Source organism: Bacillus cereus group sp. Bc010, from assembly GCF_027716745.1.
Taxonomy (GTDB): domain Bacteria; phylum Bacillota; class Bacilli; order Bacillales; family Bacillaceae_G; genus Bacillus_A; species Bacillus_A pacificus.
Map to the genome: position 1 here is coordinate 57,249 of NZ_JAQFUY010000012.1, position 83,442 is coordinate 140,690.

An 83,442-nucleotide genomic window follows, 5' to 3' on the forward strand; every position below is an offset into this window, starting at 1 on the left:
TTTTCCTAATCGCCCAATTTCATCTTCAGAAGAAATTGTAATTCGTTCTGAGAAATCCCCCGTAGCCAAATGATTGGCAACTCGTTCCATTTGCGAAAGTGGTTTCGTAATAGCAATAATAATTTTTCTACCAATCCATATTGTCAGTAAAGTTATAGCAAGTGCTAACGGTGCTAAAATAAGACCCATATCATATATTAAGTCTTTTATACTTTTTAAAGGAATATAAGAATATACAATACCAACTAATTTTTTATTTTCTAAAACAGGGATGACAACCCCCATAATATTACGGTCAAAATGTTCCTCGTATCCTATCTTTGTCACAGTTTTTCCATCTAATAATGCTTGCCTGTCCCCTTCACTTATAAGAGAATGATGGTGCACATCAAATGGTAAACATGCGCTTAAATCACGTGGGTTCGATACGAAAAGAACGTCTGAACTAGATATTTGATCAAATGCTCTTACTTTCTCTTCAAAAATTGATATTCCTTCGCGCTTATCATATTGCGCAGAAAGACGCTTCCCTTCCATTACTAATGAATCTTTTAAATTATCAACGTATAGTTTTTCATACGAGTATAAAGATACGAAATAAAGAAAAGAAACTGTTACAAATACTGCACATACTACTGTCAGCCAAAGCTTCTGTACCATCGTAAACATACGTTACACCTCAAATTTATAGCCTACACCCCAAACAGTTTGAATGTAGTTTCCACTTTCTCCAAGCTTCAAACGCATCGTTTTCACGTGCGTATCTACTGTTCTTGTACTTCCGGCATAATCATATCCCCATACCTTTTCTAGCAATTGTTCTCGGCTAAATACTTGTCCCGTATGTTGGCAAAGAAAATAGAGTAAATCAAACTCTTTTACTGTAAGAGAAATTGGCTCACCATCCACCTCAATTTTCCTACTTTTTTCATTAATAAGGATCGGTCCAAACTGAAATTCCTCTTGTTGCTCTTGCTTTGTATAACGCCTTAATACAGCTTCCATACGAGCAATTAATTCACCAGGACTAAATGGCTTTACAATATAATCATCTGCTCCCATACGTAAGCCGTTCACCCTATTCCACTCTTCACCTTTTGCTGTTAAAAATATTATTGGTACATCTGACGTTTTTCTAATTTCTTTACAAACTGAAAGTCCATCCATCTCTGGCATCATAATATCTAGTACAACGAAATCATAATGATTTGTCTCTAATTTTTTTAGAGCTTCTTTTCCATTTTCAGCTTCTCCCCACTCGTATCCGAAATTATCTAAGTACATTCCAACAAGTTGCCTCATATCACTTTCATCATCTACAACTAGCACCCTATATTTACTCATTGTCCTTCCCTTCTCTCTCTATGAGTTGAAACGGTCCTTTTCCGACTTTAATTGTTTGTTTTATTTTCAAATTCTTCATATCCATGACGCACACTTCATCACTATCATAGCTTGCTACGTATCCTTCTGCTCCGCTCTTCAAAAATGCAAATGGGTTCGATCCTACTTCTACAGAAGCCACCTCTTTATACGTGCTAACATCAAACTTTCTAAGCGTATTCGAACCGTGACTTAATGCATATACATACTTATTATCCTTCGTAATATTCACAGGCATAAACGGAGCGTGTAGAGAACGTACCATTTCTCCGCTCTGCAAAGAATACACTAATACTTTCTCATTTACCTGATTTCCATCACCATGTCCGCCAATCCATATTTCTTTCCCATCTGGACTAATTGTTGCTCCCGTTGACGCTGGTGGAATCATAAAGGATTGTATTACTTCTTTTTTCTTTGTATCAATTGTCGTTAGCTTCGTATCATAAAAGTTTAATACAGATAACTGGTTATGGTACTCTACCATCGTTATTGGTCCTTTTCCTGTCGAAACATTCCCTGTTTCTTTTCCATTAATCGTAAAGAACCTTATCTTTTGGGCATTTTGATCAGCAGCAAATAATTGCTTTTTATCTTCTGATACGACTACATTTACAATGCCTTTTCCTGTTTTATATTTTTCCACTTGCCTTCCTTCTGCTAGTGAATATACATACATGTACTCTAACTGCTTACCATATACAAGTATGTCCTCACCATTTGGAAGTAGTGCAATCCCTGCCATTGGTTCGTTAAGTTCCCATGTCGTAATTAACTTTTTAGTATGTTTATCAATAAAACTAAGGCTACCTTCTTTTATATTCGTTGTTATAATAACACTTTTATCTTTAGCAATCGATGTATAGGAACTTCCTTGACACCCTACTAATAGAAATAAAAAACAGAGAAGAAAAACATACTTTCTCAAAAGATCCCCTCCATCTTCGGATGATTTCGTTATAATTGTAAAATAACAAATAAATGTGTGGAAAGTGTGAAATTTCCCTTTCCTACTTCATTTACATATATAATGTACAACAAATAGAATTTGAGGTGTGCCAATTATGCTTTTTCCTGATTTAGCGAATAAAATTGTACGAGAAGTACGCAGGCTAATTAAAGAAAATATTATTATCATTAATATACAAGGCGTTATTATCGCAAGTACAGATATAGAAAGAATCGGCCAATTTCATGAAGGCGCACTCCGCTGCGCAAAACAAAAGAAAACTGTCATTATTACAAAAGAGGATGAACGACGTTTGCAAGGCGTAAAGGCAGGTATGAATCTCCCTTTACTATTCCATGACGAAGTAATTGGTGTCATTGGAATTACAGGCGAACCTGAAAATATTTCACAATACGGAGAAATATTACGTAAAATGACCGAACTACTCATCCATGAAAACTACTTTTTAGAACAACTAGAACTTGAACACCGTTCTTATGAGGCATTTGTCTTTGATTGGCTTCAAAATACAGACTGGTCTCCAAGCTTTCTCGATCGTGCCAAAACACTTGGTATTGATTTATATAAGAAAAAACAACTTATTTTGTTCTCTATCGATCGAAATGACACGATGCTTCAGCGTAAGGTTTGGCAACATATACGCAATCTATTAACAAAGGAGCATTTATTTATTCGCTGGGGAAATGATCGATTCATTTTATTTACAGCCACAAACTCCAAAGAGCAAACATATCAATTTTTAAAACGATTAAAACAAGACTGTGAAACTTTGTTTTCTGTTCCTTTATATATCGGGATTGGACAATCCGTTACGCCAAGCAATATGAACTTATCATACGAACAAGCATTACAAGCTCTTTCCGTATCACTTGAAACGAAAAACATTGTATTTAATGAAGATTTACGTTTAGAAATGTGCTTACAAGATATTTCTGCTGAAACGCGGGAACAGTTTCTAAAGCGCACCATTGAAAACTTACTATCATCGCCTGAACTTATGCACACTTTACGTTTATTTATTGATTATAACCAATCCTATAAACAAACAGCGGAGCAATTACATATCCACATTAACACATTGCATTATAGACTTAAAAAAATTGAGGAGTATACAGGACTTGATCCGAAACAATTCAAAGACTTAAACATTTTATACTTCTCGCTCCTCTTATTAGATAATCATACAAAAAAGAATGATAAAACAGATTAATCTTTAGATGATTATACATAGAAAGAATCCCCCAACTTTTTTATCATTATAACGAAAGCACTGTGACAACGTTTTTTATGATGACTAATTACGTTAACAGTTTGAGGGGGATTTCCAATGTTAGAAAAACAAATTATTGATTCATTCATATCCATTGTTGGCGAAGATAATGTGGATACATCCAATATGGGGCGTTTAACGTATAGTTATGATGCCACTCCAAACTTCCAAGCAATGCCTGATGCAGTCATTGCTCCTCGTAATACAAATGAAGTAGCTGAAGTGTTAAAAGTATGTAACACTCATCATATTCCTGTATATGTTCGTGGTTCTGGAACAAACCTTTGTGCAGGGACATGTCCACTTGAAGGCGGTATCGTCCTTATCTTCCGCCATATGAATAACATTTTAGAAATTGATGAAGAAAATTTAACAATTACTGTACAAGCTGGTGTCATTACCCTTGATATTATTAAAGCGGTGGAAGAAAAAGGTTTATTTTATCCACCAGATCCAAGCTCAATGAAAATTTCTACAATTGGCGGTAACATTAATGAAAACTCGGGTGGATTACGTGGATTAAAATATGGCGTAACACGTGATTATGTGATGGGTCTTGAACTTGTCTTACCAAATGGTGATGTGATTCGTACTGGTGGTAAATTGGCAAAAGATGTAGCTGGTTACGATTTAACTCGTTTATTTATCGGTTCTGAAGGAACACTTGGCGTCGTGACTGAAGCGATATTAAAACTTGTTCCTATGCCTGAAACGAAGAAAACGATGCTAGCACTATATGAAGATATTAACGAAGCTGCACGTGCTGTTTCTTCTATTATTGCAAATAAAATCATTCCAGCGACACTTGAATTTTTAGATCAGCCGACCATTGAAGTAGTAGAAGAGTTCGCACAAATCGGTTTACCAACTGATGTAAAAGCAATTTTATTAATTGAACAAGACGGCCCGCCTGAAGTTGTGAATCGAGATATTGAAAAAATGGCTAACGTTTGTCGTTCTATGAATGCAGTTGATGTTCGCGTTGCAAAAGATGAAGCGGAAGCCGATGCGCTTCGTACAGCTCGCCGTAGTGCACTGTCAGCACTGGCAAGATTAAAGCCTACTACAATATTAGAAGATGCAACGGTACCACGATCACAGATTGCTCCAATGGTTGAGGCCATTAATGCCATTGCTAAAAAATATAATATTCCTATTTGTACGTTTGGACATGCTGGCGATGGTAACCTACACCCAACTTGTATGACAGATGCTCGTAACGAAGAAGAAATGCACCGAGCTGAACAAGCTTTTGCTGAAATATTTGCGAAAGCAATCGAACTTGGTGGCACGATTACTGGTGAACATGGTGTTGGTGCAATGAAAGCTCCGTATTTAGAAATGAAATTAGGTAAAGAAGGTATTGCTGCTATGCAAGGAATTAAACACGCCTTCGATCCAAATAACATTATGAATCCAGGAAAGATGTTCGCGAAGGACACTCGCAAAAGAGTGGTGGTTGAGCGATGACAACATTAAATAAAGAAAACATTCAAAAAGAATTTAAAGAACGATTAAGTGAAGATGAACTACTAAACTGTATGCGATGTGGTTTCTGCTTACCAACTTGCCCTACTTACATTCAATCTGGATATAAAGAATCACATTCACCAAGAGGACGTATCGCATTAATGAAAGCGGTCGTTGATGGTTTAATTGAGCCAGATGAAGATGTTGAAAACACATTAAATGTTTGCCTCGGCTGCCGTGCTTGTGAACCTGTTTGTCCATCTGGTGTGAATTATGGCCATTTATTAGAAGAAGCCCGTGATATTATAAATCAAAATAAAAAATTCTCAGTGCCAGTGAAAGCCATTCGTAAAGTCGTTTTTGAAGGACTATTCCCGCATCAAAATCGAATGAGAACATTAACCGGACTAATTGGTTTTTATCAGCGTTCTGGTTTACAAACGCTAACACATAAAACAGGGATTATGAAGTTATTCCCTGAAACACTTGCAACAATGGATCTCGTTTTGCCTAAGGTCCCTAAAATGAAAGCAATGAAAGATCGTCCTGAATTTTTACATGCTGAAAGTACGAAGAAGAAACAAGTTGCATTCTTCACAGGTTGTTTAATGGATACAATGTTTTTAGAAACAAATAACGCAACGATGAAACTGCTTCAGTTAGCTGGTTGTGATATCGTTATTCCGAAAACACAAAGTTGCTGTGGGGCATTACATGGGCATGCTGGTGAGAAAAATGGAGCAAAAGAATTAGCAAAACGCAATATAAAAGCATTCGAAGATTTAAACATCGACTATATTATTACGAATGCTGGTGGTTGCGGAGCTTACCTCGTAGACTACGATTACCTGTTAAAAGATGATCCACAGTGGGCTGAACGTGCAAAGCAGTTCGTTTCTAAAATTAAAGATATTACTGCTATTCTAGTAGAACTAGATTTCCATAAACGTAATGACTTACGAGTCACGCCGCAAGTTATTACGTATCAAGACTCTTGTCACTTACGCAATGTTATGCGAACATCTTCAGAACCTCGTATGTTACTAGAAGCAATTCAAGGCGCAATATACCGTGAAATGAAAGATGCGGATCGCTGCTGTGGTTCTGCTGGTATTTATAACATTGTTCATTCAGAACTATCTATGGAATTTCTAGATTACAAAATGGACCGTGTGCATGAAACAGAAGCAGCGACCATTGTTACTGCAAATCCAGGTTGTTTATTACAAATGAAATTAGGCATTGAACGAGAAGGTCTTTCTCATAAAATGAGAGGAATTCACATTGTTGATTTATTATTAGAAGCAATTGAAACCAACTCGTAATAACTCGTAACATACGTAATAATAGGAAAACGGCTATCTCCTTCGTCTATGTAAAGAGATAGCCGCTTTTTTGTCCGCTACAACATTAAAAATATGTTACTTTATTATAAAAAAGAACAACAGAAACATTACAGTTTTGTAAAAATCAATCCAGTATATTCCTCAAAAAAACGCTCAAACCATTGATACAATAGGATTCTTCATTTTCAATATAGGTACATTTATCCAAAAACCGCGTCTTATAACCACGTATAAAAATGTTGAAAATTCCTTTTATACTCTATGTTTCTCTTATTTTTCCCCCTTTCCCCTCTTAGGATAAATTAGGTAAATTTTAAGTCTATGAATTTTTTTCCATCTTTTTTCTCGTAAATTGTGTGCTACGATGAATTTGTCAGTTAGATGGCTGGCAAAAAAATAAATAAAAAATACACAATATGGGGGCAAACATCATGAAAAAACGTGTTCTATTATCTGTAGCTGCTGCAACAGCACTTACTTTAGGAGTATCTTCTTTAGATGCACAAGCTGCAACAGTACAACAATCTAATATAAAGGTTCAAAATATTCAGCATTCTAAAGTAATGATGAAGCAAATGAGCCAACAAGAATTACAAGCATTCTTACAATCTATGGGCGTTGAGTCATTAGCACAATGGCAACAAGGAAATTTCCAACCAAATTGCATTATTCCTGGTCAACAACCTACTGAAAATGTTGTAACTGAGCAACCAACAGCTAAGCCAGAAACTCAAAAGCCTGCTGAGCAAAAACCTGCCGAGCAAAAGCCTGCTGAAGAAGTTCAAAAACCAGAAGCTCAAAAGCCTGCTGAAAACAATAATACGCAGAAACCGGCTGAACAAAAACCAGCTGAGCAAAAGCCTGCTGAAGAAGCAAAATCTTTAAGCGAGTTCGAACAACGTGTTGTTGAATTAACAAACGCTGAGCGTGCAAAACAAGGTTTACCAGCTTTAAAAATCGACACTGAATTAAGCAAAGTAGCACGCATTAAATCTGAAGATATGCAAAAAAATAACTACTTTGACCATAACAGCCCTACATACGGGTCTCCGTTTGACATGATGAAGAAATTTGGTATTTCTTATACATCTGCAGGTGAAAACATCGCCCAAGGCCAACGTACACCTGAAGAAGTAGTACAAGCTTGGATGAACAGTGCTGGACACCGTGCAAACATCTTAAATAATGGCTTCACTCACATCGGTGTTGGCTATGTAGAAAGCGGCAACTACTGGACACAACAATTTATTACGAAGTAAATAGATTAAAAGAGTCTTCTCATAATGAGAAGACTCTTTTTTACGTTTCATAACTTTCTATTATGTATGAGTATAAAGCATAGAACATAAACAAAATAGAACCACCACTTATTACACTAAGTAACACATAAAATCCCCATTTCAAGTTCAAAAACAATGAAAACAATATACTACATGCCATCACTTGAAAAATCCGTCTACTCACTAAACGGATCTTTTTTAATTTGATTGAGTCTTTTTCCGTACTCTGAACTTTTTTAAACGCCTTACTAAGCATAAAAAGAAACATACTAATCCCTATTGTTAGTCCTGTTTGAAAGGATATCACGCTTCCAAAATTAATAAAGAGAATGAGCATATGGATAAACAACATAAATAAAGTAATCGTCTTTAGAAATCCACTTATAATGACATGCTCGTCTTCATTAAACTTATATATATTATGTGAAATAATATACATCAATCCATGTAAGAAAATAATAAGACAAGGAATAAGTGCTATAACAACTTGTTTACTCATAAACTCGTTTGGCCGACCATTTACATCCCAATGTACCGCCAAATGCTCTGGTAAATATGGATAGAGACATAGAGTCACTAAAAGACAAGCAAAAAATATTCCTAGTATATATTTATATTTGATCAAGTGATTCTCACCTCTCTTTTCTCTTAACGGCTTCGCTTCTTTTAGAGAAATTCCTGCAAAAATCTACTTTTCTCAAATTTAAACTTACACTTTACGCATTCACTCTTTGAAATTCTTTCATTGTGTCATTTAATTTTGTAGGAAATGGTACATCAACTTCAATCTCTTCTTTCGTAATTGGGTGTAAAAAGTTTATCTTCATCGCATGTAACGCTTGCCTAGACATATATTTCGTTCCTCCACCATATAAAATATCCCCAACTAACGGATTACCATTATAGCTCATATGAACACGAATTTGATGGGTTCTACCAGTTTCTAATTGTAACGTTACGAGCGTAACATTTTGTTTTTTAAAATACTTCTCTACTTTATAATATGTGATTGCTTGATCCCCCTTTGGAGAAACACGTCGTCTCGTCGCATGATGGCGATCTCTTCCGATAGCCGCGTCAATTGTTCCTTGCTTCTTTTTCACTTTCCCTTCTACAAGAGCCGCATATGTTCTTTTAATTTTTCGTTCCATTAATAAACGATCCATAATTGCACCAGCAATTCTATGTTTAGCAAACACGACACCACCTGTCGTATCTTTATCTAACCGATGAATATGACGAACCTTCGTCTCTAAACCTTGCATTTGAAAATGAAAGGCAACAAGATTTGCAAGTGTTCCCATCCCGCCTTTTTCAGCAGGGTGCGTATCCATCTTCTCAGGCTTATTGACAATGAGTACATGATTGTCTTCATATACTACATCTAATTCACCATATTCAGGCTCTACACCGTATTCTTCCTCCATAAACATATGAACTTGTAACTTTTCGTCCTCTTTTAAAAGCTCATTCCATCTTCTCTGTTCTCCGTTAACAGTAACACCTTTTTCCATACGAAGCTGATGTAACAACTTTTTCGGTATTTCCCATTCTATTTTTAATAACGACTCAATGCTTATACCATTCCATTTCGCTGGCACAGTAATTTCGCACCATTCGCCCTTCTTCTTCGTTTCCATACTGTATCACCTTATTTCTATTGATTCTCTCATTGTAACGGAAAATACACTTTGATGCACCGTCAAAAATAGAGGACAGTCTTATAATAGACTGCCCCTCACGCTCTACGCCTTCTCATTTCCTGCAACACTTCTTCCGCTTTTTGTTCATACGATAAATCTTTAAAGAAATCCGCCAATCTCTTATAATCGTTATACGTATCTAATAAGTCATCCATCTTTTCTGTTTTCATCACTTGTTGTTTTTGCTTCATTTTTACCGGATAACGATATCCCGATACTTCTTGTATTTTGTAATACTCATCCTCTACTTGAATGACCTTTACAAGTTCCTCTTCTTCCGCATCCATCGTATACCCATCAAAATCTCTAAGCAATTCATAAATGATATGAGTCCATTCATCTTTTGGATAAAACCCTTTTTCTAACCGATAACCGACAATGCGATACAAATGCCCATCATTTTCTGCAAACTGTACTGTATCATTTAGCTTAAACTTAAAATAACGAAACATTGCCTTCACCTACTTATATGTAATGTTCTTATCACATACTATTTGCAAAATGTAGGTCTTGCTATTCATAAAAAAATACTCATCTTATAGATGAGTATTTTTTATAATGATTTTTCTCTTTTCTTTCGAAATGGTAACCACCAGTTCCAGTCTCCAAACAATTTCATTAAACTTGGTACGAGCATAAGACGAATAATTGTTGCATCAAGAAATATCGCTAATGCAACGCCAAGACCCATTTGCCGTACTGGTAAAATATCAGTAAAGGCGAAAGCACCAGTTACAACAATCATAATTAATGCAGCTGATGTAATAATTCTACTTGTTGAAATAAGTCCTTCTAACGTCGCTTGATCGTTATCCCCTGTTTCTTCATACAGTTCATGGATACGCGAAATAAGAAATACTTCATAATCCATGCTAAGCCCAAAGACGAGGCCGAAAATGAAGATTGGTAAAACAAATAGAACTGGACTTGCTTCTAAACCAAAATGACCACCTTCGAATAACCAAACAACAATTCCAATTGTTGCGCTTAAACTAAGTATATTCATAATAATCGCCTTAATTGGAATGAGTATAGATCGAAATGCAAATAATAATATAACAAAAGTCGATCCAAATATAACAGACATACCAATTGCAACTTTATCTTTAATTTCATCTTCTAACTCTTGTTGGAACGTCGTCATTCCGCCTAGATAATATGTAACGTTCGTTTCTTTATAATTTTGTTTAAAATCACGAACCCACTGTTTAGCAGTTTCAGTACGTGGTTTTGTATCTAAAAAGACTTCGATTGTTGTCTTATTTCCTTTCGTATACACTTCAAATACCGGAGCTATTTTAGCAGCTTCTGGCGACTGTAACATCCCAGCAACTTGATCTGATTTCATTCCATTTAAACTGTCGTATAAACTTCTTACTTCATTTACTTTCTTATCATCTTTTAACTTCCGAACGACTTCTTCTAGCTTTTGTAAACTTTCTTTTTCTTTTATATCTTTTTTCGTCTCTACGACTAACGTAACATCAGCATGTGTTTTTGCAGTTTCATTAAATGCCTCTTCGTACTTCTCATATGCAATTCTTGTATCACTTTGTTTAGGTAAAGCCTCCACATCAGGGAACTGCAAATTAGCTGTACGTAATGGTAATAAGCAAATCACAATAAATGTTGTAACAACAATAATCATCACAATTGGATGTTTCATTACAAATTGTGCAAATGTACGCCACGCCTTTGCCGGTGTATGTGCTACTTGATTCTTTTTTAATATTCGTTTACCGATTAAAGATAATAACGCTGGAAGAAGTGTGAGCGAGAATAAAATACTCATAATCACAACAATCATTCCACTAATTGCGACAGACTGAATATAATCGATTTTAAAGAAAAACAAGCCGGATAGGCCAACGAATACACATAATCCTGAAAATACGATTGCCCGCCCTGCTGTCTGATATGTAATTGCTATTGCTTCTTTTACCGTTCGCTTTGCAACTTCCTCTCGAAAGCGATTTACAAATAATAGTGCAAAATCAATAGATAATGCAAGTCCAATCATCGGTGCAACATTTAACACAAAGATAGATAGTTCCTTATCGCTACCTATAAAATATAGTATGCCCATCGTACTAATAACACTAAGTGCCCCATTTACGATTGGTAAAATAGATGCCAAAAGGCTACCGAATGAAAATAGTAATACGAGAAATGCAATTGGTAACCCAATCATCTCTGCTACTTTTAAATCATTTTGCGTTCTTTCATTAATCTCTTTGTTAATTTTCGGAAACCCTGTAGGTGTTACTTTTAATGCTGCATTACTTTTCTTTTCGATTTTATCAGCAAATTGTAATGTCTTTTCCATTCGTTCTTTATTTGTTTTCCCGGAAAATAAAATTGTCGCATAGCCGATATCATCTTGTAACATTTCTTTATTTTGCACTGGATGATGAAAAGATTCATATATCTCTTTTTCTTGTACATTTTTTACAATCCCCTCTACTTGCTTTTGAAATTCCTCATGTGAAACGCCCTTATTTTTTTCAAAAACGAGTAGAAGTGTATCTTGAGACCTCTTAAAATCTTTATCTAAAATTTCTTTCGTTTTCTGGTAGTCCCCTTCCGTTTGGAAGCCATCACCACCTAATATGCCTGGTAGCTTTGGTGCGAATATACCGAGTGCTATCGCAACCAATAGTAATGCTACTATTACTGTATAACGGAACTGATACAAAAAAGCTCCTAATTTTCCCCACTTATCTACTTTATGTACATTTGTTTTCACACATTTCCACCTACTTTACATCATTCAATTGTCACTTATACTGTATCACATCTTCATACAAACAAAAAACGTCTAGAAAAACTATAATAATAGTTTTTCTAGACGTTTTTCTATCTCTCTTTATTAAGACCAAACCTCTCAGTAAGTAAACGATGGTAATAAATCGCCATAATTAATAAAATACCACCTACGCAGTAGCCTGCTAAAATATCAGTTGGATAATGTACATTTAAAATGACTCTACTTAATCCAATCGATACAATGATTATTCCCATCAAAATGGTTATCATATATTTCCCTGTTACACTCTTCAAATTTGCCGCAATGATATAAGCAAGAAATCCGAATGTCATAATAGATAACATCGCATGTCCACTAGGGAAGCTATATCCAAGTGCATCCAACGCTTCATTTAGCGACGGACGATCCCTTTTCATAATTTCTTTTATCCCTTTATTCACAAGATGGGTTATTAAGATGCCCACTGGATATACGATCATCGCAGCATAGTAACGTTTTCTCCAAAAAACAAGTAAACTTATAACGAGCGTAGTTACGATCCCAATGGCAGACCCTAATTTTGTATAGTGTGAGAAAAATGTAAGCGAACTTTCAGTTTGTAATCCTTTTACTAACCCTCTGACATATGTATCCATCACTGTAACACCACCAGCATGTACTCTCCAAGCAACAATGCCAAATACAGCAAATAATAAACCGATACACATTACCTCATATTGATGCAACTTCTTTTTCAAACGATTTCCTCCTACTATGAAAAAATGCGATTTCTACTTTAGAAACCGCATTTTCTCACTTATTTACCTTTTGTTTTTAACTCTGTCCAGTAACGATCGTAGTCTTTTAGCTTATCGTCTACATCAACAAGCCATTCAGTGCGATCTAATTCTTCTTTCGTTAAGAAGATCATGTGGTTTTCACGATATTCTTTACTATGAAGAGGGTGAGCTTTTTCATTTGGATTACTGTATCCAATTGACTCGTAGTTTTTCACACTTACTTTTTCATCTAATAAGTAGTTCATAAACTTCTCTGCAAGCTCTTTGTTTTTCGCACCTTTTGGAATTGCTAACGTATCAGCCCAAATTGTGCCGCCTTCTTTTGGCACAACGTACTCTACATCTTTATTATCTTTTGCGATAAATGCTGCATCCCCAGACCAAACTGTTCCGATCCAAGCATCTTCTGTAATGAATTTTTGTTTAATATTATCTGTATCAAATGCTAATAAGTTTGGAAGTAGCTTCTGTAAATCAGTTGCTGCTGTCTTTAACTGTGCATCGTCTTTCGTGCTGTTTGAAAATCCATGCTTCTTAAGACCCATTCCTAACACTTCACGAGAATCATTTAATAAAGTTACATGCCCTTTATATTTCTCATTCCATAAGTCAGCCCAGCTTGTAGGTGCTTCCTTCACATACTTTTTATTGTATGCAATACCTGTTACGCCCCAAGTATATACTAAAGAATATTTATTCTCTGGATCAAATGCAGGTGTTTTGAAATTAGAAATCATGTTTTCGATATTTGGGATATTCTTTTTATCTAACGGCGCTAATAAATCCATTTTCGCCATTGTTTTAACCATGTAATCAGACGGCTGAATTAAATCATACTTCGCGCCACCTGCTTGTAATTTCGCAAGCATTTCTTCATTACTTGCATACTTATCATAGTTAATTTTCACGTTATATTTCTTTTCAAAATCTCTTAACACTTGCTCATCAAAATTGTCAGCCCAGCTATAAATGTTTAACTCTTCTTTTTTTTCACCACAACCAGCAAGTACACCAGCAACAAGGCTAAAGCTAATTGCTGCGCCTGCTAATCTTTTCATTAATTTCATCGATTTTATTACCTCCTCGTACTTTCTATATCGTTCGTATTATAAAGGAAGGTGTCCTCCAGAGTTTTCTTCACCATCTGCACCTTTGTTACGGAAGATTTCAGATAGAACCATTAATCCTACGATAGCCACAATTAAAATTGTAGAAAGTGCATTAATTTCTGGTGATACTCCGCGCTTAACCATACTGTAAATGTATAATGGCAATGTTGTTGATCCTGGTCCTGATACGAAGAAACTAATTACAAAATCATCAATTGATAATGTGAATGTTAATAATGCAGCAGAAATAACTCCTGGTGCAATTGCTGGAAACGTTACATAACGAAACGTTTGCCACGGCGTTGCTCCTAAATCATTCGCAGCCTCTTCTAAATCACGTCCCATACCAGAAAGGCGTGCTGCTAAAATAACGACAACAAATGAAATACTAAATGTAATGTGTGCAATAATAATTGTTGTTTTACCAAGCTCCATACCTAATTGACTAAATAAAATAAGTAAAGATAATCCCATTAAAATATCAGGGATTAAAATTGGTAAATATACAAGACCGTTAATCGCACCTTCATAACGATATTTATAACGATGTAATGCAATTGCGAAAATCACACCAAGAACTGTCGTTACAATTGTCGTTACGACCGCAATCGTCATACTATTTACAAACGCATCAATAACATCTTGTTTTTGAAATAAATCTGTATACCAATGGAATGTGAATCCTTCCCATTCCGCATTAATGCGAGAATCATTGAAGGAATACACCATTAAAACCATCATTGGAAAATACAAGAACAATAAAATTAACCAAGAATAAGAAACTAAAAACTTCTTCATCTTTGCCTATTCCCCTCCGTTCCCATCATATTTATATACTTTCGTTGCACGATAATATAAGTAAATTAACAGAACAGAGAATAGAACAACAATCATAGATAACGCAGATCCAAACGGCCAATCACGCGCTCCTAAGAATTGATTTTGAATTACGTTTCCGATTAATGCTACTTTCGATCCACCCATAACGTCTGATACAACAAACATTCCGATAGAAGAAACAAACACTAAAATAGAACCGGTAGCAATCCCTGACATCGTCATTGGTACTGTAACATTCCAAAATGCCTTTACTGGTGTTGCCCCTAAATCATAAGCTGCTTCTAGCTTACGCTTATCAAGCTGCTCAATCGCTGCATACACTGGTAAAATCATAAATGGTAATAAAGAATATACCATTCCGAGTATGACAGAAGGTGTATTATATAGTAAATTTAAAGGTTCACTAATAATACCTAGCTTCAATAGCAATGTGTTTACAAGACCTTGTGAACGTAAAATAACAATCCATGCGTAAGAACGAACAAGGAAGTTAATCCAAAACGGGATCGTTGCCAATAATAAAAGAATCGAACGATATTTGCGATCAACAATTGTAATTGTATATGCAAATGGATAACCGATCAGTAAACATATTACTGTGGTAATAACCGCAATTTTCACTGTTTCCCATAACGTCCCCATATATAATGGGTCAAATACACGTGCTATGTTCTCTAATGTAAATTGCATTTCCACTGTCCCATATGCTCCGCGCTGCATGAAGGCAAATGCCAATACAAACAGAAGGGGAATTAGGAAGAAGATTAACAGCCATGCGACTGTAGGTAGTGCGAGTAATTTCCCTTTTTTCAATTTAAGGTCACCTCGTCCTCTTGCTCCCAGCCTACGTATACATTATCTCCAATGCTCCACTGTGCTGCTTCTTCAGCAGTTTGATATGCCATTAGTAATTCTGATGTTTTCTCATCACGTACATAAAGCTTTTCCATATTTCCAACAAACTCAATGTCTTCAATATGGCCAAGGTGGTATTCTTTTAAAATTGGCTCTTCAACCGAACGCACTTTTACATTTTCAGGGCGAATTGCTACATAGCCTTCCCCGTTTTTCACAATATTATTTTCACCGATAAATGTCGCAACGAACAACGTTTTCGGCTTATTATAAATTTCTTTCGGCGTTCCGATTTGTTCAATATGGCCTTTATTCATAACAACGATACGATCACTCATGCTCATCGCTTCTTCTTGATCGTGCGTTACGTATATGAACGTAATTCCTAAATTACGTTGTAAGTTTTTTAATTCACGTTGCAAGTCTTTTCTTAACTTAAAGTCTAACGCCCCAAGTGGCTCGTCTAGTAATAATACACGCGGGTTATTTACAATCGCTCTCGCAATTGCTACACGCTGCTGCTGTCCACCAGAAAGCTTTGCAGGTTTACGATTACGGAACTCAAGTAACTGCGTTAAACGCATTGCCTCTTCAGCACGCTCTTTCTGCTCTGCTGCCGGTACTTTCTGCATTTTCATACCGAAACAAATATTTTTCTCCACATTCATATGTGGGAATAGCGCATAATGTTGGAACACTAGGTTCATATGACGCTTATATGGTGGCAAATCGTTAATCTTTTCATCATCTAATAAAAGATTCCCTTTAGTTGGCGTTTCAAATCCTGCGATCATACGAAGTAACGTCGTTTTCCCGCAACCACTCGGCCCTAAAATAGTTAAAAATTCCCCTTCTTTAATATCTAAAGAAAGCGGTGGGATAATCACTTGATTTCCAAAATGTTTTTCTACTGCTTCAACTTTAATAATCTTTTTCATTTTCCCGTCCTATCTATCTCAAATTTAAATTTTTATATTCATGAATAAATATTTATGTTCTATAGACTATTTTTTGTTTCGATCCAAACAAAAATGGTTATTTAGCAAGCGTTCACTTCTATTCTTTATGTAGTATGTTTGATTCATTTTCGCATGATACATAATGTCGAACAGAAAAACCCCTTCCATTCCGAAGGGGCTATTATCATACGGCTACGCCTACTGATAAACACCATCATCATTTTAACAACTTTCGTATGAATTTTAAAGCACTTTTTGTAGAAGAGTAACGAATTTTCATATCGAATGCCGTAGATTGGGCTAAAATGCTTTTATAATGTGAAAAAGTCCGAAAACTTTCTTCCCCATGATAACTCCCTAATCCACTACTTCCGACGCCCCCAAAAGGTAAATATGGCGTTGCAAGATGATAGACGACATCATTAATACAGCCTCCGCCATACGAAATATTACTCGTTACTTTCTTTTGCACTCCTTTATCTTCAGAGAATACATATAACGCTAACGGCTTCGGGTGTTGCTGAATCGTGTCAATTACATCTTCTATGTTGTCGTATTCTATAATTGGTAAAATCGGACCAAAAATTTCGTCTTCCATAACAGCACTTTCCCATGTAACATTAGTTAACACTGTTGGTTCTATATGTAAAGTTTCTTTTTTATAGTTCCCGCCAATTACAGTTTTACCATCTTTCAAAAACGTACATAAACGTTCAAAATGACGTTCACTCACAATTCGTACATAATTATCATTGTGCAGCGGCTCTTTTCCGTACTGCTCCTCAATTTCATGTCGCAACGCTTCAATTAACTGTTCTTTCACTGAAGCATGCACATACATATAATCAGGCGCTACACACGTTTGCCCTGCATTTAAAAACTTTCCCCACACAATCCTTCTTGCTGTTACATCTATTTTTGCATCTTTATGTACAATACATGGACTTTTCCCGCCAAGTTCTAACGTAAGCGGCGTCAACTGTTTTGCTGCTGCTTCCATGACAACTTTCCCAACGCCCACACTACCTGTGAAGAAAATATAATCAAATGGTTCCTTCAGCAAAGCTGTACTCTCTTCAACGCCGCCTTCTACTACCGCTACAAGCTCTTCTTGGAATAATTCTTCTAACATCCTCGTAATCACTTTGGAAACGTTTGGCGTTAACTCCGACGGTTTTAAAACGATTGTATTTCCGGCTGCTAGCGCTCCTACAAGCGGTGCAATTGCTAATTGAAACGGATAGTTCCACGGTGCAATAATAAGTGTCACACCATACGGTTCAGGCACTACTTTCCCCTTTGATCCAAAATGAGTGAGCGCTGTTCGAACACGCTTCGGTTTACTCCACGATGAAATATGCTTCAATTGAAAAGAGATTTCTTTTAATACATATCCCACTTCCGTTGTAAATGACTCATGAACTGACTTATTTAAATCTAATTTTAACGCCTGAAATATTTCTTGTTCAAAACGCTGAACGCCTTCATAAAGCTTCTTCAAATTATTCTTTCTCACTTCTACACTTCTCGTATAGCCATTATAAAAATATGCCTTTTGTTTATTTACAATAGAAGAAATACTCATTCATTCACCTTCTCCCACTATTTTTATCCAATTCTTTCATTATTTATATAGACTTCATATACAATAAATTTCTATTCGTAAAGTTACATTATATATAATTTCTTTTTGTATATAAAATTCATTGCTCACAAAAAAACTACCGAAAGAAAAATCTTTCGGTAGTTTTACTGTATTAACGATATAAACGAACAGCACCTGCAGAATTATCATCAGCTTGTCCTACTACTTCAAATTTCAAACCAAGCTTCGGTAAAATACGTCCTGCATCTGGAATCTGTTGATTAATATACGTTTTAGAATCATCAAACTTCGGTACGCCTGCTAAGCCATCATACGTAAATGTTCCACGCGTTGGAGATACAACTTTCCAAGCTGGCGTTTTATCAAATGAGAACGCTGCATCAGCGATTTGGAATCGTGTACTACTCTTAACTGTCGGTTTACCATTTAAAGTTCCTACAATTGCTTCTGGGTGAGAGTCAACTACGCCAAGGAAACCGTGTCCTGGATGTACACCAACCCAGTTATCTGTGTAAGCAGAGTCCGCATACCATACGACCATACCAGTGTTAAATACTGGACCGCGTGCAAATTTCAATGCATTATCTGCACCAGCATAATTTCTCCACTCTACATAATAGTTATGTTTTTTCTTCTCAGTTCCATTAGATACAACAAAGCCATCTAATTTAAATTGTGGTGTACCTTCTGCATCATCAGAGAATACTACTTTACCATCTACTGTTAATGAAGCATTATCAAGAGCAAATCCATTTAATGCTAAACCACCATCAGTAATGTAATCAAATGTTAATTTTACTTTCTTACCTTTGAATTGGCTTAAGTCATATGATTTGTCAATCCATTTTCCATTTGTCGAATCTGCATTTCCACTATTAGCTTTCTCCCCAAGTCTTTCAATTAACGTTTGTTTACCATCTTCTGTTACAGCATGTACTTCAAGGAAGTCATACTCTGCTTCAATTTCATATAACGATTTGAAATCAAATTTCGCAGTCGTTGCATTCGTTAAATCAAACAGCGGTGTTTCCATCTTTGTATGAAGATCGTCACCTTTTGTGCTGTAATAATACTTCTTACCAAATGCTGGTTCAATTGTTTTAACATCTTTATCCGGTAGGTTAACACGAATCATACCTGGACGATCTGACTTCGTTACACTTTGATCTAAATACGTCGCTAGACCGATACCTTTATTTAATTTCTCGTAATCTACTTCTACGATATTTGCCCAGTTACCACCGATTGTTTTTTGGAAAAATTCTTTATTTTGTGGCGAGAAACTCGTTGGCGTTGTTCCAGCAATCTTACCAGCCCAGCTTCCACCACTCATAATAGACCAAGCTTCAATTGGCTCACCTTGACCACTATACTGTGTATCATATTCATCTGGAAGACCTAAATCATGACCGTATTCATGTGCGAATACACCAACTGCGCCATCTTCTGGTTCAATTGTATAGTCGAATGCTGCCATTTTTCCGCCCCAATATGGAACTTTCGCTTGTGTGCCTTCAATTGGGAATGGTTTTGGTCCAACTGTCCAGCGATGTGACCAAATTGCATCGTCACCTAATTTACCGCCGCCAGCTTCTTGTCCAACACCTGCATGGATAATCATTAAGTGATCGATTAAACCATCCGGTTGATTTTGATTACCATCACCATTTACATCGTATTGATCGAATTGGTCGAACTCAGATAAATCAATACCGCTATCTACAGCTGCTTTTAATGCATCTTTTACTAAATCACGTGGTCCTTTCGGTCCTTTATTATCATGACCGCCGCTTGCAGCATCTGCACCGTAATCAGCAGCTTTACCAGGAACTGTTAACCATTTTGTAACCGTTCCATCCACTGTGTAACTACCGCCAGATTGCTCTTCATAATATTGTTTAAACGTTTCGATTTTACTTCCATCATCTAATGTGAATGGCTCATCACCGAATAACATTTTTTCATAATGTTCTTTGTTAAAATCGTTAGAATACATATAACCAGGTTCTTTATCGATATTGTTATGTTTAAAGTCAGCGTACTCTACAAGTAAAACGAGTACTTTATCTTTACGCACATCACCGTTATACGCTTTTTGCTTTGCCGGAGATGTTGGTACTTTACCATTTAAGCCGCCTTTAACTGGGCCTGTCGCAGTAGGTGTTCCTGTTGCAGGTTTATCTAACTTTTCTTTCGTATCTGCTTTCGCATCTTTCACTTTCTTTAAAAAGTCAGATGCTTCTTTCGTAAGTGGGTCCCCATTTGTTACTTCTTTCCCAGGATTTTCACCTTTTTTGTTCTCTACGTATTTTTCGACAGCTTTCTTTGTTTCAGTCTCTGAAGCCTTCGAATCAATTACCCCACGTTTTTTTAGTGCATTTGCTAAACGTTCTTCCGGAATTAAATGATCATCAACTGGGCTCGTTGCTGTCTTATTCACAGGCGTTTCAGCGTATACAGATTGAGTACCAGCTCCGAACGAAAGGCCTAATACAGCTGTCAAAGCGATTGATGATAAAACTTTGAACGGTTTCTTGCTCATCCCTTATTTCCTCCCCTAATAAATAATATGTATTACAAATTGAATTTTATTAAAAATTCAATATTTTTTCAATATTTAGTCATATTATGTAATGTTTTTAATATATTTGTAAAAATTTCATAGTTAGCATACGAGTATATCACAATTCAACAATGTTTTCTGAAAATATTGAAAATATTTGTCAGAAACTTTATAATCGCCATAGAGGGAATTTAATGGGGATTTTATCTTTGTTTTATCTACAAAATATTTGATAATTCACTACATAAATACAAAATCCGATTGCATTATCACGTATTCTGTAGCAGCAGTTATGACCGATAATTAGGGAGGAATTACATTTGTACAAAGATAAGACTGACGCATTGGATCAAGAATGGATTGATTTAATACTTGAAGCTCTAGACGCTGGCATTGCACTACAAGATATCGAACATTTTTTCCAACGTATGAAACCATCTAGTCAGGCTCAATAGGTTTGTTCTTTTTAGCGAAGTTTATGTTATAATAATGACATCATAAGACGACGACATATTGAGAGAAAGGTGCGCAAATATGATTGGAGAACGTATAAAACGCCTTCGCTTACAAAAAGGTATTTCATTAACTGAACTTGCCGAAAAAGCTGGTGTTGCTAAATCTTACATTAGTTCTATAGAACGAAATTTACAAAAAAACCCTTCCATTCAGTTTCTTGAAAAGATCGCAGCAGTTCTACAAATTCCAGTTGATACTTTACTTCATGATGAAACAACAAGGGAAAATCACTTAGACTCCGAATGGACACAACTCGTTAAAGATGCGATGAGCTCCGGTGTCTCCAAAGAACAATTTCGTGAATTTCTTGAATTTACAAAATGGAAGCACGATCAAAAATAATAAATAGAAAGAAGTGCTTACAACCGGCACTTCTTTTTTCTTTATGACGAATTGTATAATAAAAAAAGCGGGGGGGGCCCCGCTTTTTTTATTATTTTTCAGTGCCTTCTTCTTGGCTAGCATTGAATGTCCATTCTAAATTCAATGAATCACCTTGGAAAATATTTTGATCTTTCCCGTTATCTTCAAATTCAAATTGTACCCATAAATAGTCTTCTGTTTGTGGTAATAAACCACCATTCTCAGCCCATTCAGGAGCAAAGACGTCTTTAGCTATAACATCTGGATCCGTATTTTGTAAATCTGCTAGAGTTGTTTCATATACAGACTCACTTTGTTTATCCCAGTTCCAAAGGAATTTCACTTTAATATGCTTACCAAGATCTTCACCAGCATTATCTTTTTTTACATCATTCACAGTATACTTTGTCGCTAATTTAACGTCTTTAATTGTTAAAGAACCATCGTTCTTTAATAAGAACTCCTTCTTAACAGAATCCCCTGGTTTTAAATCTTTAATATCCACAAGCGTTTTAGGGTTTAATGTAAGATCTAACGTCCCAGCTGCAAATGTATTATTTGATACTTCTTTATCGCTAAAGAATGCAAACGTTCCTCCACCAATTAAAGATAACCCCAGTGCTGCTGATGCAACTCCCATACCTAATTTCTTTTTCAGACTCACAATCAATTCCCCCTAGCTGTTTTTTTATATTTTTGTCTCTTATTTTTCAATAAGAGATATAAAGAAAACTATATTAGCTTAGCTAATGTTCGTTCTCTTTTAGAAATCCTAAGTTCATTATAACGAACAGAACTCTATAAATACAACAAATATTTATTAGTATTTTCAATTATTTTTATTTCTCAATATTTATTTGTTTTTTCTGAATTATTACGTTTATATTTTAAGAAACACAATAAGTGCGAGGGCAAGTACTCCCTCACACCCATATACATCATTCTTTTTCATAACATTCGTCAGTTTATTCTGATTTTTTCTCGTTATGATCAATGGCCGTATCCTTCTCATGAGCTCCTTGTTCAGGTTTTTTAGCTGTTTCTACTTGTTTCTGTTCTTCTACTTTTTTCTGTTCTTCTACTTTTTTCTGTTCTTCTGCTTTTTTCTGTTCTTCTACTTTTTTCTGTTCTTCTTCTTCTTTCTGTTCTTCTTCCTTTTTCTGATCCTCTATTTTCTTCTGTTCTTCTACTTTTTTCTGCTCTTCCGCTTTTTTCTCTGTATCTATTGCATCTTTTAATTGTTTATCAAGAGCCTGAATTTGTTCATCAATAGCTTGCAAACTAACTTCTTTCACAATATAATCTCTTTTCTCTTTTATACTGCGAAAACCTTCATTCACATATAGGGCTACTTGTTGAATCGATTCACTTTTATTCACTTTTAATTCTTCTTGTATTTGATTATAAGGAGCTTCTATCGCAGTATATACATTCTGTAAAGCTTCCTCCTCAGAAGCAATTTTCTCACGTCCTTGTTGCCATACAACAATTGCTTGTTCTATTTCTTCGATAGAAGTTACTACCAACTTCTCCTTCATTTCTCCATACTCATGCTCAATAGACTGTTTATGTTGCTCAGCTTCCTCTTTTAACGTATCAACTGTTTTTGGAAATATAATCGCTGTAGAAAGAGCGGCTTCCACTTTCGTTTCATGAATGAATGCCGCTTCTGTATGCGTCATAATTTGAGATCCTAAATAAAACGTAATAGAGCACATACACGGCAATATAAGCATCTTTTTTAAATTACGCGGTCTTTTCAGCATCTTAATCTCTCCCATCGAACATTACGTTCTTTATACAGAACAATATCTTTATTATAATAAAGAACGATACAAAATGATAGCTATATACTAGAAAAATAGAAAAAGGGCTATCAATTTGATAGCCCTTTTTTATTATTATTTTGTTTCACCTTCTGTTTGCTGTGCCTCAAACGTCCAAGTTAGATTTAATTTATCGCCTTGGAATTGGTTTTGGTCTTTTTTATTATCAACAAACTCAAATTTCACTGTAAATTTATCAGACTTACCTGCAGAAATACCTTTTTCATCCCAGAACCAAGCAGATAGATCATTATCTACCGCTGTAAGTGTGTCACCTTTCAATTTATCTAGCGTTGTTTCTTTTACGATTGTTTCATGCTTGTCTACATTTTTTAAGAATGTTACTTTAATATGTTTACCAAAATCATCTTTATTATCTTTCTTCACATCTTCTACATTGTAATCTGTTTTCAATAGAACTTTTTTAATATCTAAAGATCCTTTATTTTCTAGTTTAAAATCTCTTGTAATTGTATCGCCAGGTTTTAAATTTGATACATTAACAACTGTTGTTGGATTGATTGCTAAATCAAGTGTACCTGACGCAAATGTATTGTTTGACACTTCTTTATCACTGAAAAATGCAAATGTTCCTCCACCAACTAATGCTGCTCCTAGTACTGCTGATGCGATACCCATCCCTAATTTTTTCTTTAAAGTCATGTCCATATCCCCTTATTCTATATATTTGTCAACTTCCTAACCGGAAAGTATAACCAAACGAACTAGACGGATTGTTCTACCTTTTTCTCTTTCTTTTCTCCGTCAATACTGCGAATCACACTAAAAATAGAAATCGCGGAATAGCCTAATAAAAAGACTCCTGGAATAATAAGAAGCAAAGCAGCTCCAGCCTTTGAACTAGCATAATTTAATGCATATCCTGCATAAGGAACTGTAATATCTGCATATTTCCCAATTACATTCTCCGCAAGTACTGGTTCTAAATCTGGGCCATTATTGTTATCCCCTTTTGTTTCATACATGACTTTTCCATTTGTATCTTTCACACCGATAATACGGTGAGTGATAATTTTTTGATCTTTCTCTTTAAAGGTAATCACATCACCTTTTTGATATTTAGAACCATCTTTCTTTGGCTCTATCGCAATGATTGATCCTGTTAAAAAAGTCGGTTCCATCGATCCTGATAACACTGATTTAAATTGATATCCCATCACCGTTGGATCCCCACCGCTAGCTTTTGAAGAAATAACTACAAAAGCTAAGCAAACCATTAATACAAATAAAACAAATGAGATAATGTTGCTAATCACCTTCCAAATTAATTTCATCGTTTCTCTCCCTCTCCGTTGTTTTATATTATTTGAAGTATGCAATATTCACCTTCGTTCTTTAACAAGAACACAAGTAAATAATATAACGAACGAAATGGAAATGCAATAAGAAAATTTACAATTATTAGTTATTTCCAATATAAAAAGGACTGTGACAAATTCTCTTCACAGCCCTTTAAACTAGTAATTTATTTTTCTTCTGACTTCATTCCTTTTGTATTTCGGCGTAGCACTACAAATAAAATGGCTCCAAATAGTACAGCAGCGCCTATTCCAATACTTATTATTTTCACATTTGATTTATTTACTTCAGGCTCAGCTGTATCTTTTTTAGGCATCGCAAAAGTAACATCTTCTTTAGAAAGAACATTTACCGTCGCAATTGTTTGATTATTTTTCGTAATATCAACTGCACCAACTACCTCACCACGATGAATTCCTTTATGATACAAAGAATCTTTATCTAATGAAGCCGCACGGAAAATCGTCCTCACATTTTTTCCTTCATCTTTCTTAAGCATCACTTCTGCACTTTTTTCAAGCTCGCTATCAATATCTTTATTTAAATACGTTGTCTTTTGATGCCAACTATGTTTATCTAGTACAGTTTGCTTCACAAATTGACCAAAAGAATAGTCCGCCATCTGCTTTAAATCTTCATAAATTTCAGGTCTTTGAGAAGCCATTACTACATTTATAATACGATTTCCATCCTTCTCATTTAATAGAACGAGCGTATTGCGCGCTTCATTTGTAAAACCTGTCTTACCGCCAATACTAAATGGATTTTCAAAATAAGTAGATTTATTAAAAATAGACACCGTCTGCCTAGATGTCGTAACTGTCGTCCTTTTCGTATTCATCGCTTGCAAAATCTCAGGGTACTTTTGCACACCTCTCGTAATCATAGCCATATCATATGGTGTAGTATAATGGTTCGGATCATGCAATCCATTTGGTGTTACAAAATGACTATCGGTAGCCCCTAATTGCTTCGCTCTCTCATTCATCATATTAGCGAAATTCTCAACACTTCCGCCAATACGCTCTGCGATTGCATATGACACATCATTCGCACTTAGCACCATTAAAATCATAAGTGCAGTATTTCTATTAATCGTCTCACCAGGTTGAAACTCAATTTGATAATTACTCTTCTCTTGATCTAATGCTAATTGTGAAAACGTAAATTGATCCTCTGGCTTCGTATGCTCCATAAGTAAAATCGCCGTTAACACTTTCGTCATACTAGCCGGAAATGCACGATGATGTGCGTTTTTATCATACAAAATATCTCCAGTTTTCGCATCAATCGTAGTTGCAAACTGACTAAAAACATTTGGCCCTTCCTTAGGTGGTGGTGCCACTTGTTCTGGATTCACTCCAACATTCGTCTCAGCACGTAACGTCATAGGTGTCAAAAAAAATAAACAAATAACGGTAATAAAAGCCAAAATTTTCTTAAGATTTACCATATGACTCTCCCTTTTCACTATACTCTCACAGCTTAAAAACTGAATATACCAATCTATATGTAATTTGTATTAAATTGGAAGAATATTCACTGTTTTTTACTATATCATACTTTTACGATAAATAACATAAATATACAATAAAAAATAAGAAAGAATTATTCTTTCTTATCCTTCTCATCAATTAATGAATCTATTAAATTTTGACTAGCTTCCTCAGGTGTAATCTCATCTGTCATCCCCATAAACGACCAACCTTTAGAATCGACCCACTCAACAAACTCTTGCAAAAACTCATCATGTGTAACATCCACATCAAGAATTGAGCCATTAATTGAAATCGTTCTATTTTTAGATACGCGCATCTTGAACGTTTTCCTTACCATTACAATAATTCTCCCTCTACTTCTGAATAATTATAAAGTGAAACTTTAATCAGTGGGGGGGCTTCATCCCCCACTTAACCTCTTTGCTTTCGCTGAGTTTTGAGGTGGATCTTACTGCCCGCAAATAGCGGGGTAAAATAATCTTGTATCTCTGTTATACATGATTTTAAGTAAATTGTAAAAAGGATATATTGGCCAGTTTGCATATTGAAACTGAAAATCTATCATCCTGCAAAAATAGCAAACGATATGTAAAGGATCATAAATAACTAAATAAACTCACATAAAAATAAAACAACTTACATTTTATCACACCAAATACAAATGACTTTCGTACAATAGAATGGAATATACTAGAAGAAAACTTATAATGAGGAGGAACTCCATGGCGCGTTGTACGTATTGTAAAACGAAGTGGAAAGTAAAAGATGTATGGTCGATACTCTTGACATTTGAAAAAGATTGTCCCTATTGTTTTGGAAGGCAATATTTATCAAAGAAAACCATAAACGCTATGCCAGAACTTTTAAGCTTACCTTTACACTTCTTATTCCCTTTTCTTGTTGATTTGAGTGATGAAGGTCCTTTAGATTGGTATCGAAAAAAATAATATAACCGCTCTATTTGAACCCACTTTTCATTACATTCTCTACCTACATATTCCTTAATACACTACTAAATTAACTCCAAATTCTTCCTGTTAAAAAGATTACTATAAAAATATTGTAAAATTTCAGTTAATTATATATAATTGCTTTAACATAATGAGTAAAGATTCTATTACATACGCATTTTTGAAGATCCCGTAGCTCAGCAGGGAGAGCGCCACCTTGACAGGGTGGAGGTCGCTGGTTCGAGGCCAGTCGGGATCATATGCCCCCTTGATAGTCAAGGGGGGTTCTGTTGCGCTTACTTTTCGGCATTTCTTCATTATAAATAAAAATTGAATAGATAAAACAGAGCAATATCGATATACAAATACTGTAATTATAATAAATCCATCTTCACCTGTATACAAAAGCACACTTTTCTTTGCAGCTATTACAGTCTATTTATTATTTATAAAGCCAATATAATAGAAGTTGTTTTTATTTCTAGATTAAAAAAGCACGATTTAGCGAAAATTTAACAATAAATATGAATTATTATATACATTACTTTGTTTCAAGATAAATAATTCTTAATAAAGCTCAATTAAATCTGTTCCACCTTCAAATAAGTATGAAAAGTGCGATTAATCTAATACCTTTTTAATTTATCTGTTCTGATTGATAATTTATCAGCTAGCTTATCAATATAATTTGATTGAAGCATTTCCAACTGTAATACTCGAACCATCCCTCTATAAATTACCTCTTTTTTTAAAACTTATATTTGGCTGTTTTAATTCATTAAACTGTATACTCATATTCCATGGTTTATATGTTTTAAACCCCTTTTTAAATCGTTTCCTTTCAGTTTTTATGTAAGGGTTTTCTTCCATGAGTAAATTAAAATTCTTATCTGTTAGTCCATTCTCCTCGTATACCACAAACTCTTTTATAGTCGAATATGATCTCAACTGATTTCCAGAAGTTTCGAACACTTTAGGGTAAACTTGTTTAAAAAAGTTCCTCATTAGAATACCTTCAGTAACGTTAATTTCGTTTCTATTGATTGTTTCACCTAAAAAAGGCGAAATTACAATGATTCTCTTAATTTGGTCTATGTCACTTACATTCAAGTTTAAATATTTACACAAATCCAAGAGATTGTCTGCTTGTGTATAAAAATCAGAAATACGTTCCATTTGATTGAGTGCTTCATCAATTTTAAATCTCAGTTTATAGTATTCATACGAATTAATTATATGGGAGAAATTTTTTATTTCACACAGATACAAGGTTTTTCCCATATGAAATACTCCATCAAGTTCGTATTTATCATCAGTATCCTTAATGTTAGTAAGAAATCTTAAATTAGTATTTTTCTCTACTAGATTCCTCAATTTTTTTTCATAACCATAACCCTTTTCACTTAAGATAGATTTTTTAGACATTAGTCTCATTATTGAGCTAGTTATATTTAATGTAAACGTTATTTGAGGAATTATAGCATATCTATTTTCATCTATTTGAATAAGAGGAGTTTCAAAAATGCTCTCAGATTCCTTAGAGAACGTAATTAATCTAATTAATTCACTAATTTTCCCCCTAGATATTCCTTTTGAATCTAAAAGATTATAGATTTCATTATAATGACACACTTTTATATTACGTTCAAATGAGTCATTTCTTAATTCCATGTTTCTCTCAAAAGACACTTTATGCTGGAATGCTAGTTCTTTTAAACTAAAATAAGTCTGACATAAATCTTCTAAACTTATCCCGATAGTATTATCCACAATTTGTGTAGGATTTTCTATGTTTAAAAAATGTTTAATAAATTCAAGATCATTATCATAGTTCAAGTATAGATCTTTTAAAAGCGCTCTTGTTGTAGAAAACCCTTTTGAGTAACTTTCTATGGCTTGCCTGGACATCTTAGCTTCTAATGTGGTTAAGTATCTGTTTTTTGCAATATCAACTTTCATTTTATCATCTGATATTCTAATTTTTATTTTTTTCTTATCTCTAAAAATCTTCGTGCCAGCAAATTGCCAATCGTCTATCAAATTACCAAGTTGAAAATCGATAGCAGCATTAGCAAGTATTGTCTCCATATGATTATCTATACTTTCATAGTAATCAAAATTACTGGTTATCCTCGATTTCTTTTTAAAAAGAACATACCATAATACCTTCGAATAAGCCTCTATCCCTATTTCATATACGCCTGAAGTAAAGACCGAACTCTGGGATATTACGCTATTGGCCATTCTTTGCCCCATAACAAGTAGATTGGCAAGTAAATGTTTACTCTGAAAAAAAGAATAGTTCATCACATCATTCATTGACTGAATATTTTTGTCAATCAACTCTTGAAATAACTTGATTTCATTTTCTAAGTTTAATATCTTTTCAATCTCAGAATCACTTAATAGTCCTTTCAATTCATCCAATATCTCTTCTAGATATTTCCTATACTTATTTTTTCCGTACTTATTCAAACAAATTCCCGATACTTTTATGTAATCAATTGTATTGTCTAACCCTTCATTTTGAAACATGAATAGCACATCACATTTGAATTTTTTGTTATTTATAGACTTATGTATTTCATCTAAATTATAATATTTTCTCATACACTCCACCTTATTTAAATGCTAATTTTTTGCTACTACATATTTGAATTATAAAACACCTCATCAGCTTCTGAATGTTTCTCCAATTTTCATTTTATTCACTTCAATTAATTAGCCCTTATTCTCACCGATACACTCACTTTATGAATTATGGTATAGAATTTAGCAACCCTATTTCAAAAAGATTCAATATAAATACCAAAATAAAAACCAACACCTTCAAGATTGCTGGCCTATCTCTTATTCATATTCGAAACACTAATAACAATTGCTCCAAGCACATAATGCCCCGCTACCATCCACATACTCCGATCAAAAATCATAAGCGATAACCAAAGCGATATATTAATAGCAGCAAATAATACATATAAAATGAAGTCTCTCTTTTGTAGTGCTTCTCTATTCCTCAAAATATAAATAGCGCCGATTGGTGGAAGGATGAAGCAAAGGAAAAAAACAAACATTTTTCTTAATGACCATGGATATGAAGTTACTGTTTGCATATAGATCTCCTTTTTATTTTATAGTACCTTTAACATCGGTCTTACTACTCTATACTCGTCACTATAAAGCTCCTTTATGATTAAGGGTGAGTGAGGATTCCCCTCTTCTTCTATCATTGTGAATACTTCTGTTTTTTCGCTTAATACGTTGGATTCACTATTTTTAATAGGTTTTTCACTTGTTTCAATTTTCTTTGTTATTTCTCCTAGCCTTTGTCCCACTTCTTCTGCTTTAGCCGGTTCATTTGTTATGTAGTATTCTTGCCCCTCCCATACTAACATAGGTGGCACTTGTTCTCGTTTGTTACATATTATATAAGTAATACTAGCTATAAGTAGTAGGCATGTTAATAAAAAGAAGATAGTTTTTTTATTCATATACTCTTCTCCCTATCTATCATTTTATTAAATTATATAATATCCATTATATACAGTAAATGGATTTAGTAGGAATTTTCGGATTTTACAAAAAAAGAGAAAAACCTTACTGCTGTAAGGTTCCATTTTTATATTCTATAGTGACCGATTTATTAAAACGATCATGACGATAATCGCTATAAACATAACAACTAAACAGCCGATCATTTTATAAAAGCCTCGTTTCGTTAACGTCCCACCTTGCACGTCTTTCCGAATAAATAAGAATACGGCTAAAAATAATACAAGCCCAATGCCAAAAGCATACATCATTTGCATATGTTAATCTTCCTTTCTCTCTTCCATCTTAATATCTTTTTGCCAAAACAACAAACGAGATAAAGACGGTACTCATCGTGAGTGCCATAAGTATGTTCAGTAGTTCAACTGCAGATAGTGTAATAACATTTAAGTTTAAGCCAATAGAGAAAAGAAGATAATACGCTGTTAATGCAAAAAAGCTGAAGAACATGCCTTTATAACGAATTAATTTCATCCGCTCGTCTTTTTCTTTAAATTGCGGATGTAAGTAGCTTAAGCAAAAGCACATGATCATCATCGCAAGCACTGTATAAGTTGGAGTTGGTGGTGCAGAATGCGTCATTATTCCTGTTAGAATCATAAATCCACTCATAAATAGAAAGATAATTCCCATGATAACGAAGTACTTTTGTGAATAGTTCATCTTTATTCCTCCCCTTCTTTTCCTTCATAAATAAATACATGTTCTATCGTCGTCTGAAATGTTTTCGCGATTTCAAATGCTAACGGAAGTGACGGATCGTATTTTCCTTTTTCAATTGAAATGATGGTTTGTCTGGAAACGCCAAGTTTCTCAGCCAATTTTTCTTGAGATAGTCCAAATTTTTTTCGGTATTCGACCATTTTATTTTCCAAGGAATTTTCTCCCTCCTCCCTTATACCAAGTATATACGTAAAGGAAACTTTACGTCAAGTTTCCTTTACATTCATTTTAATCATTATTCACGCTATTTATATAGAAGAAACTTTTTCAATTTCAGCACGTCTATTTTGTAATGAAACATGGAACAATGTAAATAACTGTTACTATATCTCCACCTCTCTTTTTTAAAAATTTAATATCTCCATATTTGTTTTATCCTTTTAAAATATTTCATTTATCCCTTTATTCCACGAAATACGTTATTGGTTTTACGCTGTTTTTCGTCATATTTATAGAAACTAACTGTTTATGAAGCATTTTTTATGTTTAGCAACTTTTTTTGTAGAAATCCTTCACTTTCCTTTCAATATTTAACACTATCTAAATAAAGTTTACGATAAATTCATAATTTTTTATTTTTTATACTATATTCCGTTATATTGTTGTATAATATCAATGAAAGCGCTTATTATTTCAATATACATAATTCGAACTTATTTTTATCGAAACATTCTAACTATTATACTTATATTTACATGCAACAATTTTAGTTATTTGTATAGGTATACCAAATATATCCACCCTATTTTTCTGTAAAATTACTTTATAACATGAAAGATTAACTTGGGTGATAAGTTATTGTGAATGTTTTTTTACAAAACAGATAAGTAATAGTGTTTGGTATTATGTAAATTATTGTAATAACATAAGAGTAAAGAAAAACATTTACATTGATTATTGGTTCATCAATTATTGAAAAGAGCAAAATGCACCTTTTTGTATGGAAAAAGGATTATATGCATTGGGAGGTTTAAACAAATGACGAGGAAGAATACAACGACAAACCCTTGGGCCAAGTTCCACGGTCCGAACCTTGGTTATGTTATTGAACAGTATGATCTTTACGTAACTGGAGCAGGTTCTGTTGATCCGGAATTACAAGAGCTTTTTGAAATTTTTGGAGCTCCTTCGTTTCAAGATGATGTCGTAACAGGGGACAACACAGCAACACATTTTTCTCCTCAAAACACAGGTAACATTGAAAAAATTCTTAAAGTCGTTCAACTTGTTGAACAGATTCGTTCTTTCGGGCATACGTTGGCTCACATCAATCCGATGGAAGATGCTGCAAATGGACAATCTCTTCTTGAGAAAGCAATGAACGAACTGAGCGATGCTGATTTGAAAGCGATTCCAGCGAAAACAGTATGGCAAGATGCACCAGAAGGTATTCACACTGCACTTGATGTAATTCATAGATTAAAAGAAGTGTATACACAAACTTTAGCTTATGAATTTTCTCATATACAAGATAGTGAAGAACGCGCGTGGTTGCATCAAATGGTGGAATCAAATTTATTGCGTCAACCACTATCAAATCAAAAACGAACTGCTCTTTTAAAACGTTTAACAGCTGTTGAAGGTTTCGAGCAATTCTTGCATAAAACATTCGTTGGGCAAAAGCGTTTCTCTATCGAGGGCGTTGATATGCTTGTACCCGTTCTAGATGAAATTGTGCTAGAAGGTGCTAAAAACGGCGTAGAAGATGTCATGATTGGTATGGCTCACCGCGGTCGTCTAAGCGTACTTGCACACGTATTAGAAAAACCATATAGTCACATGTTTGCTGAGTTCAAACATGCAAAAATAGAAGGCGCAGTAGCAAATTCTGGCTGGACTGGCGACGTAAAATACCATTTAGGTAGAGAACAAGTCGTTAGTAACGAGGAAGTTAGCACTCGCGTTACATTAGCAAATAACCCAAGTCACCTTGAGTTCGTTAATCCCGTTGTAGAAGGTTTCGCACGTGCGGCTCAAGAAAATCGTAAAAAATCTGGTCTTCCAGAACAAGATACTTCAAAATCATTCGTAATTTTAGTTCACGGTGATGCTGCATTCCCTGGTCAAGGAATTGTATCTGAGACACTAAACTTAAGCAGATTGAACGCGTATCAAACAGGCGGAACAATTCATGTTATTGCAAACAATGCAGTTGGTTTTACGACTGATAGCTATGATTCTCGTTCTACGAAATATTCAAGTGACCTTGCAAAAGGTTTCGATATCCCGATTGTTCACGTCAATGCTGATGATCCAGAAGCTTGTCTTGCTGCTGCTAATCTTGCAATTCAATATCGCATGTTGTTCAAAAAAGATTTCTTAATCGATTTAATTGGTTACCGCCGCTACGGTCATAACGAAATGGATGACCCAGCAGTTACACAACCACAAGTGTACAAAAAGATTAAAAATCACCCAACTGTAAGAGCAATTTATGCAGATCAATTACAAGCTGCTGGTGTTCTAAATGCAGATGAAATTGAAACAATTACACAGTTTACGCAAGAGCAATTAAAATCTGACTATGCACAAGTACCGCCAGCTGATACGAGCGATGCAACAATTCACGTTAAAGTGCCTGATGTTGTTGCAAAGGGCATTCAGTCAATTGATACTGGTGTTGAGCTTGATTCACTTCGTGCAATTAATGAAGGTCTACTATCTTGGCCAGAAGGCTTTAACGTATATCCGAAAGTGAAGAAAATTCTTGAGCGCCGTAAAGACGCTCTTGAAGAGAACGGTAAAATTGAATGGGCACTTGCTGAGTCATTAGCATTCGCTTCTATTTTACAAGAAGGTACGCCAATTCGTTTAACTGGTCAAGATTCACAACGTGGTACATTCGCGCATCGTCACATCGTATTACACGATACGGATACAAATGAAACATATTCACCATTACATCGCTTACCAAACATCAACGCTTCATTCTCTGTTCATAACAGTCCGTTATCAGAAGCTGCTGTTGTTGGTTACGAGTATGGTTATAACGTATTCGCTCCAGAAACGCTTGTTATGTGGGAAGCGCAATATGGTGACTTCTCAAATACTGCGCAAGCATTATTTGATCAATATGTTTCAGCTGGAAGAGCAAAATGGGGTCAAAAATCTGGTTTAGTTCTTCTATTACCACACGGTTATGAAGGTCAAGGGCCAGAGCACTCTAGTGCACGTCCAGAGCGATTTTTACAGTTAGCTGCTGAGAACAACTGGACAGTTGCAAACTTAACGAGTGCGGCACAATACTTCCATATTTTACGTCGTCAAGCATCTATCTTAGGAACAGAAGCTGTTCGACCATTAGTATTGATGACGCCGAAGAGTTTATTACGTCACCCACTTACGCTTTCAACTGCTAATCAGTTAAGCGAAGGACGTTTCCAACCTGCTTTAGAACAAGAAAACCTTGGTACAAAACCAAACAAAGTAAAACGTCTTGTTTTAAGTACAGGTAAAATGGCGATTGACTTAGCTGCAGAAATTGAGTCTGGTAAACACGAGTACAACTTAGATGAAGTTCATATCGTTCGTATTGAGCAACTGTACCCATTCCCTGCTGAGAAAGTTCAATCTATTATTAAACGCTTTAAAAACTTAGAAGAAATTATTTGGGTTCAAGAAGAACCTCGTAATATGGGCGCATGGCATTACATGGCTCCAATTCTGTTCGAACTAGCTGGAGATAAAGTGAAAACAGGTTACATCGGACGCCCAGATCGCTCTAGCCCATCTGGCGGCGATCCATTCGCTCACAAAGCTGAGCAAGAACTAATTGTTGCACACGCTTTAGATGTGAAGTATAACTTCCGTCAAGATAAACAAGAAATTGAAGTTTACAGCAACTAAAAAGTAACAATGAAGGTTTCTAGCCCGCCCTGGGCAGAATATCTGCCCAAGGCGAGCTAACAAATGGAGATTACCGAAGACAAAAGAAGAAAAAACACACCGTTAGGCAAATAAGGGGAGGACATTTAAAATGATCGAAATTAAAGTACCTGAGCTTGCAGAATCTATTACTGAAGGAACTATCTCACAATGGCTTATCAACGTAGGCGACAAAGTTGAGAAAGGTGGCAGCGTTGTTGAGCTTGAAACTGATAAAGTCAATGTAGAAATCATTGCAGAAGATTCAGGTATTGTATCGAAGTTACTAGGCGAACCTGGGGATACAGTTGAAGTTGGCGCAACTATCGCAATTTTAGATGCAAACGGAGCACCAGTTGCAGTAAGTACGCCTGCACCGGCTGCTGAGCAACCGAAACAAGAAACAACTGAAGCACCAAAAGCTGCGGCACCAAGTGCTGAACAAACTGCAGCTTTACAAGGTTTACCAAATACAAACCGTCCTATCGCATCACCAGCTGCTAGAAAAATGGCTCGTGAATTAGGAATCGACTTAAACGACGTACGTAGCACAGATCCACTTGGACGTGTGAGACCACACGATGTACAAGCTCATGCTGCAGCACCAAAAGAAGCACCAGCTGCTCCAAAAAGTCCAGCTCCTGCTCCAGTTGCAAAAACTGAATTTGAAAAACCAGTTGAGCGCGTGAAAATGTCCCGCCGCCGTCAAACAATTGCAAAACGCCTTGTAGAAGTTCAACAAACATCTGCAATGTTAACAACATTTAACGAAGTTGATATGACTGCAATCATGGAATTACGTAAAGAGCGTAAAGACGCTTTTGAGAAAAAACATGATGTACGTCTTGGTTTCATGTCATTCTTCACAAAAGCAGTTGTTGCAGCATTAAAACAATTCCCATTATTAAATGCTGAAATTCAAGGTGACGAGCTTATCATTAAAAAATTCTATGATATCGGTATTGCAGTAGCAGCTCCAGATGGATTAGTTGTTCCAGTTGTACGCGATGCGAACCAATTAAACTTCGCTGAAATCGAAAGCGAAATTCGTGAATTAGGTAAAAAAGCACGTGACAACAAACTTTCATTAAAAGAACTACAAGGTGGTACATTCACAATTACAAACGGTGGTGTGTTCGGTTCTCTAATGTCAACACCGATCCTAAACAGTCCACAAGTTGGTATTTTAGGAATGCACAAAATCCAAGTACGTCCTGTTGCTATTGATGCAGAACGTATGGAAAACCGTCCAATGATGTACATCGCTTTATCTTACGATCACCGTATCGTTGATGGTAAAGAAGCAGTTAGCTTCCTTGTTGCTGTTAAAGATATGCTTGAAGATCCAAAATCATTATTATTAGAAGGTTGATAGATTAATAATCTATTATATAAAGGCTGTAGAATACATCATTCTACAGCCTTTTTTTCGTTCATACGGGACAAATCGCATGACATAAGCTAATAATGTATGCCTATAACGTAAGGAGGATTAAAATGAGTAACCTTCCAATTCATGCAAAATTGAAAGCAAATAAAGATACCTTCTTCCTTCCCGACTCAAACGGGGGTGTCTATTTTCGAAATAACGCCAGTTCATTTCGTATGGACGGTGATGGAATTTATAATTGGATTGAAAAATTAATGCCGATGTTTAACGGTAATTATTCTTTAGCAGAAATAACGGATGGTCTCCCTCTTCCCTATCAAAATCGTGTACTTGAAATTGGAGAGATTTTATATACAAATGGCTTTGTCCGTGATGTAAGTCAAGACGCACCTCACGAATTAAACAGCGCATTACTTGATAGATACGCTTCGCAAATTGAATTTCTAGAAGCAGATTCTCATTCAGGCGCATTAAAATTCGAAATGTACCGCAAAGCGAATGTCCTTATAATTGGTTCTGGAGATATGCTTACTTCCTTAGTTTCTTCTTTATTAGAATCCGGATTACCTACCTTTCATTACCTTGTGACAGATTATGAAGAAACGAATTACGACCGCATTCATGAGCTAATAGAAATTGCACATGAAGTGGATGATACTGTACTTGTTCAAGAAATAGATACGACAATTGATCGTCCTCTGCATGAAGTGTTCGAGCCTTTCGACTGGATTTTGTACGTTTCTCAAAATGGAGATATTGATGGCCTAAGAGCAGCTCACACGATTTGCAAGGAAGTAGGAAAGAACTTTATACCAGCCGTCTGTTTATCAACACTTGGTATAGCTGGTCCTGTCGTAATGGCTAATCGTGAAGAATGCTGGGAATCCGCATGGCATCGGCTACATGAAACGACTTTACAAAATGAAAATTCATCAGCCGCCTTCTCTCCTATTACATCTGCAATGCTAGCAAATATAATCGTTTTTGAATTATTTAAGCACGTTGCTGATGATTCACATCGAGAAAAGGATCCACAATTCTTTTTATTAAATTATGAAACACTCGAAGGAGCATGGCATCCTTTTATAAAACACCCTCTCGCAACTGATGAAAGTTTTACAATTGATACGATAGAAGACCTTTCTGAACAACTTGAGCATCGGTCTAGCCAACATACTTCAACTGAATTATTCCGTTTTTTCGATTCATTAACTTCTAAAGAAGCTGGTATATTCCATGTATGGGATGAACAAGATTTATATCAATTGCCATTATCACAATGCAATATTCAAGTAGCTACACCGCTATCAGATGGTCCAACTTCCCTCCTGCCTCTTATGACTTGCGCTGGTTTGACTCATAACGAAGCGCGCCGAGAAGCTGGTTTAGTAGGAATTGAAACATACGTAGCAGAAATTATGCACCGCCTTATCCCTGAACATACCGATATCGGTATTGGCGCTGGAGAAACGATGACAGAGGGGGTATACCGAGCACTACAACAACATTTAAATCACAAATTGTATGAACGACAATCACATATGCTAGAAGAAATTACGACGGTCGACTTAACCGAAATTCATGATAAACATTGTAGATTTTATTACGATGCCCTCGCTACAATTCACGAAACACCTAAAATCGCAATGGGTGAAGATATTCTCAGCTTTCCAGTCGTTTGGGTTGGTATACATGATCGATGGTATGGTGCATCTAATATTAATATGACGTTAGCGTTACGAAACGCACTACAACTATCGCTTCTTCATATTCAAAATGAAGAGGCTCCTTACAGAACTAATATTTTGCCTGAATCATCTATTATTTTATATGACACGGATTCTTTTAGAGTGGAAATACAAGCGGAAAAAGAAATTCCAGGTGTGCAATCATTACAGCTTGCCTTGCAACATTTAGAAGAACATCATTTTTATCCATTCGTGTTTGATTTAGCGATTGAATCATTTTTGAAAGAAAACTTAGATGGTGTGTACGGGGTATTAATTGCAAAGGAGGATAGTCTATGACTCAAAATATATTACTTATAGGAGATGGCCTTCTTGCAGACTATGTACATGATCAATTATGCAAACAATATTCCATCATTCGCCAACACACAATTGCAGACGAAATCCCTGAAAATATCGACCTCGCTCTCGTATTACACGACGGCTCTCCTTCTACGATTCATCATGACGCTGAGCTAACTTTCCGGTCAAATCATATTCCGTGGCTACGTGGTTTTACTTCATTTGGTGAAGGGGTTATCGGTCCTTATATTCATCCTCTTGCAGCGGGATGTACTCATTGTGCCGATGGACGACGCTTTATCGCTGGATTTGATCAAAAAGAAATGTGGGAGCTACAACGAAAATATGCGGTAAAAGAAGAAAACGTAACGAGGCGTGATGTACGTGCCACCCAAAATGGCATTCTGCAAATGTGCCATCTTATTTGCGCAGAAACAGAGAAAATATTAACTCATACTCATTCTTCTTTAGAAAATGAACTCATTTTACTAAACTTACAAACACTGCAATGTACGCGGCATTCTTTTCTTCCAGATCCGCTCTGCCCTGTATGTAGCAATTTACCTGATGACACGGCAGATGCAGCAGCGATTTCATTACAACCGAGCTTAAAAACAAATGATGCAACATATCGCTGTCGTTCCATTCATGAACTAAACACATTTTTAACGAGAGATTATTTAGATTACCGCGTCGGTATGTTGAACGGAAAAATGCAACATTCTTTACTACCATTTGCTGACGTTATTATAAACATGCCATTAATGTTTGGAAATGAAGGGGTTGCAGGCCGAACTCTTTCATTTGCAATAAGTGAAGCAACTGCCATTTTAGAAGGTTTAGAACGATATTGTGGTATGTCACCTCGAGGAAAAAAGACAAATGTGCATGGTAGTTTTCATGATTTAGAGGATTATGCACTAAATCCCCTTACGCTCGGTGTACATACAAATGAACATTATAATCGTGATGGTTTTCCATTTAAACCGTTTGATCCTGACTATGAACAAAACTGGGTATGGGGATATTCATTGTCACAAAACCGGACGATTTTAGTTCCTGAATCAATCGCTTATTATAGCCTCGGTCATCGAGATGCTTACGTATATGAAACATCAAATGGCTGTGCCATTGGTGGTAGCTTAGAAGAAGCGATTTTTCACGGCATTTTAGAAGTTGTAGAGCGTGACGCCTTTTTGCTCACTTGGTATGCTGAATTACCTCTTCCCCGCCTTGATCTTAGTTCAGCAAATGATACGGAATTACAATTAATGATCCAGCGGCTGTACACGATTACCGGTTATGAATTGTATGCTTTTAACGCAACGATGGAACACGGTATCCCGAGCTTATGGGTAATTGCGAAAAATACGCGTGAACATGGAATGAACGTTGTTTGTGCTGGAGGCTCTCATTTGGATCCCGTCCGTGCTTTAAAGAGTGCCATTCACGAAATAGCAGGCATGTTACTCATAACAGACGATGAGCTCGAACAAAAAAGAGAGCACTACGAAAACTGCTTACAAGACCCTTATCTCGTTAGCCAAATGGGAGACCATAGTATGTTGTACGGATTGAAAAAAGCAGAAGAACGTCTTCACTTCCTTTTACGTGACGATGCTCCGGTGCAATCGTTCCAAGAAATGAATGTATTACAATCAGTTGATCTAGATTTAACATCCGATCTTCATCAACTTTTAAACCGTCTAGAGCAAACTGGACTTGAAGTAATCGTTGTAAATCAAACAGTACCTCTTATAGAAAAAAACGGATTACATTGTGTAAAAGTCATTATTCCAGGTATGCTACCGATGACGTTCGGTCACCATCTCACTCGGGTTACAGGACTGGATAGAGTGTATACTGTACCGATGACACTTGGGTATACAAATGAACCTTTAACGAATGAACAATTAAATCCACATCCGCATCCGTTTCCATAGTAAAGGAGGGGATTTTATGCAGCTAGATACTTTTTTACATCATCTCCATTTTTCTATCGATAAAATTATGCCGAATCAGGAAGTGGACTGGGAAGATGCACCGCTTCCTTATAAACTATATCGAAATGTACCTATCATTCCTCTCTCTTTAGAAATCCCATTATCTTTACCTAACTCTTCTACTACACCTACTTTGAATGAGATTGGTCATTACCTTTGGTGCTCATTTGGTTTAACACAGTTATGTCAGCTAAATAGCGAAAAAATTTTATTCCGAAGATCTATCCCTTCAGGCGGCGCTTTATATCCAAATGAATTATATATATATTTAAAAATTGACGATTATCCAGACGGCATTTACCATTACGACGCCGCGCATCACCGACTTATCTTAATTCGCGAAGGAAATTTCGATTCTTACCTTACAGAAGCACTCGGCAATCGTTGTAACTTACAATCTTGTTTTGGTGCTGCATTCGTATCCACCATGTTTTGGAAAAACTTCTTTAAATACAATAACTTTTCATATCGACTTCAAGGATTAGACAGTGGCGTTCTCATCGGACAATTACTTGAATGTGCCAAACAATTCGGTTACACAAATGGCGTATACTTTCAGTTTCTAGACCGGGCAATCAACCATTTACTCGGACTGTCAGAAAGCGAAGAAAGCGTGTATGCTGTCCTTCCTTTCAGTACAGAACCGCAAACAAATTGGTTTCACAATGATTACCGTGAAATTAAAACAGTTACTTCTCATGAGCTATTACAACAAATTCCGCCTTTAGCACATGAACATTTCGTTCGCTCAAAGCATGTAAATGAGTATCCGATGATAACAAAAATAAATGAAGCTTCTATGATCGAATCGACAGCACAGTTCCAAACACTAGCTCATGAAGAGCACTTTCAACATCATGCGCACGCTGTACAACTGCCGAAAGTAGAGCGTTTATCTTATGATTTCTTACAACTTTGCAGAAAACGGTATTCCCCTGATGCTGACTTTATTTTAACGAAATGGGATGCAGCCGAGCTCGCTACTTTACTACAAGAAGCGAGCCTCTCCTTCCCTTACTACAACGACCTTGATGGGCAGTATGTAAATGAAAATGCGCGCGTTTCCTTATATGGATGTTTTTATAACGTAAAAGATATAGAAAACGGCGCTTATTCTTATAATAGTAAAACGCATTCCATACAGCCACTTCGATATGGAGACCTTCGTTATCCCCTACAATCTAGTATGACGATGGATAATGTAAACCTTTTTCAAGTACCGCTTTGCCTACATGTAGTCGGAAAGAAAGATTACTATACAAATGCATTAGGCTACAGAGGATACCGTATTCACCAAATGGAAGCGGGTATACTCGTTCATAAACTCGTTTTCGCCGCGACCGCAATGGGGATGGCTGGGCATCCTTTACTTAGTTTTGATACAAATTCATGTGATCAGTTGTACGGGATAGAGGCTGGGAATGAAACGTCACTTATTCAAATTCCTGTTGGAGCTTATCGGGCGCGGAATTGGTTAAAAGGGGATTTGCGTAATTAGAAGCACGCCGGCTATCGGCGTGCTTTTTACTAGATTAATTTAAAAATACTCTTTATTTGTCTCGCAAATAACCAGTTTTTCGTACCGTAGTTATCATTTAAACTATCTAAATTGATAGTTTGTCCGTTAGCAAACTTTAATTCTAGCGTTGTATTTTTATCGTTTGTTTTTAAGTTACTATGTGTAATAGCATCATACTTTAATTTTTCAATCTCAATATACTCTTCTTTTTCTTGTCCAATCACGACATGGTCTTGGAAGAAGAACAATACTTCTACTTTCTTACCGAAACAAAATACATTTTTCGTATAAATTAATGTCGCATTATCAAGTCCGACGCATACTTCTTTCATCTCTTCAATAACGTGTCCAAAGTCTTCTTCATGTCTTGTGTTTGATTCAGCAATCCATTCTTCGATTGTTTTCATATTAATTGCCATACTGTGCCCCCTGGTTCGTTCATTGCTTTGTTTTAAAGTAAATACTATATGACAATATAAGCGATACATACTATGTTTTCAAGGGTGAAAGATATATTCAAAATAAAGTTAAATTTCAAAGTAATATACTAAAAGAATCCATTTCATTATATTTTAAACGTTTGAACGAGACATTCTTCATCATCGATTAACTGTATTTTCTCATCAAATTCAATGTTTAGCTCCCTATATACTTTCTTCCAAAAAGAAACAGCTGGTACATTTTTCACAAGTTCGATAACGAAATATTGTCCTCGTTTCTCTTTTAGCAAACTCTCAATAACTTGTTTACCGATTCCTTTTCCTTTGTACTGATTCAATATGAAAATGTCATTTATACCAAAATCGTTTTCCTTCTTCAAAAATGGACGTTCCAGTAGTAATAAAAATCCTACAATCTCATTATCACTTTTAATAAAATACGGAGTAATTCCATCATTTACCCAAAACATACGTAAATCTTCGTATTCAAAAAATCCATTTGCTTCAATTGTTATATTGGGTGTGAACTTAGAGAGGTCATGCAGATATAGTGCATATAAATTACGCAATATTTCTTTTTCTGATTCTTGAACGGTTTGAAGTGTTACAAACATTTTTAATAATCCCCTTCCCCATATGTAACTATTTCCCAACCATCTTCATTCGCCAAAAATGGTGATTACCCTTTAACGAAAAAAATAGCACTTAAAAGTGCTATTTTGCTCGCCTTGCCGCTTGTTGAATTGGATCCCAAACGCTGTTATATGGTGGTGCATAACTTAAGTCGACATCTTCTAAATCGTGAATACTCATTTTATTGAACAGTGCCATTGCGATCACATCAATCCGTTTATCTACACCTTCTTCTCCAATTACTTGTCCGCCTAATAATTGTTTCGTGTCAGAACGATATAGTAATTTTAAGTAAAGTGGTTTCGCATTTGGATAATAGCCCGCCATATTGGTCGAATCTACTTTGACTGTTTTATACGGGATATGTAGTCCTTTTGCTTCTTTTTCATTTAAGCCTGTTCTTGCAAGCGTCAAATCCATAAATTTAATAATACCTGTACCTAACGTTCCTTTAAAGGCTCTTCGTTTATCCAGCATATTTAGTCCAGCAAGTCGCCCTTGTTTATTTGCAGTTGTTCCGATTGGAATATGGTCATGAATTTCTTTTATAACGTGATAATGCGTGGCGCAATCACCAGCTGCATATACGTCTTGCACATTCGTTTGCATATATGCATTTACCTCGATTGCCCCTTTATGATTTGTACGTATATTTGTTCCTTCAAGAAAATCAGTATTTGGTTTCACTCCGACAGATACTAAAACAAGATCTGCTTTATACGTTCCTTTATCCGTTTCAATCGCTTCTACTCGTTCATTCCCTTTAAACGCTTTTACATTTTCATTCGTTAAAATTTCAATATGATGTTTATCTGCTTCTTTATGTATATATTCTGCCATATCTGCATCGTAAATTGTACCGATATGATCATTTCTCTCAATCATTCTTACTTTCTTACCTAGTTCGACGAATGTTTCTGCCATTTCCAGCCCAATTGCACCGCCACCAATAATGGTTACATCTTCAACTTTATTCGTTTCTAGCGTTTTTAATATGCACTCAGCATCCGGAATTGTTTTTAAAAGGTGAACACCTTGTAAATCTCGGCCTTCCCATTCTGGCATAACAGGACGTACTCCGGTCGCAATTAATAAACGGTCATACGAAAATTCAAAAACATCTTTCGTCTTCGTATGCTCTGCGTACACAATTTTCTTCTCCGTATCCACTTTCGTTACCTCATGTCGTACTTTCGCATCAATTCCGTATTTATCACGAAACGTCTTTACATTACGCGCGATTAACTTTTCCGTTGAAGCGATAGCACCACTAATGACATACGGTAACCCACACTGCGCGTACGAATAAATTTCACCTTTTTCTAACGTCACAACATTTGCATTTTCATCGTTTCTAACAATTTGCATAGCTGCACTCATACCAGCTGCATCTCCGCCAATAATGACATAGTTCACTTTACCACTCCTTCTTTTTTACATACTCTTTACGTTTTCCATATTTTATAGAAATAACACCTACTTCCATTGTAAAGAAAGAGAATTTCATCTTCAAATTTTGTGCACAAACCTATGCCTGAATAGGTAGCCGTCGTGTCTTATAAACACTATGTTTAATATGCTATTACAGTAACAATTGAAAGTAGGTGAAACATACATGTGCGCCGGCCTTCTCGCTCAAACTCCAGAGGAACCGAAAGAACCAAAACCCGCCGTGTCGCTTGATCAAGAATTTTCTATTAACGCAACCATTTATAGTGCTCGTGCTTGGTTATCTAATGATGAGCCTTTCCCACAAACGATTTGGAAAGGCTCTCACTTCGCTTCAGCATCACACGCTGGCAAGTCCATCTTACCGATCGGTACAGTGAAAATTTTAAACTTATCTGATGATACAATAACAGTTACTGCATCATCAGAATCAGACAATACTCTCAAAATAGTCGTACCCCCTCATTCTGAAGGTGTTTTAACATCTAATGGTTTATCTGATGTGCAAGCAAGTACATCAGGAGGAGCAAGCAAAGTCACATTCCTCTTTCACATCTTTTTCTCAAGGGATCCTGGTCCAGCTAAATAACTATAGAAAAGGTACAGCTGTGCACTGTACCTTTTTCATATGTTCTATTCTCTTGATTTATTCAGTTCAACATTATAAGATTCAATCTTCAAACTGAGTCCCACACTTTGTACATACATTCATCCATTCAACCACCTTTTCGTTAGAAGCCAGTTATTCCCTGTGTAAAGGTTTGAATTATCGTGCTAATGTAAGACCACAGCACAATGAATGTTGCAATTCCGATTAAAACATTTGCGATAAGAAGTGTATAAATAAGGTCTAATCCGCCGTTATCTAACTTTACTATAGCGACAATTATACTAATTGACATATACGTTGTAGCCAGCCCTAATAAGATTGGTAAGAAAAAGATTAATAAAAAGCTAAACAGAAAAGAAAGAACTAATATAGCAATAGCTGGCGTCGCTATCGTTCCCCATATACCGAATACTTCAAGAAACGAAAAAGATGATTTCATCATCTTCCCACTTACAAAAATAATAAATCCGACAAATAAAGTTAAAATGAGTAAAAATAAAAAGACTGTTATAGAGTCTCCAAAGAAAGAAGGAGTAGATAAATCTGGCGCTAACGTTCTCGTAAGTGCTGCCCCAGCACTCATCATTCTATAAAAAATACATGCCCCTAAAAAACAAATAAGAACAAGACTTACAATTCCATTTCGTACTTCAACCTTGCCACTTTTCATAATAGCTGTCGGTGCTTGTAATGCGTGTTTAAAAAACTGAAAATAGCCACTTGCAAACTGCTTCGCTTGCTCTACCGTTTCATTTGGTCGAGTTTCCTTTGCTTTTGCTACACGTGCCTGTTGCTCACCTTCTTCCTGTGCACTACTCGCTACTGCTCCCTCCGTTAACGAATGTCCACAATTCCCGCAAAATTTTGCCTCTGTTGCATTTTCTGTGTGACACGCCGGACATTTCATTCTCTCATCCCTCCTTAACCATATACCGTATAGGGTGTTACAAATTCAATATATGACTTTGGACATAAAACATGACTACAAGAAAAAGATTATGAAATCCTTCTTTCAAAAGAAATATATGTGCTAGCAATCTTGAAAAATAATGCTATTATGAAACAGAACAAATAACATTTTTAACAGATTGGATGAAAGACGATGGAATTGGTAAACTCAATTTTTCAAATACTCCTTACAAGCGTAATCCAATTATTTTCTTTAATTGGCGTTATCATTGTAATTGGATTTCTATTAGGCTATTTAGAATCTCTCACACGCATGTATTGGTCGAGAGCTTTCGGAAGAAAAGGATTCCTTTTAACGGCGTGGATTGGTGTTCCGATTCACGAACTTGGACATGCCATTATGTGTGTACTATTTCGTCATAAAATTGTAGCAACGCAGTTTTTCCCAACAGATACAAGTCAAGGTGCTTTAGGCTACGTACAACATCAATACAATCATAAAAGTGTATATCAACGAATTGGGAACTTCTTTATCGGCATCGGGCCTATTATTTCTGGTATTACCGCACTAATCCTTTTAATGCGCTATTTCGTACCAGATTCATATTTCTTATTTAATACAACTCTCGAAAAAACAATCTCTTCTACTTCTATTAATGTAGAAATGGTTCAAAACATGCTCTTGTCGACATTCGTATTATTGAAAAGTTTATTTACAATAAATAATGTATTGAATCCTTCCTTTTGGCTATTTTTATTTATCGCCATTTGTATTTCTGCACATATCGCTTTAAGCAAACCAGATATTAAAGGATCAATAGACGGCATTATCGTCATGTTTATCGTGTTATTTTTATTCAATATAATAGCAGGGCTGTTTCAGTACAATAGTAACCAACTAATTGGCAAAGTGATGAAGTATAATATGTACCTCATTGCGTTTTCTAGCGTGGCACTATTGTTCTCTTGTCTTTCTACACTTGTTAGTTTTGGTTTTTATAAAATAAGAGGAGGGCGTTCTATTTGAACGCCCTCCTCTTATTAGTTATTTCTCTTATAATCACAATGCTCAACCGGCACACGAGCATGTCCCTCTTCATCCGTACACCATGACTGCGATTGGAAGGCAAGAAAAATACCGACCCATTCTTCTTCCTTTTCAAATTGAATAAGTATTCCTCCGTCTTGCCATATACCATTATCACCTTTCCATTTCTCTACATTCCCTTGATTCATGTGAATATCATGTATCCCGTTTCCTGGTTCGAAATGAAAGTAAGAATCAGGTGTATTTTCTTCTGGTCCCCATCTTTCACCAAACGCGTAAATAATTGCTTTTTCTTCTATTGCTCGTTTTATATAACGTTCTATTTTTTCATTTAAATCATTATCCACTCCTGCTTTTTCAGCAGGTAAAGGAATCATTTGTTTCGAATCAAATACATTACCTCTTACGTAGTCTAAAGCTACTTTCGGTTCATTGTTTTTTATTTCTGTAAAACCGAATGGTAATGTCGGTAAAATATGAATCGCCTCTGACTTAATATTGTTACTCGCAAAATATAAAACTTCTGACGGATAACTTTGCGATTTTACGTTAATTGCAATACGATAATCTACTCCTGTCTCGCCCTGTAAATGAACTTGATAATGAGGTGTTTTCCCTTTTCCAATCTTTGATTGTATAACTGTACCTTTTAACACACCGTAGTTTTTTAGGGGCATACATTTCATCTCCTATTCATCTAAAATCGGCAAGGATACCCCCTACTTCAATCGTGTGAAGGGCGATAGCCCAACGATAAGTGGGGGAGGATTTGCCGGCAGATACGGTATGGTACGTTAAAAATCGTAAGATTCTGTACCACATCAAGTATCTGAAACTTCCACCTTGCCTCCTACTTTCTCTACTTAAGTTGTTTGCTTTCACTAAAAACCTGTTACAATTTAATTAGTGAAAGGCGGTGAAAATAATGCCTACAATTACTGCAAAAATACAAATCCATGTTTCCGATAATCAAGCTGAAAGTCTAAAGATAACAACGAACGCTTACCGCAAGGCTTGTAATTGGTTATCAAAACACATATTTGAAACAAAGAACCTTAATCAAGTAAATCTCAATAACTTATATTATTCTGATTTGCGAAATCAATTTAGGTTAAAAAGTCAAATGGCTCAATCTGTGATGAAAACTGTAATTGCTCGTTACAAGTCGGCTAAATCAAATGGCCATGAATGGTCTTTGATTGACTTCAAACTTGCAGAATATGATTTAGTCTGGAATCGAGATTATTCACTAACCAAAAACCAATTTAGTGTAAACACGCTTGAAGGTCGCCTAAAACTAAATTATGAGCGTAAGGCTATGAAGAAATACTTCAACAGCACTTGGAAATTTGGTACTGCTAAATTAGTGCATAAGTACAACAAGTGGTTCTTACATATCCCGATGACAAAAGAGTACCAAACATTAGATTTCGCAGATGTAAACAACATCGTTGGTGTTGATTTAGGAATCAACTTCCTTGCAACCACTTATGATAGTCAGGGCAAAACAACCTTCTACAACGGAAATATTGTTAAACATAAGCGTGGTAAATTTAAAGCTACTCGTAAGCAATTACAAACACGACAAACACCATCTTCTCGTAAGAAAATAAAACAAATTGGCTCAAGAGAAAACCGTTATGTAACTGATGTAAACCATCAAATTACAAAGGCACTCGTTGAGGCATACCCTAGAGGTACTATGTTTGTTTTAGAAGACTTAACAGGGGTTCGTTCTGCGACAGAGAAAGTACGAGTGAAAAACCGCTATGTTTCTGTATCTTGGGCTTTCTATCAGTTCCGTCAAATGCTTGAGTATAAAGCTGAATTGAATGGACAAAAGGTAATTGTGGTAGACCCCAAATATACTTCCCAAACTTGCCCTAAGTGCGGAAACATTGAAAAAGCGAATCGTAATAAAAAGCTACACACTTTTAAGTGTAAAAATTGCCAATACCAATCAAATGATGACCGTATTGGTGCGATGAATCTACACCGTAAGGGAATTAAGCATATCAGTGTAGTTACCACAGGAGTATAGCTCTTGTGGTAGGGGCGAAGTCAACCGTCCTTATGCTCCACCATACTAAGGTAGGAGAGCATTGCTCGTTCGTACTACTGGGTAGGAATAAGCGTAGTTGCTCTCTATGAGGGTAGAAGCACTGTCGAACTCCGACAGACGCAAGCCCCCACTTCAAACGACCCGTAAGGGTGTTAAGTGGCGGGTTGTTGACTTAGTAGAAGCTTTTCATGTTTAAAACATTATCCAATTATAAAAAAAATCCTCCTATGTTAGGAGGATTTTTAATTTCTCAACATATACCAGAAAATAACTTCCACTACTATAAGTAATACCGCACCAAAAATCATTAACGTCGTCTTCTTTAATAGTTCATTTTCACGATACGGAATGTTACATAAATACGCACCTAATGTAATCCGTGATGGGCAAGCAATTGTCGCTACTGATGATGCGGTATTTTGCAATGTTGTGACGTATTGCCACGGGAGTGCTACGTTTTGTGCCGTTTGCATTTGTAGTTTTATAAACATCGCATTTGATCCTGCATTACTACCTGTTAAAAAGCCACCGATTCCGCCGATGAACGGAGCAACGAAAACGAAAAAGGTTCCAAATGTTTCACCAGCCGTTTTTGCAAGTAATGAATGCATGCCAGATGCACCCATTAGTTCTGAAATGGCGATAAACATTGTCGTCGTAATCGCAAAGGGAATCCATTGTTTTATCGTTTGCGAGAGTGATTGTTTAATAATATTTGATGGAATTCGGAAGAAAATGATTGTAAATAAACAAGTCATACCGAGCCAAAATCCTGGTGAATACAGCATTTCTAATTTGTAAGAGAATGATTTTAGATCAAGGACGGCATATGATCTGAATACATCATGCAATGCTGGTACGAGACGAGAAAGTAAAATACAAACGGTTAAGAATATATAAGGGCTAATAATTTTTATAATAGATACTTCTCTTTCTGTTGCCGCAGCATGTTCTGACATTAGATTTTGCTCACTTTTTCCTTTTAATTTAATGATAAGAAAGCCAAATGTAATGGTAACGATAGAACTTAATATACCTGCGAGTTCAACACTTACGTATGCGTTAGAAAGATAGATTCCGAGAGAAAATAATAGAAAGAAGCCGATTCCTTCCTTCCACTTTTCAATAACCGCCTGCCAGCCACCAACAACATGTAAAGAAAGAATGACAAAATAAGCAAACATCGGGATACTTAATAGCGCTGTATTTGTACCGAGTGTTGTAAGGGGCATATTGATAAGTTGCGAACCGATAATCGTACCAGTTGCCATTGCCCCCCATGAACTAGCTAGTAAGCCGATAAACGAGAGCAGTACAGCTTGAAACGGTTTATAGCCTAAGGAAAGAAAAATAGGTGCTGCAACCATAAAGCCAATTCCAAATCCACTTACTGATTCAATTAGTGGGCAAATACCAAAACACATAAGAAGCATTTGTAATAAACGATCGTGCGTCACTTCTTCTAGAAAACGTGCTACTTGATCGATGTACCCCATTTTGTTCATGAGGTGAAATAAAAAAATACCGAAAAACAAAACGTACCCAACAATAAAACAAATTAACCATCCTTTAATCGTTGCGTGCACAGTTTCACTTATCCCTAGTTGAAACGTTGGAGAGAGTAAAACGATTCCAACAGACACCACGTAAGCAATTAAAGAAGACCTTAATGACGTTTGTTTAAATAAAAATAAACAAATGAAAATCATCATAATTGGGATAAGTGCCAACAATATGGCCATGTTATCATCTCATTTCGTTTAAAATACAATTTTCAACTATTATATAACAGATGCTATAATTTTCAATTGTTTTTAAAACAGATTCAAAAAAGGAACCAAACGGCTCCTTTTTTAATCACTCCCATTTTCTATTATCCTGAAAAACTGTCTGCTGTCCGACCATTTTATCTAACAGAACAAACACAGTATAAGCACATATGACTTGCAATACAACATTTCCAAATTTCATGAATTCAAATGAATGGATCCATCGGAATACTTCATTTAATAATACAATCGAAACGATACTAAATAGTTCTATACTAATCGAAAATATACATATTTCTAAAATAGATTGCTCTTGAATGCGATTTAAGTTGGAAAAGATGAATACATATCCTAAAAATAGAGCCATCAACTCTATTTTCGTCATGCTAATGAGCCAAGCGTATAGTGGTACAGTTAAGAGAAGATATAGTAGTTTCCGTCTTAGCATGCTTTCTCCCCCTCTAAATTATATGTATTTTCTGTATATTTTAACATTTATTACACAAAACAAAAAGAAGAGACTTATGCCTCTTCTTTTTGTTTTGTTGCCTGTATGAATTCACATATTTCTTCTCGTTTTTCATTTTCTAACAGCTCAATCACTTTACTTCCAACGACAACTCCGTCACATATTGTAATCATGTCTTCTACATGTTCCTTCGTTGAAATACCGAACCCTGCCACTACCGGTAAATGCGTATGTGATTTTACTTTTTCTAAATAACTATGAATCTCCTCTTTAAAATTTTGACGTACGCCTGTTACGCCCGCTACTGTAACGGCGTAGACGAACCCTTCTGATTCACTCGTAATTTTCTCGATTCGCTCAATTGGGCTTGTAACGGTAACGAGTGGGATTAAAGCGATATTTGCCGTTCGGAGAAGCGGTGCAATAATGTCTTGTTCTTCATACGGTAAATCTGGAACGATAATACCGTCCACCCCTGCTTCTATACAATTTTCGATGAATTGTTCTTTTCCGAATGCGAGTACTGGATTTAAATATGTCATAAGTACAAACGGAATTTGTACTTCTTTCCTTACCTCTATTAATGCTTGAAAAATGCCTTTTACTGTTACACCGCTATCTAGTGCTCGTTTCCCTGCCCTTTGAATTGTTGGGCCATCTGCAACTGGATCTGAAAATGGGATACCAATTTCAACGATGCTTGCTCCTGCTTCATCTAGAAAACGAATTCTTTCTTTTAACTTTTCAAGGCCACCATCTCCGCCCATTACGTACGGAATAAATGCTTTCTTACCATTTTCAAATGCTGCTTTAATTTTTTCTACTTCCATCTTTTACACCTCTTCCATATAACGTTTTATACTCTCTACATCTTTATCACCACGGCCAGATAAACAAATGACAAGCCCTTCGTCTTTCTTCATTTGCGCCGCTAATTTTAATGCATATGCGACAGCATGCGAGCTTTCTAACGCCGGGATAATTCCTTCTTTTTTCGTTAATAATTGAAACGCTTCTAACGCTTCATCATCAGTAATGGAATGATAAGAAACGCGGCCAATATCTTTTAGTAAACTATGTTCTGGACCAACCCCCGGGTAATCAAGTCCAGCTGAAATAGAGTGAGCTTCTTGAATTTGTCCTTCTTCATTTTGCAGAAGGTACATCATCGATCCGTGGAGAACGCCAACGCTTCCTTTCGTTAAAGTAGCTGCATGCTGTTCTGTATGAACTCCTTTTCCAGCTGCTTCTACGCCGTAAAGAGCAACTTCTTCATCATGCACGAACGGATAAAACATTCCCATCGCATTACTACCACCACCAATACAAGCAACAACAGCTTCTGGTAACTTTCCTTCTAACGCTTCATATTGTTTTTTCGTTTCTTTCCCAATTACACTTTGGAAATCACGGACAATTTGCGGGAATGGATGTGGTCCAAGAACAGATCCCATAATGTAGTGCGTATCATGCACGTGTGAAACCCAGTAACGAAGCGCCTCGTTTACCGCATCTTTTAATGTACCGCTACCTGCCGCCACACTTTCTACTTTCGCTCCGAGTAATTCCATTCGGAACACATTTAATTTTTGACGTCTTACATCTTCTTCTCCCATAAAAATGACGCATTCTAATCCGAGAAGGGCACATACAGTAGCTGTTGCAACACCGTGTTGTCCAGCCCCTGTTTCAGCGACAACTTTTTTCTTCCCCATTCTTACTGCAAGAAGTGCCTGACCAATTGTATTGTTAATTTTATGAGCTCCTGTATGGTTCAAATCTTCACGTTTTAAATAAATTTTTGCACCGCCGCAATACTTCGTCATATTTTCAGCATAATATAGCGGTGTTTCTCTTCCGACGTACGTTTTTAAATAATGATTTAATTCCTTTTGAAATGCTTCATCTTCCATCGCCTCTTTATATGCTTCTTCTAGTTCTAATACAGATTGCATTAACGTTTCTGGAACGTATCGTCCTCCGTATATACCGTAGTGACCTTTTTCATCTGGATATGCGTAATTCATTTGGAACACTCCTTCGTTTTTATAATAAATTGTTTTATTTTCTCTACATCTTTCTTTCCTTCTGTCTCTACTCCGCTGCTCACATCGACCATATATGGCCGAACAGTTCGAATTGCTTCTTCTATATTAAGAGCGTTTAATCCACCAGCTAATATCGTTTTCTCTCGCAACTCTTTTGACATATGCGCGAGTAGTTCCCATGAAAATTTCTTTCCATTTCCTCCATGAAACTTTTCTTTCGGGCTATCAAATAATATATAATCTGTTTCATACTCTTGAGCGTTTTTCATATCACTCTCTGAAGTTACTCCTAGTGACTTTATAGACGGAATATTCAATCTTCTGATTTGATAATTGTCTTCATCCCCATGTAGTTGTACATGCGTTAACCCGCATTCATCTGCAATTTTCTGGATCATTTCTACTGATTCATTTACGAAAACACCGATTTTTAACACGTTGGCTGGAAGCTCCTGAATGATTTCTTTCGCTAGCCCTGGAGTAATTTTTCGCTTACTTTCTGCAAAAACAAATCCGAGTGCATCTGCTCCGTATTCGCAAGCACGTTTTGCTGTTTCCATATCAGTGATCCCGCAAATTTTCACTTTCATATGTTCACCTTACAATCTTCAAAAAAGGTGCGAATAGAAGATGATGTCATAAGTGCCTCTCCAACTAATACACCTTTTGCTCCAGCTCGCTTGACGCGGATCATATCTTCTTTTGAATGAATTCCGCTCTCACTAATCCAAAGCAATTTCTCCTCATTTAATCGTTTTCCAAGCTTTTCTGTTTGGCCTAAATCGACTTCGAATGTTTTTAAATTACGGTTGTTAATACCGATAACGTGCGGATTTAATTCGATTGCAATTTCTAGTTCCTCTTCATCATGAATTTCAACAATTGCTTCTAACCCTTTTTCTAGTACGTAACTATACAGCTCTTTTAACTTCTCTTTCGGTAACGCTGCTACAATTAATAAAATAATATCTGCGCCAGCCTCATACGCTCTATCAATTTGAATCTTATCAATTATGAAATCTTTACATAAAAGCGGAATGTTACTTTCTTCTCTCGCCGTTTGTAAATCATAAAACGACCCTTTAAAAAATTGACCGTCTGTTAAAACAGAAACAGCACCCGCGCCGCATTCTTCATATGTTTTCACTTGTTTTCTTACATCAACGTGTAAATTGATATCTCCTTTTGATGGTGATGCTCGCTTTACTTCTGCAATAACAGTAAACTGCTGTAATGATTCTACGAGTGAATGTGTCTTTCTACTTTCTTTTATTGGTGTATATGTTTCATATAATTCCGCAACTTCCTTTTTCTTCTGTTCTACAATTTTATCTAAAATCGTCCCCATTTTAATTCACCCTTTCTAATTTTTCGTTACTTGCTGCAATTAATAAATTTAGTTTCGCTAATGCTTTTCCAGAGTCAATGCTATATGCCGCGAGTTTAATTCCTTCTTCAATCGTTTCCGTTTTTCCATTTGCGAAAAGAGCTAGACCTGCATTGAATAAAACTGTATCGCGATAAACACTCTTTTCTCCGCTCAATACGCCGAGCGTAATCTTTGCATTTTCTTTTGAATTCCCCCCTCTAATTTCTTCATTTTTCACTCTTGAAAAACCATACTTTTCTGGATCAATACTCATTTCTACTATTTCATTATCTTTTAAAAGGACTACGTGATTTTCCCCTTGTAATGACGCTTCATCTAAAAAACCACTTCCGTTTACGACAAGCGCTTGTTTCCGGCCTAACTTTTGTAATACTTGCGCAACTGGTAGTAACATATCTCTTTTATAAATGCCGACAAATTGTGTTTCTAAATTCACCGGATTTGTTAAAGGGCCAATTAAGTTAAAGATTGTCGGCACGTTTAATTCTTTTCTTATTTTCATAATGCGTCTTAATGCTGGGTGCATCGCTGGTGCGAATAAAAATGCGATTCCGACATGCTCTAATAAATAATCAATTTCGTTTGGCGTACTGCTAATATTTACACCGAGTTCTTCTAATAAATCTGCACTTCCTGTTTTACTAGAAACAGCACGGTTACCATGTTTTGCAACCTTTACACCAGCTCCTGCCAGTACAAATGCCGATGTTGTACTAATATTAAACGTTTGGGCACCGTCACCACCTGTCCCGCAATTGTCCATTGCTCCTTGTATATGATTCGAAAACGGTAATGCCTTTTCACGAAGAGCTCGGACGAGACCGTATATTTCTTCTGCAGTTTCACCTTTCGCTTTCAGTAAGACTAAGAAAGCTGCAATTTCACTTTCCAATATGTTTTCATTTAATAAAAGAAGTCCTGCTTTATACATTTCCTCTTCTGTTAAATGTTGCCCCTCCACTAATTTACGAAGATAGTTATTCATACTCTTTCCTCCTCTTTCACTTCGCCTAAAAAGGCACGTATTAACTTTCCGCCTCCTTCTGTCGCAATTGATTCCGGATGAAACTGTAATCCAAAGAGTGGATAATAATTGTGACGAACTGCCATAATTTCTCCATCGTCCATCGCTGTCGCTAGTATGTCAAAACACTGTGGCAAGCTTGTTTGTGCTGCAACAAGAGAATGGTAGCGCATCGCTGTTAGCGGTTGTGTCACATACGAAAAAATTGACGTTCCGTTATGTTTCACACGTGATGTTTTTCCGTGTTTAATGCGCTCTGCTCTTACAATATCTCCTCCAAATGCTGATATAATTGCTTGATGACCAAGACAAATACCTAATATGGGAACGTTCTTATAAAAATGACGAATCACTTCCATACAAATTCCAGCATCCTCTGGTTTTCCTGGTCCTGGTGAAAGCACAATTCCTTTCGGCTTCATTTCTTCTAATTGTTCTATCGTTATTTGATCATTTCTTACGACAACAATTTCTTCTTCGTATTCGCCTAGTAGTTGATACAAGTTATATGTGAATGAATCATAATTATCGATAAGTACAATCATTTCATTACCTCCAAGAGCGCTCTCGCTTTATTTAATGTTTCTTCATATTCAGCTACTGGATCTGAATCGTAAACGATGCCCGCTCCTGCCTGAACGTATGCTTTTTCATCCTTTACAACCATTGTTCGAATGGCAAGCGCCATATCAAGATTCCCTGAAAAACTAACGTATCCAACTGCACCGGCGTACACATTTCTTTTTTCATTCTCTAGCTCATTTATAATTTCCATCGCTCTAATTTTCGGAGCACCTGATACCGTCCCCGCCGGTAAGCAATGCGCTAATGCATCAAATCCGCTCATTTGTTTTCGCAATGTTCCGTAAACTTCAGATACAATGTGCATAACGTGAGAATATTTTTCTACTTTCATATATTTATCTATCGTAACTGAGCCGATTTCACTCACTCTACCAATATCATTTCGCCCAAGATCTACAAGCATCATATGCTCTGCTCGCTCTTTCTCATTTTCTAACAGCTCTTTTTCAATTTCCGTATCTTCCTGCTTTGTCTTTCCTCTCGGCCTCGTACCAGCAATTGGATTTGTCATCACTTTATCCTCTCTTACCGATAGCAAACTTTCTGGCGAAGAACCGAGTACAACATAATCTTGAAAATCGATATAAAACATATATGGTGATGGATTGGCAATTCGTAGTTTTCGGTATAACGCGAATGGATCACCAATACATTCACTTTGTAAACGCTGTGATAATACGACTTGGAATATGTCCCCGGCTCGAATGTGTTCTTTCGCCGTTTCTACCATTACGCAAAATTCTTTTTCCGTTATAGAAGAAGTGAATGATAATGTTGATCTTATTTCAGTTACTTCCGCTTCTTCTCCCTGTAGCACTTCCTCTTTGTATACTCGCAGCCTTTCGTATACTTCTTCATAATCTGCTGCATCATCTTCCCTGCATACATATACAAACGACAACTTTTGGCGTAAGTGGTCATACACGATAAACTCACGGTACAGTAAAAGGTGTACCTCTGGAATATTCAATGGATCGTGTAAATTTGCTCCAATGTTTTCATATTGCCGAATAACGTCATAGCCAATATAACCAACTGCTCCTCCGCAAAACGGAAATGGACTGTCTACTTGAGCTGACGCGATTTCTTCTTCTAACACTTGTAGTACTTTACCTTGCAACTTTTCTGCCCGGCCGTAAATCGTTCGTTCCACTTCCGTACCGATACTTTTCACTTCCCCATACGGATTACACCCTAAGTAGGAATAGCGTCCTTTATCTTGATGAAGCTGTGAACTTTCTAATAAGAATTTCTTCTTCCCTTTCATACGTCTATATAAAGAAATTGGCGTAATGCTATCTCCTTCTTCTTCAGTGATTACTAAAAATATCTTTCCCTCTCTTTTTTGTTTTATAAATTCTTCTTTCGTCATCATGTCCTTCACCTCGTCCTGAAAAATAAAAAAGTCCCCTACATATCGAAAATATGTAGAGGACGATAAATATACCGCGGTACCACCTCGTATTGGATGCAAAAGCATCCCGCTTTGTTCAGGTACAAAATATATACCTTATCCTTGTAACGGCGGAACCCGGGTTGCCTACTGAAAATAATTGTTCAGCATACCTCTCGTAAGCCCATTCCGTATATGGCACCGCACCGGGCTCCCACCTATTCCCGGCTCTCTGTAACGTCTCCAATATACGTACTCTTCTTACTTAAACGATTTCATTTATTTAATTTTTTATACACAAAAAGGGAGTACTCATCCTATAGAAAGGACGGGTACTCCCGTGGTGCCACCTTAATTCGTTACGAATGTAACGCACTTTACCGTATCAAAAACAATACGTGTCTCTTGTATCGATGAGATCATGTCGCCAAAGCCTACTTCTTTCGTTTCGGTTTGGAAGCTCCGAAGCCCATTCCACATCAATTCCATACTGATTCGCACCAACCATCAGCTCTCTGACATGTTCATCATGTGTACTCTTCTTCATCAACGCTTGCATTTTTTTAAGTTGCACTCATTATAGACCTTACTTTTTTCATAAGTCAATACTTTTTAAAAAATTTTATTTTTCTCTCCTTTCAATATTATATTGACAAAACAACCTCTTTTTATGTAAATATAATAAATACTCTATTAAAAATAAGGTTTTTTGTATGAATATTATATATTAAAAAAGTAAAATGATGTCAAAAAACGCTTACATTTCTGTATGGATTTTTCAGAATAATCATGATAGATTATAAATATGCATAACGCATCAAAAGATATGACAAAAGGAAGGGGAACTACATGAGTACGCAGATGTTAACTTTAACTTCTATCTCTATTTACATGCTCGGGATGTTAGTCATTGGCTATTTCGCCTATAAACGAACGTCCAACTTAACAGATTATATGCTTGGCGGGCGTACACTAGGCCCCGCAGTAACAGCATTAAGTGCTGGAGCATCCGATATGAGTGGTTGGCTTTTAATGGGATTACCCGGTGCAATGTTTAGCGTTGGATTAAGTAGTAGTTGGATTGCGATCGGCCTGACATTAGGCGCATACGCAAACTGGCTATATGTCGCTCCTCGCTTACGTACCTACTCTGAAATTGCAAACAACTCTATTACTATCCCAGAATTTTTGGAACACCGTTTCCACGACAAATCCCATATGCTACGCTTAGTATCTGGACTTGTTATTATGATTTTCTTTACTTTTTATGTAGCTTCAGGACTCGTTTCAGGTGCTGTATTATTTGAAAATTCATTTGGTATGAACTACCACGTTGGATTATTCATTGTAGCTGGCGTTGTTGTTGCTTACACATTATTTGGTGGTTTCTTAGCAGTAAGTTGGACAGACTTCGTGCAAGGAATCATTATGGTAATTGCTCTTATTCTTGTTCCTACTGTTACAATTATGAATGTAAATGGACTTGGTCCAGCATTTAGCACAATTAAATCAATTGATCCAACATTATTAGATATTTTTAAAGGTACTTCTGTATTAGGTATTATTTCATTATTCGCATGGGGCCTTGGTTATGTTGGACAACCTCATATTATCGTACGCTTTATGGCAATTTCTTCTGTAAAAGAAATTAAAAGTGCGCGACGAATTGGTATGAGCTGGATGATTTTCTCTGTTGTTGGAGCTATGTTTACTGGTCTTATCGGTATTGCATACTACTCAGACAAAGGATTAAAGCTATCCAATCCAGAGACAATTTTCCTTGAACTGGGGAAAATTTTATTCCACCCGCTTATTACTGGATTTTTATTAGCAGCTATTTTAGCAGCGATTATGAGTACAATTTCATCTCAGTTACTCGTTACTTCTAGTGCTGTAACGGAAGACTTATATCGTACTTTCTTTAAACGTTCTGCTTCTGATAAAGAGCTTGTATTTGTCGGCCGTATGGCTGTTCTTGTTATTGCACTAGTTGGGTGTGCATTAGCGTTTAAACAAAATGATACGATTTTAGCTCTTGTTGGATACGCTTGGGCTGGATTTGGCTCTTCATTCGGACCTGCTATTTTATTAAGCTTATATTGGAAACGTATGACGAAGTGGGGCGCACTTGCTGGTATGATTTCTGGTGCCGCTACTGTTATTATTTGGACGCAATTCAAATTCTTAAAAGAATTCTTATATGAAATGATTCCTGGTTTTACTATTAGTTTACTAGTAATCGTAATTGTTAGTTTACTAACACAATCTTCAAAAGAAGTTGAAGAGCACTTTGAGACTTTTGAAAAGCAACATAGTCATAATCTATAAAGAAAAAGCTCTGCTGTTATCGTATCAGCAGAGTTTTCTTTTTCTCAAAGTTCGACAATCTTCTGCTCGAATTTAACAATTTCTTTATGTTTCATTAAATTAAACGTAACACTACTCCTTTATAGTAGTACTATCAGCACTTATACAGAAAGGGGACTCCAACATGTTAGCAGCTTTCCAGCAACAACAAACACGAAAATTTTCACCTATCACAAATACTTCTGCGTCTTGTTTGAACATACAACCTAATCCACCCAAAATTTCAATTGCTCCTTCTGTTATTCCAGTCATTGGTGTTCATATGGAAAAAAATAAGTTAAAAGTAAGAACGGGACAAAGCACTGAGTTATCAGCTTCTGTTTTGCCAGTGCAAGCAACGAATCAAGAACTTATTTGGACAAATATGAATGCTGATGTTATCACACTGTATCCAAAAGGTGATACAGTAACGATTACTGGAAAAAGTGCAGGTAGAGCAGTCGTAATTGTTACAACTGCTGAAGGAAAATTCAGGGACCTATGTATCATTCATGTACAACCTTATATGACAAACCCAAAGTAAAAGAGTGGCTATGAAGCCACTCTTTTACTTTATTTCAATGTGTAGATTTTTACTTGTAACAAGATTGATAAATTGCTCTTTATCTTTAGGAGAAATAATTTCTGTTTGATGTGTATCGTAAACAATTTCAAGTCGATCAAGTGACAATGCATAGGCTGCTACTGGATTTTTCGTATTTGAAATTTGTTTTATATCTCGTATCAATATGCGCTTTTTCACGAAACCGGATCTAATAGTAATTGTTTCTTCTCCAACAATATATTTTGTTGAAAACCAACTCCACATCAATAAGATAGCTAATGGGATTGTGAAAAACAAAAGAAAATATTCTCTTCCTGCAAATATTGGAGCAAAACACGCTCCAATGACAACGAAAAAAATTGGATATAACCATGCATCTTTTTTTGATAGAAACTCCATTTCCCTCCCCCTTCTACGCCCGTATTTCTATAAAACAAAAAGAGAAGTATCACAACTTCTCTTTTCTCTCTTAACATTATAATTCCTGTGTATAAACAGGCTCGTTTACGACATTTTTTGCTGTTCGTTTTTGTTGCTGCAATAAGAAAACAGATACACCAAACAATACGAGTATGCTACCGATTATTTGCATAGCATTTAATCTTTCCCCAAGTAAGAAGAACGCTAGTATTGACGCTCCAACTGGTTCACCTAAAATACTCATTGAAATTGTTGTTGCATTTACGTAGTTTAATAGCCAGTTATTAATGACGTGCGACACTGTCGGCACGACCGCAAGTAAAAGAAAAATGGTCCAATCCCACTTTGTATAACCTGTAAAAGGCACTTGCAATGTTATATTATAAATCCCCATAAAAATACCTGCGAATGCAAAAACTGTAAAGCTGTAAATCCAGTGTGATACTTTCTTTACTGTCGTTTGGCCGATAAATAAATAACCGACAACTGCTATTACACTTAAAAAAGATAATATATCGCCATAAATTGCTTGTTCACTTAGTCCTAAATCTCCCCAACCAATACACACTACACCTAATATCGCAATTGCCATTGTCGCAATGGCTGAGTATGTTGTTCTTTCTTTAAATAAGAAAAAACCTCCAACTAAAGATACGATCGGCTGAAGTGCTAATATAATCGTCGAACTCGCAACTGTTGTATGCTTTAAAGATTCAAACCATAAAAGAAAATGAAGTGCTAAAAAGAATCCAGACCCAATTAAAAATCCCCAATCTTTTATTTGAATCTTACTAAACTCTTCCCGTTTTTTCCAAACAATAGGCAGCATAAGAAGTACGATAATCCATAATCGATACATACTTAATATGGAAGATGGTGCCGAGGACATCTTTACAAAAACTGCTGCGAATGAAATGGCTATAATGGAAATAGCTAATGGTAGTGCGATTGACCTTTCTTGTTTCAAATTCCGTCTCCCCTCTCACCTGTCAAAAATCCCACTTCATTATATCCGTTTTCTTCCCTAACTTAAATACTAATTTTTTAGATTCTTCGTACCATTATGGTAAAATAGAAACGAAAGCACCTATTAGTGAATATTTCTTTCTTTTTCACTACAAGCGTCGCTCTTACAATCATTACAGTAAATTTTTATTTAGGGGGATCTACATGAATCAAACAATTGGGAGAATTGAAGAGATTTCATTTTATAGTGCATCACTTCAAGAAGATGTTACACTTCTCGTTTACTTACCGGTAAATTACACACCGCTGCACAAACATACAGTGGTCATTGCACAAGATGGAAGAGATTATTTTCAGCTTGGTAAAGCACACCGTGTAATTGAGCGCCTTCGTGAAACTGAAGAAATTGACCGTACAATTATTGTCGGTATTCCATATAAAAATGTACACGATCGTAAAGAAAAATATTTCCCAAACGAAGTAAAAAACGCTGCGTATATTCGTTTCCTTGCTCATGAACTTGCACCATATATCGATGAAAATTATCCAACGTACCAAATGGGAAAAGGTCGTGTGCTAATTGGTGATTCTCTTGGCGGAACAGTTTCCTTTATGACCGCACTTATGTATCCGCATACATTCGGTAAAGTTGTTATGCAATCACCATTTGTGGATGAAACAGTGATGAATTTAGCAAAAGAATTCAAAAATCCGGAGGCGCTAGAACTTTATCACGTCATTGGAACAGAAGAAACAGCTGTAAAGCGCACGGATGGACAAGTATCTGATTTCGTAGGGCCGAACCGTGAGCTTAATACGCTTCTGACAGATAGAAATTTCATTACACATTACGAGGAATTTGAAGGTAATCATACGTGGAAATATTGGCAAACTGATTTACCGAAAGCTTTCTCTCATATGCTATCAATGAAATAATAGAGAGCAGTATTCAGAATAATTTGATATAATAGAGTAAGAGAGGTATTTTCTCAAAATCTAACTAGACTTACAAAGGGAGGAATTGGAACATGAAATTAGGCATTGTAATTTTTCCATCTAAAATGATTCAAGATAAAGCGAACGGATTGCGTAAACGTTATGATCCGCACTACGCATTAGTTCCGCCACATATTACATTGAAAACACCCTTTGAGACGCAAGATGAACAATTAGAATCGATTGTAAACGAGTTACATACAATCGCAAGTAAAACGAACCCTTTCACCCTTCATGTTGGAAAAGTTGGTTCATTCGCACCTGTTAATAATGTTATTTATTTTAAAGTAGAAAAAACACCTGAACTTACTTTCTTAAATGAGGAAATGCATAGCGGATTCTTTACACAAGAACGCGAATACGCTTTTGTACCTCATTTAACAATTGGACAAGGCTTATCAGATGCAGAGCATGCTGATGTACTAGGTCGATTACGTATGAAAGATTTCTATTACGAACAACCAATTGACCGCTTCCACCTTCTATATCAATTAGAAAACGGAACATGGACTGTACACGAAACATTCCGCCTAGGAAAGGGGAACAACTAATTTGCATGCACAGATCGTACAAACGGACGAACAACTAAGAGATGCATTCTCTGTACGTAAGCAAGTATTTGTGAAGGAACAGCAAGTTTCTGCCGAAGAAGAGTATGATGAGTTTGAAGAAACTTCCATACACGTTGTTATATATGATAATGATGTTCCCGTTGGTGCTGGACGTTTTCGCACCATTGATGGAATAGGAAAAATGGAACGCATTTGCGTACTAGCTTCCCATCGTAAAAAAGGCATTGGAAAAATTGTTATGGATGCACTTGAAGCATATGCGAAGGAAAACTCGCTACCAAAATTGAAGCTGCATGCTCAAACACATGCCGAAGATTTCTATAAGAAACTTGGATATGTAACGAATTCTGATGTATTTATGGAAGCAAATATTCCTCACATCGTTATGATAAAAGAATTGTAATTTGAAAACAGGAGGTATCCCCTCCTGTTTTTTACATTGCTATTTTCTTTTTCTTCCGCTAAAGTTAAATGTTGATGCTATAGTTTTGAAGGTGAATATATGACACAAGAAAAATTTTCACAAAAATCATTAACGCACGCTGATATTCCACGTGCAACATATCATATTCCAAAAACATCTACCCATTTAATTATGGAAGAAGATGCAGATGCAGCGTATTTTCGCGCTCTCGAACAGCAAAATGTATTTTTAAACGAAAAACAATTAGAAGCCGTACGAACGACAGAAGGCCCTGTTCTTACACTGGCTGGTGCCGGAAGCGGGAAAACATCTGTTTTAACGACTCGCGTCGGCTATTTAGTAAATGTAAAACAAGTTCATCCGCGAAATATTTTATTGCTTACATTTACACAAAAAGCGGCTGAAGAAATTCGAAATCGTGTAGCGAATTTACCAGGCATGAATCATGCCGCAAGTAGCTATGTTGTTGCTGGTACGTTCCACTCTGTCTTTTTAAAATTACTTCGTAGTCAAGGATATAATCAGCAAATTTTAGCAAACGAAAAACATAAACAAATTATGATAAAGAAAATTTTAAAAGAATTGCGTTTAAAAGACGATTATGATGCTGAAACGATGCTCGCGATGATTTCACTTGAGAAAAACAAATTAAATCGTCCGAAAGATGTAAAAGCAAAAACACCCGTTGAACAAGAATTTAAAGAAGTATACGAGCGTTTTGAAGAAGTGAAACAACGATATAATTATATCGATTTCGATGACATCTTATTAGAAACATATTATATGTTAGAAAATAACGCTCCTTTGCTTACCCAATTACAACAACGTTTCCACTATATTGAAGTAGATGAGTTCCAAGATACATCGTATGCTCAATATGAAATTGTAAAATTGTTAGCTTCGCCAAGAAATAATTTATTTATCGCAGGTGATGACGATCAAGCTATATACGGTTGGCGAGGGGCAAGTCACCAAATTATTTTATCTTTTCCAAAAGAATTTGATAACACTACGATTATCGCCCTTAATACGAATTATCGATCCAATCCTTTTATTGTCGGACTTGGAAATGAAGTTATCAAACTAAATCAAGAACGGTTTGATAAAGAGCTATATTCTGTTCGTGAAGAAGGTGTACAACCTTTTTATGCAAGACCGGCTACAACTCTTGATGAAGCAAATCAAATTTTGCAGCTCATTCAAGAAAAAGTAGATAGTGGTGAACGAAATTATAAAGATTTTTGTTTGCTGTATCGCACACATTCTGTAAGCCGTTCGTTACTGGATCAGCTTACCATTCATAAAATCCCGTTTATTAAGCACGGTGCGAGTCAGTCATTTTATGAACATTCGTTAATTAAGCCTGTATTGGATCATTTACGACTCGTAATTGAACCGTTTCGATTAGAATCACTTTCAAACATATTGCCAACGATGTATATCGGGCGTGATGATTGTATTTCATTTATTGAACGTGAACAATGGAAATATGGCGAAGGTCGTTTCCCTTCTCTTCTTCATTTCTTATTATTAAATCCGAGCTTAAAACCTTTTCAAGTGAAAAAGGTAAATGAGCGTATCGATTTTATTAAATTTATAAAAGAATTAGAACCGAAAAAAGCATTAAAAGAAATTATTCATGGTAAAGGAAAGTATTTAGAGTACTTACAAAGTAACGATCGTTCTTCCTTTACGATGCATAAAGATATACAAGAAGAAATGTTAGAAGAATTAATGGAGTCGGCAAATCGCTTCACTGATATTCCAGCTTATTTACAATTTATTGATGAAGCCATTCAAGGTCAAAAAGAAATGGAAGCATTAAAAACAATGCCACAAAAAGATGCTGTTTCACTTATGTCTATTCATAACGCAAAAGGCCTTGAATTTCCATGTGTCTTTTTACTCGGAGCGAGCGATGGTATTCTGCCCCATACTTCTTCTTTAAAAGATGCAAATGATCGTGTTACAGAGACTTCTGAAGCTTTAGAAGAAGAACGCCGACTACTTTATGTCGCAATTACACGTGCGAAAGAAGAATTGTACATTTCCTCTCCGCAATTTTTTAGAGGAAAAAAATTAGATATATCTCGCTTTTTGTATACTGTGCGAAAAGATTTACCTGAAAAGACATCCACGAAATAAGGATGTCTTTTTTTATATTGCAATATGTACATCCCTCCTATATAAATTCCCTCTTTTTATCATAAGAATTAACGTAATATCAACCATATCCCACTCATATTGTAATAGTGTATGTCAGAACTCACGAGAAGGAGTGAACATAATGAGCTGCAATTGTAACGAAGATCATCAACATGATTTTGATTTCAACTGTGTATCTAATGTCGTTCGTTTTATACATGAACTACAAGAATGTGCAACGACAACATGCGGATCTGGTTGTGAAGTACCCTTTTTAGGAGCACATAATAGCGCATCAGTAGCAAATACACGTCCTTTTATTTTATACACAAAAGCCGGAACACCATTTGAAGCATTCGCGCCATCTGCAAGCCTTTCTAGCTGCCAATCTCCAATTTTCCGTGTCGAGAGTATAGATGATGATGATTGCGCTGTATTGCGTGTATTAACTGTAGTATTAGGTGATACTTCTCCTGTGCCACCTGGTGACGATCCAATCTGTACGTTTTTGGCTGTACCAAATGCAAGATTAATATCGACCAACACTTGTCTTACTGTTGATTTAAGTTGCTTCTGCGCTATTCAATGCTTACGTGATGTTACGATTTAAAACTAAATAATGAGTTAAGCATGGATTGGGTGGCAGAATTATCTGCCACCCAATCCATGCTTAACGAGTATTATTATGTAAATTTCTTAAAATTGGGAACTTGTCTAGAACATAGAACCTGTCCTTTTCATTAACTGAAAGTAGAAACAGATAAAGGAGTGAAAAACATGTTCTCTTCTGATTGCGAATTTACAAAAATCGATTGTGAGGCGAAACCAGCTAGTACACTACCTGCCTTCGGTTTTGCTTTCAACGCGTCTGCACCTCAGTTCGCTTCATTATTTACACCACTACTATTACCTAGCGTAAGTCCAAACCCAAATATTCCTGTTCCTGTAATAAATGATACAGTAAGTGTCGGAGATGGCATTCGAATTCTACGAGCTGGTATTTATCAAATCAGTTATACATTAACAATTAGTCTTGATAATGTACCTACTGCACCAGAAGCTGGTCGTTTCTTCTTATCATTAGGTACACCGGCTAACATTATTCCTGGATCAGGTACAGCGGTTCGTTCTAACGTTATTGGTACTGGTGAAGTAGACGTATCCAGTGGTGTTATTCTTATTAACTTAAACCCTGGTGACTTAATTCAAATTGTACCAGTCCAGTTAATTGGAACGGTAGACATCCGTGCTGCAGCATTAACAGTTGCACAAATTAGCTAGTAAAAAGCGGTATTTCACCTTTGAAATACCGCTTTTTATGTCTAATAAAAAACACTCACAGTAGCATGAGTGTTTCATTCTTCATAGTGTTTTATTGTATTCTTCTTTTTCCCACAATTGCATCCTTTTTTCTTCACAAATCCTTGTTGTTGCAATTGTTCTTGATATGCCTGTTGTTGTGCATGGTGCTGTTGCTGTATGTTATACCATTGCTGCAGGTCATATGAATTTTGCCTTGGATTATTGCTCACAGCAAACATCTCCTCTACTGTCAATTCTGTCTATTTACTATATGAACAACTCTTTATTTCCGTTCCCTCATTCTTTTAAACTCCGCTTTTTCTCGTATTATGAAAATATATTATTCTCCCATAAAGTATCCTGTAATCGTTTCAATGATTGCTGCTGCTCCTGCAATAGCTAATAACGCAAGTAACGGTTCTGCAACGATAGGGATCCAATTATATAACACTAATAAAAAAGCACTAACCCATACCCCTGTACACCAATAACAGCTTAATAATTCGCCAATCCACTTTCTTAATCCTTTACCTTTTACTTTTGTAAAAGTTGATACACTTCCATCCGGCTCCGTAATCTCTAATTCGTCAATAAACGGTCTTCGCAAAAAAGCTGTAATTTTATCATAAACAATTAAACGGGTGAGCCTAAATGCCGCTAACGCGAAAATAAAAAATAAAAGCCAACTTGTAAACAGCATGATTCCACCTTCCCTTATCTTCTTTCGCCTATTTAAAAAAAAGGTCTTGAGATTGTGACCAAATCTCCTCGACTCCAATATCTTATTAATGTAAATACAAACAAGAAGATAAGGAGTGACATTAATGAGTTGTAACGAAAATAAACACCATAGCTCTTCTCATTGTGTAGTTGACGTTGTAAAATTCATCAATGAACTACAAGATTGTTCTACTACAACGTGTGGGTCTGGTTGTGAAATCCCATTTTTAGGTGCTCACAACACTGCATCAGTAGCAAATACACGCCCTTTTATTTTATACACAAAAGCTGGAACACCATTTGAAGCATTTGCACCATCTGCAAGCCTTTCTAGCTGCCAATCTCCAATTTTCCGTGTGGAAAGTGTAGATGATGATAGCTGTGCTGTACTACGTGTATTAACTGTTGTATTAGGTGACGGTTCTCCTGTACCACCTGGTGATGATCCGATTTGTACGTTTTTAGCTGTACCAAATGCAAGATTAGTATCGACATCTACTTGCATTACTGTTGATTTAAGCTGTTTCTGTGCTATCCAATGCTTACGCGACGTTTCTATCTAATAAGTGAAGTAAACTAAAAAACTATTGGGGTGGTAGAAGATTTCTACCACCTTTACATATTTAAAAGCCGGCCATACTAATCGACTGGATATCATCTATAGACAACTTAATATCTCGCATACTATTTGGCGGCATAATCGCTACAATTCCATTACGATACGATATGATTGATCCAACATATGAGACTGTAGCTGTTTTTATTCTGCACCTTACTTTCGGAATGTAATGAGGGCGATTTAATAAAAAATGAATTTTCTCTTCATTATTCATATCCTTAAATGATTTATTATACGGGACAGTTCTCACTGGTTCTTTCTGTTCTTGTTCCTCTTCTTCTATTTTCTCTTCTACTTGTTGCTCTTCTTGTTCTTCTATTACCTCTTCCACCGCACTACTTACAACATTTTCGTTTCTATTACTTTCCTCTTTTTGATCCTCATTTTCAAAGTTTGTTAAAATAATTCTTTTTATTTTCGGTGCAGCAAGTTCCAAACTTACTTGCGCAATATATAACAACGGTTTTCCAACTGTTGAACTTTTATTTTTATTCTTCACACTCGTCCCTCCCACTTCCATACGTAGCTGAATAAATTGTGTACTATTATAGTTATATTCATCACATGGTAAGAACTTTCGTTAAAAATCGTTCTTTCCAAGAACAAATAAAAAGGACAATCTCAACATGTAGAGATTGTCCTTTAACAGTTCATATTATAATTATCCTAAGATATGATACCCTGAATCAACGTGAATGTTTTCTCCTGTTACGCCGCGTGCTAAATCACTGAATAAGAATACTGCTGTATCCCCAACTTCTTCTGGAGTTGTTGTACGACGAAGTGGTGCGCGCTCCTCAATTTCTCTTAAGATTGAGTTAAAGTCGCCTACACCTTTTGCAGATAACGTACGAATTGGACCTGCAGAAATAGCGTTAACGCGAATGCCATGTTGACCTAAATCGTTCGCTAAATATTTCACGCTCGCTTCTAATGAAGCTTTTGCAACGCCCATAACGTTATAGTTTTTCACAACGCGCTCGCCGCCAAGATATGTTAACGTTAAAATATTTCCGCCTTCTGTCATTACTTTCTTCGCTTCTCTTGCTACAGCTGTTAAGGAGAATGCACTAATATTTTGTGCAAGTAAAAATCCGTCGCGAGAAGTATCTACAAATTCACCTTTTAAGTCGTCACGATTTGCAAAAGCAATACAGTGGGCAACACCGTGAATTATACCAACTTCTTGCTTGATTGTTTCAAAACAAGCGGTAAGCTCTTCATCATTTGTTACATCACAAGGTAATACAAGTGATTCTTGTCCTTCTAATGTATCCGCTAATTCACGAACGTTTCTCTCTAAACGTTCTCCTGCATATGTGAAGATTAATTTTGCACCTGCATTATGCAAAGAGCGAGCAATTCCCCATGCAATACTTCTTTGGTTCGCAACGCCCATAACAACAAATGTTTTCCCTTGTAATAGTTCCATGATATATCCTCCCAGAAATACTTATACTTGTTATTAGTACCTGATACTATAATTATAGTAACATAAAACCTCTTAAAGGCAAACAAAAAAGTCATTAACTTAAAATTGTTAATGACTTTTTGTTTCTATAAAAAAACGCTCTAATCCTTCTTCCCAAGAAGGCATTTGTAAAAAACCATTTAATCGTAGCATGTTATGTTGGAAAATAGAATATTTTGGTCTCGCTGCCGCCGCTCCAAATTCTTCAGTTGAAACCGGTAATACATCCACTTTCATATTTGCATACGAAAATATTTTCTTTGCAAATTCAAACCAAGAACATGATCCTCTATTGGATACGTGATACGTACCGTATAAAGAAGTATGAATGAGCTTATTAATCATTACATTTAAATCCGCCACATACGTAGGAGAACCGATTTGATCCGCTACAACAGATACTTCTTCCCTTTCTTTCCCTAATCGCATCATCGTTTTCACAAAGTTATTTCCATACTTACCATATAACCACGATGTACGAACGATAAAGTATTTATTATGTAACTCTTTGACGAACTGCTCTCCCGCATATTTAGAAGCCCCGTATATATTTATCGGCGCCGGATTATGAAATTCATCGTACCCTTCCGGTCTATCACCTTGAAATACATAATCCGTACTAATATAAACTAACTTCGCCCCCACTAATTGTGAGGCAACTGCTACATTTCGAGCCCCTATTGCATTTATTCTATAAGCAAGATCTCGTTCTTTCTCAGCTTGATCAACCTTCGTATACGCTGCACAATGAATAATGATATGTGGCCTTATTTCTTGTACTACTTGCTGCACTTTGGATATATTTGTGATATCTAGTAACTTTTTATCAAATGGATATATGTCATATTCTTCAGGATTTAACTCTTCTTGTAGTTGCTTTCCCAATTGACCATTTGCTCCTGTTATGATAATCCGTTCTCTCATTTATATGCCCCTTACTTTTTTAATGGTTTCCACCATTCCTCATTCTTCTCATACCATTGCACCGTTTCTTGTAACCCTTGCTCAAACGTATACTTCGGTTCCCAATCAAATTCATTCTTCATTTTCTCTGCATCAATCGCATAACGGCGGTCGTGTCCTAAACGATCTGTCACATATTCAATATCCTTTTCCGTTTTTCCTAAGAGAGTAATAATTTGTTCCACAACATCTATATTTGTTTTTTCATTATTTCCACCTATATTATATACTTCTCCTATACATCCCTTATGCAAAACAACGTCAATCGCACGACAATGATCCGTTACATGTAGCCAATCTCTTACATTTAATCCATCGCCATATAACGGTAATTTTTTTCCTTCGAGCGCATTCGTAACCATTAACGGAATTAATTTTTCAGGATATTGATACGGCCCATAGTTATTGGAACAACGTGTTACGATAACTGGTAATTGATATGTTTTATAATAAGATAAAGCTATCATATCGGCGCTCGCTTTGCTTGAAGAATATGGACTATTTGGAGCTAACGGGGTTTCCTCGGCAAATCGCCCTGTTTTTCCTAAAGAGCCATACACCTCATCCGTTGATACTTGCACGAGTTTAATATGCGGATATTTTTTTACTAATTCTAATAAAGTGACTGTCCCAATTACATTTGTATCATAAAAAGGGATCGGATTTTCAATACTACGGTCCACATGTGATTCAGCTGCGAAATTGACAATGACTTGCACATCACGTTCCTGAATAACATGCTCCAGTAGCTCTCCATTTTGAATTTCCCCTTTTACAAAATAGTAATTCGGGTGATCTTGAATAGACTTTACATTATTTAGGTTTCCACTATATGTTAATGCATCGAAATTAATAATTTTATATGTTTCATAGCTTTGTAACATATAATGCACAAAATTACTTCCAATAAATCCTGCTCCACCTGTTACTAATATATTCATAAACAACTCTCCTACTCAAAAACTATCTTCACATTCCTGAAGTGATGGTAATATTCGATCTTTGTCAGACAAAATAGGACTTGTTACCGGCCACGGAATTGCTAATTCTTTATCACTCCAAAGTACCCCTGAATCATGATCAGCACTATAATACTCATCTACTTTATACATAACAATCGTATGCGGAACAAGTGTACAAAAACCGTGCGCAAATCCTTTTGGTACTAATAATTGCCGATGATTATCTGCACTTAAAATATATCCTCTCCACTGCCTAAATGTTGGGGAATCTTTTCGCAAATCGACGATAACGTCATAGATTGCTCCTTGCATAACTTGAATAAGTTTCGTTTGTGCTTTCGGATTTTTTTGAAAGTGTAATCCCCGAATCGTTCCCGCTTCCGCTGAATATGAAACATTATCCTGTACAAATGAATACGTAATCCCTAATGTTTCTAGCACCTTCTTATTATAACTTTCAGTAAAAAAGCCACGCCCATCTCCAAATAACCTCGGTTCTAACAATTTTGCGTCAGTAAAGTTTGTTTCTATAACTTTCATATTCTCACCTATTCTCCGTTAAACTGTTTACCAAAGTTTATATCCCGCGCTAACGTATTCGCCCTTTGAAGAGAAATGTGAGTTCCTGCATCAGTCCACCAACCGCTCATTTCATTATAAGTAAGTACCCCTCGTTTTAAATACCAATTATTAATATCTGTAATTTCAAGTTCTCCCCTTGCGGAAGGTTTTAATTCTTTTATATAAGAAAAGACTTTCGAATCATACAAATAAATTCCTGTGACTGCATAGGAACTTTTCGGCTCTTTCGGCTTTTCTTCAATTTCAATTATTTTGTCGTTTTGAATATGTGCTACGCCAAATCTCTCCGGATCATCTACAGATTGCAGCAGTACTTTCGCACCCTCTTTTTGATTTGCAAACTCTTCAACATACGGACGAATATCATCAGAAAAGATATTATCTCCTAATATAACTACCATACGATCTTTCCCGACGAAATCTTCACAAAGCCCTAATGCTTGCGCAATTCCGCCAGCCTTATCTTGTACACGATACGTAAAAGACACGCCAAACTCTTGACCACTTCCTAAAAAACTAACAACATCTCCCATATGCTCTTTACCTGTAATAATCATAATATCTGTAATCTCGCACTGTTTTAGCTTATATACCGCATGATAAATCATTGGATAACGTCCAACAGGAAGCAAATGTTTATTCGTTACTTTCGTTATTGGATATAATCTCGACCCAGTTCCACCTGCTAAAATAATTCCTTTCACCCTGCATCTCTCCCTTATAATGGAGATAATATATCTTTGTAATGTTCTACAAACACTTTCCGCTCCTTCTCATATGTATCCGCATCAAACTCATCCCCGTTGTAGTGAATACACCATACATTTGCTTGATTAGGGATACCAATTAAATAACCTGCCTTTTGAAACTCTAAAGACTGCGACACATCATAAAAGTGGAATCCTTGAAATAAGTCTTCACGCCACGGAATATCATATTGCGTGGCCATCAATAAACCATCGATTGCCTGAACTGACAAAAATGGTTGATTCCCATAAAAAACTTGATCTAAATTTAATAATTGATAATTCTGTCTCCTGTACTCAATCACTTTCCCTACTAAACTTTTTCCTTCCCACCATATCCCGTTGCTCGGTAAAAACTGAGCACCAGCTACTCCAATTAAACCTAGTTTTTCGTTATCTTTAAAAAGAGAAATGAGTGTATAAAGCATCTCTCGATTAATAAGATAAGTATCTTGATGTATATAAACCTTATACTTCGCGGGATATGAAAGTGCTCGGTTATATGCACTCGCCATACTTTTCGCATCTCGTATCGGAAAAATTTGTACGACATAACCCGGGGGAACAAAAAGGTTTCTTATTTGTCTTTCGCATTGTTCAAATAGCTCTTCATTATTTATACAAACAACGACTAATATTGTATGATCTTTCATTTTGTAGCCCCTCTATTCGTCTTGATTTACATCTGACATATAGTGCTCTACAAATATCTTTCTATACTTTTCATAGTTGGTCATATCCACATCGATATGATAGTGAATGCACCACGCATCACGCTGTACAGGAACCCCAACTGTATAGCCCGCTTTTCTAAATTCAAACGATTGAGACACATCATAATAGTCAAACCCATCAAACAAGTCTTCCCGCCATGGAATATCGTATTGTGTTGCCATTAATAAACCGTCAATACATTCTACAGGCATAAATGTTTTTGAGTCATGATACGGCTTTTCTTGACTTGCCATATAAAATAAATCATTCATATAACCAATGACTTTTCCAACAACTCCTCTGCCTACATTCCATATTCCATTTGGAGGAACATATTGGGCTCCAACCATACCAATCATTCCAAGATGTTCATGTTCTTGAAACAATTGAAGTAATCCGTATAAAAACCCTACATTTACAATGAAAACATCTTGATGTATATACACTTTATATTTTGCCGGATGCGAAATTGCTTGATTATATCCGCTCGTCATACTTTTCGCATTCCGAATCGGCATAAACTGTATCGTGTATCCTGGAGGAACTGGCAATTGTAATATATGTCGTGCACATTGTGCATACATTTTCCGATCATTTATACACGTAACAAATAATATTGTTTTATCTGCTGCACTCATAATTGTGATTTTTCTGCTTCAATAATGTATTGAAATACAACCGTCTCAGCCATGAAGCCACTTCCAAGACGATATTTTTTACAAATACCATATAATTCCTCAATAAGCGGTTCATACATTTTATGATCAACATATACACGATCTACTTTACTAATTGAATAGCCTGCTTTTAAAAACATTCGTAGCATTTCATTAAATGTAAAGAAACGAATATGTGTTTTATCTAATAAACCATATTCTGTATACGTCCAATTTCCAGCAAGTAAGGGAGCTAATACTGAAATGTGTGAAACATTCGGTATACTAGCCAAAATCACACCATTTTGCTTTATATACGGTTTTACTTTTTCTATTACCGCCCACGGATCAAATAAATGCTCTAATACGTCACCAAATATAACGCAATCAAATTGCTCCTCCTCATACGGCATATCCATTGTTTCTATATCGCCTAAAACAACATGATCTAGTTTTTCTTTTGCTTGTTCTGCCGCCTCTGGGAATGCCTCAATTCCAGATACACGTGTGCCATTTTCTTTTATGGCAGCTCCAAGTGCACCACTCGAACAACCGATATCAAGAACTTCTTTCCATTCCTTTTTTATATGTTTTAATACATTCGGATTCACTGCATTATAATAATGCCCAGACTTTTCTTCATATAAAGAATTTTTTGGAGAATTCATTTTACACACTCCTTATGCAAATTGAATTTGAAATATAAATCTCGTCTAACGTCTATAGATGTAACCAATACTTTACTATATAGCCAATCTATTAGAGTTAGAATACCAATAAGCCATTTCTAAAAAAAGCAACCTATAACGATTTATATTGTTTATCAAAAACACTCCGAAAATATTTGCGGTTATATTCAATTGCAGCATTATTCGGAACATAAGAAGCTGCTAATTCATTGTAATAATAAGCTTTATCTTGCTCACCTAACTTGCTATAACAAATACACATTTGTAAATAAGGAAGCCATGTGTAGCTCGCCGGACTATGAAACGGACTCTCCGTCGCCATTGGTACTTCCGTTGCAAGTTTAAACCAAAATATCGCTTCGTTATACTTTTGTTGTTCCATATATATATATCCTATTCTTGTACAATTCTCTCCTCTTGGAACATCATATCGAAACGACTTCACGCAAGATTCAATTGCCTTTTCCCATGATCCAAGCTTTGCATAGCAATCTCCTAATTTACCACATGCATAAATTTTCTCTTCATACCAACCCTCTTCTTGATTAAGAAATGTTTCATATAGTAAAACTGCATCATCATATTTTTGATTATCCATAGATTCATTCGCATAATAAAACAAATCTCTCGGACTCAATTCTTCCCCAGCTACTACAGCATCTTGAAAAATTTTCAAATTACGATTCGTTACTTTCTTTTCTTTTTTATGCGTAATCGCAACATTACTATTAAAAATCTCACCAAAAATAGCTAAATACTCATGCACCTTTCCAAACCATTGAAATTGTTTTTCACGCTTTACAAGTCGATATCTTCTTGTACAATATAAAGGTTTCCCGTTAGAATCCATTACAAGATGATATGGCATCGAAACGGCATCCACATTAGGATCTAATTCTCTTTTTAATAAGTTCAATGCCTCTTGCGCATCTTCTAATAACACATCATCAGCATCTAACCAGAATATATATTCTTGCGTTGCTTTCGAAAAAGAAAAATTTCTAGCTGCCGCAAAATCATTAATCCATGGAAAGTCATATATGTTAGAAGTATATTGAGCTACAATTTCTTTCGTCCGATCAATGGAACCTGTATCCACTATAATAATTTCATCAACAATTTTTTCTACTGCGTCTAAACATCGACCGATTGTATCTTCCTCATCTCGAACAATCATACATAAACTAATTGTAATTCCTTGCTTGGTCAACATAATCACCCTCTTCCAAATCATTCATATGTTATACATACAATAAACTTTCCACTTTTTTAACTTGCACAAGCAGTTTAAGATTTCTTTTCAATAATTCAAATGTCCGTGTCATTTTCTTCCGGTTTTGCATCTACTATATAATGAACGCTTTATGGAGGTGAATTTATGTCAAATAATAATTATTCAGATGGATTAAATCCCGATGAATCTTTATCAGCTAGTGCATTTGACCCTAATCTTGTAGGACCAACATTACCACCGATACCGCCGTTTACCCTTCCGACTGGGCCGACTGGACCGACTGGACCGACTGGACCGACTGGGCCGACTGGGCCGACTGCACCAACTGGACCGACTGGACCAACTGGACCGACTGGGCCGACTGGACCAACTGGACCAACTGGACCAACTGGACCGACTGGGCCGACTGGGCCGACTGGTGCTACTGGTGCTACCGGCGCTACTGGGCCAACTGGTGCTACTGGTGCTACTGGTGCTACTGGACCGACTGGGCCAACTGGTGCTACTGGCGCGACTGGACCAACTGGTGCTACTGGTGCTACTGGGCCAACTGGGCCAACTGGACCTTCTGGGTTAGGACTGCCAGCAGGATTGTATGCCTTTAACTCAGCTGCAATTTCTGTAGCTCTTGGAATTAATGATCCAGTACCATTTAATACCGTTGGATCTCAATTTGGTACGGCAATTTCTCAAATGGATGCCGATACTTTCGTAATTAGTGAAACTGGTTTTTATAAAATTACGGTTATTGCTTATACAGCGGCAGTAAGTGTATTAGGAAGTCTTGCAATTCAAGTTAATGGGGTTACTGTGCCGGGAGCGGGCACAAGTTTAATTTCACTTGGAGCTCCTATCGTTATCCAAGCCATTACACAAATTACGACAACACCATCACTCGTTGAAGCAGTTGTTACAGGAATTGGATTATCACTAGCTCTTGGTACAAGTGCATCAATTATTATTGAGAAAATTGCTTAATTTTGTACTTAGCAGTAAGACTGGTATTAGTCTTACTGCTTTTTCATTTGTAAATTCAATCATTAAATCTTTCTTTTCTACATAGTCATAATGTTGTATGACATTCCGCAGGAGGCACTTATATGGAAAATAAATCAGCTGTTCAGCTTTATCTTGAATTATTAAAGAAAACAATTTTATTTGAAATATGGTTAGAATACGAACCATACTTACCTGCTTCGTTACATATATCTAAAGAGCTATCATATGAACCAGTTACTGTTCCGCTTCCTTTATTTCTTAAGCAGTACGTAGAAAATCACAATTTAAAAATCGTTGACCCTAACGTTTCAAAAAGTGAGCGGCAAGGCGGCAAAGATTGGCCAAGAGCAGCACATAGTATGATTGGCCGAAAACGTATGAATCAATTACACGAAGCTATGGAAACTGTTGTCCGTGAAAATATAGAAGGTGATTTTATTGAAACTGGTGTATGGCGCGGAGGATCATGCATTTTTATGAATGGTTTTTTACAAGCAAACAACATTACGGATCGTACTGTGTGGGTTGCCGATTCGTTTGAAGGTCTACCAGCACCTAACTTAGAACAATACCCAAAAGATTACGGTGATTACTTGCACACATTCGATTACTTACGGGTTTCTTTAGAAACAGTGCAAGAGAACTTTAGAAAATATGATTTATTAAATGATCAGGTAAAATTTTTAAAGGGTTGGTTTAAAGATACATTGCCTTCAGCACCGGTAGAAAAAATTGCAATTGCTCGTCTTGATGGTGATATGTATGAATCAACGATGGATAGTCTTGTAAACTTATACGATAAAGTGTCAACAGGTGGCTTTATTATTATTGATGACTACGGATTAGTAACATGCGCAGAAGCTGTAACAGATTTCAGAAATGAAAGAAACTTACAAGCTCCTATTACTAAAATTGATGATTTCGGTATTTATTGGCGGAAAGAATAGAATACAAGTTTATTTTTTTGAGAGGAACTTTATACTACTTATTCATAAGAACCACTCGTGTAAAGTTCCCCTCACTATAACTGATGAACTTATACACAATAGAAATCCCCTACTTTACTATAAGGACGGAGTGAATGTATGAACGAAAACGAGAAAAAATCCACATTAATTCCACCTCCAGAACTCGTTCAATATGTAGGTGGTGACTTTGAAGAAGTTGGAAAAGAGTTTATGCAGTATTTTATTGAAATTGGCAATGTAAAACCAAATGAAACAGTGTTAGATATAGGTTGCGGTATCGGCCGGATGGCGGTTCCATTAATGGATTATTTAAACGATGATGGTACTTATTATGGATTTGACTTATTCACTAAGGGAATTACATGGTGCAAAAATAACATTTCAACACGCCGTAACAATTTCCATTTTGAACATGTCGATATATATAATCAATTCTATAATCCTGATGGAAAAGAAGATGCTTCCCAATACAAGTTTCCATATGAAGATGAATCATTTGATTTTATTTTTTTAACGTCTATATTTACCCACCTCCTTCCGAAAGAATTGGAACATTACTTAAGTGAAATTTCTCGAGTTTTGAAAAAGGATGGGAGATGTTTCATCACTTTCTTTTTAATTAACCCTGAATCTTCCTATTATTTAAATGCAGGTCTAAGTACGTTAGGTTTTTATCATCAAATTGACAATTGTTATGTTCTAAATAAAGAAATTCCGAATTTCGCAGTTGCCTATCTTGAGAAAGATATTCTTACCCTATTAAATAAGTATGGACTAGAAATGCAGACTCCTCCCCATTATGGCTCATGGTGTGGCAGAACTGAGCATACAAGTTATCAAGATATTATTCTTACACAAAAAAATTCTGAAAGGTAGTTGTATATGAATAATATAAAAAATCTGCCGCTCGTTTCCATCCTTATTCCCACCTATAATCGACCACATTATTTTAAAATTGCTCTAGAAAGTGCATTAGCACAAACGTATTCCAATATTGAAATCATTGTAGGAGACGATAGTACAAATAATGAAACAGAAAAATTAATATACCGACATTATTTACATAAGCATAAAAATATAACATACATTCGAAATACCACTACTCTAGGGCAATTTCATAACGCACTTATGCTCTTAAAACAGTCAAATGGAGAGTACATAAATTTCTTAATGGATGATGATATATTTTATAGTGGTAAAATTGAAAAAATGATGTTTTATTTCCAAAAAGACTTAGATCAAAATCTCGCACTTATTACATCTTATCGTACTTGGATTAATGATGATGGAGAAATAATTGAACAACATCCCTCCATGAAAAGGTTATATGATGAAGATACTCTACTAAACGGGAAAGATTTTGGAAACCATATGCTTATATTGGGACAAAACATTATTGGTGAACCTACGACTGTACTCTTTCGAAAACATCTATTAGCAGAACCTTTCGGCACTTTAAATGGTAGAAAATATGGTTGTAGTGTTGATATGGCCTCTTGGATCAGTTTACTGTCAAGAGGTGATGCGATGTATATAACGGAGCCCTTAAGTTCATTCCGCCTTCATACGGGACAGCAAGTACATCACAAATTCCTTGAAGGCTGTGAAGATTTTTCACATCTCGTTTTAACCTCCAAAAAATATGGTTTCTTACAAGATAGCACCCATTATAAATCGAGTCTGTTAAAAGCTTGCGAATGGCACGATGATGCCACGAATTTTTACCGATTATTCCCAGATCTCATTCCAACTTCCGATACACATGCCCGTCTCTCCCATTGTTTAAATATCATTACAAAAGAACTCCGTGCCATATAGTCCATCACACGGTAGGCACTACTCCTTCCGTGTGATGTATGACTTCCCACAAATAGTGGAATAAATGTATGCATAGTCTGCTTGTATATTATTTTTATCATGACATGATCCATATACTTACTAGGCGATAGAAAGGAATACACACATTGAAAGATTCAAATTCTCAATATCAAATAGACTACGTATTGCTATTCATTTTATTTGCCATTGGGATTGTTAGTTGTTTTGCAATTGCAAGTGCACAAGCCTCTTTACCACCATTTTTACAACATGTAAATTTTGTATTAAAGCAAATCCAGTGGTACTTCATTGGATTCATAGCCATTGGTATGATTATGATTATCGATTTCGATCGTTATCAAAAAATTGCTTGGTATTTATATAGCTTTGCATTGGTACTACTTATTGGACTAGAATTTCAAGTACCAGGTGCCGTTACAATTAAAGGTGCGACTGCTTGGTACAGGCTCCCAGGCATCGGAAATTTCCAGCCTTCCGAAATTATGAAATTGTTTTTAATTATTGTCATCGGACGAATTATAGCTAATCATAATGAGAAATATTTTTACCGAACAATACACGACGATTTTCTATTACTCGGAAAAATATGCGCAACAAGTTTGCCGCCACTACTACTGATTGCAAAGGAACCTGATTTAGGAAACACGATGGTAATTTCAGCTATGCTCGCAGCAATGATATTAGTTTCTGGTATACGTTGGCGTTTTATTTTCGGGTTAGTTTCCGGTATCTTTGTAGCTGGCTTTACATTAACGTATATTTTTTTCACTCATACAAAATTCTTTAAAGCACACATTTTACAAGAATATCAATTAAATCGCTTCTACGGCTGGTTAGCGCCATACAAATATGATGCGCAAGGCTATCAATTAAGACAAGCTTTCTTAGCTACCGGATCAGGAGAAATGCAAGGAAAAGGTTGGGAAAATGGACAAGTATACTTTCCAGAACCACATACAGATTTTATTTTCACGAATGTCGCTGAGCAATTCGGATTTTTAGGCGCAAGCGTCATTATTGCACTTTTTTTCCTACTTATTTTCCGCATGATTCATATCGCTATAGAAAGTAATGACCCTTTCGGTAGTTACATCTGCGCTGGTACAATCGGCATGTTTACTTTTCAAGTATTTCAAAATATCGGGATGACAATCGGATTACTACCTATTACAGGCATCACACTACCCCTTATGAGCTACGGAGGAAGCTCCTTACTCACATACATGATAGCGATTGGATTTGTTTTGAACGTCCGCTCAAGAACGAAAATCTTTATGTTCAACTGAAGCACAAAAACGGTATATTTTTATCTCTATCCTTTTTTAGATATACTAATGAAAAATATGATGGAGGTTTACATATGAAATATGACATTATAGGGGATATTCATGGATGCTTCCAAGAGTTTCAAGATTTAACGAAAAAACTCGGATATAACTGGAATAGTGACTTGCCGATTCACCCTGATCAACGCAAGCTTGCTTTTGTTGGCGATATCACAGATCGCGGTCCTCATTCATTACGTATGATTGAAATTGTATGGGAGCTTGTCATAAATAAAAAAGTAGCGTATTACGCTCCGGGAAATCACTGCAATAAACTATACCGATTTTTCCTTGGACGTAATGTGACAATCGCTCATGGACTCGAAACAACTGTTGCCGAATATGAAGCACTGCCTTCTCATCAACAAAACATGATAAAAGAAAAATTCATCACACTTTACGAGCAATCCCCTTTATATCATGTACTCGATGAAAAAAGGTTAATTGTGTGTCACGCCGGCATTCGGCAAGATTACATAGGAAGACAAGATAAAAAAGTACAAACCTTTGTATTATACGGCGATATTACAGGAGAAAAACATGCTGACGGCTCTCCTGTCCGTCGCGACTGGGCGAAGGAGTATAAAGGAACAGCTTGGGTTGTATATGGACATACACCCGTAAAAGAACCTCGCTTTGTAAATCATACAGTCAATATTGACACTGGTGCTGTATTTGGTGGCAAACTAACTGGACTACGTTATCCTGAAATGGAGACTGTTTCCGTTCCTTCCTCCCTGCCTTTTGTCCCTGAGAAATTCCGCCCAATTTCATAACCCATATGTAAGGATTACCGTATCATTTAGGCGTCTCTCATATAAAAATTGGGTAAAGTCATTAAAAAAAGATGCAATAAAGTGGTCATCTCCCTGTCAAGTAGACAGTCATAAAAAGAGTATTATGCCACGGCCTTTTCCCGATATTCTATCGGGGAA

General features: G+C 36.1%; 84 protein-coding genes, 1 tRNA gene and 2 other annotated features (1 of these 87 cut by a window edge). Of the genes, 31 read left to right on the forward strand and 54 right to left on the reverse strand.

Annotated features, from left to right (window positions below):
• The 3 genes in view from PDQ68_RS15140 to PDQ68_RS15150 are tightly spaced (at most 3 nt apart) and all read right to left on the reverse strand, a layout consistent with a single transcriptional unit that may run on beyond the window.
• On the reverse strand, nt 1-669 hold the 5' portion of the coding sequence (locus tag PDQ68_RS15140; RefSeq protein ID WP_000494834.1) for a sensor histidine kinase. 732 nt of this gene lie to the left of the window's left edge; only the first 669 of its 1,401 coding nucleotides appear in the window; it begins with the start codon at nt 667-669; its stop codon lies off the left edge, out of view.
• Between the two features lie 3 nt (nt 670-672).
• Entirely contained in the window at nt 673-1,344 is a 672-nt protein-coding gene (locus PDQ68_RS15145) for a response regulator transcription factor (RefSeq protein ID WP_000049881.1), read from the reverse strand.
• A complete protein-coding gene (locus tag PDQ68_RS15150) occupies nt 1,337-2,311 on the reverse strand; it encodes a YncE family protein (RefSeq protein ID WP_061183625.1) in 975 nt (324 codons plus the stop codon). Before PDQ68_RS15150 ends, PDQ68_RS15145 begins: the two co-directional genes overlap by 8 nt.
• A gap of 136 nt (nt 2,312-2,447) precedes the next feature.
• Here PDQ68_RS15150 and PDQ68_RS15155 point away from each other — a divergent pair, with 136 nt between their 5' ends.
• The 4 genes from PDQ68_RS15155 to PDQ68_RS15170 all read left to right on the forward strand — a co-directional run bounded on the left by PDQ68_RS15155 (nt 2,448) and on the right by PDQ68_RS15170 (nt 7,698).
• Nucleotides 2,448-3,563 (forward strand): CdaR family transcriptional regulator, encoded by a 1,116-nt coding sequence (locus PDQ68_RS15155; RefSeq protein WP_061183626.1) that lies wholly within the window; start codon nt 2,448-2,450, stop codon nt 3,561-3,563.
• A 117-nt stretch (nt 3,564-3,680) separates the two neighbouring features.
• Nucleotides 3,681-5,093, forward strand: a complete 1,413-nt coding sequence (gene glcD / locus PDQ68_RS15160; protein WP_061183627.1) for a glycolate oxidase subunit GlcD — start codon at nt 3,681-3,683, stop codon at nt 5,091-5,093.
• Nucleotides 5,090-6,418: a (Fe-S)-binding protein gene (locus PDQ68_RS15165; RefSeq protein WP_016716933.1), complete on the forward strand. Its 1,329-nt coding sequence runs from the start codon at nt 5,090-5,092 to the stop codon at nt 6,416-6,418. Before glcD ends, PDQ68_RS15165 begins: the two co-directional genes overlap by 4 nt.
• A gap of 452 nt (nt 6,419-6,870) precedes the next feature.
• Entirely contained in the window at nt 6,871-7,698 is an 828-nt protein-coding gene (locus PDQ68_RS15170; RefSeq protein WP_061183628.1) for a CAP domain-containing protein, read from the forward strand.
• A 40-nt stretch (nt 7,699-7,738) separates the two neighbouring features.
• Here the strand turns inward: PDQ68_RS15170 and PDQ68_RS15175 are convergent, their stop codons facing one another.
• The 11 genes from PDQ68_RS15175 to inhA1 all read right to left on the reverse strand — a co-directional run bounded on the left by PDQ68_RS15175 (nt 7,739) and on the right by inhA1 (nt 20,879).
• Nucleotides 7,739-8,344 (reverse strand): DUF1648 domain-containing protein, encoded by a 606-nt coding sequence (locus tag PDQ68_RS15175; protein ID WP_061183629.1) that lies wholly within the window; start codon nt 8,342-8,344, stop codon nt 7,739-7,741.
• Between the two features lie 91 nt (nt 8,345-8,435).
• On the reverse strand, nt 8,436-9,359 hold the full coding sequence (locus PDQ68_RS15180; RefSeq protein WP_061183630.1) for an RluA family pseudouridine synthase: 924 nt from the start codon (nt 9,357-9,359) through the stop codon (nt 8,436-8,438).
• Nucleotides 9,360-9,457: 98 nt separating this feature from the next.
• Nucleotides 9,458-9,874, reverse strand: coding sequence for a hypothetical protein (locus PDQ68_RS15185; protein WP_000490288.1), 417 nt, complete (start codon nt 9,872-9,874; stop codon nt 9,458-9,460).
• A gap of 101 nt (nt 9,875-9,975) precedes the next feature.
• Nucleotides 9,976-12,168 (reverse strand): MMPL family transporter, encoded by a 2,193-nt coding sequence (locus PDQ68_RS15190; protein WP_061183631.1) that lies wholly within the window; start codon nt 12,166-12,168, stop codon nt 9,976-9,978.
• 110 nt (nt 12,169-12,278) lie between these two features.
• A complete protein-coding gene (locus PDQ68_RS15195) occupies nt 12,279-12,926 on the reverse strand; it encodes a phosphatase PAP2 family protein (protein ID WP_061183632.1) in 648 nt (215 codons plus the stop codon).
• A 59-nt stretch (nt 12,927-12,985) separates the two neighbouring features.
• A complete protein-coding gene (gene potD / locus PDQ68_RS15200; RefSeq protein WP_000772497.1) occupies nt 12,986-14,035 on the reverse strand; it encodes a spermidine/putrescine ABC transporter substrate-binding protein PotD in 1,050 nt (349 codons plus the stop codon).
• A gap of 39 nt (nt 14,036-14,074) precedes the next feature.
• The gene (potC, locus tag PDQ68_RS15205) at nt 14,075-14,875 is read right to left on the reverse strand and encodes a spermidine/putrescine ABC transporter permease PotC (RefSeq protein WP_000714205.1); all 801 of its coding nucleotides are present in this window, start codon (nt 14,873-14,875) and stop codon (nt 14,075-14,077) included.
• 6 nt (nt 14,876-14,881) lie between these two features.
• Nucleotides 14,882-15,730: a spermidine/putrescine ABC transporter permease PotB gene (gene potB / locus PDQ68_RS15210; RefSeq protein WP_000715494.1), complete on the reverse strand. Its 849-nt coding sequence runs from the start codon at nt 15,728-15,730 to the stop codon at nt 14,882-14,884.
• A complete protein-coding gene (gene potA / locus PDQ68_RS15215) occupies nt 15,727-16,710 on the reverse strand; it encodes a spermidine/putrescine ABC transporter ATP-binding protein PotA (protein WP_000720319.1) in 984 nt (327 codons plus the stop codon). Before potA ends, potB begins: the two co-directional genes overlap by 4 nt.
• 238 nt (nt 16,711-16,948) lie before the next feature.
• Nucleotides 16,949-18,316 carry an aldehyde dehydrogenase gene (locus PDQ68_RS15220; RefSeq protein WP_000028360.1) on the reverse strand — a complete coding sequence of 456 codons (1,368 nt, stop codon included), beginning with the start codon at nt 18,314-18,316 and terminating at the stop codon, nt 16,949-16,951.
• A 172-nt stretch (nt 18,317-18,488) separates the two neighbouring features.
• Nucleotides 18,489-20,879 carry a M6 family metalloprotease immune inhibitor InhA1 gene (gene inhA1, locus PDQ68_RS15225; RefSeq protein ID WP_000038914.1) on the reverse strand — a complete coding sequence of 797 codons (2,391 nt, stop codon included), beginning with the start codon at nt 20,877-20,879 and terminating at the stop codon, nt 18,489-18,491.
• 341 nt (nt 20,880-21,220) lie between these two features.
• Here inhA1 and PDQ68_RS15230 point away from each other — a divergent pair, with 341 nt between their 5' ends.
• Together PDQ68_RS15230 and PDQ68_RS15235 are read left to right on the forward strand one after the other, a co-directional pair.
• On the forward strand, nt 21,221-21,355 hold the full coding sequence (locus PDQ68_RS15230; RefSeq protein WP_000276217.1) for an anti-repressor SinI family protein: 135 nt from the start codon (nt 21,221-21,223) through the stop codon (nt 21,353-21,355).
• A 79-nt stretch (nt 21,356-21,434) separates the two neighbouring features.
• Complete coding sequence (locus PDQ68_RS15235) at nt 21,435-21,758, forward strand: helix-turn-helix domain-containing protein (RefSeq protein WP_033678331.1); 324 nt, start codon at nt 21,435-21,437, stop codon at nt 21,756-21,758.
• Between the two features lie 91 nt (nt 21,759-21,849).
• On the opposite strand, the gene calY is transcribed toward PDQ68_RS15235, so the two are convergent.
• The 6 genes from calY to PDQ68_RS15265 form a co-directional block, all read right to left on the reverse strand.
• A complete protein-coding gene (calY, locus tag PDQ68_RS15240) occupies nt 21,850-22,443 on the reverse strand; it encodes a biofilm matrix protein CalY (RefSeq protein WP_016716924.1) in 594 nt (197 codons plus the stop codon).
• 301 nt (nt 22,444-22,744) lie between these two features.
• On the reverse strand, nt 22,745-23,545 hold the full coding sequence (locus tag PDQ68_RS15245) for a DUF4047 domain-containing protein (protein WP_061183633.1): 801 nt from the start codon (nt 23,543-23,545) through the stop codon (nt 22,745-22,747).
• Nucleotides 23,546-23,680: 135 nt separating this feature from the next.
• Nucleotides 23,681-24,268 (reverse strand): CalY family protein, encoded by a 588-nt coding sequence (locus PDQ68_RS15250; protein ID WP_061183634.1) that lies wholly within the window; start codon nt 24,266-24,268, stop codon nt 23,681-23,683.
• Between the two features lie 62 nt (nt 24,269-24,330).
• On the reverse strand, nt 24,331-24,900 hold the full coding sequence (gene sipW / locus PDQ68_RS15255; RefSeq protein ID WP_270786882.1) for a signal peptidase I SipW: 570 nt from the start codon (nt 24,898-24,900) through the stop codon (nt 24,331-24,333).
• Nucleotides 24,901-25,091: 191 nt separating this feature from the next.
• Nucleotides 25,092-26,378 (reverse strand): D-alanyl-D-alanine carboxypeptidase family protein, encoded by a 1,287-nt coding sequence (locus PDQ68_RS15260; RefSeq protein WP_061183636.1) that lies wholly within the window; start codon nt 26,376-26,378, stop codon nt 25,092-25,094.
• 155 nt (nt 26,379-26,533) lie between these two features.
• Nucleotides 26,534-26,761, reverse strand: coding sequence for a hypothetical protein (locus PDQ68_RS15265; protein ID WP_000251858.1), 228 nt, complete (start codon nt 26,759-26,761; stop codon nt 26,534-26,536).
• Between the two features lie 385 nt (nt 26,762-27,146).
• Here PDQ68_RS15265 and PDQ68_RS15270 point away from each other — a divergent pair, with 385 nt between their 5' ends.
• Both PDQ68_RS15270 and PDQ68_RS15275 read left to right on the forward strand, forming a co-directional pair.
• The gene (locus PDQ68_RS15270; protein WP_016716920.1) at nt 27,147-27,371 is read left to right on the forward strand and encodes a hypothetical protein; all 225 of its coding nucleotides are present in this window, start codon (nt 27,147-27,149) and stop codon (nt 27,369-27,371) included.
• A gap of 189 nt (nt 27,372-27,560) precedes the next feature.
• Nucleotides 27,561-27,633 (forward strand) — tRNA-Val (locus PDQ68_RS15275).
• Nucleotides 27,634-28,103: 470 nt separating this feature from the next.
• Here PDQ68_RS15275 and PDQ68_RS15280 read toward each other — a convergent pair.
• From PDQ68_RS15280 to PDQ68_RS15305, 6 genes are all read right to left on the reverse strand, one after another.
• On the reverse strand, nt 28,104-29,984 hold the full coding sequence (locus PDQ68_RS15280) for a hypothetical protein (RefSeq protein ID WP_073530311.1): 1,881 nt from the start codon (nt 29,982-29,984) through the stop codon (nt 28,104-28,106).
• 233 nt (nt 29,985-30,217) lie between these two features.
• Nucleotides 30,218-30,487 carry a hypothetical protein gene (locus PDQ68_RS15285; protein WP_061183650.1) on the reverse strand — a complete coding sequence of 90 codons (270 nt, stop codon included), beginning with the start codon at nt 30,485-30,487 and terminating at the stop codon, nt 30,218-30,220.
• An 18-nt stretch (nt 30,488-30,505) separates the two neighbouring features.
• Nucleotides 30,506-30,865 (reverse strand): hypothetical protein, encoded by a 360-nt coding sequence (locus PDQ68_RS15290; RefSeq protein ID WP_061183651.1) that lies wholly within the window; start codon nt 30,863-30,865, stop codon nt 30,506-30,508.
• A gap of 135 nt (nt 30,866-31,000) precedes the next feature.
• Nucleotides 31,001-31,183, reverse strand: a complete 183-nt coding sequence (locus PDQ68_RS15295; protein ID WP_001178301.1) for a DUF3976 domain-containing protein — start codon at nt 31,181-31,183, stop codon at nt 31,001-31,003.
• A 28-nt stretch (nt 31,184-31,211) separates the two neighbouring features.
• Nucleotides 31,212-31,589: a hypothetical protein gene (locus PDQ68_RS15300; protein ID WP_001109914.1), complete on the reverse strand. Its 378-nt coding sequence runs from the start codon at nt 31,587-31,589 to the stop codon at nt 31,212-31,214.
• A 2-nt stretch (nt 31,590-31,591) separates the two neighbouring features.
• Nucleotides 31,592-31,801: a helix-turn-helix transcriptional regulator gene (locus tag PDQ68_RS15305; RefSeq protein ID WP_000428510.1), complete on the reverse strand. Its 210-nt coding sequence runs from the start codon at nt 31,799-31,801 to the stop codon at nt 31,592-31,594.
• An 826-nt stretch (nt 31,802-32,627) separates the two neighbouring features.
• Here PDQ68_RS15305 and odhA point away from each other — a divergent pair.
• From odhA to PDQ68_RS15330, 5 genes are all read left to right on the forward strand, one after another.
• Nucleotides 32,628-35,495, forward strand: a complete 2,868-nt coding sequence (gene odhA / locus PDQ68_RS15310; protein WP_061183171.1) for a 2-oxoglutarate dehydrogenase E1 component — start codon at nt 32,628-32,630, stop codon at nt 35,493-35,495.
• A gap of 130 nt (nt 35,496-35,625) precedes the next feature.
• Nucleotides 35,626-36,885, forward strand: coding sequence for a 2-oxoglutarate dehydrogenase complex dihydrolipoyllysine-residue succinyltransferase (gene odhB / locus PDQ68_RS15315; protein WP_016716916.1), 1,260 nt, complete (start codon nt 35,626-35,628; stop codon nt 36,883-36,885).
• Nucleotides 36,886-37,010: 125 nt separating this feature from the next.
• Nucleotides 37,011-38,930: a putative thiazole-containing bacteriocin maturation protein gene (locus tag PDQ68_RS15320; RefSeq protein WP_061183172.1), complete on the forward strand. Its 1,920-nt coding sequence runs from the start codon at nt 37,011-37,013 to the stop codon at nt 38,928-38,930.
• Nucleotides 38,927-40,876 (forward strand): TOMM precursor leader peptide-binding protein, encoded by a 1,950-nt coding sequence (locus PDQ68_RS15325; RefSeq protein WP_000192978.1) that lies wholly within the window; start codon nt 38,927-38,929, stop codon nt 40,874-40,876. Before PDQ68_RS15320 ends, PDQ68_RS15325 begins: the two co-directional genes overlap by 4 nt.
• A gap of 16 nt (nt 40,877-40,892) precedes the next feature.
• A complete protein-coding gene (locus PDQ68_RS15330; protein WP_061183173.1) occupies nt 40,893-42,434 on the forward strand; it encodes a SagB family peptide dehydrogenase in 1,542 nt (513 codons plus the stop codon).
• A gap of 29 nt (nt 42,435-42,463) precedes the next feature.
• Here PDQ68_RS15330 and PDQ68_RS15335 read toward each other — a convergent pair whose 3' ends face one another.
• The 3 genes from PDQ68_RS15335 to PDQ68_RS15345 all read right to left on the reverse strand — a co-directional run bounded on the left by PDQ68_RS15335 (nt 42,464) and on the right by PDQ68_RS15345 (nt 44,944).
• Nucleotides 42,464-42,874 (reverse strand): DUF3908 family protein, encoded by a 411-nt coding sequence (locus PDQ68_RS15335; RefSeq protein WP_061183174.1) that lies wholly within the window; start codon nt 42,872-42,874, stop codon nt 42,464-42,466.
• A gap of 146 nt (nt 42,875-43,020) precedes the next feature.
• Nucleotides 43,021-43,509, reverse strand: coding sequence for a GNAT family N-acetyltransferase (locus PDQ68_RS15340; RefSeq protein ID WP_270786883.1), 489 nt, complete (start codon nt 43,507-43,509; stop codon nt 43,021-43,023).
• 100 nt (nt 43,510-43,609) lie between these two features.
• The gene (locus tag PDQ68_RS15345; protein WP_061183175.1) at nt 43,610-44,944 is read right to left on the reverse strand and encodes an FAD-dependent oxidoreductase; all 1,335 of its coding nucleotides are present in this window, start codon (nt 44,942-44,944) and stop codon (nt 43,610-43,612) included.
• A 199-nt stretch (nt 44,945-45,143) separates the two neighbouring features.
• On the opposite strand from PDQ68_RS15345, the gene PDQ68_RS15350 reads away from it, so the two are divergent.
• Nucleotides 45,144-45,566, forward strand: a complete 423-nt coding sequence (locus PDQ68_RS15350) for a hypothetical protein (RefSeq protein ID WP_061183176.1) — start codon at nt 45,144-45,146, stop codon at nt 45,564-45,566.
• A gap of 142 nt (nt 45,567-45,708) precedes the next feature.
• Here the strand turns inward: PDQ68_RS15350 and PDQ68_RS15355 are convergent, their stop codons facing one another.
• Nucleotides 45,709-46,494 carry a zinc ribbon domain-containing protein gene (locus PDQ68_RS15355; protein ID WP_061183177.1) on the reverse strand — a complete coding sequence of 262 codons (786 nt, stop codon included), beginning with the start codon at nt 46,492-46,494 and terminating at the stop codon, nt 45,709-45,711.
• Nucleotides 46,495-46,689: 195 nt separating this feature from the next.
• On the opposite strand from PDQ68_RS15355, the gene PDQ68_RS15360 reads away from it, so the two are divergent.
• Nucleotides 46,690-47,523 (forward strand): hypothetical protein, encoded by an 834-nt coding sequence (locus PDQ68_RS15360; protein WP_061183178.1) that lies wholly within the window; start codon nt 46,690-46,692, stop codon nt 47,521-47,523.
• A 14-nt stretch (nt 47,524-47,537) separates the two neighbouring features.
• Here PDQ68_RS15360 and PDQ68_RS15365 read toward each other — a convergent pair whose 3' ends face one another.
• Nucleotides 47,538-48,221 carry a DUF2278 family protein gene (locus tag PDQ68_RS15365; protein ID WP_001128607.1) on the reverse strand — a complete coding sequence of 228 codons (684 nt, stop codon included), beginning with the start codon at nt 48,219-48,221 and terminating at the stop codon, nt 47,538-47,540.
• A gap of 248 nt (nt 48,222-48,469) precedes the next feature.
• On the opposite strand from PDQ68_RS15365, the gene PDQ68_RS15370 reads away from it, so the two are divergent.
• Nucleotides 48,470-49,585, forward strand: a complete 1,116-nt coding sequence (locus PDQ68_RS15370; protein ID WP_061183179.1) for an RNA-guided endonuclease InsQ/TnpB family protein — start codon at nt 48,470-48,472, stop codon at nt 49,583-49,585.
• Between the two features lie 263 nt (nt 49,586-49,848).
• Here the strand turns inward: PDQ68_RS15370 and PDQ68_RS15375 are convergent, their stop codons facing one another.
• From PDQ68_RS15375 to trpE, 9 genes are all read right to left on the reverse strand, one after another.
• Nucleotides 49,849-51,348 carry an L-lactate permease gene (locus tag PDQ68_RS15375; RefSeq protein WP_061183180.1) on the reverse strand — a complete coding sequence of 500 codons (1,500 nt, stop codon included), beginning with the start codon at nt 51,346-51,348 and terminating at the stop codon, nt 49,849-49,851.
• 115 nt (nt 51,349-51,463) lie between these two features.
• Nucleotides 51,464-51,823 (reverse strand): DUF4029 domain-containing protein, encoded by a 360-nt coding sequence (locus PDQ68_RS15380; protein WP_061183181.1) that lies wholly within the window; start codon nt 51,821-51,823, stop codon nt 51,464-51,466.
• 74 nt (nt 51,824-51,897) lie between these two features.
• On the reverse strand, nt 51,898-52,674 hold the full coding sequence (trpA, locus tag PDQ68_RS15385) for a tryptophan synthase subunit alpha (RefSeq protein WP_061183182.1): 777 nt from the start codon (nt 52,672-52,674) through the stop codon (nt 51,898-51,900).
• Between the two features lie 3 nt (nt 52,675-52,677).
• The gene (trpB, locus tag PDQ68_RS15390) at nt 52,678-53,871 is read right to left on the reverse strand and encodes a tryptophan synthase subunit beta (RefSeq protein ID WP_001105007.1); all 1,194 of its coding nucleotides are present in this window, start codon (nt 53,869-53,871) and stop codon (nt 52,678-52,680) included.
• Complete coding sequence (gene trpF / locus PDQ68_RS15395) at nt 53,868-54,482, reverse strand: N-(5'phosphoribosyl)anthranilate isomerase (RefSeq protein WP_062822673.1); 615 nt, start codon at nt 54,480-54,482, stop codon at nt 53,868-53,870. The genes trpB and trpF overlap by 4 nt, the downstream gene beginning before the upstream one ends.
• Nucleotides 54,479-55,240, reverse strand: a complete 762-nt coding sequence (gene trpC / locus PDQ68_RS15400) for an indole-3-glycerol phosphate synthase TrpC (RefSeq protein ID WP_061183184.1) — start codon at nt 55,238-55,240, stop codon at nt 54,479-54,481. Before trpC ends, trpF begins: the two co-directional genes overlap by 4 nt.
• Before the next feature lies 1 nt (nt 55,241).
• The gene (gene trpD / locus PDQ68_RS15405) at nt 55,242-56,267 is read right to left on the reverse strand and encodes an anthranilate phosphoribosyltransferase (RefSeq protein ID WP_061183185.1); all 1,026 of its coding nucleotides are present in this window, start codon (nt 56,265-56,267) and stop codon (nt 55,242-55,244) included.
• Nucleotides 56,264-56,851: an anthranilate synthase component II gene (locus tag PDQ68_RS15410; RefSeq protein WP_061183186.1), complete on the reverse strand. Its 588-nt coding sequence runs from the start codon at nt 56,849-56,851 to the stop codon at nt 56,264-56,266. The genes trpD and PDQ68_RS15410 overlap by 4 nt, the downstream gene beginning before the upstream one ends.
• Entirely contained in the window at nt 56,848-58,266 is a 1,419-nt protein-coding gene (gene trpE, locus PDQ68_RS15415; RefSeq protein WP_061183187.1) for an anthranilate synthase component I, read from the reverse strand. The genes PDQ68_RS15410 and trpE overlap by 4 nt, the downstream gene beginning before the upstream one ends.
• Nucleotides 58,267-58,318: 52 nt before the next feature.
• Nucleotides 58,319-58,563: a binding site (T-box leader), on the reverse strand.
• A 42-nt stretch (nt 58,564-58,605) separates the two neighbouring features.
• Nucleotides 58,606-58,843: a binding site (T-box leader), on the reverse strand.
• Nucleotides 58,844-59,133: 290 nt separating this feature from the next.
• Between trpE and putP the strand changes: the two genes are divergently transcribed.
• Complete coding sequence (gene putP, locus PDQ68_RS15420) at nt 59,134-60,612, forward strand: sodium/proline symporter PutP (RefSeq protein ID WP_061183188.1); 1,479 nt, start codon at nt 59,134-59,136, stop codon at nt 60,610-60,612.
• Nucleotides 60,613-60,775: 163 nt separating this feature from the next.
• Complete coding sequence (locus PDQ68_RS15425) at nt 60,776-61,174, forward strand: Ig-like domain-containing protein (protein WP_061183189.1); 399 nt, start codon at nt 60,776-60,778, stop codon at nt 61,172-61,174.
• Between the two features lie 24 nt (nt 61,175-61,198).
• Here the strand turns inward: PDQ68_RS15425 and PDQ68_RS15430 are convergent, their stop codons facing one another.
• Nucleotides 61,199-61,594, reverse strand: coding sequence for a PH domain-containing protein (locus tag PDQ68_RS15430; protein WP_061183190.1), 396 nt, complete (start codon nt 61,592-61,594; stop codon nt 61,199-61,201).
• A gap of 76 nt (nt 61,595-61,670) precedes the next feature.
• The gene (locus tag PDQ68_RS15435; protein WP_061183191.1) at nt 61,671-62,582 is read right to left on the reverse strand and encodes a DMT family transporter; all 912 of its coding nucleotides are present in this window, start codon (nt 62,580-62,582) and stop codon (nt 61,671-61,673) included.
• 203 nt (nt 62,583-62,785) lie between these two features.
• Between PDQ68_RS15435 and PDQ68_RS15440 the strand changes: the two genes are divergently transcribed.
• The 6 genes from PDQ68_RS15440 to exsF all read left to right on the forward strand — a co-directional run bounded on the left by PDQ68_RS15440 (nt 62,786) and on the right by exsF (nt 67,999).
• The gene (locus tag PDQ68_RS15440) at nt 62,786-63,517 is read left to right on the forward strand and encodes an alpha/beta hydrolase (RefSeq protein WP_016716887.1); all 732 of its coding nucleotides are present in this window, start codon (nt 62,786-62,788) and stop codon (nt 63,515-63,517) included.
• A gap of 92 nt (nt 63,518-63,609) precedes the next feature.
• A complete protein-coding gene (locus PDQ68_RS15445; RefSeq protein ID WP_000765876.1) occupies nt 63,610-64,128 on the forward strand; it encodes a YjcG family protein in 519 nt (172 codons plus the stop codon).
• A gap of 1 nt (nt 64,129) precedes the next feature.
• Nucleotides 64,130-64,552, forward strand: a complete 423-nt coding sequence (locus tag PDQ68_RS15450) for a GNAT family N-acetyltransferase (RefSeq protein WP_000543274.1) — start codon at nt 64,130-64,132, stop codon at nt 64,550-64,552.
• Between the two features lie 99 nt (nt 64,553-64,651).
• Nucleotides 64,652-66,718, forward strand: coding sequence for an ATP-dependent helicase (locus PDQ68_RS15455; protein WP_000191176.1), 2,067 nt, complete (start codon nt 64,652-64,654; stop codon nt 66,716-66,718).
• A gap of 142 nt (nt 66,719-66,860) precedes the next feature.
• The gene (cotY, locus tag PDQ68_RS15460) at nt 66,861-67,328 is read left to right on the forward strand and encodes a spore coat protein CotY (RefSeq protein ID WP_001277715.1); all 468 of its coding nucleotides are present in this window, start codon (nt 66,861-66,863) and stop codon (nt 67,326-67,328) included.
• Between the two features lie 167 nt (nt 67,329-67,495).
• Nucleotides 67,496-67,999: an exosporium protein ExsF gene (gene exsF, locus PDQ68_RS15465; RefSeq protein ID WP_061183192.1), complete on the forward strand. Its 504-nt coding sequence runs from the start codon at nt 67,496-67,498 to the stop codon at nt 67,997-67,999.
• Between the two features lie 74 nt (nt 68,000-68,073).
• On the opposite strand, the gene PDQ68_RS15470 is transcribed toward exsF, so the two are convergent.
• Nucleotides 68,074-68,259, reverse strand: a complete 186-nt coding sequence (locus PDQ68_RS15470; protein ID WP_003266501.1) for a hypothetical protein — start codon at nt 68,257-68,259, stop codon at nt 68,074-68,076.
• 101 nt (nt 68,260-68,360) lie between these two features.
• Nucleotides 68,361-68,720 (reverse strand): DUF1360 domain-containing protein, encoded by a 360-nt coding sequence (locus PDQ68_RS15475; RefSeq protein ID WP_000899662.1) that lies wholly within the window; start codon nt 68,718-68,720, stop codon nt 68,361-68,363.
• A 124-nt stretch (nt 68,721-68,844) separates the two neighbouring features.
• Between PDQ68_RS15475 and exsY the strand changes: the two genes are divergently transcribed.
• Nucleotides 68,845-69,303 (forward strand): exosporium assembly protein ExsY, encoded by a 459-nt coding sequence (exsY, locus tag PDQ68_RS15480; RefSeq protein ID WP_016716885.1) that lies wholly within the window; start codon nt 68,845-68,847, stop codon nt 69,301-69,303.
• 60 nt (nt 69,304-69,363) lie between these two features.
• Here exsY and PDQ68_RS15485 read toward each other — a convergent pair whose 3' ends face one another.
• The 10 genes from PDQ68_RS15485 to PDQ68_RS15530 all read right to left on the reverse strand — a co-directional run bounded on the left by PDQ68_RS15485 (nt 69,364) and on the right by PDQ68_RS15530 (nt 77,355).
• Complete coding sequence (locus PDQ68_RS15485) at nt 69,364-69,879, reverse strand: spore coat CotO family protein (RefSeq protein ID WP_073530301.1); 516 nt, start codon at nt 69,877-69,879, stop codon at nt 69,364-69,366.
• Between the two features lie 141 nt (nt 69,880-70,020).
• Complete coding sequence (fabI, locus tag PDQ68_RS15490) at nt 70,021-70,791, reverse strand: enoyl-ACP reductase FabI (protein WP_061183194.1); 771 nt, start codon at nt 70,789-70,791, stop codon at nt 70,021-70,023.
• Nucleotides 70,792-70,899: 108 nt separating this feature from the next.
• Nucleotides 70,900-71,754, reverse strand: coding sequence for a dTDP-4-dehydrorhamnose reductase (rfbD, locus tag PDQ68_RS15495; RefSeq protein WP_061183195.1), 855 nt, complete (start codon nt 71,752-71,754; stop codon nt 70,900-70,902).
• A gap of 11 nt (nt 71,755-71,765) precedes the next feature.
• Nucleotides 71,766-72,734 carry a dTDP-glucose 4,6-dehydratase gene (rfbB, locus tag PDQ68_RS15500; RefSeq protein WP_061183196.1) on the reverse strand — a complete coding sequence of 323 codons (969 nt, stop codon included), beginning with the start codon at nt 72,732-72,734 and terminating at the stop codon, nt 71,766-71,768.
• Between the two features lie 15 nt (nt 72,735-72,749).
• Nucleotides 72,750-73,295: a dTDP-4-dehydrorhamnose 3,5-epimerase gene (rfbC, locus tag PDQ68_RS15505; protein WP_061183197.1), complete on the reverse strand. Its 546-nt coding sequence runs from the start codon at nt 73,293-73,295 to the stop codon at nt 72,750-72,752.
• A gap of 8 nt (nt 73,296-73,303) precedes the next feature.
• Nucleotides 73,304-74,041, reverse strand: a complete 738-nt coding sequence (locus tag PDQ68_RS15510; protein ID WP_016716880.1) for a sugar phosphate nucleotidyltransferase — start codon at nt 74,039-74,041, stop codon at nt 73,304-73,306.
• 14 nt (nt 74,042-74,055) lie between these two features.
• Entirely contained in the window at nt 74,056-74,736 is a 681-nt protein-coding gene (locus PDQ68_RS15515; protein WP_270786884.1) for a glycosyltransferase family protein, read from the reverse strand.
• A 12-nt stretch (nt 74,737-74,748) separates the two neighbouring features.
• The gene (locus PDQ68_RS15520; protein WP_001271197.1) at nt 74,749-75,435 is read right to left on the reverse strand and encodes a glycosyltransferase family protein; all 687 of its coding nucleotides are present in this window, start codon (nt 75,433-75,435) and stop codon (nt 74,749-74,751) included.
• Nucleotides 75,432-76,121, reverse strand: coding sequence for a class I SAM-dependent methyltransferase (locus tag PDQ68_RS15525; protein WP_016716878.1), 690 nt, complete (start codon nt 76,119-76,121; stop codon nt 75,432-75,434). The genes PDQ68_RS15520 and PDQ68_RS15525 overlap by 4 nt, the downstream gene beginning before the upstream one ends.
• Before the next feature lie 133 nt (nt 76,122-76,254).
• Nucleotides 76,255-77,355, reverse strand: a complete 1,101-nt coding sequence (locus tag PDQ68_RS15530) for a glycosyltransferase (protein ID WP_061183199.1) — start codon at nt 77,353-77,355, stop codon at nt 76,255-76,257.
• A gap of 165 nt (nt 77,356-77,520) precedes the next feature.
• Here PDQ68_RS15530 and PDQ68_RS15535 point away from each other — a divergent pair, with 165 nt between their 5' ends.
• From PDQ68_RS15535 to prpE, 6 genes are all read left to right on the forward strand, one after another.
• Nucleotides 77,521-78,354 carry a BclA C-terminal domain-containing protein gene (locus PDQ68_RS15535; RefSeq protein WP_270786885.1) on the forward strand — a complete coding sequence of 278 codons (834 nt, stop codon included), beginning with the start codon at nt 77,521-77,523 and terminating at the stop codon, nt 78,352-78,354.
• Nucleotides 78,355-78,476: 122 nt separating this feature from the next.
• Nucleotides 78,477-79,322: a TylF/MycF family methyltransferase gene (locus tag PDQ68_RS15540; RefSeq protein WP_061183201.1), complete on the forward strand. Its 846-nt coding sequence runs from the start codon at nt 78,477-78,479 to the stop codon at nt 79,320-79,322.
• Nucleotides 79,323-79,460: 138 nt separating this feature from the next.
• Entirely contained in the window at nt 79,461-80,219 is a 759-nt protein-coding gene (locus PDQ68_RS15545; RefSeq protein WP_016716874.1) for a class I SAM-dependent methyltransferase, read from the forward strand.
• 6 nt (nt 80,220-80,225) lie between these two features.
• Complete coding sequence (locus PDQ68_RS15550) at nt 80,226-81,161, forward strand: glycosyltransferase family 2 protein (RefSeq protein WP_016716873.1); 936 nt, start codon at nt 80,226-80,228, stop codon at nt 81,159-81,161.
• 146 nt (nt 81,162-81,307) lie between these two features.
• Nucleotides 81,308-82,468, forward strand: a complete 1,161-nt coding sequence (locus PDQ68_RS15555; RefSeq protein WP_000655328.1) for an FtsW/RodA/SpoVE family cell cycle protein — start codon at nt 81,308-81,310, stop codon at nt 82,466-82,468.
• A gap of 74 nt (nt 82,469-82,542) precedes the next feature.
• On the forward strand, nt 82,543-83,283 hold the full coding sequence (gene prpE, locus PDQ68_RS15560) for a bis(5'-nucleosyl)-tetraphosphatase PrpE (RefSeq protein ID WP_000872682.1): 741 nt from the start codon (nt 82,543-82,545) through the stop codon (nt 83,281-83,283).
• Nucleotides 83,284-83,442 lie beyond the last annotated feature (159 nt).

Coding starts and splice junctions, on each gene's coding strand:
- trpA (WP_061183182.1), bottom strand. CDS start 52,674: ATGGAAGTAGAAAAAATTAAAGCAGCATTTGAAAATGGTAAGAAAGCA.
- rfbC (WP_061183197.1), bottom strand. CDS start 73,295: ATGAAAGTTATAGAAACAAACTTTACTGACGCAAAATTGTTAGAACCG.
- PDQ68_RS15525 (WP_016716878.1), bottom strand. CDS start 76,121: ATGAATTCTCCAAAAAATTCTTTATATGAAGAAAAGTCTGGGCATTAT.
- odhB (WP_016716916.1), top strand. CDS start 35,626: ATGATCGAAATTAAAGTACCTGAGCTTGCAGAATCTATTACTGAAGGA.
- PDQ68_RS15285 (WP_061183650.1), bottom strand. CDS start 30,487: ATGCAAACAGTAACTTCATATCCATGGTCATTAAGAAAAATGTTTGTT.
- PDQ68_RS15535 (WP_270786885.1), top strand. CDS start 77,521: ATGTCAAATAATAATTATTCAGATGGATTAAATCCCGATGAATCTTTA.
- trpB (WP_001105007.1), bottom strand. CDS start 53,871: ATGAATTACGCATATCCAGATGAAAAAGGTCACTACGGTATATACGGA.
- PDQ68_RS15250 (WP_061183634.1), bottom strand. CDS start 24,268: ATGACTTTAAAGAAAAAATTAGGGATGGGTATCGCATCAGCAGTACTA.
- exsY (WP_016716885.1), top strand. CDS start 68,845: ATGAGTTGTAACGAAAATAAACACCATAGCTCTTCTCATTGTGTAGTT.
- rfbD (WP_061183195.1), bottom strand. CDS start 71,754: ATGAGAGAACGGATTATCATAACAGGAGCAAATGGTCAATTGGGAAAG.
- PDQ68_RS15520 (WP_001271197.1), bottom strand. CDS start 75,435: ATGAGTGCAGCAGATAAAACAATATTATTTGTTACGTGTATAAATGAT.
- PDQ68_RS15170 (WP_061183628.1), top strand. CDS start 6,871: ATGAAAAAACGTGTTCTATTATCTGTAGCTGCTGCAACAGCACTTACT.
- PDQ68_RS15485 (WP_073530301.1), bottom strand. CDS start 69,879: ATGGAAGTGGGAGGGACGAGTGTGAAGAATAAAAATAAAAGTTCAACA.
- PDQ68_RS15340 (WP_270786883.1), bottom strand. CDS start 43,509: ATGTTTGTAACACTTCAAACCGTTCAAGAATCAGAAAAAGAAATATTG.
- PDQ68_RS15370 (WP_061183179.1), top strand. CDS start 48,470: ATGCCTACAATTACTGCAAAAATACAAATCCATGTTTCCGATAATCAA.
- PDQ68_RS15430 (WP_061183190.1), bottom strand. CDS start 61,594: ATGGAGTTTCTATCAAAAAAAGATGCATGGTTATATCCAATTTTTTTC.
- PDQ68_RS15280 (WP_073530311.1), bottom strand. CDS start 29,984: ATGAGAAAATATTATAATTTAGATGAAATACATAAGTCTATAAATAAC.
- PDQ68_RS15290 (WP_061183651.1), bottom strand. CDS start 30,865: ATGAATAAAAAAACTATCTTCTTTTTATTAACATGCCTACTACTTATA.
- odhA (WP_061183171.1), top strand. CDS start 32,628: ATGACGAGGAAGAATACAACGACAAACCCTTGGGCCAAGTTCCACGGT.
- glcD (WP_061183627.1), top strand. CDS start 3,681: ATGTTAGAAAAACAAATTATTGATTCATTCATATCCATTGTTGGCGAA.
- PDQ68_RS15335 (WP_061183174.1), bottom strand. CDS start 42,874: ATGGCAATTAATATGAAAACAATCGAAGAATGGATTGCTGAATCAAAC.
- trpF (WP_062822673.1), bottom strand. CDS start 54,482: ATGAAAGTGAAAATTTGCGGGATCACTGATATGGAAACAGCAAAACGT.
- potA (WP_000720319.1), bottom strand. CDS start 16,710: ATGAAAAAGATTATTAAAGTTGAAGCAGTAGAAAAACATTTTGGAAAT.
- PDQ68_RS15410 (WP_061183186.1), bottom strand. CDS start 56,851: ATGATTGTACTTATCGATAATTATGATTCATTCACATATAACTTGTAT.
- sipW (WP_270786882.1), bottom strand. CDS start 24,900: ATGAAATTAATTTGGAAGGTGATTAGCAACATTATCTCATTTGTTTTA.
- PDQ68_RS15540 (WP_061183201.1), top strand. CDS start 78,477: ATGGAAAATAAATCAGCTGTTCAGCTTTATCTTGAATTATTAAAGAAA.
- PDQ68_RS15475 (WP_000899662.1), bottom strand. CDS start 68,720: ATGCTGTTTACAAGTTGGCTTTTATTTTTTATTTTCGCGTTAGCGGCA.
- PDQ68_RS15360 (WP_061183178.1), top strand. CDS start 46,690: ATGGAATTGGTAAACTCAATTTTTCAAATACTCCTTACAAGCGTAATC.
- PDQ68_RS15380 (WP_061183181.1), bottom strand. CDS start 51,823: ATGCTAAGACGGAAACTACTATATCTTCTCTTAACTGTACCACTATAC.
- PDQ68_RS15145 (WP_000049881.1), bottom strand. CDS start 1,344: ATGAGTAAATATAGGGTGCTAGTTGTAGATGATGAAAGTGATATGAGG.
- PDQ68_RS15350 (WP_061183176.1), top strand. CDS start 45,144: ATGTGCGCCGGCCTTCTCGCTCAAACTCCAGAGGAACCGAAAGAACCA.
- PDQ68_RS15295 (WP_001178301.1), bottom strand. CDS start 31,183: ATGCAAATGATGTATGCTTTTGGCATTGGGCTTGTATTATTTTTAGCC.
- PDQ68_RS15220 (WP_000028360.1), bottom strand. CDS start 18,316: ATGAGTATTTCTTCTATTGTAAATAAACAAAAGGCATATTTTTATAAT.
- PDQ68_RS15440 (WP_016716887.1), top strand. CDS start 62,786: ATGAATCAAACAATTGGGAGAATTGAAGAGATTTCATTTTATAGTGCA.
- PDQ68_RS15260 (WP_061183636.1), bottom strand. CDS start 26,378: ATGGTAAATCTTAAGAAAATTTTGGCTTTTATTACCGTTATTTGTTTA.
- exsF (WP_061183192.1), top strand. CDS start 67,496: ATGTTCTCTTCTGATTGCGAATTTACAAAAATCGATTGTGAGGCGAAA.
- PDQ68_RS15515 (WP_270786884.1), bottom strand. CDS start 74,736: ATGAAAGATCATACAATATTAGTCGTTGTTTGTATAAATAATGAAGAG.
- PDQ68_RS15325 (WP_000192978.1), top strand. CDS start 38,927: ATGACTCAAAATATATTACTTATAGGAGATGGCCTTCTTGCAGACTAT.
- PDQ68_RS15530 (WP_061183199.1), bottom strand. CDS start 77,355: ATGTTGACCAAGCAAGGAATTACAATTAGTTTATGTATGATTGTTCGA.
- PDQ68_RS15245 (WP_061183633.1), bottom strand. CDS start 23,545: ATGCTGAAAAGACCGCGTAATTTAAAAAAGATGCTTATATTGCCGTGT.
- PDQ68_RS15155 (WP_061183626.1), top strand. CDS start 2,448: ATGCTTTTTCCTGATTTAGCGAATAAAATTGTACGAGAAGTACGCAGG.
- putP (WP_061183188.1), top strand. CDS start 59,134: ATGAGTACGCAGATGTTAACTTTAACTTCTATCTCTATTTACATGCTC.
- potD (WP_000772497.1), bottom strand. CDS start 14,035: ATGAAATTAATGAAAAGATTAGCAGGCGCAGCAATTAGCTTTAGCCTT.
- rfbB (WP_061183196.1), bottom strand. CDS start 72,734: ATGAATATATTAGTAACAGGTGGAGCAGGATTTATTGGAAGTAATTTT.
- PDQ68_RS15320 (WP_061183172.1), top strand. CDS start 37,011: ATGAGTAACCTTCCAATTCATGCAAAATTGAAAGCAAATAAAGATACC.
- PDQ68_RS15330 (WP_061183173.1), top strand. CDS start 40,893: ATGCAGCTAGATACTTTTTTACATCATCTCCATTTTTCTATCGATAAA.
- PDQ68_RS15470 (WP_003266501.1), bottom strand. CDS start 68,259: ATGTTTGCTGTGAGCAATAATCCAAGGCAAAATTCATATGACCTGCAG.
- prpE (WP_000872682.1), top strand. CDS start 82,543: ATGAAATATGACATTATAGGGGATATTCATGGATGCTTCCAAGAGTTT.
- fabI (WP_061183194.1), bottom strand. CDS start 70,791: ATGGAACTATTACAAGGGAAAACATTTGTTGTTATGGGCGTTGCGAAC.
- PDQ68_RS15545 (WP_016716874.1), top strand. CDS start 79,461: ATGAACGAAAACGAGAAAAAATCCACATTAATTCCACCTCCAGAACTC.
- PDQ68_RS15365 (WP_001128607.1), bottom strand. CDS start 48,221: ATGCCCCTAAAAAACTACGGTGTGTTAAAAGGTACAGTTATACAATCA.
- inhA1 (WP_000038914.1), bottom strand. CDS start 20,879: ATGAGCAAGAAACCGTTCAAAGTTTTATCATCAATCGCTTTGACAGCT.
- PDQ68_RS15425 (WP_061183189.1), top strand. CDS start 60,776: ATGTTAGCAGCTTTCCAGCAACAACAAACACGAAAATTTTCACCTATC.
- PDQ68_RS15270 (WP_016716920.1), top strand. CDS start 27,147: ATGGCGCGTTGTACGTATTGTAAAACGAAGTGGAAAGTAAAAGATGTA.
- PDQ68_RS15445 (WP_000765876.1), top strand. CDS start 63,610: ATGAAATTAGGCATTGTAATTTTTCCATCTAAAATGATTCAAGATAAA.
- PDQ68_RS15235 (WP_033678331.1), top strand. CDS start 21,435: ATGATTGGAGAACGTATAAAACGCCTTCGCTTACAAAAAGGTATTTCA.
- PDQ68_RS15300 (WP_001109914.1), bottom strand. CDS start 31,589: ATGAACTATTCACAAAAGTACTTCGTTATCATGGGAATTATCTTTCTA.
- trpE (WP_061183187.1), bottom strand. CDS start 58,266: ATGATGACGAAAGAAGAATTTATAAAACAAAAAAGAGAGGGAAAGATA.
- PDQ68_RS15180 (WP_061183630.1), bottom strand. CDS start 9,359: ATGGAAACGAAGAAGAAGGGCGAATGGTGCGAAATTACTGTGCCAGCG.
- trpD (WP_061183185.1), bottom strand. CDS start 56,267: ATGAATAACTATCTTCGTAAATTAGTGGAGGGGCAACATTTAACAGAA.
- potC (WP_000714205.1), bottom strand. CDS start 14,875: ATGAAGAAGTTTTTAGTTTCTTATTCTTGGTTAATTTTATTGTTCTTG.
- PDQ68_RS15185 (WP_000490288.1), bottom strand. CDS start 9,874: ATGTTTCGTTATTTTAAGTTTAAGCTAAATGATACAGTACAGTTTGCA.
- PDQ68_RS15165 (WP_016716933.1), top strand. CDS start 5,090: ATGACAACATTAAATAAAGAAAACATTCAAAAAGAATTTAAAGAACGA.
- trpC (WP_061183184.1), bottom strand. CDS start 55,240: ATGGGGACGATTTTAGATAAAATTGTAGAACAGAAGAAAAAGGAAGTT.
- PDQ68_RS15550 (WP_016716873.1), top strand. CDS start 80,226: ATGAATAATATAAAAAATCTGCCGCTCGTTTCCATCCTTATTCCCACC.
- PDQ68_RS15265 (WP_000251858.1), bottom strand. CDS start 26,761: ATGGTAAGGAAAACGTTCAAGATGCGCGTATCTAAAAATAGAACGATT.
- PDQ68_RS15455 (WP_000191176.1), top strand. CDS start 64,652: ATGACACAAGAAAAATTTTCACAAAAATCATTAACGCACGCTGATATT.
- PDQ68_RS15375 (WP_061183180.1), bottom strand. CDS start 51,348: ATGGCCATATTGTTGGCACTTATCCCAATTATGATGATTTTCATTTGT.
- cotY (WP_001277715.1), top strand. CDS start 66,861: ATGAGCTGCAATTGTAACGAAGATCATCAACATGATTTTGATTTCAAC.
- PDQ68_RS15355 (WP_061183177.1), bottom strand. CDS start 46,494: ATGAAATGTCCGGCGTGTCACACAGAAAATGCAACAGAGGCAAAATTT.